General features: G+C 73.6%; 108 protein-coding genes, 1 tRNA gene and 21 pseudogenes (2 of these 130 running past the window's edge). 63 read left to right on the forward strand and 67 right to left on the reverse strand.

Going from position 1 to position 110357, the window contains the following annotated elements:
• On the forward strand, positions 1–827 hold the 3' portion of the coding sequence (locus tag ACZ411_RS11180) for a MinD/ParA family ATP-binding protein (protein WP_464170635.1). Its footprint begins 1102 nt before the window's first position; the window shows 827 of its 1929 coding nt (coding positions 1103–1929); its start codon lies beyond the left edge, outside the window; its stop codon occupies positions 825–827.
• A 140-nt stretch (positions 828–967) separates the two neighbouring features.
• Positions 968–2302 (forward strand): MATE family efflux transporter, encoded by a 1335-nt coding sequence (locus ACZ411_RS11185; RefSeq protein ID WP_464171120.1) that lies wholly within the window; start codon positions 968–970, stop codon positions 2300–2302.
• Between the two features lie 6 nt (positions 2303–2308).
• Here ACZ411_RS11185 and ACZ411_RS11190 read toward each other — a convergent pair whose 3' ends face one another.
• From ACZ411_RS11190 to ACZ411_RS11200, 3 genes are all read right to left on the reverse strand, one after another.
• Entirely contained in the window at positions 2309–3160 is an 852-nt protein-coding gene (locus ACZ411_RS11190; protein WP_464170637.1) for an aldo/keto reductase, read from the reverse strand.
• A gap of 64 nt (positions 3161–3224) precedes the next feature.
• Positions 3225–4157 carry a methyltransferase family protein gene (locus tag ACZ411_RS11195; RefSeq protein ID WP_181032821.1) on the reverse strand — a complete coding sequence of 311 codons (933 nt, stop codon included), beginning with the start codon at positions 4155–4157 and terminating at the stop codon, positions 3225–3227.
• A gap of 50 nt (positions 4158–4207) precedes the next feature.
• On the reverse strand, positions 4208–4723 hold the full coding sequence (locus ACZ411_RS11200; protein ID WP_464170640.1) for an ASCH domain-containing protein: 516 nt from the start codon (positions 4721–4723) through the stop codon (positions 4208–4210).
• Between the two features lie 76 nt (positions 4724–4799).
• On the opposite strand from ACZ411_RS11200, the gene ACZ411_RS11205 reads away from it, so the two are divergent.
• Positions 4800–5363: a hypothetical protein gene (locus tag ACZ411_RS11205; RefSeq protein ID WP_258071708.1), complete on the forward strand. Its 564-nt coding sequence runs from the start codon at positions 4800–4802 to the stop codon at positions 5361–5363.
• Between the two features lie 62 nt (positions 5364–5425).
• Positions 5426–5968, forward strand: a complete 543-nt coding sequence (locus tag ACZ411_RS11210; RefSeq protein WP_464170643.1) for a GNAT family N-acetyltransferase — start codon at positions 5426–5428, stop codon at positions 5966–5968.
• Here ACZ411_RS11210 and ACZ411_RS11215 read toward each other — a convergent pair.
• On the reverse strand, positions 5958–6548 hold the full coding sequence (locus ACZ411_RS11215; RefSeq protein WP_464170645.1) for a GNAT family N-acetyltransferase: 591 nt from the start codon (positions 6546–6548) through the stop codon (positions 5958–5960). The two genes, ACZ411_RS11210 and ACZ411_RS11215, sit on opposite strands and share 11 nt — an antisense overlap.
• A gap of 118 nt (positions 6549–6666) precedes the next feature.
• Between ACZ411_RS11215 and ACZ411_RS11220 the strand changes: the two genes are divergently transcribed.
• The 9 genes and pseudogenes from ACZ411_RS11220 to ACZ411_RS11260 all read left to right on the forward strand — a co-directional run bounded on the left by ACZ411_RS11220 (position 6667) and on the right by ACZ411_RS11260 (position 13936).
• Positions 6667–7356, forward strand: coding sequence for a TMEM175 family protein (locus ACZ411_RS11220; RefSeq protein ID WP_464170647.1), 690 nt, complete (start codon positions 6667–6669; stop codon positions 7354–7356).
• A 4-nt stretch (positions 7357–7360) separates the two neighbouring features.
• Positions 7361–8392 carry a DMT family transporter gene (locus ACZ411_RS11225; protein ID WP_464170649.1) on the forward strand — a complete coding sequence of 344 codons (1032 nt, stop codon included), beginning with the start codon at positions 7361–7363 and terminating at the stop codon, positions 8390–8392.
• Positions 8393–8542: 150 nt separating this feature from the next.
• The gene (locus ACZ411_RS11230) at positions 8543–8656 is read left to right on the forward strand and encodes a ribbon-helix-helix protein, CopG family (protein WP_464170651.1); all 114 of its coding nucleotides are present in this window, start codon (positions 8543–8545) and stop codon (positions 8654–8656) included.
• A 139-nt stretch (positions 8657–8795) separates the two neighbouring features.
• The gene (nucS, locus tag ACZ411_RS11235; protein ID WP_464170653.1) at positions 8796–9491 is read left to right on the forward strand and encodes an endonuclease NucS; all 696 of its coding nucleotides are present in this window, start codon (positions 8796–8798) and stop codon (positions 9489–9491) included.
• A 73-nt stretch (positions 9492–9564) separates the two neighbouring features.
• Positions 9565–10281, forward strand: a pseudogene (locus ACZ411_RS11240) (HAD family hydrolase).
• Between the two features lie 111 nt (positions 10282–10392).
• Complete coding sequence (locus ACZ411_RS11245) at positions 10393–10854, forward strand: MarR family winged helix-turn-helix transcriptional regulator (RefSeq protein WP_094116756.1); 462 nt, start codon at positions 10393–10395, stop codon at positions 10852–10854.
• A gap of 94 nt (positions 10855–10948) precedes the next feature.
• Positions 10949–11854, forward strand: a complete 906-nt coding sequence (locus ACZ411_RS11250; protein ID WP_464170655.1) for a M56 family metallopeptidase — start codon at positions 10949–10951, stop codon at positions 11852–11854.
• Between the two features lie 267 nt (positions 11855–12121).
• A complete protein-coding gene (locus ACZ411_RS11255; protein ID WP_464170657.1) occupies positions 12122–13228 on the forward strand; it encodes a VIT1/CCC1 transporter family protein in 1107 nt (368 codons plus the stop codon).
• A gap of 51 nt (positions 13229–13279) precedes the next feature.
• Positions 13280–13936, forward strand: a complete 657-nt coding sequence (locus ACZ411_RS11260) for a HEAT repeat domain-containing protein (protein ID WP_464170659.1) — start codon at positions 13280–13282, stop codon at positions 13934–13936.
• On the opposite strand, the gene ACZ411_RS11265 is transcribed toward ACZ411_RS11260, so the two are convergent.
• Positions 13933–14277 (reverse strand): alpha/beta fold hydrolase, encoded by a 345-nt coding sequence (locus tag ACZ411_RS11265; RefSeq protein WP_464170661.1) that lies wholly within the window; start codon positions 14275–14277, stop codon positions 13933–13935. The genes ACZ411_RS11260 and ACZ411_RS11265 overlap by 4 nt on opposite strands.
• Before the next feature lie 72 nt (positions 14278–14349).
• On the reverse strand, positions 14350–14886 hold the full coding sequence (locus tag ACZ411_RS11270; protein ID WP_464170663.1) for an alpha/beta fold hydrolase: 537 nt from the start codon (positions 14884–14886) through the stop codon (positions 14350–14352).
• A gap of 187 nt (positions 14887–15073) precedes the next feature.
• Between ACZ411_RS11270 and ACZ411_RS11275 the strand changes: the two genes are divergently transcribed.
• The 3 genes and pseudogenes from ACZ411_RS11275 to ACZ411_RS11285 form a co-directional block, all read left to right on the forward strand.
• A complete protein-coding gene (locus ACZ411_RS11275) occupies positions 15074–16246 on the forward strand; it encodes a diaminobutyrate--2-oxoglutarate transaminase (RefSeq protein ID WP_464170665.1) in 1173 nt (390 codons plus the stop codon).
• Entirely contained in the window at positions 16243–16392 is a 150-nt protein-coding gene (locus ACZ411_RS11280; protein ID WP_464170666.1) for a hypothetical protein, read from the forward strand. The genes ACZ411_RS11275 and ACZ411_RS11280 overlap by 4 nt, the downstream gene beginning before the upstream one ends.
• Before the next feature lie 676 nt (positions 16393–17068).
• Positions 17069–17197: pseudogene (locus ACZ411_RS11285) on the forward strand (Fic family protein); the annotation flags it as partial.
• A 296-nt stretch (positions 17198–17493) separates the two neighbouring features.
• On the opposite strand, the gene ACZ411_RS11290 reads toward ACZ411_RS11285, so the two are convergent.
• From ACZ411_RS11290 to ACZ411_RS11300, 3 genes are all read right to left on the reverse strand, one after another.
• Complete coding sequence (locus ACZ411_RS11290) at positions 17494–17925, reverse strand: helix-turn-helix domain-containing protein (protein WP_464170668.1); 432 nt, start codon at positions 17923–17925, stop codon at positions 17494–17496.
• Positions 17926–18100: 175 nt separating this feature from the next.
• Positions 18101–19102, reverse strand: a complete 1002-nt coding sequence (locus ACZ411_RS11295) for a hypothetical protein (protein ID WP_464170670.1) — start codon at positions 19100–19102, stop codon at positions 18101–18103.
• Between the two features lie 405 nt (positions 19103–19507).
• Complete coding sequence (locus tag ACZ411_RS11300; RefSeq protein ID WP_464170672.1) at positions 19508–20323, reverse strand: hypothetical protein; 816 nt, start codon at positions 20321–20323, stop codon at positions 19508–19510.
• Between the two features lie 236 nt (positions 20324–20559).
• On the opposite strand from ACZ411_RS11300, the gene ACZ411_RS11305 reads away from it, so the two are divergent.
• A complete protein-coding gene (locus tag ACZ411_RS11305) occupies positions 20560–21975 on the forward strand; it encodes a CitMHS family transporter (RefSeq protein ID WP_258070253.1) in 1416 nt (471 codons plus the stop codon).
• A 188-nt stretch (positions 21976–22163) separates the two neighbouring features.
• On the opposite strand, the gene ACZ411_RS11310 is transcribed toward ACZ411_RS11305, so the two are convergent.
• Positions 22164–23651, reverse strand: coding sequence for a DUF2079 domain-containing protein (locus ACZ411_RS11310; RefSeq protein ID WP_464170674.1), 1488 nt, complete (start codon positions 23649–23651; stop codon positions 22164–22166).
• Between the two features lie 59 nt (positions 23652–23710).
• Positions 23711–24137 (reverse strand): annotated as a pseudogene (locus ACZ411_RS11315) (DUF5997 family protein).
• A gap of 173 nt (positions 24138–24310) precedes the next feature.
• On the opposite strand from ACZ411_RS11315, the pseudogene ACZ411_RS11320 reads away from it, so the two are divergent.
• A pseudogene (locus ACZ411_RS11320) lies at positions 24311–24403 on the forward strand (helix-turn-helix domain-containing protein); the annotation flags it as partial.
• A gap of 109 nt (positions 24404–24512) precedes the next feature.
• A complete protein-coding gene (locus ACZ411_RS11325) occupies positions 24513–25304 on the forward strand; it encodes a LysR substrate-binding domain-containing protein (RefSeq protein WP_464170676.1) in 792 nt (263 codons plus the stop codon).
• On the opposite strand, the gene ACZ411_RS11330 is transcribed toward ACZ411_RS11325, so the two are convergent.
• On the reverse strand, positions 25301–25765 hold the full coding sequence (locus tag ACZ411_RS11330) for an SGNH/GDSL hydrolase family protein (protein WP_464170678.1): 465 nt from the start codon (positions 25763–25765) through the stop codon (positions 25301–25303). The genes ACZ411_RS11325 and ACZ411_RS11330 overlap by 4 nt on opposite strands.
• A 437-nt stretch (positions 25766–26202) precedes the next feature.
• Between ACZ411_RS11330 and ACZ411_RS11335 the strand changes: the two genes are divergently transcribed.
• Positions 26203–26523, forward strand: coding sequence for a hypothetical protein (locus ACZ411_RS11335; RefSeq protein WP_464170680.1), 321 nt, complete (start codon positions 26203–26205; stop codon positions 26521–26523).
• Positions 26524–26534: 11 nt separating this feature from the next.
• Here the strand turns inward: ACZ411_RS11335 and ACZ411_RS11340 are convergent, their stop codons facing one another.
• From ACZ411_RS11340 to ACZ411_RS11360, 5 genes are read right to left on the reverse strand one after another with little or no spacing between them, the layout of a single operon-like run.
• Positions 26535–27431 (reverse strand): prenyltransferase, encoded by an 897-nt coding sequence (locus ACZ411_RS11340; protein ID WP_094116770.1) that lies wholly within the window; start codon positions 27429–27431, stop codon positions 26535–26537.
• Positions 27424–27792, reverse strand: a complete 369-nt coding sequence (locus tag ACZ411_RS11345) for a lycopene cyclase domain-containing protein (RefSeq protein WP_094116771.1) — start codon at positions 27790–27792, stop codon at positions 27424–27426. The genes ACZ411_RS11340 and ACZ411_RS11345 overlap by 8 nt, the downstream gene beginning before the upstream one ends.
• Positions 27789–28133, reverse strand: a complete 345-nt coding sequence (locus tag ACZ411_RS11350; protein ID WP_104289431.1) for a lycopene cyclase domain-containing protein — start codon at positions 28131–28133, stop codon at positions 27789–27791. Before ACZ411_RS11350 ends, ACZ411_RS11345 begins: the two co-directional genes overlap by 4 nt.
• Positions 28133–30739 carry a phytoene desaturase family protein gene (crtI, locus tag ACZ411_RS11355; protein ID WP_464170683.1) on the reverse strand — a complete coding sequence of 869 codons (2607 nt, stop codon included), beginning with the start codon at positions 30737–30739 and terminating at the stop codon, positions 28133–28135. Before crtI ends, ACZ411_RS11350 begins: the two co-directional genes overlap by 1 nt.
• Positions 30736–31806, reverse strand: coding sequence for a polyprenyl synthetase family protein (locus tag ACZ411_RS11360; RefSeq protein ID WP_258070248.1), 1071 nt, complete (start codon positions 31804–31806; stop codon positions 30736–30738). The genes crtI and ACZ411_RS11360 overlap by 4 nt, the downstream gene beginning before the upstream one ends.
• 44 nt (positions 31807–31850) lie before the next feature.
• On the opposite strand from ACZ411_RS11360, the gene idi reads away from it, so the two are divergent.
• Entirely contained in the window at positions 31851–32420 is a 570-nt protein-coding gene (gene idi / locus ACZ411_RS11365) for an isopentenyl-diphosphate Delta-isomerase (protein ID WP_464170686.1), read from the forward strand.
• 27 nt (positions 32421–32447) lie between these two features.
• Here the strand turns inward: idi and ACZ411_RS11370 are convergent, their stop codons facing one another.
• Both ACZ411_RS11370 and ACZ411_RS11375 read right to left on the reverse strand, forming a co-directional pair.
• On the reverse strand, positions 32448–33326 hold the full coding sequence (locus tag ACZ411_RS11370) for a patatin-like phospholipase family protein (protein WP_464170688.1): 879 nt from the start codon (positions 33324–33326) through the stop codon (positions 32448–32450).
• 134 nt (positions 33327–33460) lie between these two features.
• Complete coding sequence (locus tag ACZ411_RS11375) at positions 33461–33982, reverse strand: MarR family transcriptional regulator (RefSeq protein ID WP_464170690.1); 522 nt, start codon at positions 33980–33982, stop codon at positions 33461–33463.
• Positions 33983–34061: 79 nt separating this feature from the next.
• Here ACZ411_RS11375 and ACZ411_RS11380 point away from each other — a divergent pair, with 79 nt between their 5' ends.
• A complete protein-coding gene (locus ACZ411_RS11380) occupies positions 34062–36164 on the forward strand; it encodes an MMPL family transporter (protein ID WP_464170692.1) in 2103 nt (700 codons plus the stop codon).
• A gap of 91 nt (positions 36165–36255) precedes the next feature.
• Positions 36256–37008, forward strand: coding sequence for an SDR family NAD(P)-dependent oxidoreductase (locus ACZ411_RS11385; protein ID WP_104289435.1), 753 nt, complete (start codon positions 36256–36258; stop codon positions 37006–37008).
• Positions 37009–37099: 91 nt separating this feature from the next.
• Here the strand turns inward: ACZ411_RS11385 and ACZ411_RS11390 are convergent, their stop codons facing one another.
• Complete coding sequence (locus tag ACZ411_RS11390) at positions 37100–38674, reverse strand: TetR family transcriptional regulator (protein ID WP_464170695.1); 1575 nt, start codon at positions 38672–38674, stop codon at positions 37100–37102.
• A 65-nt stretch (positions 38675–38739) separates the two neighbouring features.
• Here ACZ411_RS11390 and ACZ411_RS11395 point away from each other — a divergent pair, with 65 nt between their 5' ends.
• The 6 genes from ACZ411_RS11395 to ACZ411_RS11420 all read left to right on the forward strand — a co-directional run bounded on the left by ACZ411_RS11395 (position 38740) and on the right by ACZ411_RS11420 (position 42135).
• Positions 38740–39213: a winged helix-turn-helix transcriptional regulator gene (locus ACZ411_RS11395; protein ID WP_094116779.1), complete on the forward strand. Its 474-nt coding sequence runs from the start codon at positions 38740–38742 to the stop codon at positions 39211–39213.
• Positions 39214–39248: 35 nt separating this feature from the next.
• Positions 39249–39734 (forward strand): GNAT family N-acetyltransferase, encoded by a 486-nt coding sequence (locus ACZ411_RS11400; RefSeq protein WP_094117084.1) that lies wholly within the window; start codon positions 39249–39251, stop codon positions 39732–39734.
• A 163-nt stretch (positions 39735–39897) separates the two neighbouring features.
• Complete coding sequence (locus ACZ411_RS11405; protein WP_146081600.1) at positions 39898–40308, forward strand: hypothetical protein; 411 nt, start codon at positions 39898–39900, stop codon at positions 40306–40308.
• Positions 40309–40618: 310 nt separating this feature from the next.
• Complete coding sequence (locus ACZ411_RS11410) at positions 40619–40747, forward strand: hypothetical protein (RefSeq protein WP_464170698.1); 129 nt, start codon at positions 40619–40621, stop codon at positions 40745–40747.
• Entirely contained in the window at positions 40744–41238 is a 495-nt protein-coding gene (locus ACZ411_RS11415; protein ID WP_464170700.1) for a DIP1984 family protein, read from the forward strand. Before ACZ411_RS11410 ends, ACZ411_RS11415 begins: the two co-directional genes overlap by 4 nt.
• A gap of 261 nt (positions 41239–41499) precedes the next feature.
• Complete coding sequence (locus ACZ411_RS11420; RefSeq protein ID WP_464170702.1) at positions 41500–42135, forward strand: isochorismatase family protein; 636 nt, start codon at positions 41500–41502, stop codon at positions 42133–42135.
• A 46-nt stretch (positions 42136–42181) separates the two neighbouring features.
• On the opposite strand, the gene ACZ411_RS11425 is transcribed toward ACZ411_RS11420, so the two are convergent.
• The 3 genes and pseudogenes from ACZ411_RS11425 to ald all read right to left on the reverse strand — a co-directional run bounded on the left by ACZ411_RS11425 (position 42182) and on the right by ald (position 44957).
• A complete protein-coding gene (locus ACZ411_RS11425) occupies positions 42182–42862 on the reverse strand; it encodes a hypothetical protein (protein ID WP_464170704.1) in 681 nt (226 codons plus the stop codon).
• A 182-nt stretch (positions 42863–43044) separates the two neighbouring features.
• Positions 43045–43740, reverse strand: coding sequence for a DUF4190 domain-containing protein (locus ACZ411_RS11430; RefSeq protein WP_464170706.1), 696 nt, complete (start codon positions 43738–43740; stop codon positions 43045–43047).
• A 100-nt stretch (positions 43741–43840) separates the two neighbouring features.
• Positions 43841–44957 (reverse strand): annotated as a pseudogene (ald, locus tag ACZ411_RS11435) (alanine dehydrogenase).
• Between the two features lie 165 nt (positions 44958–45122).
• Here ald and ACZ411_RS11440 point away from each other — a divergent pair.
• Positions 45123–45614 carry an Lrp/AsnC family transcriptional regulator gene (locus tag ACZ411_RS11440; RefSeq protein ID WP_464170708.1) on the forward strand — a complete coding sequence of 164 codons (492 nt, stop codon included), beginning with the start codon at positions 45123–45125 and terminating at the stop codon, positions 45612–45614.
• Positions 45615–45665: 51 nt separating this feature from the next.
• Here the strand turns inward: ACZ411_RS11440 and ACZ411_RS11445 are convergent, their stop codons facing one another.
• Both ACZ411_RS11445 and ACZ411_RS11450 read right to left on the reverse strand, forming a co-directional pair.
• Positions 45666–45836, reverse strand: coding sequence for a nuclear transport factor 2 family protein (locus ACZ411_RS11445; protein WP_464170710.1), 171 nt, complete (start codon positions 45834–45836; stop codon positions 45666–45668).
• 228 nt (positions 45837–46064) lie between these two features.
• Positions 46065–46892 (reverse strand): MBL fold metallo-hydrolase, encoded by an 828-nt coding sequence (locus ACZ411_RS11450; RefSeq protein ID WP_464170712.1) that lies wholly within the window; start codon positions 46890–46892, stop codon positions 46065–46067.
• Positions 46893–46979: 87 nt separating this feature from the next.
• Here ACZ411_RS11450 and ACZ411_RS11455 point away from each other — a divergent pair, with 87 nt between their 5' ends.
• Complete coding sequence (locus ACZ411_RS11455) at positions 46980–47858, forward strand: AraC family transcriptional regulator (protein WP_464170714.1); 879 nt, start codon at positions 46980–46982, stop codon at positions 47856–47858.
• Positions 47859–48130: 272 nt separating this feature from the next.
• Here the strand turns inward: ACZ411_RS11455 and dcd are convergent.
• Positions 48131–48730: pseudogene (gene dcd, locus ACZ411_RS11460) on the reverse strand (dCTP deaminase); the annotation flags it as partial.
• An 81-nt stretch (positions 48731–48811) separates the two neighbouring features.
• Between dcd and ACZ411_RS11465 the strand changes: the two are divergent.
• The 3 genes from ACZ411_RS11465 to ACZ411_RS11475 all read left to right on the forward strand — a co-directional run bounded on the left by ACZ411_RS11465 (position 48812) and on the right by ACZ411_RS11475 (position 51452).
• Positions 48812–48885, forward strand: a tRNA-Gly gene (locus tag ACZ411_RS11465).
• A gap of 87 nt (positions 48886–48972) precedes the next feature.
• Positions 48973–50115, forward strand: a complete 1143-nt coding sequence (locus ACZ411_RS11470) for an SIR2 family protein (RefSeq protein WP_464170716.1) — start codon at positions 48973–48975, stop codon at positions 50113–50115.
• Between the two features lie 251 nt (positions 50116–50366).
• Positions 50367–51452: a hypothetical protein gene (locus ACZ411_RS11475; RefSeq protein WP_464170718.1), complete on the forward strand. Its 1086-nt coding sequence runs from the start codon at positions 50367–50369 to the stop codon at positions 51450–51452.
• A 448-nt stretch (positions 51453–51900) separates the two neighbouring features.
• Here the strand turns inward: ACZ411_RS11475 and ACZ411_RS11480 are convergent, their stop codons facing one another.
• Positions 51901–52614: a FadR/GntR family transcriptional regulator gene (locus ACZ411_RS11480; RefSeq protein ID WP_464170720.1), complete on the reverse strand. Its 714-nt coding sequence runs from the start codon at positions 52612–52614 to the stop codon at positions 51901–51903.
• A 163-nt stretch (positions 52615–52777) separates the two neighbouring features.
• Between ACZ411_RS11480 and ACZ411_RS11485 the strand changes: the two genes are divergently transcribed.
• Positions 52778–53302 (forward strand): gluconokinase, encoded by a 525-nt coding sequence (locus ACZ411_RS11485; RefSeq protein ID WP_464170722.1) that lies wholly within the window; start codon positions 52778–52780, stop codon positions 53300–53302.
• A 126-nt stretch (positions 53303–53428) separates the two neighbouring features.
• Entirely contained in the window at positions 53429–54829 is a 1401-nt protein-coding gene (locus ACZ411_RS11490) for a GntP family permease (protein ID WP_464170724.1), read from the forward strand.
• A gap of 58 nt (positions 54830–54887) precedes the next feature.
• Here the strand turns inward: ACZ411_RS11490 and ACZ411_RS11495 are convergent, their stop codons facing one another.
• The 5 genes from ACZ411_RS11495 to ACZ411_RS11515 all read right to left on the reverse strand — a co-directional run bounded on the left by ACZ411_RS11495 (position 54888) and on the right by ACZ411_RS11515 (position 58729).
• The gene (locus ACZ411_RS11495; RefSeq protein ID WP_464170726.1) at positions 54888–55301 is read right to left on the reverse strand and encodes a hypothetical protein; all 414 of its coding nucleotides are present in this window, start codon (positions 55299–55301) and stop codon (positions 54888–54890) included.
• Positions 55298–55636: a hypothetical protein gene (locus tag ACZ411_RS11500; RefSeq protein WP_464170728.1), complete on the reverse strand. Its 339-nt coding sequence runs from the start codon at positions 55634–55636 to the stop codon at positions 55298–55300. Before ACZ411_RS11500 ends, ACZ411_RS11495 begins: the two co-directional genes overlap by 4 nt.
• Before the next feature lie 111 nt (positions 55637–55747).
• Entirely contained in the window at positions 55748–56548 is an 801-nt protein-coding gene (locus ACZ411_RS11505; RefSeq protein WP_464170730.1) for a DNA-formamidopyrimidine glycosylase family protein, read from the reverse strand.
• 33 nt (positions 56549–56581) lie between these two features.
• Positions 56582–57598, reverse strand: a complete 1017-nt coding sequence (locus ACZ411_RS11510) for a hypothetical protein (RefSeq protein WP_464170732.1) — start codon at positions 57596–57598, stop codon at positions 56582–56584.
• A 78-nt stretch (positions 57599–57676) separates the two neighbouring features.
• Positions 57677–58729, reverse strand: coding sequence for a hypothetical protein (locus ACZ411_RS11515; protein ID WP_464170734.1), 1053 nt, complete (start codon positions 58727–58729; stop codon positions 57677–57679).
• A gap of 199 nt (positions 58730–58928) precedes the next feature.
• Between ACZ411_RS11515 and ACZ411_RS11520 the strand changes: the two genes are divergently transcribed.
• Entirely contained in the window at positions 58929–59675 is a 747-nt protein-coding gene (locus ACZ411_RS11520) for an SDR family oxidoreductase (RefSeq protein WP_464170736.1), read from the forward strand.
• Positions 59676–59706: 31 nt separating this feature from the next.
• On the opposite strand, the gene ACZ411_RS11525 is transcribed toward ACZ411_RS11520, so the two are convergent.
• Positions 59707–60684, reverse strand: coding sequence for a LacI family DNA-binding transcriptional regulator (locus ACZ411_RS11525; RefSeq protein ID WP_464171124.1), 978 nt, complete (start codon positions 60682–60684; stop codon positions 59707–59709).
• 324 nt (positions 60685–61008) lie between these two features.
• Between ACZ411_RS11525 and ACZ411_RS11530 the strand changes: the two are divergent.
• Positions 61009–61239 (forward strand): annotated as a pseudogene (locus ACZ411_RS11530) (Gfo/Idh/MocA family protein); the annotation flags it as partial.
• 74 nt (positions 61240–61313) lie between these two features.
• Positions 61314–61910 (forward strand): Gfo/Idh/MocA family protein, encoded by a 597-nt coding sequence (locus ACZ411_RS11535; RefSeq protein WP_464171126.1) that lies wholly within the window; start codon positions 61314–61316, stop codon positions 61908–61910.
• 105 nt (positions 61911–62015) lie between these two features.
• On the opposite strand, the gene ACZ411_RS11540 is transcribed toward ACZ411_RS11535, so the two are convergent.
• The 3 genes and pseudogenes from ACZ411_RS11540 to ACZ411_RS11550 form a co-directional block, all read right to left on the reverse strand.
• Positions 62016–63191, reverse strand: coding sequence for a zinc-dependent alcohol dehydrogenase (locus ACZ411_RS11540; protein ID WP_464170738.1), 1176 nt, complete (start codon positions 63189–63191; stop codon positions 62016–62018).
• A gap of 390 nt (positions 63192–63581) precedes the next feature.
• Complete coding sequence (locus ACZ411_RS11545; RefSeq protein ID WP_464170740.1) at positions 63582–63917, reverse strand: hypothetical protein; 336 nt, start codon at positions 63915–63917, stop codon at positions 63582–63584.
• A 250-nt stretch (positions 63918–64167) separates the two neighbouring features.
• Positions 64168–64395 (reverse strand): annotated as a pseudogene (locus ACZ411_RS11550) (DUF7882 family protein); the annotation flags it as partial.
• A gap of 326 nt (positions 64396–64721) precedes the next feature.
• Between ACZ411_RS11550 and ACZ411_RS11555 the strand changes: the two are divergent.
• From ACZ411_RS11555 to ACZ411_RS11585, 7 genes and pseudogenes are all read left to right on the forward strand, one after another.
• Entirely contained in the window at positions 64722–65606 is an 885-nt protein-coding gene (locus ACZ411_RS11555) for a manganese catalase (protein ID WP_464170742.1), read from the forward strand.
• A 103-nt stretch (positions 65607–65709) separates the two neighbouring features.
• Positions 65710–66489: an MBL fold metallo-hydrolase gene (locus ACZ411_RS11560; protein WP_464170744.1), complete on the forward strand. Its 780-nt coding sequence runs from the start codon at positions 65710–65712 to the stop codon at positions 66487–66489.
• A gap of 23 nt (positions 66490–66512) precedes the next feature.
• A pseudogene (locus tag ACZ411_RS11565) lies at positions 66513–67046 on the forward strand (histidine phosphatase family protein); the annotation flags it as partial.
• Positions 67047–67822: 776 nt separating this feature from the next.
• Complete coding sequence (locus ACZ411_RS11570) at positions 67823–68095, forward strand: NAD(P)H-hydrate dehydratase (protein ID WP_464171128.1); 273 nt, start codon at positions 67823–67825, stop codon at positions 68093–68095.
• 93 nt (positions 68096–68188) lie between these two features.
• Positions 68189–68440 carry a hypothetical protein gene (locus ACZ411_RS11575; protein WP_464170746.1) on the forward strand — a complete coding sequence of 84 codons (252 nt, stop codon included), beginning with the start codon at positions 68189–68191 and terminating at the stop codon, positions 68438–68440.
• Positions 68441–68473: 33 nt separating this feature from the next.
• Positions 68474–69200 (forward strand): annotated as a pseudogene (gene deoC / locus ACZ411_RS11580) (deoxyribose-phosphate aldolase).
• A pseudogene (locus ACZ411_RS11585) lies at positions 69200–70494 on the forward strand (M18 family aminopeptidase). The pseudogenes deoC and ACZ411_RS11585 overlap by 1 nt, the downstream one beginning before the upstream one ends.
• Positions 70495–70621: 127 nt before the next feature.
• Here ACZ411_RS11585 and ACZ411_RS11590 read toward each other — a convergent pair.
• Positions 70622–70699 (reverse strand): annotated as a pseudogene (locus ACZ411_RS11590) (DUF305 domain-containing protein); the annotation flags it as partial.
• On the reverse strand, positions 70662–71249 hold the full coding sequence (locus ACZ411_RS11595; RefSeq protein ID WP_464170748.1) for a DUF305 domain-containing protein: 588 nt from the start codon (positions 71247–71249) through the stop codon (positions 70662–70664). The pseudogene ACZ411_RS11590 and the gene ACZ411_RS11595, both read right to left, overlap by 38 nt.
• Before the next feature lie 56 nt (positions 71250–71305).
• On the opposite strand from ACZ411_RS11595, the gene ACZ411_RS11600 reads away from it, so the two are divergent.
• The 3 genes from ACZ411_RS11600 (at position 71306) to ACZ411_RS11610 (ending at position 73312) form a co-directional block, all read left to right on the forward strand.
• A complete protein-coding gene (locus ACZ411_RS11600) occupies positions 71306–71956 on the forward strand; it encodes a dienelactone hydrolase family protein (protein WP_104343616.1) in 651 nt (216 codons plus the stop codon).
• 100 nt (positions 71957–72056) lie between these two features.
• The gene (locus ACZ411_RS11605; protein ID WP_094116808.1) at positions 72057–72476 is read left to right on the forward strand and encodes a DUF4383 domain-containing protein; all 420 of its coding nucleotides are present in this window, start codon (positions 72057–72059) and stop codon (positions 72474–72476) included.
• Between the two features lie 125 nt (positions 72477–72601).
• Positions 72602–73312 carry a hypothetical protein gene (locus tag ACZ411_RS11610; protein ID WP_464170751.1) on the forward strand — a complete coding sequence of 237 codons (711 nt, stop codon included), beginning with the start codon at positions 72602–72604 and terminating at the stop codon, positions 73310–73312.
• A gap of 64 nt (positions 73313–73376) precedes the next feature.
• On the opposite strand, the gene ACZ411_RS11615 is transcribed toward ACZ411_RS11610, so the two are convergent.
• The gene (locus ACZ411_RS11615) at positions 73377–74678 is read right to left on the reverse strand and encodes an ATP-dependent DNA helicase (RefSeq protein WP_094116810.1); all 1302 of its coding nucleotides are present in this window, start codon (positions 74676–74678) and stop codon (positions 73377–73379) included.
• A 133-nt stretch (positions 74679–74811) separates the two neighbouring features.
• Between ACZ411_RS11615 and ACZ411_RS11620 the strand changes: the two genes are divergently transcribed.
• The 4 genes from ACZ411_RS11620 (at position 74812) to ACZ411_RS11635 (ending at position 76398) form a co-directional block, all read left to right on the forward strand.
• On the forward strand, positions 74812–75627 hold the full coding sequence (locus tag ACZ411_RS11620) for a hypothetical protein (protein ID WP_464170754.1): 816 nt from the start codon (positions 74812–74814) through the stop codon (positions 75625–75627).
• A 5-nt stretch (positions 75628–75632) separates the two neighbouring features.
• Entirely contained in the window at positions 75633–75845 is a 213-nt protein-coding gene (locus tag ACZ411_RS11625; protein WP_464170756.1) for a hypothetical protein, read from the forward strand.
• 98 nt (positions 75846–75943) lie between these two features.
• Entirely contained in the window at positions 75944–76090 is a 147-nt protein-coding gene (locus tag ACZ411_RS11630; protein ID WP_464170758.1) for a hypothetical protein, read from the forward strand.
• The gene (locus ACZ411_RS11635) at positions 76087–76398 is read left to right on the forward strand and encodes a VOC family protein (protein WP_464170760.1); all 312 of its coding nucleotides are present in this window, start codon (positions 76087–76089) and stop codon (positions 76396–76398) included. The genes ACZ411_RS11630 and ACZ411_RS11635 overlap by 4 nt, the downstream gene beginning before the upstream one ends.
• 28 nt (positions 76399–76426) lie before the next feature.
• Here ACZ411_RS11635 and ACZ411_RS11640 read toward each other — a convergent pair.
• From ACZ411_RS11640 to ACZ411_RS11650, 3 pseudogenes are all read right to left on the reverse strand, one after another.
• Positions 76427–77241 (reverse strand): annotated as a pseudogene (locus ACZ411_RS11640) (ABC transporter ATP-binding protein).
• 65 nt (positions 77242–77306) lie between these two features.
• Positions 77307–78441 (reverse strand): annotated as a pseudogene (locus ACZ411_RS11645) (FecCD family ABC transporter permease).
• Positions 78442–78519: 78 nt separating this feature from the next.
• Positions 78520–79212: pseudogene (locus ACZ411_RS11650) on the reverse strand (FecCD family ABC transporter permease); the annotation flags it as partial.
• Here ACZ411_RS11650 and ACZ411_RS11655 point away from each other — a divergent pair.
• Positions 79121–79468: a hypothetical protein gene (locus ACZ411_RS11655; protein ID WP_464170762.1), complete on the forward strand. Its 348-nt coding sequence runs from the start codon at positions 79121–79123 to the stop codon at positions 79466–79468. The pseudogene ACZ411_RS11650 and the gene ACZ411_RS11655 overlap by 92 nt on opposite strands.
• A gap of 168 nt (positions 79469–79636) precedes the next feature.
• Complete coding sequence (locus ACZ411_RS11660; protein ID WP_464170764.1) at positions 79637–80647, forward strand: iron-siderophore ABC transporter substrate-binding protein; 1011 nt, start codon at positions 79637–79639, stop codon at positions 80645–80647.
• 90 nt (positions 80648–80737) lie between these two features.
• Here the strand turns inward: ACZ411_RS11660 and ACZ411_RS11665 are convergent, their stop codons facing one another.
• Both ACZ411_RS11665 and ACZ411_RS11670 read right to left on the reverse strand, forming a co-directional pair.
• Positions 80738–81028 carry a transcriptional regulator gene (locus ACZ411_RS11665; protein ID WP_086518456.1) on the reverse strand — a complete coding sequence of 97 codons (291 nt, stop codon included), beginning with the start codon at positions 81026–81028 and terminating at the stop codon, positions 80738–80740.
• The gene (locus ACZ411_RS11670) at positions 81021–81704 is read right to left on the reverse strand and encodes a hypothetical protein (protein WP_464170769.1); all 684 of its coding nucleotides are present in this window, start codon (positions 81702–81704) and stop codon (positions 81021–81023) included. Before ACZ411_RS11670 ends, ACZ411_RS11665 begins: the two co-directional genes overlap by 8 nt.
• A gap of 248 nt (positions 81705–81952) precedes the next feature.
• On the opposite strand from ACZ411_RS11670, the gene ACZ411_RS11675 reads away from it, so the two are divergent.
• Complete coding sequence (locus tag ACZ411_RS11675; RefSeq protein WP_464170771.1) at positions 81953–82618, forward strand: DUF998 domain-containing protein; 666 nt, start codon at positions 81953–81955, stop codon at positions 82616–82618.
• Positions 82619–82645: 27 nt separating this feature from the next.
• Here ACZ411_RS11675 and ACZ411_RS11680 read toward each other — a convergent pair.
• The 13 genes and pseudogenes from ACZ411_RS11680 to ACZ411_RS11740 all read right to left on the reverse strand — a co-directional run bounded on the left by ACZ411_RS11680 (position 82646) and on the right by ACZ411_RS11740 (position 94125).
• A pseudogene (locus ACZ411_RS11680) lies at positions 82646–84626 on the reverse strand (bifunctional copper resistance protein CopD/cytochrome c oxidase assembly protein).
• 130 nt (positions 84627–84756) lie between these two features.
• Positions 84757–85044, reverse strand: a complete 288-nt coding sequence (locus ACZ411_RS11685) for an HU family DNA-binding protein (RefSeq protein ID WP_012039622.1) — start codon at positions 85042–85044, stop codon at positions 84757–84759.
• A gap of 131 nt (positions 85045–85175) precedes the next feature.
• Complete coding sequence (gene rpsN / locus ACZ411_RS11690; RefSeq protein WP_015491493.1) at positions 85176–85481, reverse strand: 30S ribosomal protein S14; 306 nt, start codon at positions 85479–85481, stop codon at positions 85176–85178.
• Between the two features lie 2 nt (positions 85482–85483).
• A complete protein-coding gene (rpmG, locus tag ACZ411_RS11695; protein ID WP_011187086.1) occupies positions 85484–85651 on the reverse strand; it encodes a 50S ribosomal protein L33 in 168 nt (55 codons plus the stop codon).
• Positions 85651–85889: pseudogene (rpmB, locus tag ACZ411_RS11700) on the reverse strand (50S ribosomal protein L28). Before rpmB ends, rpmG begins: the two are co-directional and overlap by 1 nt.
• A 195-nt stretch (positions 85890–86084) precedes the next feature.
• On the reverse strand, positions 86085–86528 hold the full coding sequence (locus ACZ411_RS11705) for a Fur family transcriptional regulator (protein WP_094117091.1): 444 nt from the start codon (positions 86526–86528) through the stop codon (positions 86085–86087).
• Positions 86525–87452, reverse strand: a pseudogene (locus ACZ411_RS11710) (metal ABC transporter permease). Before ACZ411_RS11710 ends, ACZ411_RS11705 begins: the two are co-directional and overlap by 4 nt.
• Entirely contained in the window at positions 87449–88327 is an 879-nt protein-coding gene (locus ACZ411_RS11715; protein WP_464170816.1) for a metal ABC transporter ATP-binding protein, read from the reverse strand. The pseudogene ACZ411_RS11710 and the gene ACZ411_RS11715 overlap by 4 nt, the downstream one beginning before the upstream one ends.
• The gene (locus ACZ411_RS11720) at positions 88324–89274 is read right to left on the reverse strand and encodes a metal ABC transporter solute-binding protein, Zn/Mn family (protein WP_464170818.1); all 951 of its coding nucleotides are present in this window, start codon (positions 89272–89274) and stop codon (positions 88324–88326) included. Before ACZ411_RS11720 ends, ACZ411_RS11715 begins: the two co-directional genes overlap by 4 nt.
• A 73-nt stretch (positions 89275–89347) precedes the next feature.
• Positions 89348–90754, reverse strand: a complete 1407-nt coding sequence (locus tag ACZ411_RS11725; RefSeq protein WP_104289474.1) for a dihydrolipoamide acetyltransferase family protein — start codon at positions 90752–90754, stop codon at positions 89348–89350.
• A 57-nt stretch (positions 90755–90811) separates the two neighbouring features.
• Positions 90812–91777, reverse strand: coding sequence for an alpha-ketoacid dehydrogenase subunit beta (locus tag ACZ411_RS11730; protein ID WP_094117092.1), 966 nt, complete (start codon positions 91775–91777; stop codon positions 90812–90814).
• Between the two features lie 89 nt (positions 91778–91866).
• Positions 91867–92979, reverse strand: coding sequence for a thiamine pyrophosphate-dependent dehydrogenase E1 component subunit alpha (locus ACZ411_RS11735; protein ID WP_094116819.1), 1113 nt, complete (start codon positions 92977–92979; stop codon positions 91867–91869).
• 9 nt (positions 92980–92988) lie between these two features.
• Entirely contained in the window at positions 92989–94125 is a 1137-nt protein-coding gene (locus ACZ411_RS11740; protein WP_464171131.1) for a histidinol-phosphate transaminase, read from the reverse strand.
• A 154-nt stretch (positions 94126–94279) separates the two neighbouring features.
• Here ACZ411_RS11740 and ACZ411_RS11745 point away from each other — a divergent pair, with 154 nt between their 5' ends.
• Entirely contained in the window at positions 94280–94675 is a 396-nt protein-coding gene (locus ACZ411_RS11745) for a phage holin family protein (RefSeq protein WP_464170821.1), read from the forward strand.
• 1378 nt (positions 94676–96053) lie between these two features.
• Here ACZ411_RS11745 and ACZ411_RS11750 read toward each other — a convergent pair.
• The gene (locus ACZ411_RS11750) at positions 96054–96236 is read right to left on the reverse strand and encodes a hypothetical protein (RefSeq protein WP_464170823.1); all 183 of its coding nucleotides are present in this window, start codon (positions 96234–96236) and stop codon (positions 96054–96056) included.
• 278 nt (positions 96237–96514) lie between these two features.
• Here ACZ411_RS11750 and ACZ411_RS11755 point away from each other — a divergent pair, with 278 nt between their 5' ends.
• Both ACZ411_RS11755 and purB read left to right on the forward strand, forming a co-directional pair.
• Positions 96515–97042 carry a low molecular weight protein-tyrosine-phosphatase gene (locus ACZ411_RS11755; protein WP_094116823.1) on the forward strand — a complete coding sequence of 176 codons (528 nt, stop codon included), beginning with the start codon at positions 96515–96517 and terminating at the stop codon, positions 97040–97042.
• 13 nt (positions 97043–97055) lie between these two features.
• Complete coding sequence (gene purB / locus ACZ411_RS11760; RefSeq protein ID WP_464170826.1) at positions 97056–98438, forward strand: adenylosuccinate lyase; 1383 nt, start codon at positions 97056–97058, stop codon at positions 98436–98438.
• Positions 98439–98575: 137 nt separating this feature from the next.
• On the opposite strand, the gene ACZ411_RS11765 is transcribed toward purB, so the two are convergent.
• Positions 98576–98845: a hypothetical protein gene (locus tag ACZ411_RS11765; RefSeq protein WP_094117094.1), complete on the reverse strand. Its 270-nt coding sequence runs from the start codon at positions 98843–98845 to the stop codon at positions 98576–98578.
• A gap of 2 nt (positions 98846–98847) precedes the next feature.
• Complete coding sequence (locus ACZ411_RS11770; RefSeq protein ID WP_464170829.1) at positions 98848–99522, reverse strand: DUF308 domain-containing protein; 675 nt, start codon at positions 99520–99522, stop codon at positions 98848–98850.
• 642 nt (positions 99523–100164) lie between these two features.
• On the opposite strand from ACZ411_RS11770, the pseudogene ACZ411_RS11775 reads away from it, so the two are divergent.
• Positions 100165–100530: pseudogene (locus tag ACZ411_RS11775) on the forward strand (ROK family protein); the annotation flags it as partial.
• Between the two features lie 525 nt (positions 100531–101055).
• Here ACZ411_RS11775 and ACZ411_RS11780 read toward each other — a convergent pair.
• Positions 101056–102315: a glycosyltransferase gene (locus tag ACZ411_RS11780; RefSeq protein ID WP_464170831.1), complete on the reverse strand. Its 1260-nt coding sequence runs from the start codon at positions 102313–102315 to the stop codon at positions 101056–101058.
• Positions 102316–102370: 55 nt separating this feature from the next.
• Positions 102371–103780 carry a SulP family inorganic anion transporter gene (locus tag ACZ411_RS11785; RefSeq protein ID WP_464171133.1) on the reverse strand — a complete coding sequence of 470 codons (1410 nt, stop codon included), beginning with the start codon at positions 103778–103780 and terminating at the stop codon, positions 102371–102373.
• Between the two features lie 389 nt (positions 103781–104169).
• Between ACZ411_RS11785 and ACZ411_RS11790 the strand changes: the two genes are divergently transcribed.
• The 3 genes and pseudogenes from ACZ411_RS11790 (at position 104170) to ACZ411_RS11800 (ending at position 106614) form a co-directional block, all read left to right on the forward strand.
• Positions 104170–104559: a MerR family transcriptional regulator gene (locus ACZ411_RS11790; RefSeq protein ID WP_094116828.1), complete on the forward strand. Its 390-nt coding sequence runs from the start codon at positions 104170–104172 to the stop codon at positions 104557–104559.
• A gap of 60 nt (positions 104560–104619) precedes the next feature.
• Positions 104620–106246: pseudogene (locus ACZ411_RS11795) on the forward strand (peptide chain release factor 3).
• A 131-nt stretch (positions 106247–106377) separates the two neighbouring features.
• Positions 106378–106614 carry a CHY zinc finger protein gene (locus tag ACZ411_RS11800; protein WP_464171135.1) on the forward strand — a complete coding sequence of 79 codons (237 nt, stop codon included), beginning with the start codon at positions 106378–106380 and terminating at the stop codon, positions 106612–106614.
• Between the two features lie 204 nt (positions 106615–106818).
• Here ACZ411_RS11800 and dnaB read toward each other — a convergent pair whose 3' ends face one another.
• From dnaB to rpsF, 5 genes and pseudogenes are all read right to left on the reverse strand, one after another.
• The gene (dnaB, locus tag ACZ411_RS11805) at positions 106819–108198 is read right to left on the reverse strand and encodes a replicative DNA helicase (RefSeq protein ID WP_464170834.1); all 1380 of its coding nucleotides are present in this window, start codon (positions 108196–108198) and stop codon (positions 106819–106821) included.
• Positions 108199–108651: 453 nt separating this feature from the next.
• Complete coding sequence (gene rplI / locus ACZ411_RS11810) at positions 108652–109104, reverse strand: 50S ribosomal protein L9 (RefSeq protein WP_094116830.1); 453 nt, start codon at positions 109102–109104, stop codon at positions 108652–108654.
• A gap of 11 nt (positions 109105–109115) precedes the next feature.
• Positions 109116–109379: a 30S ribosomal protein S18 gene (rpsR, locus tag ACZ411_RS11815; protein WP_012039648.1), complete on the reverse strand. Its 264-nt coding sequence runs from the start codon at positions 109377–109379 to the stop codon at positions 109116–109118.
• Positions 109380–109415: 36 nt separating this feature from the next.
• The gene (locus ACZ411_RS11820) at positions 109416–109970 is read right to left on the reverse strand and encodes a single-stranded DNA-binding protein (RefSeq protein WP_043583663.1); all 555 of its coding nucleotides are present in this window, start codon (positions 109968–109970) and stop codon (positions 109416–109418) included.
• A gap of 102 nt (positions 109971–110072) precedes the next feature.
• Positions 110073–110357 (reverse strand): annotated as a pseudogene (gene rpsF, locus ACZ411_RS11825) (30S ribosomal protein S6) (its annotated part continues 60 nt past the right edge of the window); the annotation flags it as partial.

Genomic DNA, 110357 nt, shown 5'->3' on the forward strand with positions numbered 1-110357 from the left:
AGGAGGCCGCCGCGAACGCGGAGGCCACCCGGCGCGAGGGCGACGAGCGGATCATCCGCCAGGCCACCTGGTCCCGCGCGGTCAGCGTGCTGGTCGCCAACCGCAAGGGCGGCGTGGGCAAGACCCCGACGAGCCTCATCCTGGGCGGCGTGCTCGGCTCCATCCGCGGCGGATCCGTCGCCGTGGTCGAGGTCACCGACGACCCCGGCGCGCTCGGCTACCGCGCGGAGGGCCAGCCGCAGCGCGGCCTCGGCGAGCTGGTGCGCGACCGCGACGAGATCCACAGCGCCGGGCAGCTCGCCGGCTACACGGCGCCGCAGACGAGCTTCGCCTCCGTCGTCGCGTCCGTGGGGCCGCGCCGCGAGCTCACGGGCGAGGACGTCGTGGGCGTCTCCCGCCTCATCGACGAGTACTACGCGGTGCGCGTGATGGACTCCGGCAACCAGCCGTCCTCCTCCGCCTTCCGCGGCGCGATCGAGGTCACCGACGTGCTCGTCGTGCCGGTGCTCAACGCGGGCGACGCGGTGCTCGAGGCCGTCGCGCTGCTCGACTTCCTGCGCGAGCTCGGCGGCCACGCCGCGATGCTCGCCGACAACGCCGTGATCATCCGCCTGCACGACGGGCGCCCGGAGGACCCCGCGGTCGTCGCGCGCATCGACCGCATCCTCGACGACGCCCGCCCGGCCCAGATCTTCACGGTGCCGTACGACGCGCACATCGCGGAGCGCGGGCCGATCTCGCTCGGCGCGCTCGGCCCCGAGGTCCTCCGCGCCTTCACGGCCGCGACCGCCGGGGTCGTGCAGCGCCTGGCGCACGCGGTCCGCTGACGGGCGCGTCCACGGGCGGCGCCGGGTCCGCCGAGGGCGCGCCCGGAGCCGACCCGCGCGACCCCGGCCCGCACGACCCCGGCCCGCGCCGTCGGCGCGTCCAGCGCGTCCGGCGCCCGCTCGACCGCGAGATCCTCGCGCTGGCGGTGCCGGCGCTCGGCGCGCTCGTGGCCGAGCCGCTGTTCCTCCTCACCGACACGGCGCTCGTCGGGCACCTCGGCAGCGCGCCGCTCGCGGGCCTCGGCATCGCGAGCGTGATCCTGCAGACGATCGTCGGGCTCCTCGTGTTCCTCGCCTACGCGACCACGCCCACGGTCGCGCGGCGGCTCGGCGCGGGCGACCGGCCGGGCGCGATCCGCGCGGGCATCGACGGCCTGTGGCTCGCCCTGGTGCTCGGGGCGGTGGTGCTGGTCGTCGGCTCCCTGGTCGCGGATCCGCTCGTGCGCGCCCTCGCCGGCACCGGCGGCGCCGACGCGGATGCCGCGGCGACCGCGGCCGTGGTCGACGCGGCGAGCACCTACCTCGGCATCTCGCTCCTCGGGATCCCCGCCATGCTCCTCGTCATCGCGGCGACGGGCCTCCTCCGCGGCCTGCAGGACACCCGCACCCCGCTGGTCGTCGCGGTGACGGGCTTCGCGGCCAACGCGGCGCTCAACGCGGTGCTCATCTACGGGCTCGACCTCGGCATCGCCGGCTCCGCGTGGGGCACCGTGGTCGCGCAGTGGGGCATGGCCGCGGTCTTCGTCGTGATCGCCGTGCGCGCCGCCCGGGACACGGGCACCACCCTGCGACCCGGCCTCCGCGGGGTCGCGCGCTCGGCGGCGTCCGGCGGCTGGCTGCTCGTGCGCACGGCGTCCCTGCGCGCCGCGATGCTCGCGACGGTGGCGGTCGGCGCGGGGCTCGGCGTCACGGGGCTCGCGACCCTGCAGATCGCCCTCACCCTGTTCTCGACGGTCGCGTTCGTGCTCGACGCGCTGGCGATCGCCGGGCAGGCGCTGGTCGGCCACGGGCTCGGCGCCGACGACGTTCCGCGCGTCCGGGCCGTCGCCCGGCGGCTCGTGCAGTGGGGCGTCGGACTCGGAGCGATGCTCGGCGTCCTCCTCGCGGCCGCGTCGCCGCTGCTCGGCCCGGTCTTCACGGGCGACCCGGCGATCCACCGCATGCTGACGGCCGTGACCCTGGTGCTGGCCGTGGGCCTGCCCGTCGCGGGCTACGTGTTCGTGCTCGACGGCGTGCTCATCGGCGCGGGCGACGCGCGCTACCTGGCCCTCGCCGGAGTCGTGAACCTGGCGGTCTACGCGCCCGCGCTGATCCTCGTGGCCTGGATCACGGAGACCGGCCGCGTCGCCGGCACACCCGCCCTGCTCGCGCTCTGGGCCGCGTTCGGACTCGTGTACATCGGCGCCCGCGCGCTCACGCTGGGCCTGCGCGCCCGCGGCGACCGGTGGATCGTGACGGGCGCCGCGCGCACCTGAGGCGCGTCAGTACATCGCGAGCGGTGCGCCGCCCCGCGGCCCCGGGAACGCCCGGTCGAGCGCGGCGAGCGTCTCCTCCGGGATCACGAGGTCGAGCGCGGCGCGGTTCTCGGCGACGTGCGCGCGCGTCGCCGCCTTCGCGGTGGCGAACACGTGCGGCGCCTGGCGGACGACCCACGCGAGCGCGAGCTGCCCCGCGCTCACGCCGAGGGGCGCGGCGAGGTCGGCGAGCACCGGATCCGTCGCGAGCCGCCCCTGGTCGAGCGGCGAGTACGCCATGACCGGCATTCGGCGCGCGCGGGCCCACGGGATCACGTCGTGCTCGGGCCCGCGCTGGGCGAGGTTGTAGAGCACCTGGTCCGTCTGCGCGGCGTCCCCGCCGGGGATCGCGGCCAGCTCGTCGAGGTCGTAGGCGTCCAGGTTGCTGACGCCCCAGGCCCGCACGAGGCCCTCCTCCACGAGCTCCTGCATCGCGGCGACGGTATCCGCGAGCGGGTGCGATCCGCGCCAGTGCAGCAGGTACAGGTCGAGCCGGTCGGTGCCGAGGCGCGCGAGGCTGCGGCGCGCGGCCTCGCCGGTGCCGCGCCGGGACGCGTTCGACGGGAGCACCTTGCTGATGAGGAACACGTCGTCGCGGCAGCCCGCGATGGCCTCGCCGACGAGCTCCTCGGAGCGCCCGCTGCCGTACATCTCGGCCGTGTCGATGGCCGTGAGGCCGTGGTCGATCCCGGTGCGCAGCGCGTCGAGCTCGGTCGCGCGGGCCCCGGCGTCGTCGCCCATGTTCCAGGTGCCCTGGGCGAGCGCGACCGCGCTGCGGCCGTCGGGGAAGGTGGTCGTGGGGATCCCGGTGTCCGTCATCCCCCCATCCTGCGCCGGTCGGGTGGACGCGGCCCGGGAGGGAGGAGGACGCGACGCGGCGCCCTCAGGTCCGCGGCGTCGCCGGCACGCCCGGGAAGGTCGGCACCCAGCAGCGCACGGCGTCGCGGTAGCGGCGGAACGGATCCCCGAAGCGGGCCTCCAGGTCGGCCTCCTCGCCCGGCCGCACGACGTGGTTCCAGAGCGACGAGCCGATGACGGCGTAGGCGACCACCATCCACGAGCCGAGCACGAGCCCGACGGCCGCGGCCTGCGTCACGCCCGCGAGCGCCATCGGGTTCCGCACGAACCGGTAGGGCCCGGCGATCACGAGGCGCGTCGCGGTCGCGGCCGGGAGCGGGGTGCCGCCGCCGCGGGTCGACATGGCCGCCGCGGACCAGATCCCCAGGGCGCTCGCGAGCACCAGCACGACGATCCCCGCCGTCGGCACCGCCACGGCCGCCGCCCCGTCCGGCAGCGGCACGGCGACCCGCCACCGCAGCTCCAGCCAGCGGATCGCGAGGGGCGCCACCACGAGGAAGGCGCCCCAGAAGACGACGATCTGCGCGGCCGTCGCGGCCACGTGGCGGGAGGTGGCGGCGCTCGCGTCCGCGGGCCGGGCCGCGAACGGGCCGATGAGCGCCCACCGGCTCGGCAGCCGGCCGAGGAGCAGCAGGGCGCAGGCGACGAGCGATCCGAGCGCGGCGACCGCCATGACCACGACGCCCACGCCCGCCTCCCGGGTGACGGTCGCGAACCCGGCGAGCGCGACGGCGACCACGAGCGTCCAGGAGGCGGCGACGAGGGCCGCCCATCGGATCCCGGCGGCGGCGAGCGCCGACCCGACCACGAACAGGGGGACGTCGAGGAGGGCGACGGGCAGCGGATCCAGCGACCCGAGCGTCGCCGCGCGCACCGCGGGCACGGTCGGCACGGCGACCCACCACGCGGCCCCGCCGAGCGCCTGCGCGGCGAACCAGATGCGGGCCCACGTGCGCACCGCGCCGCGGACGGCTGGTCCGCCGCGCGCCGGGCCGGATGCCGCGGCCGTCACTGGGCGTCCGCGTGCTCCGGCGGCCACACCACCGCGAACCGCTCGAAGACGATCTCCTCGTCCTCCGACCACACGGCGCCGCGGGCCGCGCTCACCCGCTGCCAGTAGATCCGGTGCTGGATGCGCCAGCTGTCGAGGGAGAGGTCGTCCTCCCCCTCGTCGTGCGCGAAGGCGGCGTCGGCGCTCGCGAAGGGGCCGACGCGGAGCTCGGTGCTGCGGATCACGATGCGCGGCGTCCCGGCGCCGTCGCACGCGATCCAGTGCGATCCGATGCGCGGCACCTGCTCGCCGCGGGCGAGGAAGTCGGCGACGAGCTCGGCCGTGGCGCGCTTCCGGCCGTCGAGCACGATCCCGAGCAGCTCGTCCGCGAGGCGCGCGGTGTCCCCGAAGCGCTCGACCGTGTGCTCGGGTCCCGCGGCGACCGCCTGCGGGTGCGCCTCCGCGTACGCCGCCCACATCCGCGCCGCGGCGACGAGGTCGGGCGGGGAGGCGGGCGCGGTCGCATCGCTCATGGTCCCGATGCTCCCACGGGGGCCGGCCGCGGCCCGCTACGTCGCCGTGCCGCCGTGGCGCCCGTAGCCTGATCCGGTGGAAGACCCGACGCCGCCGCCCGCCCGCCGTTCCCGTCCCGAGCGTGACGCCGGCCGCCGCTCCGGCCGCCCCGCCCCCGACCCCGAGGCGCGCTCGGAGGCGCTGAAGGAGCGGATCTACGTCACCTTCACGGCGCTCGCGGTGACCATCGCGACCGAGCGCGAGGCCGACCACGCCACCGTCGGCACGGCCGCGCTGACCCTCCTGCTCACGGTGGTGGGCACGCTGCTCGCGGTGTCGGTGGCCGAGTACATCGCGCAGATGGTGCGCGACGGCGAGGTGCCGGACCGCCGCGACGTGGCCCACATCCTCTACGTGTGCGGCAGCTCGCTCGGTGTCCTGCCCGCGCCGCTCGCGATCCTCGGGCTCTCCGCGCTCGGCGCGCTCGACCTGGCGACGGCCCTGCGGATCATCTCGATCGTGCTGGTGGCGACGCTCGTGCTCGTGACCCTCATCGCGGTCCGCCGGCTCCGCGTCGCGCTCGGCGTGAAGCTCCTGGTGCTCGCGGGCGTCGCGGCGCTCGGCGTCCTGGTGCTCGCGGTGGAGCTTGCGGTCCACTGAGCGTCGGCGGCCGGCGGGGGCGCGGATCCCCACGGGAGCGGGCGCGCCCGTAGCGTGACCGCATGACCGCCGCCCCGCTGCCCGCGCGCATCGAGACCGCGCGCCTCCTGCTGCGGCCGCTCGGCCCGGGGGACGCGGACGTCGTCCACCGCCTCTGGACCGAAGCGCGACCCCCGCGTCCCGCCGGAGCGCCGCGTCGACGGCGACGGACACCCGACGCGCGACGAGGTCCGCGCCCGCCTGGCCGTGCAGGCCGAGGAGTCGCTGCGCACCGGGCTGGGGCTCCGGGCGGTGGAGCTGCGGGCGGCCCCGGCGTCGTGGGCTACTGCGGCCTCGTCGTCGGCAGCGCGTCCGTGGAGGAGCCGGAGCTCGCCTTCGAGCTGCTGCGGGCGGTGCACGGGGACGGCCTCGCGACGGAGGCGGCGTGTGCCGTGGTCGCCGCGGCGCGCGGGTCCGGCCGCACGCGGCTCTGGGCGACCGTGCGGCGGTGGAACGTCCCGTCCCTCCGTGTGCTCGCCAAGGCCGGCTTCACGGAGAGCGGCCGGGTGACGGCGGATCCCGACCACGGCGACGTGGTCTGGATGACGCACGACCTCACGGCGTGACCCCGGGCCCCGCCTCCCCGCCGCCGGGCCCTGCCTCCTCGCCGTCCGGCCGCGCCTCCGGACCGCCCGCCCGCGCCTCCCAGCGCGCCTCGCCGTCCACCATCACGTCCGTCGGCGTCAGCCCGAGCCGTCGGGCGACGGCCTGCGACGCCGCGTGGTCGGGGTGGATGCGCGCCTGCACCGTCCCCACGCCGTCCTCCCGCAGCCACCCGAGCATCGCGGCCGCGCACTCCGCCGCGGCGCCGGCACCCTGGGCCCCGGTCCCGATCAGCCACGCGGCCTCCGCCGTGCGCGCCTCCCGCTCGCCGGTCACGGTCGCCTGCACGAAGCCGGCGGCCCGCCCCGAGGCGCGCTCCCGGATCACCCACACGAGCCACCGCTCCGACCCGTCCGGCGAGCGCCCCGCCGCCTGGCGCGCGAACCGGGTGCGCAGCGCGTCGAGCGTCGGCGGCACGCCGCCCGTGAAGCGGTACAGCGCCGGATCCCCGAGCACCCCCACCATCTCGCCCGCGTGCGCGACCACCAGCGGCTCGAGCGCGTACCGCTCCGTGACGAGCACGGGAGCGGGCGACGTCGTCATCGCCCGATGCTCCCATGCGCCGAGCGGCACGCCCGTCGTGCGGGCCGACGGGCGACCCCGATCGCGGACACGGCGCTCCGGACCCGCGCGACGGGACCGCGTGTGATCTGATCGCCCCATGAGCTCGGAACGCGGCCTCGAGCGGCTCGTCGCCTTCAGCGACGCGGTCGTCGCCATCGCCATCACGCTCGTCGTCCTGCCGCTCGTCGACACGGCCCGCGACGTCGACGGCGGCAGCGTCGCCGACTTCGTCCGGGAGAACGCGGCGCCCCTGGGCGCCGCGGCCCTCAGCTTCGTCGTGATCGCCGCGCTCTGGCAGGCCCACCATTCCGTCCTCGGTCGGATCCGCGCCCTCACGCGGGGCATGATGCGCGCGAACTGGCTGTGGCTGGCCGCCATCGTCTTCCTCCCGCTGCCCACCGTCCTCATCGTCGGGGCCGCGCAGGAGGACCGGCTCGGCGTCGTCATCTACATCGCGACCATGCTGGTCGCGTCCGCCTCCCTGGCGGTGCTGGCCGAGCTCGGCATCCGCGCCGGCGCCGCGCTCGACGACGACCCCGCCGCCGCCGACACCAGCGGCGCCGACCGCACCGGCCGCGACCTCGACCCGGACCAGGTCCCGCCGAGCCACGCGGCCCTCCGTCGGAGCCGCTGGATCCCGACGGGCCTCATGGCGCTGGCCCTGGTCCTCGCTGCGGCGGTCCCCGGCGTCGGCACCTGGGCGCTCCTCGTGCTGCTCATCACGATCCCCCTCGAGCGCCTCGGCCGCCCCCGCCGTCGCCCGCGGCGCACCCCGCCGATACGCTGACGACGTGACACCCCGCGGCGCCCCGACGCCCTCCGCATCCGCCGTGCCCAGCACCCCCGCCGCCGCGCTCGCCGCTCCCGGCGGTCGCCGGATCGCCGTGCAGTTCGTGGCGATGGGCACCGTGTGGGGCGCCAGCTTCCTGTTCATGAAGGTCGCGCTGGAGGGCGTCTCGTTCGGCCAGGTGTCCTGGACCCGGCTCGTGCTCGGCGCGATCGCGCTCGGCCTCATCGTCGCCGCCCGACGCCTGCCGCTGCCGCGCGAGCGCGTCGTCTGGCTGCACTTCGCGGTCGTCGGCGTCGTCGGGTCGGCCATCCCGTTCTCGCTGTTCGCCTGGGCCGAGCAGCACGTCACCTCGGGCGTCGCGAGCATCTACAACGCGACCACCCCGATCATGACGGCGCTCCTCGCGACCCTCGCCTTCCGCGTCGAGCGGCTCGGCCGGCGACAGCTCGCCGGCATCGCGCTCGGCATCGCGGGCGTCGTCGTGATCATCGGCCCGTGGCGGCTCACCCCGTCCGCGGAGGCGGCCGCGTCCGGCCAGCCGCTGCTCGAGCTCGCAGGCCAGCTCGCGTGCCTGGGCGCCGCCCTCTGCTACGGCATCACGTTCGGCTACCTCCGCCGCTTCCTCACGCACCGCGGCATCCCCGGCGTGGTCACGGCCTTCATGCAGATCGGCATGGGCGCCGCCGCCATGGTCGTCGCCACCCCGTTCCTCGCCACCGGGCCCGTGTCGCTCGACGTGCCGGTCGTCCTCAGCCTGCTGGTGCTCGGCGTCATCGGCACGGGCCTCGCGTACCTGTGGAACATGAACGTGCTGCTCGCCTGGGGGCCCACCGCCACCTCCACCGTCACGTACATCACGCCCGTGGTGGGCGTCGCGCTCGGGATCCTCGTGCTCGGCGAGACCCTGCACTGGAACGAGCCCGCCGGCGCCGGCCTCGTGCTCCTCGGCGTGCTCCTCTCCAGGGCCGCCGCCGTGCGGCCCACGATCCGGCGAGCCGCCCGTGGAGCGAGGACGCCTTCCGTAATGCGATGAGCGCATGGAGCGCATCATGGACGGCCGGGAGGTCGGGGAGCCGCAGGTCGACCAGTGGGTCGACGAGGCGGAGGCGGGATACGACGTCGACGCGCTGCGGTCGCGCGTGGGTCGCGTCCCGCGCGGGGAACGGCCGCGAAGGTCATCCCCGTGCGCCTCACGGACGCGGAGCTCGCCGCCGTGATGGCGCGCGCCGAGCGCGAGGGGCTGAACCGCTCCGACGCGATCCGGGCGGCGCTCGACGCCTGGTCGCACGCCGCGTGATCCTCCGCTAGTCCGCTCGGAAGCACGGCGTGTCGGACGACGACATCATCGCGGCCGCCTCGGCACCGGTCGTCGCGGGAGCGCTCGACGACGAGGAGCCGCGACGCGCACCCCTCCGACGCCCGGCTAGGCTCGCCGGGTGCGTCTCGTCATCGCCCGCTGCTCCGTCGACTACGCCGGCCGCCTCAGCGCGCATCTCCCCCTCGCCGTCCGCCTCCTCATGGTCAAGGCCGACGGGAGCCTCCTCGTCCACTCGGACGGCGGCTCCTACAAGCCCCTCAACTGGATGAGCCCGCCCTGCACGATCGTCGAGGTCGAGCCGGACGACGACCAGGCGCTCGCGGGGGTCCGCGAGATCTGGCGCGTGGTGCAGCCGAAGACGGCCGACATGCTCGTCGTCTCCATCCACGAGGTGCTGCACGACTCCGCCCACGACCTCGGCGTTGACCCGGGCCTCGTGAAGGACGGTGTGGAGGCGCACCTGCAGAAGCTCCTCGCCGAGCAGATCCACCTCCTGGGCGACGGCCACGAGCTGGTGCGCCGCGAGTACATGACCGCGATCGGGCCGGTCGACATCCTCGCTCGGGACGCTGCCGGCCGGTCGGTCGCGGTGGAGCTCAAGCGGCGCGGCGACATCGACGGCGTGGAGCAGCTCACGCGCTACCTGGAGCTCATGAACCGGGATCCGCACCTCGCGCCGGTCACGGGCGTGTACGCCGCGCAGGAGATCAAGCCGCAGGCCCGCACGCTCGCCGAGGACCGCGGGATCCGCTGCCTCCTCCTCGACTACGACGCGATGCGCGGGCTCGACGACGGGCACTCGCGCCTCTTCTGACGCGGGCCGCGCCCGGGGCGTGCTCCGGGTGCGCTCCCGGCGGGCACCCGCACGACCCTCGTAGGGTGGCTGCGTGACCGCACCCGACACGACCACGCCGCCCTCCGTCGCCGGCTCCGCGCCCTGGAGCTGCATCCTCTTCGACCTCGACGGCACCATCACCGACTCGGCCCCCGGCATCACGGCGCAGCTCGCGAAGACGCTCGTCTTCATGGGCCTGCCGGTCCCGGGCCCCGCCCAGCTGCTCGAGTACGTGGGCCCGCCCATCCTCGACTCCTTCCGCGACCTCGCGGGCATGGACGACGCGGCCCAGCAGCGCGCGCTCGCCCACTACCGCGCGGGGCTACGCGGCCGGCGGCGTGTTCGACAGCGCGGTCTACGACGGCGTCCCCGAGGTGCTGCGCGCGATCCGCGCGGCCGGCATCCCCCTGTCCCTCGCCACCAGCAAGCCCGAGTCGCAGGCGCGCCGCGTGCTGACCACTACGGCCTCACCGGCCTCTTCACGGAGATCTGCGGCGCCAGCGAGGACGAGGTGCGCTCCGCCAAGGCCGACGTCATCGAGGAGGCGCTGCGCCGGCTCCGCGCGGCGGGCGTCGACGTCGCGAACGCGGTGATGGTGGGCGACCGCGAGCACGACGTGCTCGGTGCCGCCGCGCACGGCATCCCGACCGTCATGGTCGGCTGGGGCTACGGCAGCCCGGCCGAGGCGGCGGGCACGATCGCGGTCGTCGAGACGGCCGCCGAGCTCGCCTCGCGCCTGGTCCCGGAGGTGCGGGCACCCGCCGCCTGAGCGGCCCGCTCCGATCCTCGACAAGCAGGAGCGTTTCCACAGATCCGGCTGCCGACCCCCGTCCACCCGGGGTTAGCAACACGGAGTGACAGAATGACCCGCGGAGGAACCATGTCATCACCGCAGGACCTGCAGGACCCGCTCGCCCTCGACAGGCAGGTCAGCTACTCGCTCGTCGTCGCCGCGCGCAGCGTGACCGCCCTCTACCGCCCCATCCTCGATCCCCTCGGGCTCACCCACCCGCAGTACCTCGTCCTCCTCGCCCTCTGGGCGCGCGGGCCCCGCTCCGTGAAGGACCTCAGCCACGAGCTCCAGCTCGACAGCGCCACGCTCTCCCCCCTCCTCAAGCGCCTGGAGGCCATGGGCCACGTGTGGCGCGTGCGCCGCGCCACCGACGAGCGCGTGCTCGAGATCGGCCTCACCGACCAGGGTCGGGAGCTGCGCGAGCGGGCCGTCACCATCCCGCAGCAGATCCGCGACCGCCTGTCCATGTCGGAGGAGCAGCTCCAGGGGCTGAAGTCGGTGCTCAGCCAGGTCATCGACAACGCGAAGGCGCTCCCCGAGACCATCTAGCCGGGGGCGCCGCGCCGCGCCGTCCGCCGCACCCGCACCCGCACCCGCACCCGCACCATCCGCACCCCCGCACGACCCGAACGGAGCGCGACCAGTGAGCGACACGGTCCGCGCGGTGCTCCTCCTGGAGTGCTACGTCACCGTCACCCTCCTGGCGCCGCTCCTCCTCGGACGGCTGCCGCTCGTGGCCCAGCGTCCCGTCGCGATGCTCGCCGCATGGCACGGGTTCCTCGCCACGGCGGTGCTCAGCCTCGGCGCGGGGCTCGGCCTCCTGATCCACCAGGGCATGTCGCTGCAGTCGGGGACGCGCCCGGCGGCGGTCGCGGACGTGCCCGCCGAGGCCACGCTCGCGGCCGTCCCGCCCGCGACGGCGCCCCTCGCCGCCGTCCCCCTCGCATACGTCGCGGCGGGGGTGCTCGGGGTGCTGCTCTTCCGCATCGTGGAGGAGGGCGGCCGGGTCGTGCGCGAGGCGCGGCGGCGGGCGGGCGAGGTCGCGACCCTGCTGCTCGCCTCGCGGCCCTACCGGGTCGCCGGCCGCGACGCGCGCCTCGTCGAGTCCGACGTGCCGCTCGCCGCGCTCTCCCCCGCCACCGGCGTGATCCTCCTCACCACCGAGGCCGCGCCCGCCTCGACGACGACGAGCTCGCCGCCGTCATCGAGCACGAGACCGCGCACCAGGAGCAGCGGCACGCGCTGGCGGTGCGCCTCGCCCAGGTCTCCCGTGCGATCCTGCCGGCGCTGCCCGCCAGCCAGCGCCTCGCCCTCTCCACGACCATCGCCATCGAGTTCATCGCCGACGACCACGCCGCCCGGGTCGCCGGCCCGGCGACGGTGGCGTCCGCGCTCCGGAAGCTGGATCCCGGGCGGCCTCTCCGTGCTCCGGGCCGACCGCATGGACCAGCCCCGCGGCGGGCACCCGGTCGCCCTGCGCCTGCTGTGCGCCGTCGCGTGCGCGCTCCCCGCGCTGCCGCTCGTCATCGTGCTGCTGCCGCCGGCGTGACCGCCGCGGGCGGCCCCGTCCCGCCCGCGCCTCCGGCCCGCCACGACCCGTGCGGTAGGGTCGCTCGAGAAGGGGAGTAGTCCCCCCGGCCCTCGGGCCGGACGGCGATGCGTCGACATGCTGGCCCCCGGGCCCGGTGCATCACCCGCCCCGCGGCACGCGGACGGCGGGCGGACGAGACCTTCGGCCAGACGAACGACAGGCGCACGCGCGCCGTCGCGTCGGCCGGAGACCCCGCGTCCCGGTCGTCGCCCGACCGGAGGACCCATGACCGCCATCCCCCCTGCCCGCACGCCCGATCCCACGCCCGCGCAGGTGCGCCGCTGGCGGCAGTACCTCGCCGACGAGCGCGCCGAGGCGGCCGTCTACCGCGACCTCGCCGGCCGGCGCACGGGCGAGGAACGCGAGATCCTGCTCGCCCTGGCCGAGGCGGAGGGCCGCCACGCCGATCACTGGATCGAGCTGCTCGGCGACCGCGTCGGCCGGCCCGTGCGCGGGGACGTCCGCACCCGCATCCTCGGCGTGCTCGCCCGCCGCTTCGGATCCGTGTTCGTGCTGGCCCTCGCCCAGCGCGCCGAGAGCCGGTCGCCGTACGCCGACGACGCGGACGCCACCGACGCCATGGCCGCCGACGAGCGCGTGCACGAGGAGGTCGTCCGCGGCCTCGCCACCCGCGGGCGCATGCGCCTGTCCGGCACCTTCCGCGCGGCCGTGTTCGGCGCCAACGACGGGCTCGTCAGCAACCTCGCGCTCGTGATCGGCATCACGGCCACGGGCGTCCCCAACGCGGTGATCCTCGCCACGGGCCTCGCCGGCCTCCTCGCCGGCGCGCTCTCGATGGGCGCGGGCGAGTTCGTGTCCGTGCGGTCCCAGCGCGAGCTGCTCGAGGCCTCGGCCCCGGGCGCGGGCACCCGCGAGGCCCTCCCCCACCTGGACGTGGACGCGAACGAGCTCGCGCTCGTCTACCGCGCCCGCGGCATGACCGAGGAGGAGGCGCTCGCGCACGCCGACGAGGTGCTGCGCGACCTCGCGGCCGAGACACGGCCCATCCCTGTGACCATCGGGGGCGTCGGGCCCGACGACGAGCACGAGAGCGTCGGCACGGCGTGGGGCGCGGCCCTGTCGAGCTTCTGCTTCTTCGCCTCGGGCGCCGTGATCCCGGTGCTGCCCTACCTGCTCGGCATGCAGGGCGTCGCCGCGCTCATCATCGCGTCGGTCCTCGTCGCGATCGCGCTGTCCATCACGGGCGCGGTCACGGGCCTCCTGTCCGGCGGGCCGCCGCTGAAGCGCGCGGCACGCCAGCTGCTCATCGGGTTCGGGGCCGCCGGGGCCACCTACCTGCTGGGGCTCCTCTTCGGCACGCAGGTCGGCTGATCCGCCCGGGGCCGCGGCGGGCCGGTACCGCCGCAGCCGATACGGTGGCGCATGGCTGACGGAGATGACCCCCGCCGTCGCGAGGACTCCCTCGCGACGCGCATGAGCGACGCGGTGGCGCGCACGAGCGAGCGGGAGGTCGCCCTGCGGGCGATGGGCCTGCTCGACGGCCTGTACGAGGGCGACGACTTCCTGCTGCTGGTCGGCGGGCGCCACGCCCGCGGGATCCTCAACGGCGCGCCTCCCCTGTACTGGCCCGAGGCCTGGGGCGCCCGCGCGCTCCTCTACGCGTGGACGCCGGAGGCCGCGAAGGTCGTCGAGAAGAACCTGACGAACCGCGCCTGGCGCGTGCGCGAGGCGTGCGCGAAGGTCGTCGCGACCCGGCAGCTCCCGCTGGTCCGCGCCCTGACGGTGCTCGTCACCGACGAGAACGCGCGCGTCCGCGGCGCCGCCCTGCGCGCCCTCGGCGCCGTCGGCTCCCCCGCCGACGAGGAGGTCATCCGCCGTGCCCTCACCGACCCGGACACGTCCGTCCGCGTCGCGGCGCACGACGGGCTCGAGGCCCTCGCGGCCCGCCACCCGTCGGTGCTCTCCGCCTCCGGTCGTCACGCGGCCGCCGCCGCCGAGGCGTCGGGATCCGCCGCCGCCGACGACTCCGCCCCCACCGACTCCGACGGCACCGACGCGGACGGAGCCGACCGCGCCTAGCGCTCCTCGCTCCCCCGGCTGCCGTCAGCGCTCCCCGCCGTGCGCGACGCATCCTCAGTGCGCCGCGGGCTCCGGGGCAGGGACGCGACGAAGCGGCGGACGAGGCCGGCGAAGACGTCGGGGCGTTCGATCTGGGGCATGTGGCCGCACCGGGAGATCAGCTCCAGGCGCGCGTCGGGCAGTTCGCGCGCGACGCCGCGGAGGTGCGTGGCGGGGAGGATCCGGTCGCGGTCGCCCTGCACACCGCGAGCACGGGGCAGGCCCGACGCGCGCACCGCCTCCACGAGCGGGCGGCGCCATCCGGAGCTGACGCCGCGGACCGTCCCGAGGTCGCGGGCCACCTCGAGCATCGTGGCCGCATGGGTGGGGACGGGCCGAGAGCGCGTGGGCGTGGCGCACGCGCTCGGCGGTGGTCAGGGCGGGGTCGTGGAAGACGCTGCGCGTGGAGCGCCGCGAGTTGCCGGGCGTGGGGGGCGGAGCACGAGGGTCGCGAGCGGATCGAAGGCCAGGAGCCGGAGCCCCACCGCGACCTCCCGGCCGAAGCCCGCGCTGTCGGCGAGGACGAGCGCCCGCACGCGCTCCGGGTGGCGGGTCGCGAGCGTCATCGCCACGGCGCCGCCGAGCGAGTTGCCGACCACGGTCACCCGGCCGCGCACGCCCGCGGCGTCGAGGTACGCGGGCAGGTAGCTGTCCGCCAGGGCGACGAGCGTGGAGGGCCCGTCGACGGGATCCGACCAGCCGAAGCCGGGCAGGTCCAGGCTGTGCAGCTCGTGCGCGTCGGAGAGGCGCGCGTGCTGCTGGTCCCAGTCCTCGAGGCTGCGGCCGATGCCGTGCAGGAGGAGGAGCGGATCCCCCGCGCCCGTCACGCGGTGCCGCACCAGCCGGTCGCCCACCCGCAGCATCGCGGTCCCCGGGGCTCCGAGCGGATCGAGGTCGTCGAGATCGGCCATGCCGCGACCCTATCCATCTCCTCACGTAGGGGATCCCTCGTGGGGGATCCCCGCGATGACGGAGGGAGGTGCGACGATGGAGGGGCTGCGCATCGCAGCGCCTTCCCCGTCGCCCGGAGCCACTGAGCCCCGCCCGACGTGCGGCGATCCACGCAGGTCGCCGATGAGAACCAAGGAGCGACACGGCATGACGATCTTCGAGCAGATGGAGTCCGAGGTCCGGAGCTACAGCCGCGGCTGGCCGGTCGTGCTCGACCGCGCCGTGGGCAGCGAGATGTTCACGGCCGACGGCGACCGCTACCTCGACTTCTTCGCGGGCGCCGGCGCGCTCAACTACGGGCACAACGAGCCGGCGCTCAAGCAGAAGCTGGTCGAGTACATCCTCCGCGACGGCGTCACGCACTCCCTCGACATGTTCACGGAGGCCCGCCGCGACTTCCTGCAGACCTTCCAGGACGTCATCCTCCAGCCGCGCGGTCTCGACTATCGCATCATGTTCCCCGGCCCGGGCGGCGCGAACGCGGTCGAGGCCGCGCTGAAGCGCGCCCGCGAGGTCACCGGCCGCACCACGATCGTGCACTTCACGAACTCGTTCCACGGCATGACCGAGGGCGCCCTCGCGGTCACCGGCAACGCGCTCAAGCGCGGCGGCGCCGGCCACCCGCTGCACCACGCCGTCGCCGTCCCGTTCGACGGCTACCTCGGCGGCGAGACCGACAGCCTCGCGTACTTCGCGAAGCTCCTCGACGACTCGGGCTCCGGCTTCGACAAGCCGGCGGGCGTCATCGTCGAGACCGTGCAGGGCGAGGGCGGCATCAACGTCGCGAGCGCCGAGTGGCTGCGCGCGCTCCGCGACCTCTGCACGCGCCACGGCATCGTGCTCATCGTCGACGACGTGCAGATGGGCTGCGGCCGCACGGGCGGGTTCTTCTTCAGCTTCGAGGAGTCCGGCATCGTCCCCGACATCGTCACGCTCTCCAAGTCCATCGGCGGCTACTGGCCTGCCCATGGCCCTCACGCTGCTGAAGCCGGTAGCTCGACCAGTGGAAGCCGGGCGAGCACAACGGCACCTTCCGCGGCATCGCGCCCGCGTTCCTCACGGGCGCCGAGGCGCTGCGGCGGTACTGGGCCGACGGCGAGCTCGAGGCGTCCACGCTCCGCAAGGGCGCGCGGATCCACGAAGGTCTTCACCGAGATCGCCGCGGAAGGCGGCCCCCGGCATGACGCTGAAGGTGCGCGGCCGCGGCCTCGCGCGCGGCATCGAGTTCCCCTCGGGCGACCTCGCCGGGGCCGTCTGCCGGGCGGCGTTCGAGCGCGGCATGCTCATGGAGACCAGCGGCGCCGGGCGGCACCGTCATGAAGGTGCTGCCCGCCCTCACCATCAGCGACGAGCAGATCGAGGAGGGCCTCGCCATCATCCTGGCGTCCGTCCGCGAGGTCCTCGGCGCCACGAGCGAGGAGCTCGCCGCCGACGAGGCGCCGTTGCCGGTGGCCGTCGGGAGCTGATCCGCTCCTCCTGCCCTCCTCGACGGCCCGATTCCGCACGTACGGTCACCGCCGTCGCTGCTATCGTCACTTACGTGCCTCAACTGTCGACAACGGCCTCCCTGGTGACAGGACGGCGACGATGATCGGCTGGCCTCAGCACGGGACACCGGGAGATGGCCTGGCAGAGCACGGGGCGGCGCGGTCCGCGAGAGGATCGCGTCTTCTCCAAGGTCACGGTCGCGCTCCCGCCCCGCTGCTGATGTCTCCGTGCCCTCTACCGCCTCCGCGCGACCTCCTGCGCGCACGGTACGAGACCGAGGAGCTCGAACGGGTCGCGGGCTGTCGAACCGCTCGCGGGCTTCCTCATCCGGACCGAGTCGGTCGCGTCGTCGCGCATCGAGCAGGTCGAGGCCAGCACGACGGCCTTCGCCCGTGCGCTCGGAGGCGTCCGGGAGAATCCGTCGGCGATGTCCATGGTCTCCGCGGGCCGCGCGATCACGGCCCTGATCGACGCATATGCGCGACCTCCATCCGCCTCGATGCGATCCTCGCGGCCCACGCGCTCCACGCACGACGAGCCTGGTGAGCGCGAGCACGCCGGGCGGCTGCGGGAGGTCCAGAACTGGATCGGTGGATCGCAGTACACGCCCCGCGGCGCGGTCTACGTGCCGCCGCCGCCGGAGCTCGTGCCGACCTGCTCCGACGACCTCCTGGCGTTCGCGAACCGGATGATGTCGATCCGATCGCCCAGGCCGCGATCGTGCATGCGCAGTTCGAGAGCATCCACCCGTTCACCGACGGGAACGGCCGCATCGGCCGGGCCCTCATCGGCGCAGTGCTCCGTCGACGGGGCATGACGCCGACCACGGTGCTCCCGGTCGCGTCGGGGTTGGCAGCCGACACCGACCACTACTTCGGATCGCTCACCGCGTACAGGTCCGGCGACGTCGCGGCGATCATCACCGACGTCGCCCTGTGCGTCGAGGTCGCCGCACGCGAGGCCCGAAGGGACGGCCCGGGCCTTCTTCACGTTCCCCGGAGCGTGGCGACGCGAGGTCGGCACGCGCGCCGGCAGCGCGACGGATCACGTGCTCGATGCGCTGGTCGGCTTGCCGGTGTTCACGGCCGAGCACCTGGCTGGACGCACCGGCACTCGGGGATCGCGCGGCGTACCGGGCGATCGAGCAGCTCGAGGGGTCGCGGATCATCACGGAGGTCACCGAGCGCAAGCGCGACCGCGTCTACGCCGTCACGGATGTCCTCGACGAGCTCGAGGACCTGGACGATCCGCATACGCTCGCGCATCACCCGGCTCCGCGACGCGGGCTGAACCGCACGCCGCGGCACCGACGCCGGGCGGTCAGCGGGTCGGAGGATGCCGTACCGGTGCTCGGGGCGGCCGGTGGATCCGTAGTTGAGCTGCACGTCCACGACGCGGTCGCGGGCGAGCGCGCCGAGGTAGCGCTGCGCGGTGGCGCGGGAGACGCCCACCCGCTCCGCGATCTCGGGAGCGCTGAGCTCCTCGTCGGACGCGGACAGGGCGTCGAGCACGGGCCTTGCTCGGTCGCCGGGCGCGCCTGCGCGGACGCCCGGCCGGGGCGCAGCGCCTGGATGGCACGGTCGATGCCCGCCTGGTCGAGCGGCCGGTCGGTGCGCGAGCCCGGCACGGAAGGCCGCATAGGCCGCGAGGCGCGCGGTCGAGCAGCTTTCCGCAGCACGAAGGGCTTCACGAGGTACGAGACGGCCCCGCCGCGGAGGGCGCGGCGGACGGTGGGCCGCGTCGTCGGCGGCGGTCGCGAGGATCACGTCGGGCTCGATGCGCCGCACCAGGTCGACGCCGCTTCCGTCCGGCAGGTACGCGTCGAGGAGCGCCAGGTCGGGGGCGCTCGGAGTCGAGCACGGCGAGCGCCGCGCGCACGCTGCTGGCGGTGCCGACGGGGCGGAACCCGGGAGCCTGGGCGATCGATCCCCTCGCGCAGGCGGGCGATGCGGAAGTCGTCGTCGACGACGGAGGACGGCGAGGTCGTCGGTCACGCGGGGGCTCCGTTGGGGTGCGGCACGGTCGGCGGTGGCGGTGGCGGTGTCGGTGTCGGTGTCGATGACGGCTCCCGGCGGATCCGCGTCGGGCCCGGCCCGCGACCACCCCCTGCAGCCGGGCGCAGAGCACCGCTCCGGCGTCGGCACCAGGTGGCGGGCCGCCGGGATCGGCGACCCACACGTCGCCGCCGTCGCGCCGGGCTGATGTCGCGCACGAGCGGCAGGCCGAAGCCGAGGCCGTGCGCGGGATCCGCACCCCCGCGGCCGTCCGCCCCGCCGCCTCCCGGCGCGCCGCCCGCCGCCGCGGCCTCGGCGGCCGCGCCCACGTCGTCGGCCCGTCGCTGCTGGAAGACGCGGCCCACGTCGGTATCCCGCGAGCCCGTCGCCGGAGTCGGAGACCGCGAGGTGCAGGTCGGCCCCGTCGTCGAGCGCCTCGACCTCCACCCACCGGTCCGTCCCGGGACCCGCGCACGGCCGCGTGCACGGCGTTGTCGACGAGGTTCCCGAGGACCGTGGTGACCTCCTCCGGCCGCACTAGGAAGCCGCGGACGAGCGTCCCCGGCCCGACGCGCAGGCTCACGCCCCGCTCCTCCGCCTCCATGGCCTTCGCCCCGAGGAACGCCTGCAGGTACGGTTCGTCGACGAGCCGCGCGTCCACCGTGGGGAACGCCACGGGGCCCTGCTCGAGCACGCCCTGCGCGAGGTAGCTGTCGGCCTCGTCGACGCGGCCCGTGGCGACGAGGCCGCGGACGACGTGGAGGCGGTTCGGCGAACTCGTGCCGCTGCACGCGGAGCGCGGTGGACATCGCCGTGACGGCCGTGAGGCGACGGCTCATCGCCTCGATGTCGGTCTCGTCTCGCAGCGCGACGACGGTGCCGAGGTCGCGGCCGTCGCGGTCCACGCGGGCGACGTCGACGAAGGGCCCGGCGGTCGCCGACGACGGCGCGGAGGGACGAGGATGCGGGCGGGCACCGGAACGGCGCCGGCCGCGGCTGCGGCTGCGTTCGCCGTCCGCGGGCCGGCTCCCGGCACCCGGCGTCGCCGTGCCGGCCCGGGCCCGCGCGACCGCCTCCCGCAGCACCGGCGCGACGCCGCTCAGGGCGTCCAGGAGCGTGCTGGCCGACCGGGTCCACGAGGGCCGAGGAGCGCGGCCGCCCGGGGGTTGCAGACGGTGACGCGGCCGTCGGGCCCGAGGCCGAGCGACGCACCTCGCCGACGCCGGAGAGCACGGCCGCCTGGTCCTGCACGAGGCCCGCCAGCTCGGGACGGCTGGAGGCCGAGGGTGAGGCGCGCGAGGCGCCGCGAGAGGATCCCGCTGGGGCGACCGCCCCCACGCCGAGCGCCAGGAGCGCGACCACCGCGATGGCGGCGACGTCGACGCCGATGGAGTCGCGGACGGTCGCCGCCGCGAAGCCCACGCTGACCTCGCCGACCACGCGGCCGCCGGCATCGCCCAGCGGCACCCGCATCGCCCGCGGCACCGGCCGCACCCGCCTCGTCGAGCGCCCGCACCGGCACCTTCGCCCGCGCGGACTCCCCAAGCGTCCCCGTGGCCCACGTCACCTCCTCGCGCCCGGCGAGCGCGACCGTCGGATCCGTGCTCACGAGCTTCCCGAGCTCGGCAGGGTCGGGGTGGGCGAGCCGCAGCCCCCGGTCGTCGGTCACCACCACGAAGAGGGCGCCGGTCGGGGCGCGCACCGCCTCGGCCGTCCGCTGCACGGGCCCGTCGGCGAGGTCGGCGGCGGTCGCCGTCGCGGGATCCACGGTCTCGGCGGTCACGGCGGCCCGCAGCGCGGGGTCCTCGGCGGCGGTCCGGGCGATGGCGAGCGCCGTCGCCTGCGCCTCCTGCCGGTTCTCGGAGGAGCTGAGCAGGCCGTACGCGACGGTCGCGATGCCCACGACGACCAGCACGACGAGCAGTTGGAGGACGAGAGCGTGCGGCGGGCGAAGTCGAGCCCTGCCCGTCGTCGCCCCGTCGCCCGATCCACCTGGTGAGCATAATGCGCAGAACCACGTTTTCGTGCACTATCGCGATGAAGCGGCACAAGCGCGACGAGACGCGGACACCGACCTAGCGTGTGGTGTTCAGCCGGGCGTCCCGCCCACCGACGAAGGAGTCACGCGTGCTGGTATTCCTGGGCTTCGCCATGGTCCTCACCTTCATGGCCCTCATCATGACCAAGCGGCTGACGCCCATGGTCGCCCTCATCCTCGTGCCGACGATCTTCGGCCTCTTCGCGGGAGCCGGCCTCGGCATCGGCGACATGGTCGTCGAGGCCCTCGGCGACCTGGCCCCCACGGCCGCCCTGCTGATGTTCGCCATCATCTACTTCGGCATCATGATCGACGTCGGTCTCTTCGACCCGCTGGTGCGCCTCATCCTCCGCGTCGCGGGCGGCGACCCCGCGAAGATCGTGCTCGGCACGGCCATCCTCGCGGCGGCGGTCTCGCTCGACGGCGACGGGTCGACCACCTTCATCGTCACCACCGCGGCCATGCTGCCCATCTACCGCAAGCTCGGCATGAGCCCCGTGGTGCTCACCTGCACGGCGGGCCTCGCGAACGGCACGCTCAACATCGTCCCGTGGGGCGGCCCGACCGTCCGCGCGGCGGCGGCGCTGAAGGTCTCCCCGACGGACATCTTCGTGCCGATGATCCCGTCGCTCCTGGTGGGCCTCGCGCTCGTCATGATCTTCGCCTGGACCATGGGCCTCCGCGAGCGCAGCCGCCTGGCGGCGCTCGGCGAGGCGCGGGCCGAGGGCGGGCTCGACGCGGCCGGCGGCTCGGGCGGCTCCACGGGCGGATCCGGCTGGTGGCGTGCCGGTCGCGGCGCCCCCGCGACCCCGCGCGGCGGCCTCATCACGCTGGCCCCGTCGCTCGTCCGCGCCGAGACGGCCGCGGTCTCCACCGTCGGCACCACCATGCTCGACCCGGACCGCGAGACGCTCCGCCCGCGCCTCATCTGGTTCAACCTGGGCCTCACGGTCGCGGTGCTCGTGCTGCTGATCATGGACCAGCTGCCCCTCGCCTACGTCTTCATGGTCGGCGCGGCCATCGCCCTCATCGTCAACTTCCGCGACCTGAAGGACCAGGGCCTGCGCATCGCGGCGCACGCGCCCAGCGTGGTCGGCGTGGTCTCGATGGTGCTCGCGGCGGGCGTCCTGATCGGCGTGCTCAACGGCACCGGCATGGTCACGGCGATGTCGGCCTGGCTCGTCACGATCATCCCCGACGCGCTCGGCCCGGGCCTCGCGGTCATCACGGGCGTGCTCAGCATCCCGATGACCTTCTTCATGAGCAACGACGCCTTCTACTACGGCATGCTCCCCGTGCTCGCCGAGAGCGCCGCCAACTACGGCATCGACCCGGTGGAGATGGCCCGCGCCTCCATCACCGGCCAGCCGGTGCACCTGCAGAGCCCGCTCGTGCCGGCGATCCTGCTGCTCGTGTCGCTCGCCGACGTGAACCTCGGCGACCACCACCGCAAGGTGCTGTGGCGCGCGGTGCTCGTCTCGCTGGTGATGCTCGCGGTGGGCGTGCTCACGGCGGCGATCCCCATCTGATCGACGGCGCTCCTCGCGGGAGCGCACGCACGGACGGACGCACGGACGCACGCACGCACGCACGGACGCACGCACGGACGCACGCACGGACGCACGCACGGAGGCCGGGCCGCTCGAGGGAGCGCCCGGCCTCCGTGCGTACGGGCAGCGGGCCAGACCGGGCGGCAGGGCTCGGATCCGGGCGGCGCCTAGGAGACGCGGCGCGCCACCTGGTAGCCGGCGTCGGCGTAGACGATCTCGTAGACCGTGCCCGCCTGCGTCGCCTCGCCGTACTGGTCGGCGTTCATGGCGCCCTGGCCGAGGCCGCCGCCCACCGTGTCGATCACGACGTACTGCGGGGCCGGGTTGCCCGGGTTGCCGAGCCAGAAGACCTCGTGGTCGTCGACGAGGTACGACATGAGCCCGATGTCGCTCAGCACGGTGGCGCCGGCGGGCACCTGGTCGAGCGCGGCCTGCGCCTGGGCGGCCCGCGGTGCCGGCTCCCAGATGCCGGGCCGCGCGAGCTCGGCCACGGGTGAGCGGACCAGGAGCGCGACCGCCGCCACCGCCATCACGGGCACGGCCGCGCGCGACGCGGCCCGCAGCCAGCTCTGGCGCCCCGCCCGCGCGCGGGCGACACCGTCGATCGCGGCGGCGAAGACGATCGGCATCAGCACGGCGTCGTAGTGGTACCCCGGCGCCCAGTACGACTCCGTCGGCGACAGGAAGCGCCAGGCGAGCGTCGGCACGACGAGGAGCAGCAGGGGCGAGCGCAGCGCGATGAGCGCGCCGGCGATGAGCAGGAGGGCGACGGTCTCGGCCTTCGGCGCGACGAAGAGCCCCGCGACCGTGCCGAGCGGATCCGCCAGGACGCTGCCCGCGTCGAGCTTGGCCGCGTAGTCCCAGCGCGCCTCGCGGTTGAAGGCCGGCAGGATCACGGTCGTCGCGAGCCCGAACCAGAGGACGCCCCAGCCGGCCAGCGCGATGCCGACGCGCCGGTCGAGCGTGAGCGCGAGGATCGCCCCGAGGACCGCGACCGTGAGGCCGAGGTCCTCCTTCACGAACACGAGCGGCGCCGCCCACAGCGCGGCGGCGAGGGCGCGCCGGGCCACGACGGCGTCGAGCGCGAAGGCCAGCAGCGGCAGGGCGAAGGCGATCTCGTGGTACTGGAACGCGACCGCCCCCTGGATCCCCCAGCTCAGCCCGTACGCGGCGGCGACCGTGATCGCGCCCCACCGCCCGACGACGCGTCCGGCCAGCCGGCCGACGCCCACGACCGAGATGCCGATGAGGACCGCCTGCACCACGAGCAGGGCGAACGCGTGCGGCCAGATGGCGTGGACGGGGCCGAGCAGCACGAGGATCGGGTGGAAGTGGTCGCCCATGAGGTTGAAGCCGTCGCCCTTGATGGAGACGATCGGCGCCTGGAGACGCGCGTAGTCCTGGGCGAGCTGGGTGAAGATGCCGAGGTCCCCACCGACTTCACCGGCGAAGCGGCGCCAGCTCGAGCGCGGAGTACAGCACGTAGACGGCGGTGACCAGCGCGGCGACGACCACGGAGCCGACCGTGCCGGGCGCGCGGGATCCCGCGAGGGGCGCCGACGCGGCGGCCTCGGCCCCCTGGCTCGACGGCATCGACGGCGGCAGCAGCGGCAGCGGCGTGGCGGCGGCGGGCCGGGGCAGTTCGGACGGGTCACGGAGGCAAGGGTCTCACGCGGGCCCCGGATCGAGCGGGTGCGCGCCCTGGCCCATCCGGTCAGCGACGCAGGGGACGGCTCAGCGGCGTGCGCCCCCGGTGCCCTCCTGACGCTCGCGCTCGGCGGCCATCGCGGCGCGGCCGGCGTCGCGGTTCTTCCACGCGGATCTGCTCCTCGCGGACCTCGGCCTGCGTTCGCCCGCTCCTGCACGAGCCACTGCGGCGGCGCCTCGAGGAGCGACTTGATCTGCGCGGTGGTGAGCGCCTCCGTCACGCCGCCGCGGGCGAGGCCGGCGATGGACACGCCGAGCTTGCCGGCGATGACCTGGCGCGGGTGCGGGCCGTCGCGCAGCAGCGCGGCCAGCCACTGGGGCGGGTTCTCGTTCATCTCGGCGAGGTCGGCGCGCGACGGGGTCGACTCCTGGAACTCGACCGGGGTGGCCGGGAGGTGCACGCCCAGCTTCTTCGCCGCGGTCGCGGCCTTCATCGTCTGGCTGGATCCGTTCCGCGTCGTCGTACGGACCCAGGCTACCGTCGGGGCCCGCGCGGCCTGCACTAGCCTGGATCGATCCCGCCGCCGCTTGCGCGCCACCCACCGAGCGGGCCATCGAGGGGACTCCCGTGGACGCCGACCCGACCGCCCTCCGCCACTTCGCCGCCGTGGCCGACGAGCTGCACTTCGCCCGCGCCGCGAAGGCCCTGAACGTGTCGCGGATCGCGGTGAGCCGGTCGGTCCTCGAGCTCGAGGCGCTGTGGGGCGTCGAGCTGTTCGTGCGCGACGACGGGCCCACGCGCCTCAGTCCCTGCGGGCGAGGAGCGGCTGATCGCCGCCCGCGCCGCGATCGCCGCCGACGACCGGCGCGTGACCGAGGAGGCCGCCGCGCCGCCGCGCGGGCTCGTGGTCGCCATCGTGCCGGGCGTCACCGTCGCGAAGTGGACCCGCGCCTGGGACGAGCGCGTCGCGGACGTGCCGCTGCGGGTCGTGCCGCTCGCGGGAGCCGGAAACGCGGCACCGGCGCTCGTGGACGGATCCGTCGACGTCGCCTTCCTCCGCCTCCCGGTCGACGGGCGCGGCCTCACGATAGTCCCGCTCTACGGCGAGGTGCAGGTGGCGCTCCTGCCGAAGGACCACGCGCACGCGCGGGCTGACGCCGTCGCGCTCACGGACCTCGCCGAGGACCTGCTGCTGCAGCCCGCCGAGACCGTGCCCGGGTGGCCGGGGCGCACGGCGGGCGGCGCGGATCCCGTCCCGCTGCCCGCGGACACCGCCGCGGCCGTCGAGCTGGTCGCCGCGGGCGTCGGCTTCGCGGTGGTGCCCCATGCGCTCGGCCGGCTGCACGCGCGCAAGGACGTCGTCGCGGTCCCGGTCCACGACCTGCCGGAGACGCGGATCGCCGTCGCCTGGCGGGAGGGCGACGCCTCCCCGGACATCGAGGAGCTCGTGGGCATCGTCCGCGGGCGCACGGCCGCGAGCTCCCGGTCCTCCCGCGACGACGACGAGCGCGACCGCCGGAAGCCCACCGCGGCGCAGAAGACCGCGCGCAAGGCCGCGGGGAAGCGGCCGGGCGCCGCGGGCGGGGCGAAGCCCGGCGCGAAGGGCGGCGCGGGCGCCAGGCGCACTCCCCCGCCGCGCGGCGGGCGTCGCGGGCGCTAGGCGCACGGCGGGCCGGGATCCCGTCCCGGGGCGGGCTCAGGACGTGCCGCCCTCCGCCTGCAGGTCCGCGACCACGCGGGCGACGTACGCGCCCCAGCGGGCGGGTACATGGAGGAGTAGCGGGACTCGCCGCCCTCGAAGTCCACAGGCCCCGCGTCCGGGAGCTTCACCGACACCGCCTGCGGGAACCGGCCGCAGACCTCGGCCTTGCGCTCGGAGAGGTGCATCGCGTGGTCGCGGAAGAGGCCGCGCACGAACGCGCCGGCCTCCACGTACTGCGACACCTGGGGCACGTCCGACACGAGCACGAGCGAGTTGTCGGCGGTCTGCTCCACGAGGTGGTCGAGGAGGTCCTCCAGCCGGTGGACCCACGGCGTGGTGCGCGCGAGCTCCAGTGCGTCCGCGACCCCGGGCATGACGACCACGACGTCGTAGCGGTGCAGCTCGGTGACCTGCCGCACGGCGTCCTGCGTGGCCGCCAGGTGCTGGTCGGCGAGCGGGACCGTGCGCCACTCGACGCCGCGCCCCGTGAGCTCGGCGAGGGACGTCGCCGTCCGGGCCGCTGACGCCGTCGGCGTGCGTGCGCAGCCCGACGCCGGATCCGCCGATGCCGCCGAGCGCCAGGATGCGGTCGGGATCGGGGCCCGGGACCACGCCGACGGGCGCGTCCGTCGGGACGGTGGCGGTCAGCGGGGTGGGGATGCCCCCGCGCAGGCTGGCGGCGACGAACGGGCGCACGGCCTGGTGGAGGATGCGGATCGGCGGGGTCATGGGCTCCTGGGGATCGAGGGGCGTGGATCCATCATGCGCCCCGGCACCCCCGTTGTCGGACGCCGAGCCTATCGTCGTCCCCGAGCGCGGCCGGGCGCTCGCCCCCGTCCCGACACCAGGAGCACCGATGTCCCGCGAGCCCGAGCCCCTCATCCACCACCCGCACGCCCGCTTCCACCAGGGCGCCTGGCGCGTGCAGGTCGCGTCCCAGCCCGTGCTCGGCTACGTCGTGCCCACCGTGCGCGCCGCCGGCGCCGAGCCCGTCTTCGAGGTGTACGCCGACGCGGTCGACGACTCCGGCCGCCGGGTCTGGGTGTCCACCGCCGTCACGCTGGAGGAGGCCGTCGCGTGGATGCGCGAGCACGACATGGAGCTGCTCTCCTTCGCGGGCGAGCACGCGCGTCGCCGCCGCCAGCTCATCGCGGGCATGATGCCGACGCACTACTGACGGCCCGCGGGTCAGGGGTTCGTGAGCCAGTACGCGATGAGCAGCATCGTCACCACGAAGCCGGAGAGGAAGTTGAGGCCGAGGAAGCGGCGCCAGCCCCGGTTGGCGGCCTCCGCGTCCTCGTCGCGGATCGACCAGAAGGGCGCCGTGCTGAGGATGTACGGGATCACGAGGACGGCCGCGATGACCCCCGGCAGCCCCGTGAAGAGCATCGCCACACCGGCCGCCGCGTAGGCGAGCACGGCGATCCGCACGGTGGCGGCCCCGCCGAGCACGGTCGCGATGGACGAGATGCCGCCCTCGCGGTCGGCCACGATGTCCTGCACCGCGCCGAACGCGTGCGACGCGACGCCCCACAGGAAGAACGCCGCGAGGATCGCCCACAGCGCGGGCGTGAACGCGCCACCCGCCAGCACGATGCCGTAGACGGCGGGCGAGGTGAAGTGCGTGCTCGAGGTGAGCGAGTCGAGGATCGGACGCTCCTTGAAGCGCAGGCCCTTGAGCGAGTACGCGACGACCGCGAAGACGCTCACCGCGAGCACCGCGATGCTCGCGGCGGAGCCCACGGCGACCAGGTACACGAGGAACGGCACGTTGGTGACGAGCACCGCGATGAGCACCGGCCGGTGCATCGCCCGCGCCAGGACCGCGCCCTCGACGCCGCCCTTCCGCGGGTTCCGCATGTCGGACTCGTAGTCGAAAACGTCGTTGATGCCGTACATCGCGAGGTTGTACGGGATGAGGAAGTACAGCGTGCCGAGGACCGCCGTGAGGTCGAGCTCGCGCGTGACCGTGAGGTACGCGGCCGCGAACGGGAACGCCGTGTTCACCCACGAGAGCGGGCGCGACGACAGCGCGATGGTGCGGAGCACCTCGGCGGCGCCCGGGCGCGCGCGCACGTCACCCATGGGCTTCGATCCCGGACACGCGGCGACGACGACGGAGGAGGTACCAGACGGCCGGCAGCAGCACGAGGGCGGCGATCGCGTAGGCGAAGTCCTCGATGGGGGCGTTGAGGAGGATGAGGCCGACGAGCGCGTCGGGGTCGTAGCCGACGAGGCCGACCTCGATCATGATGTTGTCGAAGACCAGCGTCATCGCGAGCAGGATCACGACCGGCATCCGGCGGTACCAGTAGTACTCGGGGTAGTCGAAGCGGCTCGACCCGTACGGCACGGCGGCGGCCTCGCGGAGGAGCAGGCGGCGGAACAGGAACCCGACGACCGCGACGGGCAGCAGGAACAGCAGGTCGAGCACGAGGTAGCTCATCGGTTCGCCCGCTCCCGGGCCCGGGCCACGTGGTGGTCCGCGAGGCGGCTGAACCCGTTGACGAGGTTCATCGTGAGGTAGCAGAGCAGCGTGAGGAAGAAGACCTCCTCGAGCGGCAGCTCCGGGCCGACGAGGATCCCGGTCATGAACGAGGTCTCCCCGCGGAAGAAGATGCCCTGCGAGATGCCGGCGATGTCCCACAGCAGGAAGAACGCGACGCCGATGGCCGTCGTGAGCGCCGCGGCCATCGGGTCCCGCCAGAAGAACAGGCGCCAGCGGCGGTCGATGAGCATCATGCAGCCGATGGTGAGGAGCAGCGCGGTGAGGTAGAGGAGGCCCATCACGCCACCGGGCGGCCGACCGTGGGCACGAGCGGCACCGCGCCCGGCCCGGTCGACGTGTCGCCGCGGAGGCGCTTCACGAGGATCTCCGCGCTGATGAGGCACATGGGCAGGCCGATGCCGGGGATCGTGGATCCGCCGGCGTAGTGCAGCCCGTCGACGCGCTTGCTGGTGTTGCCGGCGCGGAACATGGCCGACTGCGTGAGCGTGTGCGCGGGCCCGAGGATGGTGCCCTTCCACGAGTGCAGGTCGGCGGCGAAGTCGCCGGGGCCCGAGGTGCGGCGGAGCACGATGCGCTCGGCGAGGTCGGGGATGCCGGCCCAGTCGGAGATCTGCTGGATGGCGCGGTCGGCGATCTCCTCGACGCGCGCGTCGCCGGCGCCGTCGATGCCGCCGCGGCCGATGGACGGGTCGGCGGGGATGGGCACGAGGATGAAGACGTTCTCGTGGCCCTCCGGCGCGACCGAGCCGTCGGTGGCGCTGGGCTTGCAGACGTAGATGCTCGCGGGATCCGGCACCGAGGTCGTGCCGCCCTTGGGCGGGAAGATGCGGGAGAAGTTCTCGTCCCAGTCCTCCGTGAACAGCAGCGTGTGGTGGTGCAGCTCGGGCAGCGCGCCGCGGACGCCCAGGTACACGAGCACCGCGCCGGGCCCGGCGGTGCCCTTGTCCCAGTACGACTGCGGGTAGGTGCGGAACGCCTCGGGGACGAGCTGGGTCTCGGTGTGGTGCAGGTCGGCGGTGGAGACGACCACGTCGGCCTCGAGCGTCTCGGTGCCCGCGTCGGTGGTGATCTGCACGCCGCGCGCCCGCGCCCGCCCGGCCGTCGTCGGCTCGGTGACGATGCGCGAGACGGGCGACGAGGTGCGGATCTCCACGCCCTCCGCGCGGGCCAGCCGCTCGATGGCCTCGATGACCGTGATGAGGCCGCCCTGCGGGTACAGCACGCCGTCCTCGAGGTCGAGGTGGCTCATCAGGTGGTACATGCTCGGCGCGAGCTTCGGCGAGGAGCCGAGGAAGACGGCCGGGTAGCCGAGGATCTGGCGGAGGCGGCGGTCCTGCACGTAGCGGGCCACGTGCGTCTCGAGCGGGGTGAGCAGCAGCTTCGCGAGCGTGCCCGTGCGGGTGACGACGTCGCGCCTCAGCAGCGGCCGGTAGTCGGCGAAGGTCGTGTAGAGGAAGCGCTTCTTGGCGACCTCGTAGACGTCCTTCGCGGAGTCGAGGTAGCGGGTCATGGCGGGGCGGGACCCGGGCTCGACCGACTCGAACAGGTCGAGGTTCGCCTCGCGGGAGTCGCGGATGTCGATGGGGTCCGGGTCGCCCTCGAAGAGCACCCGGTACCCGGGGAGACGCACCAGGTCGAGCTGCTCGGCGGCGCTCGACCCCATGAGCTGGAAGAAGTGGTCGAACACCTCGGGCATGAGGTACCAGCTGGGGCCGAGGTCGAAGCGGAAGCCGTCCCTCTCCCACGACCCGGCGCGGCCGCCGACGTCGTCGCGGCCCTCGACGAGGGTGACGCGGTACCCGTCGCGGGCGAGGAGCGCGGCGGAGGCGAGGCCGGCGATCCCGCCGCCGATCACGATGGCGGTGGGTGCGGTCATGGCGCTCTCCTGCTGCTCGGGGTCGGACGGGGCGGGGACGGGGCGCGCGGCGCGGGGGCCGCGGGGCCCGCGGGCACGGCGGACGAGGCGGCCGTCGAGGCCGGAGGGCTCCGCGCCCGTGGCGGCGGCGAGCGCGATGCGGGCCTTCACGGGATCCGGCACCCGCACGCGCGTGCGCGCCAGCTCGGCCGCGGGGGTCGCCCGGAGGCGCACGGCGAGCTCCGCGAAGAGGCCCTGCGCGAGCGCGACGGCGCGTCGGCTGGAGGCGGGCAGGTCGGGGATGACGGCGCCGGACATGCGGAGGTCCTGGTCGATGTCGTCGAGGATCCGCTCCTTGTCGGCCTCGGAGAAGGTCGCGACGTCGACGCCGGGGAAGTAGCTGCGGCCGAGCGCGCCGTGGTCGGCGGCGAGGTCCCGGAGGAAGTTGACCTTCTGGAACGCGGCGCCGAGCCGCTTGGCGCCCTCCTCGAACCGGATGCGCTCGGGACGCGTGGTGGCGTGGCCGACGAGGAACGCCCGCAGGCACATGAGGCCGACGACCTCGGCGGATCCGTAGACGTACTCGACGAAGGAGGCGGGCGTGTGCTCCATGCGGCGCAGGTCCATGCGCATGGACGCGAAGAACGGTGCCGTCAGCTCGGCGCCGAAGCCGGACCGGCGGGCGGTGATCGCGAAGGCGTGCACGACGAGGTTCGCGCTGTAGCCGCGCAGCATCGCGTCCTCGGTCTCCTGCTCGAGGGCGTCGAGCAGGGCCTCGACGTGCGCGGGATCCACGCCCGCGCCGGCCGCCGCGCCGTCGACGATCTCGTCGGCCACGCGCACGAGCGCGTACACGTTCTCGATGTGCTGCCGCACGTCCGCGCCGAGGAGGCGCGACGCGAGCCCGAAGGAGGTGGAGTAGCGGCGGATGACGACGGAGGCCGTCTCCTGCGCGACGCGGTCGTACTTCTCGAGGCCGGTGGGCGCCTCGGGGGCAGGGCCGCGACGGCCCGGGCGGCGAGCCGTCATCGGATGCGCCCGAGCACGGACTCCGCGACGGGCGCGAGCTCCCGGCGGAGGGCCTCCGGCACGACCGGGTCCTCGAGGCGCGCGCAGGCGGCGACGGCGAGGTCGCGCGCGACGCCCTCGGCGTAGGCGCGGGCGCCGGAGCTCTCCAGCACCGAGCGGACGAGCGCCGCCTCCCCGCGGGAGAGGTCGTCCTTGCCGACGAGCGAGCTGATCTCCTTCCACTCCGAGGAGCGGACGGCGTGGGCGATGAGGACGGTGCGCTTGCCCTCGCGGAGGTCGCCGAGGTTCGTCTTGCCGGTCTCCTCCTCGTCGCCGAAGACGCCGAGGACGTCGTCGACCACCTGGTAGGCGATGCCGATGTCACGGCCGAAGTCGCCGAGCGCGGTCACCACCTCGGGGCGCGCGCCCGCGAGCACGGCGCCGGCCTGGAGCGGCGCCTCGAAGGAGTAGACGGCGGTCTTCAGGCGCTCCATGCGGAGGATCTCCTCGACGCTCGGCACCTCCGCGGTGAGCGAGAACTCGACGTCGATGAGCTCGCCCGCGGCCGACGCGAACACGGCGTCGTCGAGGATCTCGAGCAGGTGCGAGCGCGTGAGGTCCCGCACGCCGCTCGCGTCGATGAGGCGGTAGGCGTTGACGAGCGCGAGGTCGCCGGCGATGACGGCGGCCGACATGCCGCGGTGCTCGGCCAGCGGCTGGGGCAGGCCCTGCGTGGTCGCGATGTCGCGGTAGGAGCCGGAGACGTTGGGGCCGCCGCGGCGGGTGAAGTCGCGGTCGATGACGTCGTCGTGCACGATGAGCGCGGTGTGCAGCATCTCGAACGCGGCGCCGACGTGGGCCGCGGCCTGCACGTCCTGGCCGCCGAGGCCGTCGTACGCGGCCATCACCATGCGCGGGCGGAAGCGCTTGCCGCCGGCCGTGTTGGACTCGAGCGTGCGCCACAGCTTCACGTACTCGTCGCCCATGACCTCGGCGCGGACGAGCGACCGTGCGAAGAACGCGTCGAGGACGCCGTTCACGTGGGCCTGCCTCGATGTGGAGACGGCAGCGAGGTTGGTGGCGTCCACGGATGAAACCTAACATCGAGGGGGTAACGGAAAGCAGGGAGCGCATGTCACAGCACACCGAGCTCGTCGTCCTCCTGGACGACGACGGCGAGAAGATCGGCACGGCGCCCAAGGCGACGGTCCACACCCGCGACACCGCGCTGCACCTCGCGTTCTCGTGCCACGTGTTCGACGCGGAGGGCCGGATCCTCGTCACGCGCCGCGCGATCGGCAAGCTCACCTGGCCCGGCGTCTGGACCAACTCGTTCTGCGGCCACCCCGCGCCCGACGAGGACATGCTCGAGGCCGTGCACCGCCGCGCCGAGCAGGAGCTCGGGCTGGCCCTCGCCTCGGTCGAGCTGGTGCTGCCCGACTTCCGCTACCGCGCGACCGACGCCGCGGGCGTCGTCGAGAACGAGATCTGCCCCGTGTTCCGCGCGGTCGCGGCCACCCCGGTCGACCCGCGGCCCGAGGAGGTGGGCGAGTACCGGTGGGTGGATCCCGAGCAGCTGACCACCGCCGTGGCCCTCACGCCGTGGGCGTTCAGCCCGTGGCTCACGCTCCAGCTGCCGTTGCTCTACCCCGAGCACGCGGCGCACGCCGGGCTCTCGGAGGCGGCGGTGCCGGCCGCCTGAGCCGGCGCCTCACCGACGAGGGTGGGATCAGCCCCAGAAGGCGCGGACCTCGTCGGCGACGCGCTCGGCCTGGGCACGGCCCGCCTCGGCGGAGGCCTTCCGGGTCGAGAGCAGGAGCGAGTTCTCGCCGAAGGCGCGCGTGCTCTCCGCGTCGGCCTGGATCACGAGCACGTCGGCGCGGCCGCGGAGCTGCTGCACCACGCCGGGGAGGGTCGGTCCCATGCCGGAGGTCGGGGCCTCGGGGCCGCACGCGATGACGAGTATCCGCTCGTGGTCGGCGACGACGTCGGCGTTCGTGCCGGAGCGCATGCCGCCGTCCATGTAGGGGCGGCCGTCGATGGTGACGGGCGGGAAGACGCCGGGCACGGCGCAGCTGGCGGCGGACGCGCGCACGAGGTCGGCGCCGGACGCGCGGTCGAACACGGTGAAGCGGCCGGTGCCCGCGTCGACTGCGGTGATGCGGAGGTCCGCCTCCGGCCAGTCGCGGACGGGCAGCAGCTGGCCGATGCGCTCGACGCTCGCGGCGTCGTCGACCTCGGGGTCGTACTCCTCGAGGGCCAGCTCGCCGATCCTCTGGCGCGTGGGGATCTCGCCCGCGGTGCTCGCGACGCCCTCGCCGATGACCTCGACGGTGCGCGCGAGGTCACGGCTGCCCATCGGCTCGGCCATGCCCGCCACGTCGACGAAGTGCTCGTCGTAGGCCGCGTCGATGGCGCCGGCCCGCAGGTTGATGGCGACGACGGATCCGGCCGAGGTGCCGACGACCGTGTCGGCGCCCGCGAGGTCGACGCCCGCCGCGATGAGCCCGGAGACGAGGCCCGTCTCCCAGGCGATCCCGGCGACGCCGCCGCCGCCCAGGACCAGTCCGCGCGTCGCCGTGGGGGTCTCTCGTCCGCTGCCGGTCATGGCTCTCCTCTTCGTGTGCACGTCGGTGGTGGTGGTCGTCGTGGTGGTCGACGCGCGTCCATCATCCCCGAGCCCGGTGGACGCCGGCCGCCCGCCGGCCGAGCGCCGGGTGCACGCGCGGTGGATCCGGCGGGTCAGGCCACGGGTCCGTCGGACGCCTCCCGGTAGACCTCGCGCACCTCGCCGAGGAAGCGCAGCACGGTCGCGCGCTCGCGCGGCGAGAGCGCGTCGGCGGCGCGGGCGACGCCGCCGATCATGGGCATCAGCTCGTCCATGGCGCGCCCGACGGACGCGGGCCGCGGGACGACGACGACCCGGCGGCGGTCGTGCGGGTGCGGCCGGCGGTCGACGTGGCCGACCTCCACCAGCCGGTCGACCACGAGCGTCGCCGCCGCGGTCGTGATCCCGAGGCGGCCCGCGAGCTCGGTGGGCGACAGCGATCCCGCCTGGATGAGGTGCTCCATCGCCTTCATGTCGGTGGGGTTCACCGCGAGCACGGTGCCGAGGCGGCGCTCGAACCCGGCCGCGAGGCCCAGCACGTCGCGGAGCGCGCGGCCGATCTCGCCCGCGTCGCCCGCGGCGACCGGCACCCCGGCGCCGGGCCCCGGCAGGGCGTCGGACGCCTCCGGTCCGGGGCGGCTCTCGGTGCTGGACATTCCCCCATCGTACGTCCGCGTTCGCTAAGGAAGCTCGACAGTCAGTAGGCTGACGATCACCGCACCCCTGGAGGAACCCGTGAGATCGATCGCCCGCTTCGTCAGCGCCCGGCGCACCGCCTGGATCGCGCTGGTGGTGGCCGCCGCCGCCGTGGCCGCCCTGTTCGCCTTCCTGCCGAAGGGCGAGGCCGACGCGTTCCCGCCGTCCGGGCTCCCCGAGTCCAGCCAGGCCCGGCAGGTGAGCGAGCTCCTCGAGCGCTTCCCGAGCGCCGACACGACCGTCGGGATCCTCGTCTTCAGCCGCGACGGCGCCGCCCTCACCGACGCCGACACGGCCGCGATCGCCGAGCGCGCCCAGGCGCTGGCCGCGGACTCCCTCGCGCCGCAGGCGGTCGTGCCGCAGCTCAGCGACGACGGGCGGGCGGCGCTCGTCGCGGTCCCGCTCGACGCCTCCGACGCCGCGGACGACATCGCCGCCACCGCCGACACCCTCCGCACGACGGCGGGCGAGGGCCTCCCCGACGGGCTCACCGCCCAGCTCACCGGCCCGATCGGCTTCCAGGCGGACATCTCGAACGCCTTCGCGGGCGCCGACTTCCGGCTCCTGCTCGTCACGGTGCTCGTGGTCGCCGTGCTGCTCATCGTCACCTACCGCAGCCCCGTGCTCTGGATCGTGCCGCTCGCCGTGGTCGGCGCGGCCGACGGCCTGGCCCGCGTCGTCGTCACGGCCGTCTCCGAGCCGTTCGGCATCACCATCGACGCCTCCATCGGCGGGATCCTGTCGGTGCTCGTCTTCGGCGCCGGCACGAACTACGCGCTGCTGCTCGTCGCCCGCTACCGGGAGGAGCTGACCCGCCAGGAGGACCGCCACCGGGCGATGCTCACGGCCGTCACGAGCGCGGGCCCGGCCATCGCGGCGAGCGGCGGCACCGTCGCGCTCAGCCTCATCACGCTGCTGGCCGCCGAGCTGTCCGGCAACCGCGCCCTCGGGTTCGCGTGCGCGATCGGCGTCGTCATCGCCATCGCCGCCGCGCTGCTCGTGCTGCCCGCTGCCCTCGTAGTCTGCGGCCGGGGCCTGTTCTGGCCGTTCATCCCGCGCGTCGGGTCCGACGTCGACCACGGCGGGAAGCCGGGCGTCTGGCGGCGCCTCGGGCTCGGCGTGCAGCGGCGGCCCGTGGTCGTGGCGGTCGTCGCCCTCGCCGGGGTCGGCGTCCTCGCGCTCGGCCTCGTCGGCGCGCGCGTCGGCCTCTCGCAGACCGACCAGCTGCTGGGCGACCCGGAGTCGGTCGCCGCCCAGGAGGTCGTCGACGCGTCGTTCTCGGCGGGCCTGACGGCCCAGACCGTGGTGCTCGCCCCGGATGCGGCCGCGGCGGACGCGGTCGCCACCGCCGAGTCGGTGCCCGGCGTCGAGGGCGCCCGGGCGGGCGAGTCGGCGGAGGGCCGCACGCGCATCGACGTGCAGCTCGACGCGGAGCCCGAGAGCGCTGCGGCGTTCACCGCCGTGCGTGACCTCCGCGCCGCTTACGCCGACGCCCCGGGCGAGGAGTCCGCGTCGCTCGTCGGCGGCAGCGACGCCACGGCCGCCGACACGGCCGCGTCCTCCGAGCGCGACCAGGGGCTCATCATCCCGATCATCCTGGCCATCGTCTTCGTGATCCTCGGCCTGCTGCTGCGCTCGCTGGTGGCGCCGGTGCTCCTCATCGCGAGCGTGCTGGCGACCTTCTTCGCGAGCCTCGGCGCGGCCAACCTGCTGTTCCAGCAGGTCCTCGGTTTCCCGGCCTTCGACGCGAACGTGGTGCTGTTCGCGTTCCTGTTCCTGGTGGCGCTGGGGGTCGACTACAACATCTTCCTCGTCACCCGGGCGCGGGAGGAGCGGAGGCTCCACGGCACGCGCGAGGGCATGGTGCGGGCGCTGGCCTCGACGGGCGGCGTGATCACGAGCGCGGGCATCCTGCTGGCCGCGGTCTTCGCAGTGCTCGGGGTGCTGCCCGTGGTGGCCCTCACGCAGATCGGCGTCATCGTGTGCATCGGCGTGCTGCTCGACACGCTCGTGGTGCGGACGCTCCTCGTGCCGGCGCTCGTGTTCATCCTGGGCGACCGCTTCTGGTGGCCGTCGCACCGGCCGGGGCGGCACGAGGGCGCCCGGGTCGACGAGCCGGTCGCGGCGACGACCGCCGGGTAGCGCGCGCGGATCCTCCTCGTCCCGGGTCATTTATGGCACCCTGTGCCATAATCGCGGCACCGGCACCCGCCGGACCCATCGAGGAGGATCCATGACCCACGAGCCGCGCTTCGCCGGACGCACCGCCATCGTCACGGGAGCGGGGAGCGGCATCGGCCGCGCCACCGCCCTGCGACTCGCCCAGGACGGAGCGCGCGTCATCGCCGCCGACGTCGTCGCCGAGCGGCTCGACGCGTTCGTCGCCGAGCACCCCGAGCTCGACATCGTCCCGGTCGTCGGCGACATCACCGCCGAGGACGGCGTGCAGGCGATCGTCGACGCCGCCGACGGCCGGGTCGACGTGCTCGCCAATGTCGCCGGGATCATGGACGGCTTCCTCCCCGCGGGCGAGGTCGACGACCGCACCTGGGACCTCGTGTTCGCCGTGAACGTGACCGCCGTGCTGCGGCTCACGCGCGCGGTGCTGCCCCTCATGCAGGCGGCCGGCTCCGGCGCGATCGTCAACGTCGCCTCGGAGGCGGCGCTCCGGGGATCCGCTGCGGGCGTCGCCTACACGGCGTCGAAGCACGCGGTCGCGGGCATCACGAAGAACACCGCCGTCATCTACGGGAAGCAGGGCATCCGCGTGAACGCGGTCGCGCCCGGCCCCACGAAGACGGCGATCGAGGCGCCCATGCGCTCCGCCCTCGCGGGACAGGTGCTCGGCCCGCTGATGCAGACGATGATCCCCACCCCCGTCGAGGCCGAGGAGCTGGCCAACGCCATCACCTGGCTCGCGAGCGATGAGAGCCGCAACGTCAACGGCGTGATCCTGGCGTCCGACGGTGGCTGGTCCGCGATCTAGCCGGCCGCACGCGCCGGCGGCCGGCGGCTGGTCCGCGATCTGACCGGCCGCGGGCGCGCCGACGCCGGGCGCGGGCGGATGGGGCCCGGGACTAGCGGTCGGCGCGCGTGCCGTCGGATCCGCCCGCCAGCGCGAGGGCGTCCACGGCGCGGCGGATGGCGGCGTCCGGGCGCGGGTCGTCCGAGCTCGTCGCCCACCACCGGAGCGCCGCGTAGGTGGACGCGCCGAGGGCGTCGGCGAGCACCGCAGCCTCGACCGTCCCGCGCAGCTCGGGGCGCCCGGATGCGACGAAGCCCGCGAGCACGTGCGACCCGGCGCCCAGGCGCGGCGACGCGAGGCCGCGGAGCTCGGGGTGCGCGTCGATGATCCGGAGGCGCACGCGGGTCATGCCGAGGTCGATGCCCGAGGCCTCGAGGGCGCGGACGAACGCGTCGGCGTAGGCGGCGCCGAGGGGTCGGCCGCCCGTGCCCGCGGCGAGCAGCCGGTCGAGCACCTCGACGACCGCCTCGGCGCCGCCCCACACGAGGTCGGCCTTCGACGGGAAGTAGCGGAAGAGGCTGCGCCGTCCGACCCCCGCGGCCTCCGCGACGTCGGCCATGCTGACCGCGTCGTAGCCCCGCTCCGCGAACAGGGCGATGGCGACGCGCGCGAGCTCGGCGGCGTCGATCGCGACGGGACGGCCGGCGGCGCGCTCGGGGGACGCGGACGTGGCCATGCCGGGAAGCGTAGCGGCCGGCTGGCCGACCGTCGGGACCCGGACCCGGCTCGGGTCGGGGTCCCGGTCCGGACGGTCGGGACGGCCGCTGTCCGGCGTCAGACCCCGATGTCGCGCGAGCCACTCCCCCGGGGTCCGCGGCGTGAGTCCCAGCCGCGCCTGCGCGCTGGTCGGCGCGTCGATGGCCTCCGACGCCTGCGTCGCGCGCCAGCGGTACGACTCGATGACCGGCCGCGCGCCCTCCTCGCCGAACAGCGGGATGATGTCCGCGCCGAACTCGTCGGGCGTCCGCGCCGCGAAGCGCACGTCGCGCCCGAGGTGCTCGGCGAAGGCCGCGGCCAGGTCCCGACCGGTGAGCGCGGGCAGCGCGCCGACGCCGACCGTGCCGGTGACGGACGGATCCCGCAGGAGCCGCGCCACCACGTCGGCGACGTCCAGGTGCGAGCTCCAGGAGACCGCGTAGTCGTCGCGGATCGGGTAGCGCAGCACTCCCTCCGTCCGCACGGGCCCGACGACGACCGGCAGGAGCAGGTTCTCGAGGTAGAGCCGCGGCTCCACCACGGCGAGCGGGACGCCGGCGTCGCGGATGCCCCGCACGAGGACGTCGAGCGGGGATCCCGCGGCCTCCGGGACGTCGATGCGTCCGCCGCTGGTCGACACGACCACGCGCGCGGGCCGGGCGCGGTGGACGGCCGCGACGATCGCCGCGGCGTGCTCGGCCTGCTGCGCCGGGGATCCGATGGGCAGGTGCACGAAGACGCCATCGACGCCCGCGTAGGCGGCGGCCAGCGAGTCGACGGAGGACAGGTCGACGGACACGGGGACGCCGCCGCCGCGGTAGGCGGCGGCGGCGTCCCGCACGGCGGCGCGGACGTCGGGGATGACAGGGAGGAGGGCGGCCAGCACGGGAGCGCCCTGGGCGCCGGTGGCGCCGTGAATGAGGAAGGTCATGCGCCCATTGATGCATGCGATGCACCGGTTACGTCAAATGCACCGAGAGGCCTATCCTCGGATCCATGGCGTTCTCCCCGGATGTGTGGCCCGAGTGCGGCGTGGCGCGGTTCCTCGGCCTGATCGACGGACCGTGGGCGACGCTGATCGTCCGCGAGCTGCTCGGCGGCCCCCTGCGATTCACCGAGCTGCGCGGCGCGCTGCCCGGCATCAGCGCCCACACGCTGTCCGATCGGCTGCGGCGCTTCGAGGAGCACGGCCTGGTCACGCGGACGGCGTATGCCGAGATCCCGCCGCGCGTGGTCTACGAGCTCACCGACGTGGGCCTCAGCCTCCGACCCGTCCTGGATGCGATGAACGCCTGGGCGAGCACGGTGCCGCGTCAGGTGGAGGAGCGGACGGGCGACGACGACCTGCCGGTCCCCGTGCTCGTCCCCGGCCGCGGCGGATCCCGACCCACGTGCGAGGTGCCGGCCGCCGCCGCGCCCTCCCGGCCCTCCGCATCCCCGCGATCCGCCGCCCGCACGGCCGCCCGGTGAGCGCCGCACCGCAGCCGGCGCCCGCCGTCCGCGCCATGCGCCCGGACGACTGGGAGCGCGTCTCGCGCATCCACCTGCACGGCATCGAAGCCGGCGACGCCACGTTCGAGTCGGCGCCGCCGACGTGGGAGCGCTTCGACGCGCACCGCCTGCCGGACCACCGACTGGTCGCGGTCGATGCGGACGACGCCGTGCTCGGCTGGGCCGCCGTCTCCGCGGTGTCGTCCCGCGCCGTCTACGCCGGGGTCGTCGAGCACTCGATCTACGTCGATGCGGCAGCCCGCGGGCGCGGGGTCGGGAAGGCGCTCCTCCAGGAGCTCATCGCCTCGACCGAGCGCGCGGGCATCTGGACCCTGCAGGGCGTCGTCTTCCCGGAGAACGGCGCCAGCATCGCCCTGCACGAGCGCTTCGGGTTCCGGGTGGTGGGGCGGCGCGAGCGCATCGCGGCCGCGGAGGCCGGGCCGCGCGCCGGGATCTGGCGCGACACCCTGCTCATGGAGCGGCGGTCGCCGGCGGTCTGAGCACGCCACCCGCCCTCTGACCCCCGCCACGCCGACCGGAGTGGCGGCCCGCGAGTGTGGAGGCTCCGCACCGGGGATCCGGCGGCGGCCGTAGGTTCACGTGTCGTCGCACGAGCGACAAGTGCACGCCCCCCCCCCGAAACCCATGTACCGAGAGGCCGTCATGATCCGACCCGCACGCCCCGCAGCCCGAGGCCGGCGCCGCCGCGCCGCCATCGCCCTGGGAGCCGCTGCCCTCACCCTGGCGTCCCTCGCCATCGCCGCGCCCGCGAACGCCGAGCCTGAGAGCACGTTCCACGAGGGCTACTGGCACGGCATCGACGTCTTCGTCCTCAAGAACTCCCGCGCGCAGGGCTTCGTGGTCAGCAGCAAGGAGGGCTACTACGTGAAATGCACGAAGGTGACGCCGGGGTGGAACCGGATCGAGCTTCCAGAGTTCACCCGCAACGTGCGTCTCTCCGCGAAGGAGTCGTGCGATTACTTCTCCGAGATCTACGACTACCCGGGGCTGCTCGGGAAGCCGGGACAGACGTGGGCGATCTCGAACAACCGCGCATACGTCCTGCGCAAGTAGGAGCCTCGCGACGCTGACGGCCCTCGCCCTGCGATCCTCCGGGATCGTCGAGCGGGGGCCTTCCGCATGCCGCGACAGAGGCCCCGCACCACCGCCCGCGCCCCGGCGACATCACCCGCGTGCGTCGAAGCGGCGTCGACCGCGCCCGGTCGCTCGACGCACTGCGCCTGCCCCCCCCCCCCGCACGGTGCGGCGCCACGACCAGGCCGCGCGCGACGCGGTCGGCGGCCTCCGCGCCGGGCCGCGTCCGCACCACGTGCAGGCAGGCGTCGAGGCCCGAGGCCGTGCCCGCGGAGGCGAGCACGTCGTCGTGTTCGAGGTGGACCGCGGATCCGTCGACCGCGATCACGGCGTGCCGGGCGGACAGGCTCTGCACGGCGCCGCGGTCGCGCGCCGCTCGCTTCCCGCCTTCGGGACCTGTGGCACGGTGGTGGCATGAGACTCGCCGAGGCGCTGATGGAACGGTCCGACCTGCAGAGGCGCATCGAGTCGCTGCGGAGCCGCGTGCAGGCGAGCGCCCGGTACCAGGAGGGCGAGGATCCCGCGGAGGACGCGGCGGCGCTGCTCGAGGAGGCGGTCGCGACGGTCGAGCGGCTCGCGGGGCTCGTGACGCGGATCAACCTCACCAACACGGCCGCGAGACTCCACGACGGCACGCCGCTCACCGCCGCGCTCGCCCAGCGGGACGCGCTGCGGACGCGGCACGGGATCCTCGTGGACGCGGCCGACGCCGCCTCCGGCCGCGGTGGCGCGGGCGGCGGCTCGTACGCGCCCCGACAGATGCGGAGCGAGCTGCGGCAGATCGCGGCGCTGCCGATCCGCGAGGTGCGCGACCGGGCCGATGAGACGGCGCGGGAGCTCCGGGAGCTCGACGCACGGATCCAGCGCGCCAACTGGGAGGTGGAGCTGGTCGGCGGGACGGAGGCGTAGGGGCGAGTCGGTAGTCGTCCGGAGCGGGCACACCCCGGAGGATCAGCGGGCAATCTGATCCCCTGTGGCGCGGAGGGCAGCGCACCCGGCGAGAGCCGAGCACACGTCAGCCCCGCACCTCGCACCGGGAACGGTGCACGGGTACAGCTCACCACCACGTGCCGGTCGGACGACGAGGGAGGGTTCGGGGACCTCGCCCCCACGCGCGATGATCGAGGGACGCATGGAACGACGCGCGCCCGTCCAGCCCAGGAGATCCCCATGACCGCACCCCGCCGCGCCCTCGTCCTCGTCGACGTCCAGCAGGAGTACTTCGCCGGGCCGCTCGAGGTCCGCCACCCCGACCGCGACGACTCGGTGCGCACCATCGGCCGCGCCATCGACGCGGCGACGGAGGCGGGCATCCCCGTCGTCGTGGTCCAGCACACCGCCGGCGAGGGTGCGCCCGTGTTCGACCCGACGAGCGACGCCTACCGCCTGCACCCGGAGATCGAGTCGCGCCGGACGGATGCCTGGAAGGGCCTCGTGAAGTCGAAGGGCTCGGTCTTCGCCGGCACCGACCTCGCCGAGTGGCTGCGGGCCGAGGGGCTCGACACGATCACGCTGGTCGGCTACATGACCAACAACTGCATCCTCGCGTCGTCGGTGGAGGCGGAGGGGCTCGATGTCGCGGCCGAGGTGCTCTCCGACGGGACGGGCGCCATCGCGCTCGCCAACGCCGCCGGATCCGCCGACGCGGCGACCGTGCACGGCACGCTCATGACGCTGCTGCACTCCAACTTCGCGGCCGTCGCGACGACCGACGCGTGGATCGCCGCGGTCACCGCGGGCGAGCCCCTCCCGAAGGACGACCTGGGCAGCTCGGCCGTCGCGGGTGCGGCGCGCTCCGCGGGCTGATCCCGGGGCCGGCTGCACCACCGGCGCGATCACTCCGCGGGCGGCATCACTCCGCGAGCGCGATCACTCCGCGCCCCCGCCGGTAGTCGCGCATGTCGAACGCCGTCACCTGGCACGACGCCGCCTCGTCGCGTCCCGATGCCGTGTCCTCGGCCAGGATCCGGTCCCCCGCGCGCACCCGGCAGGTGACGGTGCCGTCCGCCCCACCGAGGATGGCGGTGACGCTGAAGTAGTCGCCGGCGGAGAAGGCCGCGTCGGTGAGGTGGACGTCGTGCTCCTGGGTGAGGGGCAGCGCCTCCGCCGCGACGTCGCGGTACCCGTCGTTGAGGCCGCCCAGCCAGATCGCACGCACCTGCGGCACGGTGCCGGTCAGCTCGACGGTGAGGGTGACGGCGTACACGATCTCGGGGGTCGCGGGCGCATTCGGATCCGGGCTCGCGGCGCCCTCCGGCGGCGTCGTCGGCGGGTACGTGTCGAGCACCAGCCCGACCAGGGTCGTGATGGCGATCACCCACGCCGTCAGCGCGACGACGTTGAGCGCCAGGCCCGTGATCGCGAGGCGGCGGGAGTTGCGTAGCCGCTTCCGGGTGAGCGCGAGGATCCCGAACGCCGCACCCACCACGGCCAGGAGCCCGGTGACGAGGTCGAGCACCGGCACGAGCGCGCCGAGGAGCGCGAGGACCGCGAGCACGACGGCAGTGCCCGCGGCCTCGTTCCGTCCGCGCACGCGGGCAGGCGTCGAGGAGGGCGGGGCCTCCGGATCGGGCGGCGGGGCGGCCGGCCCGGACGGGGTGGGCTCCGGTGGCGTGCCGGCTGGCCCGTACGGCGTCGGTCGCGCGTCGGGGGCGGCCGGCCCGTGCGATGTGGGCTCCTGCGGTCGTGCGGCGGGCCCGTCCGGACCCGGCTCCGTCACTCGGCGGCGTCCCGCAGGTCCTCGGCCGGGGCGCTGCAGCTGACCGTGGCGCCGTCGCCCTCCGCCCGCTGCTCGGTGACGATGTAGTCGCCGACGAGGATCCGGCAGGTGATGTCGCCCTCCGCGGAGACCGCCGGGTCGATGCTCGCGACCGCGCTGACCGAGAACATCGCCATGTCGAAGGCGGTCGTGTCGGGCACGACGACCTCGCGGGTGAACGGGAGCCGCTGGTCGGACGCCTGCTCGGTGCCCGCGGATCCGCCGACGGACGTGCTCCAGAGGACGCCCGCCGTGACGGTGCCGCCCGTGCCGGTCACCTCGTAGGTGACGCGCACGTCGTCCGCGGCCTCCGCGGACGACCGCGCCTCGGACTCCTGCACCGCGCCCGTGATCGCCGTGACGATGCCGGCCGTGTAGACGATGGCGAGGACGATCGAGAGGATCAGCGCGACGATGCTCACGACGAGCCCGCCGAGTGCCATGCCCTTGGGCCGGTCGCGGAGCACCAGCCCGATGATCCCGAGCACGATGCCGACGGCCGCGAGGAACCCCGACACGTAGTTGAGGATCGGGATGACCGCGCCGATGAGCGACAGCACGCCCACGATGAGGGCGGCGAGTCCTACGCCGTTGAACGACTTCCGCTCGCGGGGAGCGGAGGCGTCGGGTTCGGGCGCGTCGCTGAAGGTCATGCCTCGACCCTGCCAGGGTTCGGGCCGGATCCGGCCACCACGGGGTCACGATCCCGCGACACCGTGGCCCCGCGCCACCGCGCCCTGACCCGCGAGCGCCTCAGCCCGCGAGCACCTCCGCGACCGGCGTCAGCGGCAGGCCGAGCGCCGCGGCGACGTGCGGCTCGGTCACGTGGCCGTCGTGCACGTTGAGGCCGAGCGCGAGTGCCGGATCCTCCGCGAGGGCCCGCTTCCAGCCCTTCTCGGCCAGCGCGATGACGTACGGCAGCGTCGCGTTGGTGAGCGCACGCGTCGAGGTCTCCGGCACCGCGCCCGGCATGTTCGCGACGCAGTAGTAGACGCTGTCGTGCACGGCGAACGTGGGGTCGTCGTGGGTGGTGGGGCGGTCCCTCGAAGCAGCCGCCCTGGTCGATCGCGATGTCGACGAGCACGGACCCCTTCTTCATGGTGGCGACCATCGCGTCGGTGACGAGCTTCGGGGCCTGGGCGCCGGGGATCAGCACCGACCCGATGACGAGGTCGGCGTCGGCCAGCTGCGCCGCGATCTCGTACGCGGAGGACACGCGCGTCTGCACCTGCCCGCCGAACCGCACCTCGAGCTCGCGGAGGCGCGGGATGGAGAGGTCGATGACGGTCACGTCGGCGCCCATGCCGAGCGCGTTCGCCGCCGCGTGCTCGCCCGCGACGCCGCCGCCGATCACGACGACGCGCGCCTTCGGGGTGCCGGGCACGCCGCCGAGGAGGATCCCGCGCCCGCCGGCCCCGCGCATCAGGTGGTACGCGCCGACCTGGGTCGAGAGCCGGCCGGCGACCTCGCTCATCGGCTGGAGTAGCGGGAGCTGGCGGTTGGGGAGCTGCACCGTCTCGTACGCGATGGCCGTGGTGCCGGACGCGACGAGCGCGTCCGTGCAGGGGCGCGACGCCGCGAGGTGCAGGTAGGTGAAGAGGGTCTGGCCGGCGCGCATGCGCGGGTACTCCTCGGCGATGGGCTCCTTGACCTTGAGCAGGAGGTCGGCGGCGCCCCACACCTCGTCGGCCGTGGCGACGATGGTCGCGCCGGCCTCGACGTAGTCGGCGTCGGTGATGCTGGATCCGAGCCCCGCGCCCGCCTGCACGAGCACCTCGTGGCCGCGGCGCACCAGCTCGTGCACGCCGGCGGGCGTGGCAGCGACCCGGTTCTCGTTGTTCTTGACCTCGGTGGGGATCCCGACCTTCATGCGCGCTCCGTCTCGTCTCCCCGCGAGGGTGCGACCGGCGGCGGCGATGCGGGAGGGCGAGTCCCAATATGGCCATCGTGCGCCCCGGGTGGGCGCAATCCGTAGGATCTGCGACGAAGGCCGCTCGTCCTGCGCGATCCTTCACCCCGAGAGGACGGACGACCCATGCCGACGAAGGAACTGCGGGCCCCCGAGCCGCTGGACGAGATCGACCGCAGGCTCGTCGCCCTCCTCCGAGCGGATGCCCGCACCCCGAACAGCCGCCTCGCCGAGCAGGCGGGCATCGCGCCGTCGACGTGCGTGACCCGCGTGCGCGGCCTCGTGGAGCGCGGCGTGATCACCGGCTTCACCGCCACGATCGACGCCGACGCGGTGGGCGTGGGCCTGCAGGCGCTCATCAGCATCGCGATCCGCGCAGGCGCCCGCCACGAGATGGCCGCGTTCGCGTCCGAGATGCGCGAGCTCGCCGACGTGGTGCAGCTCTTCTTCCTCGGCGGATCGGAGGACTTCATCGTCCACATCGCCGTCCGCGACAGCGACCACCTCCGCGACTTCGTGCTCGACCATCTCTCGGCGCACCCGGCCGTGGCGTCGACCCGCACGAGCGTGGTGTTCGACCACCACTACTCGGGGCCGGCGGTCGGGGAGGGGCCGTAGCCTCCCGCCTGCCGCCGGATCAGCGCGACCCGTCGGCGGGGCGGACCTCCGTCAGGATGCGGCGTCGCGCACGAGCGCCGTGTCGACGAACTGCTCGAAGCGCACGATGAGGCCGCCGCGCACGACGAAGTGGTGCGCGACCCGGGCGTCGAGCGCCTTGCCCGTGGTGCCGTGCGTGGCCGTGTAGCGCGCGAGCACCACCACGTCCTCGCCCTCGACCACGTAGGTGTCGTCGCGGGCGACCCGGCCCGACCCACTCGGCGCCGAGCTCCTCCATCACCGCGGAGGTGACGCCCGTGGGGGTGCGGTAGGTGCCGGCCAGGGGGAAGCCGGCCATCTCGGTCCACTCCACGTCGGGCGCGAGGGTGGCGCGCAGGGCCTCGAGGTCGCCCGCGGCGGAGGCGAGGTACTGCCGGCGGACGACGGCGCGCGGCGAGTCGTCGGTCGGGGTCAGCCCCATGACATCTCCCCCTTCGCGACCCGGGTGCCGAGGTGAGCGGCCACGCCGAGGCCGGCGTCCGGGTACCGGGCCTGGAGGCTCTGCTCGGCCTCCTCCGCGGTGCCGCTGGCGGCGATCGCCGCGTCGAAGGCCGTCAGGTACTCGCGGGTGTGGCGGATCGCGCGCACGTCGGCGGGGAACGCCGGATCGCGGTGGCCGGCCACGACGAGCGTGGGGTCAAGGGCCTCGAGCCCGTCGAGGGCCGCCGACCAGGCCGCGCGCTGCTCGGGAGCCGCGGTGTCGGCCGTCCAGACGTGCAGGCCGCCGAAGACGAGGATCCCGCCGAGGATGGTGCGGCTGGCCGGGTCGAAGAGGTACCAGCCGCGGTCGGCCGGGTCGACCTCCGCGTGGCGCACCTCGAGCACGGCGTCGTCGATGGCGATGCGGTCGTCGTCGAAGGGCGTGAGCTCGACCTTGCGGGTGGGGAGGTTCGCGCCCAGGTGCGCCCAGGCCTGCAGCTTGCCCTCGTAGCTGTGGTCGATGTGCTCGATCACGGCGGCGGGGGCGACGAAGCGGGCCTCCGGGAACGCGTCCTGGATCACCTCGGCGCCGAAGTAGAAGTCGGGGTCGCCGGCACCGATGAAGACGGTCGTGAGCTCCTTGCCGGAGTCGAGCACGGCCGCCACGGCGCGGTGGCCGGCGGAGCGGGTGAAGCCGGCGTCGACGAGCACGGCCTCCGTGCTGCCGGTGACGAGGGTGAGGGTCTTCTCGAGGGCGGAGGAGCCCGAGTCGAGGATGGTGTAGTCGAGACTGGCGGGAGTCGCCTGCGTGGTGGTCATGCACCGATGTTGCCGCCCACGGGAGTCGCCGTCACGGTCGTCATGGCTGCCATCATGGTGGATATGGGACAGACGGCGATCAAGCGCGTGCGGTTCTCACTGCCCGGGCCCGGGCCGGCGATCGAGCTGACGGGCCTCCGCGAGATCATCCGCCGGGGCGGGCGCCGGGAGTTCGCCAGCACGCAGCGACTCGGCTTCGACATGGTCTACCTGCTCGAGCGCGGGAGCACCGTGCACGTGGTCGACTTCGTGCCGCATGAGCTCGGCATCGGCCACGCGCTCTGGGTGCGGGCCGGGCAGGTGCACCGCTGGGGCGACATCTCGACCCTCGAGGGCCGGGTAGCGATGTTCCCCGCGCACGTCATCCCGCCCGAGGTGCAGCGGGCGGTCACCGCTGCGGGGTACTCCGGCTCGGCGGGCAGCGTCCCCGCCTGGACCGCGGATCAGCTGCGGGAGTCGGGGGCCGCGGACGCGTGGCGGGCGCTGCACGCGGACGACGCGGGGATCCGGGATCCGACCGCTCGGTCATTGGCGCGCGAGGCGGCGCTGTCCGCCGTGCTCCTCCGCCTGGCTGCGGCAGCGCCCGATGCTGCGGATCGCGCGCAGCACGCGAGCGCCGGCGGCCCGAGCACGGATCGCCACCGCGTCTTCGCGTCGTTCCAGGCCGAGGTGGATGCGCGCTTCCGCTCCGAGCGCCTGGTCGCCGACTACGCCCGCCGCCTGGGCTGGTCGACCAAGACGCTGGTGCGCGCGGCCGCCGAGCACGGCACCACGCCGAAGGCGGTCATCGACGACCGGATCGTGCTGGAGGCGCGGCGCCTCCTCGTGCACACGCAGCAGCCGGTGGCGGACATCGCCGCCGAGCTGGGCTTCGACGACGCGTCGAACTTCAGTACGTTCTTCCGCCTGCGCGCAGGCGAGACGCCGGGCGGGTTCCGGGTGACGGCGGCGTTCGGCGGGAGGTGAGCGAGTGGTGGGTCGGGCGTGGGCGCACCGCTCGCCCTTCTCGACCTCGCCGGCCGACGCACGTCCTATGAGGACGCCGGGCTCCAGGCATTCCACCCCGCGATGCTCCTGTCGATCTACACGCCCATGCGGCACGGCTTCCTCGCGGACACGAGTGGCCATAGACCGATGCTGATCGGTCGCGCACCGGCGGACGCCGTGCAGGTGGTGGCCGCCGCTGCCCACGAGGTCCGTTCACGCTGAACGCGGACGGACGCAGCCGAAGGGCTACTCCCCGGCTGCCCCGCGTCGGTCACCGTCACGTCGGTGTGTACGAAGTTGAGGTACGAGCGGGAGGCCGTGGGGCCGCGCTGGCCCTGGTAGCGGGAGGCGTACTCGCCGGATCCGTAGGGCTTCTCGGCGGGCGACGACAGGCGGAAGAAGCAGAGCTGGCCGATCTTCATCCCGGGCCAGAGCTTGATGGGCAGCGTCGCGACGTTCGACAGCTCCAGGGTGACGTGGCCGGAGAACCCGGGGTCGATGAAGCCAGCGGTGGAGTGCGTGAGCAGGCCGAGGCGGCCGAGCGAGCTCTTGCCCTCGAGGCGCGCGGCGACGTCGTCGGGCAGGGTGACCAGCTCGAACGTGGATCCGAGGACGAACTCGCCCGGGTGCAGGATGAACGGCTCCCCCGGCTTCGCCTCGATGAGGCGGGTCAGCTCGGGCTGGTCCTCGGCGGGGTCGATGTAGGGGTACTTGTGGTTGTCGAACAGCCGGAAGAACCGGTCGATGCGCACGTCGATGCTCGCGGGCTGCAACATCCCGGGGTCGTAGGGGTCGAGGGCCACTCGTCCGGCGTCGAGCTCGGCGGTGATGTCACGGTCGGAGAGGAGCACGGCAGGAGCCTACCGGCGCTGGGTGGCGCCCGGCCGGAGTCTTGCTAGGCTGTGGTCTCGACCCGGCTCCAGGCCGGTCGCGCGAGTGTAGTTCAATGGTAGAACTTCAGCTTCCCAAGCTGATAGCGCGGGTTCGATTCCCGTCACTCGCTCCATCCGAAGCCTTCAATATGCCGCCGTGCATAGAGGGACAGTCTCCTGCCACAGCTGATGACAAGCACTTCGATGTGGGAGGATGAGTCATGGTTGACCTTAAGGCAGAACTTGGCGATGACCGATTTAGCCAACTGATGCGCGGCATCGCCCTCGGCCATTACAACTTGCTCTTAGGCGCTGGCGCTAGCGCCGGTTCGCATGACCAGCACGGCGTTGAGATGCCCGTGGGTTCGGCTTTACGCAACGAGATTGCGCGTAAATTTGATATTCCCGACTCGGCAGATAAGTCCTTAAAACGCGTTTACGCGCTAGCCGCCGACAAAGTCAGCAGCGATGGAATGTCGATGCCGCAGTACATGAAAAACCGCTTCACGCAAACAACGCCCGCTCCATGGCTACTAGACATGCTCAGGGTACGGTGGAGTACTATTTGGACTCTTAATATTGATGACACTGTAGAAGCTGCGGCTAATCAGCTAGGCGCTGGCCGGCGACAACTCCTGCACTCCATTTCTTGGACCGATGCCCACTACCAAGCCGACAGGCGCAAAGACGAATTACTTCTAGTGCATCTGCACGGGAAAGCGCACAGGGCACAAAAAGCCGGGGAACTAATCTTCGACATATCGGGCTACACGAACTCGCTCAACACACACCATCGCTGGCTCAAGATTTTTGGGGACGATTACCCAGCAAAACCGTTTGTTGTGATTGGCGCGTCGATTGACGAAGAAATTGATTTACAGGACATCTTCGATGAGGGTAAGCTATCAAATGCAGAGTTTCCGTCATTAATTGTTTTGAAAAATATCGATGCGTTTCAAGCACAGGAATACGAGCGTTATGGCCTAATATCCATAAAAGCGACGGGCTCCGAGTTTATGAGCGCAGTGCGAGCAGCCTTGCCCGAACATCTGGCCAAGCTCACAGATGACGAGTTGGGTATCACCGAAGCCACGCCAAACGAGAGCTTACGCTTTTTGGATCAGTGGAAAAGACTCAAGCTCACCCCAGAAACGCGTCGCCCCAAAGGTCACCACCTTTTCCTGGGACACGAACCGAATTGGTTTGATGCGACTCACGACTACTTAAGCCAACGCCCCGTCGTGAAAAAGGGGGTCGATGCAATCAAAGCGTCCCATGTTGCACAGGAAGCCAGAGCGTTTGTCGTTCTTGGCGACGCCTTAGCGGGAAATCTAGTGCCCTTCTACGAATTGCCCTTGAACTAATTGAGGCATCGTACAGGCCTTGGCTATTTGTCGGAGATCAAGCTCTCGACGTCGAGGCCGCCCTCTACTGGCTTGTTCAGGAGCCAAAAGCCGTTCTTCTTATCGACAACGCTGCAGATTTCGCCCGAGATGTTCAATCTCTACTACAAAAGGCGCGAGAACGCCAAATCGTGACGCAAGTAGTTCTTGTCGAAAGGTCCCGTCGTACCAAGCATATAAGGGATGCACTTGTTACAGAACCAGTGACCGAGATGAACGTTCCCACAGTCCTCAGCGACCAGGAAATAAAGAACCTAGTCGAGACGCTGGAAGCGAAAAGGCGTATGGGTGTACTTACAAATATGCGCACGTCGGATCGCTATGCCTATTTCCAGCGACACGAACGCAAATTGTTCTCCGCGATGGCCGCCCTAGAGGACGGACGCGGATACCACCAGCGGGTGGCAGACGAGTTAGCGGGTACGTCGTCACGCACACAGCGAGCCTTGATGGCGTCAGTTTCGCTGACGAGCCGTTTGGGGTATCCGCTCCCATATGAGTTGACCAAGACCAGCGCCGATTTAACGTCCGTCGAAGCGCAGGCGCTAGTTAACGGCGATCTTGCCGACCTACTGGAGGCGCGCAGTTCAGGCATCACCACGCGACACCGCATTTTCGGCGAAATTCTTATCCAGCAGCTTTCTATAGACGCCCGCAAGAGCGCCGTGGTGCAATTAGCACTCGCGGTGGCGCCATATGTTTCACCTCAAGCCATCCGGGCTGCGACTCTCCATTACCGGATTGCGCGTGGACTTATGGGAACGAGATTCGGGGAACTCTTTGGTGCGGATCACAATGTCATCCTCGGAGTCTATGAGGAGCTTCAGGAGGCCTACGACTGGAACGCTCGGTACTGGGATCAGAGAGCACTGGCCGCCGCAGACGCCCAAGAGTACGAGCAGGCCTTTAGTTGGGCAGAACAAGCTGTACTGCGGAAACGTGACGCCTTGTCACTCACCACGACGGGAAAAGTCCTCATGCTCAGAGCCGTAAACGACGCCACGAAGTTCGGAACGTGGCCCACCACGGTTTTTGAAAAGGCTGAGGAGAATCTAGCGGCAGCGAGGCGAATGGAAGGGTCGCGCGCGGAGTACCCCATCGAAACGTTTTTCACTTACCTCCTCCGACTAGTTCGTGCAATTTCCGACCGAGATCCGGCGCTTAATGAACAGTTGCGCCTCCTGTGGAGTACTTGGTTTACAGCAATATTAGAACTGGAGCCCGCTTCGCAACTGCGTCTCGATCGCATACGAATTGAAGCGCTAAAGGAGTATGAGCTGATTTGGCCGCTCGGGTAGTATCACTCGACAATTTTTGTGTCTTGGTGTTCGATTACGGGTCGTGCGGACCGGTGTTCGGGCTTATATTTTGATTTGTAATTGACTCATATCAGCGCCCGGTCTGCAACTAGCGCAAGTGCCTTTAATTCGACTTGACTAGCTTTTATGGGCGATCCGCGGCCGGTTGCAGCAAATTCACCATGGGCCCTTGTGAGGGCGGGCTCATTCTATATCAACGGCTGCGACCCAATGAGTGACTGGTGGAACAACCAAGCTCACAAAAGCGGGCGTAGGCATTGCCCGTTAGGCCTACTATCGATCGTGCTTAAAATAGTGCTGTCGCCGCACGCTGGATGTGCATCTTCTCGAAGGCATAGACGAACCGCTCTGCCCGGCCTAGCGGATCGCGCTGCTTACCTCCGCCAGCAGTGACGCCATACGCGCCTCCGCCGTTGCCGCGTCACCGTCACGGATCGCGAAGGCCGCCTGCTGCGTGCGTGTCGAGCGCATGCGGACGCGGCGTCCGCGGCATCAGCCCCTGATGCGTCCGCCCGCTGAGGACCTCCGTGATCACCTCGCGGAGCGCGCAGAACATGTCGTTGCCGCTGGCCTCGAGGATCAGGTGGTGGAACTCGATGTCGGCTGCGAGGAACTCGACCAGCTCGCCCGCCTCACCGAGGCGGCGGAGATCCACCGCGAGCTCGGCGATGCGTGTGCGCTGGGCGGGGGTCGCATGAGAGGCGGCGAGCGCCGCGGCGACCGGCTCCACCGCGCGGCGCAGCTGCGTCAAGGAGCGGAACTGGTCCGCACGGCCGGGGCCGGTGAGGCGCCAGCGGATGATGCGGGGGTCGTAGACGTTCCAGCGGTCCGGGCCCTGCACCACGAGGCCCACGCGGCGCTTCGGCACGATGAGGGCCATCGCCTCGAGCACGCGCACGCAGTCGCGGACCACCGTGCGGGAGACGCCGAAGCGCTGTTGCAGGTCCTCGATCGTGAGGCGGCTGCCCTCGGCGAGCGCGCCGTCGACGATGTCGCGGCCGATCGCGTCGATGATCCGCGTGGGGATGACCGCCGCCGCCGGAGCCGCCGAGGTCGTTGGAGCCGCGGACGTCGCCGCCGGACCGGACACGGGAGCCGGGTCGGGCGGCGATGCCGGGGTGGGAGCTGACCGCGTCGTCATGGTCCTCTCCGGGTGAGCGCCGGCCGTCCGTCCGACCGTCTCGACGAGCATAGGTCGGCCGGCGCCGCCCGCCGCGCGCGCCTTCCGCCCGGCCCTGCAAAGGTGTTACCTTTCTCGGCGCGGCGGCTGTTCGCCACGCGCACCGACCGACAAGGGAGTCAGCATGGCCGCACGTCCGCGCCACATCGTGGTGATGGGGATCTCCGGATCCGGCAAGACCACGATCGCCACCCACCTCACCGAGGCGCTCGGCTGGACCTTCGCCGAGGCGGACGAGTTCCACCCCGCCGCCAACATCGCGAAGATGACGGCCGGCACGCCGCTGACCGACGACGACCGCTGGCCGTGGCTCGGCGCCATGCGCGATTGGATGACCGGCGAGGCCGCCGCGGGCCGCAGCACCGTCGTCACCTGCTCCGCCCTCAAGCGCTCCTACCGGGACCTCCTCCGCAAGGCCGACGGCGACGTCTCCTTCGTGCACCTCTCCGGCGACCCCGACCTCATCCGCGAGCGCATGAAGAGCCGCAGCGGCCACTTCATGCCCGCCTCGCTGCTGCCCACGCAGATCAGCACGCTCGAGCCCCTCCAGGACGACGAGCCCGGCCTCGCCCTCGAGAACGTCGGCACGCCCGACGAGGTCACGGCCCGCATCACGCGCGAGCTCGGCCTCGACGGCGACGCCCGCTAGACCGGCCCGCCCCTCGCGCCGCCGCGGCGCCGTCCCCGGCCCGGTCCCCGGCGCTCCCCCGCACCACCACCCCGCGTGCCGCACGGCACCACCACCGCACACCGCACGTTCGTCAACGGAGAGAACATGACCATCGAAGACTGGACGCAGACCCTCACCGCGGGTCCGCTCCTCCTGATCGCGGCCGGCGCCATCGCCGTGCTGCTGATCCTCATCATCACGCTGCGCGTCCACGCGTTCGTGGCCCTGATCCTCGTGAGCCTCCTCACGGCGTTCGCCGCCGGCATCCCCACCTCGCAGATCGTGACCGTGCTCGTCGGCAGCTTCGGCTCCACGCTCGGCACCGTCGCGCTGCTCGTGGGGCTCGGCGCGATGCTCGGCCGCCTGGTGGAGACCAGCGGCGGGGCGAAGGCGCTGGCCGACACCCTCATCCGCGCGTTCGGCGAGAAGCGGGCGCCCTTCGCGCTCGGCGTCGCGTCGCTCATCTTCGGATTCCCGATCTTCTTCGACGCCGGCCTCGTCGTGATGCTGCCCATCGTGTTCTCGGTGGCCCGTCGCCTCGGTGGCGGCGTGCTCCGCTACGGCCTCCCCGCCGCGGGCGCCTTCTCGGTCATGCACATCTTCGTGCCGCCGCACCCCGGCCCCGTCGCCGCCAGCGAGTTCTTCGGCGCGAACGTCGGCATCGTGATCATCGTCGGCCTCATCGCCGCGATCCCCACCTGGTACGTCACCGCGTACCTCTACGGGCTGTGGGCGGGCAAGAGGTTCGTGCTGCCGGTCCCCTCCATCCTCGGCGAGGCCGACGCGAACGCCGAGTCGAACCCGCCCCGCTTCGGCACCGTCGTCGCCGTGCTGCTGCTGCCGCTGCTCCTCATCTTCATGAACACGGGCCTCAACGCCGCCTCCACCGGCGGGATCCTCCCCGAGGGCACCAGCGACCAGGCCTGGTACCAGGTGCTCCGCACCATCGGCGAGACGCCCGTCGCGCTCCTCATCTCCCTGCTGGTCGCCGCGTTCGTGCTCGGCCGCCGCCGCGGGATCGACAAGACCGCCCTCGAGAAGACCCTCGAGTCGGCGCTCGGCCCGGTCTGCTCCGTCATCCTCATCACCGGCGCGGGCGGCATGTTCGGCGGGGTCCTCCGCACCAGCGGCATCGGCGGCGCCCTCGCCGACGTGCTCGGCGACCTCGGCATCCCGATCATCCTCGCGGGCTTCCTCATCGCCGCGATCCTCCGCATCGCGCAGGGATCCGCCACCGTCGCGCTCACCACGGCCGCGGGCCTCATCTCCCCGGCGATCCTCGCGGGCGACTACAACGCCTTCCAGGTCGCGGCGCTCGTCGTGGCCGTCGCCGGCGGATCCGTGGTCGCCAGCCACGTGAACGACTCCGGCTTCTGGCTCGTCGGCCGCTTCTTCGACATGGACGTCAAGACGACGCTGAAGACCTGGACCGTGATGGAGACCACCATCGGCGTCATGGGCTTCGGCATCGCCGCGGCCGTGTTCGGGGTGGCGTCGCTGGTGTAGCGACGCTCCACCGACGACCCGAGGCCCGTCCCGCGCTGCGCGGGGCGGGCCTCTGCGTTCAGCCGCCGACCCTGCTGATCCGTACTGCATCGCCCTCGAGCGCGAAGAGGAGCGTGGTGCCCGTGGGGAAGGCCTCGCGGAGCAGCGAGGGCAGGTCGGGCGTCACGTTCATGGGGACGGTGGCCGGCACGGAGCCGGCGCCGCAGCCGTAGACGCCCACGACGGCGGAGGGATCCACGTCGATCGGCAGCACGGAGATGCAGTCGTCGCTGAGCTCCTGCGCGGTGGGATCCCGGGGCATCCGCGAGACGGTCAGGCCGAGGAACTCGACCCTCTGGATCGCGCCGTCGGACGCGTTGTCAAACGTGCCGTCCGACCCCTCGGCCTCGTCGGCGAAGGAGATGAGCGCGACGGTGTCCACCCTCTCTCGCGTGAGCAACAGGGTCGCGCCCGCCGTGATGACGATCGTCACGGCCAGCGACGCGGCCGCGACGGCGCGGAACGCGCGCGGGGAGAGGCGTCGCCTCCGGGGGGCGCGGGACCCGGCCGGGGGCGCGGCGTCCTCCGGGTCGCGCGCCGGGTCGACGGGCGCTTCGCGGGCGGGATCGGGGGCCGGATGGGGCTCGGATGAGCGGGCGGCGTCGGCTCGATCTCGGGCACCGCCCCGCGGTCGACCGCCGGTGCGGAGCCGAGCACGGCCAGGCGCGCGTGCGCCTCGGGGTCGTGCGCCAGGTCAGGATGCGGGCCGTAGACCCGGCGGCGCAGCTCGCGGAGCTCGTCGCGGGCGGCGTCGGCCTCGTGATCCATCCCCGCATCGTGTCACGCCGCCTCCGCCACGGGGCAGGTGCGGCGCGCCCCCGCATCGCGGGTCGCCGCGCTGGCCGGACCCGGGGTCACGCCGCCGGCCGACACCTGGGGTCACGGCTCCGGCTGGCACCTCGGGCACCACCACGCGCGGCGGGCCCGCTCGCTCGTGCTGCCGGGATCGTCGAGGCCGATCACCGTCGTGCCGCAGCGGAGGCACGGCCGGCCCGCGCGGCCGACCACCCAGTGCCTGCGGCCGCGGCGGGGGTCGCCGGTCGTGATCTGGTACGCGCCCGGGACCGTCGCGGAGTGCCGCAGCGAGCGGGCGGCGAGGTCGACGAGCGCCGGGAGGTCGACGTCGGCGACGCGCGTGGCGGGATGCACGCCGCGGAGGAAGCCGACCTCGTTGACCCACAGGTTGCCGAGGCCCGCCATCGGGCGCTGGTCGAGGAGGGCGGCGCGGATCGTGTCGGCGGGCTGGGCCGCGAGGCGCGACACGGCGAGCGCCGGATCCCAGTCGTCGCGCAGCGGATCCGGCCCCAGGTGCCCGATGACCGTCCGCTCGTCGCGGGTGGGGATCAGCTCGACCACGGGCAGGTCGATGCCCCACAGGGTGCGGCCGTCGTCGAGGCGGAGGCGCACGCGCACCTGGTGCTGGATGCGCGCGGGCACCCGCTTGCCGATGCCCGTGACCGTCCACGAGCCCTGCATGCGGAGGTGCGTGTGGAGGGTGGTCGCGTCGTCGAGGCGCATGAGCAGGTGCTTGCCGTGGGTGTCGAACGCGGTGATGCGCCGCCCGCCGAGCCGGGCGCCCGCCCGCGCACCGGACCGCAGCTCCCCGTCGGCGATGCGGGCGCCGCCCACCTGCGCGCGGAGGCGTGCCGCGAGGAGGAAGACGGAGTCACCCTCGGGCATGATCCGACGCTAGCCGCAGCCGCCGACAGGCCCTCAGGCCGGGGCGGGCGCGTGGGAGCGGGCGAGGTGGCCCGCCTCCGCCGCGTACCGGCCCATGCGGCGGTGCTGCACGATCCCCCACTTCACGGCCACCGCGAGGCAGGCGATGGCGATGATCCAGACGGGGACGAGCCACCCGGACACGTCGCCGCGCAGGAGCGTGGGGACGAAGACCGCGACGACCAGCATCACCGACTGGCCGAGCTGGAAGGGCTGCAGGGTGCGGCTGTAGACGGCGAGGCGGGCGGCCCGCCATTCGAGCTCCGGATCCAGCTCCTCGCGCTTGCCGGCGGCACGGCGCACGACGGCCGCGCGGTCCTCCTTCGACAGGCCCTGGGTGATGGTGGACCCCGACAGCTGCGCCCCGATCGACACGAAGATGCAGGTGAGCGCCGGCGCGAGCAGCGAGAACTGGAGCACGAAGGCGACGATCTCGCGCGGCTCCTGCGGCTCGAACCGGTCGAGCACGAGGCTGCCGGCGACCGTGACGACGAGGGCGATCGCGAACACCAGCCCAACGAGGCGCCACTTGCGGCGGGGCGTGCCCTCCGCCCAGTCGAGGTCGATGGAGAGGGCGGGCCCGTCGTCCCGGGGCGTGCCCCGACGTGCCACCGCGGCGGCCTGGGCGCGGAGCACGAGGATCCAGCTGGTCGCCGCCGTGCCGACGGCGGCCGCCACGAACCCGGTCGCCACGAGGACGGGGACCCCGGCGACGAGCGAGGCGACGGCATGCACGACCACGGCGAGCGCCGTGACCCCCAGCCACACGAACAGGCGCACCGGACGCCGTCGCGTGCCGTCGGGACCGATGGCGTCGCGCGCGCCGCGCAGCTCCAGCAGGCCGAGGGACGGGGTGAACCCGAGCACGAGCATCCCGGCGATGACCTGCGGCAGGACCGCCACGGCGGTCGCGCTCCCGTCGGCGTCGGGCCCGGTGACGGTCGCCGCCCGGTACAGGCCGTACCCGTAGAGGGTCCCCATCCCGACGAACAGCGCGACGAGCAGCACCACGAGCGCGATCGCGCGCGCCGACGCCGCCGCCCGCCCCCTGTCTCGACGGGGATGCTGACTGCCCGGAGTCCTTCGCGCTCATGCGTCGACGGTATCGGGCGTCGACCGCGCGAGCTCCCGGGTGGACGCGACGTAGCGCCTGCGTCGACGCGCGTCGATCACGACGTACGGGAGGAAGGCGACGAACGCGACCACGACCGCGATCACCACGACGAGGAGGGGCCCATCGAGCCCGAGCCGCACGAACGTCATCGCGCTGGAGGCCATGATCAGCGACGCCGTGGCGAGCTGAAACCCCTGCCCGACCAGGGAGACCGCGGCCAGGCGCGCCGCCCGTCGCTCGAGCCGTGGCGCGAGCGGCTCGCCCGTGCCCTTGGTGCGCCGGCCGACCGCCTTCCGCTCGGCCGCGCTGAGGTCGCGCGTGATGGGCGCCATGGCCGTCAGCGCCGGGCGCGAGACGACGGCGCTGGTGACCGCGGCGGCGAGGAACGCCAGCTGGAGCACGACCGCCAGGGCCGCCGCGATGCCGACGCCGTCGTCGAACGCGTCCCCGAGGAGCAGGACCGCGACCAGGCCCGCGGCCGCCCCGACGAGGCCGACCAGCACGATCGTGCGCACCTTGCGGCGCAGCACCGCGGGCGTCCAGTCGAGGTCGGGCGCGGGGCCCGCACCGGCGGCGCGCGCCTCCTCCTCGCGGGCCTGGGATCCGAGGCGCGCGCGCTGCCCGAGGAGCCAGCTGCACGCGGCCATGCCGACGAGTCCCAGGAGGACGCCGACGGTGAGGACCGCGGGGATCCCCGCGATGACGGCCGCGACCGCCGAGGCCACGGCGAGCAGCGCGGTGATCCCGCCCCACACGATCAGCGCGACGGGTGGGCGCTCCGCCTCCTCGGGCGGGCCCACCGCCCGGTGCGCCTCGAGCTGTCCGAGGGAGAGCGCGAGGCTCAGCGCCATGACGCCCGCCACCAGCTGGACGAGGACGGCCGCGAAGACGCCGTCGGCGTCGATCGCCGCGATCGCGGACCACAGCCCGGCGCCGAGCAGCACCGCCGTGCCCGCGGTGAGGAGCACGAGGAGGAGGACCAGGCCGCGGGATCGCCGTGGATGCGTCGTCGTCGCGCGGGGTGCCATGGGATCCGTGCCGCCTGTGCTCACCCGTTGACGCTAGCGGTCGACGGGCGGCGATGATGCCCCGCGCGGGACGGGCAGGTGAACGCCCGCCGGATCCTCGCCGCTCACCCGCGCGCCCCCACCACCGGCCACCGCGAGGGTCCACACTCGACCCACCACCCGAACCGCACGCCGCGCCCCCGCGCAGCGAAGGAGCCCCATGAGAATCACCGGCCGCACCGTCCTCATCACCGGAAGCACCTCGGGCATCGGCCGTGGCCTCGCCGAGCGGTTCCACGCGGCGGGCAACCGCGTCGTCATCGCGGGGCGCCGCGCCGACCTGCTCGAGGAGATCACCGCGCAGCACGACGGCATGGCCGGGGTGGTGCTCGACGTCGCCGATCCCGCCTCGATCCTCGCCGCCCGCGACGAGCTGGCCGTGACCCACCCCGACCTCGACGCCGTGATCACCATGGCCGGCATCATGCAGGCCGAGGACCTCCGCGACCCCGCGCACCAGGTGACGGCGGAGGCGATCATCGCGACGAACCTCCTCGGCACCATCCGCACGGTCGACGCGTTCCTGCCGGTCCTCCTCGCCGGCGACGAGGCCACCCTCATGACCGTCTCGTCGGGCCTCGCGTTCGTGCCGCTGCCCGTCACCCCCACGTACAACGCGACGAAGGCGGCCGTGCACTCGTACACGCAGAGCCTCCGCGCGCAGCTCGCCGGCTCGTCGGTCGAGGTGATCGAGCTGGTGCCGCCCAAGGTGCAGACCGCGCTCATGCCCGGCCAGGCGGAGGCGGGCGATGCGCTGCCGCTCGAGGACTTCCTCGACGAGGTGATGGGGATCCTGCAGGCACGCCCCGAGGACGAGGAGATCCTCGTGCAGGACGTGCACGGCCTCCGCTTCGCCGAGCGCGACAACCGCCACGACGAGATGCTGGCGCTGCTCAGCGGGCGCTAGCGGGCAGCCCGCGCCGAGCGGCGGTCCGCAGCTAGCTGCTCTGCCGCACCACCAGCGTGGTCGGCATCAGCGTGAGCGGATCCACCTCCTCGCCGGCCACCAGCCGCACGAGCACCTCGGCCATCTTCTGCCCGAACTCCTGGTTGGGCTGGCGGACGGTGGTGAGCGCGGGCACGGCCGACTCGGCGAAGTAGTCGTCGTCGAAGCCGACCACCGCCACGTCCTCGGGGACGCGCAGGCCGTGCTCGCGCAGCTCCGCGTAGACGCCGGCGGCCATCTGGTCGCTCGCGGCGAACACGCCGTCGACGGGCTCGCCGCGCGCGAGCAGCGTGCGCATGGCGTCGGCACCGGAGGCGGGCGAGAAGTCGCCGAACGCGACGAGGGCGGGATCCAGGCCCGCCGCCGCCATCGCCTCGCGGAACCCGCGCAGCCGGTCGATGCCCGCAGGCATGTCCTGCCGGCCGGCGACCGCGGCGATGCGGGTGCGCCCGCGCTGGATGAGGTGCTCGGTCGCGGCGCGCGCGGCCCCCACGTTGTCGACGTCGACCGTGGGCGCCTCCCGGTCGTCCTGCCGGAGCGGCCGGCCCGCGAACACGACCGGCAGCCGGTCGCGGAGCCCGCTGAAGGTCGCGTCGCCCGAGTGGTGCGACACGACGAGCACCCCGTCGACGTTGCCGCCGAGGAGGAACCGCCGCGTCTTCTCGGCCTGCGCGGGCGAGGAGATGAGGAGCGTGAGCGTGTACTCGGTGGCGGCGAGGTGCGTCATCGCGCCCTGGATGAGCGCCGCGAAGAACGGGTCCGCGAACACGCGCGCGGTCTGCTCCGGCATCACGAGCGCCAACGCGTTGGTGCGGCGCCCCGCGAGCGAGCGAGCGGCGCGGTTGGGCACGTAGTTGAGCTGCGCGATGGCGGCGTTGACGGCGGTGACCACCGCGGGCGCGACCCGGTCGGAGCCGTTGACCACCCGCGAGACGGTGGCCCGGCTGACGCCGGCGAGCGCACCGACCATCTCCAGGGTGGGAGGGCCCTTCTCGGCGTTGACGGCCACGGTCCCCCTCGGGTCGGCGCTCGACGGATCAGGCGTCGCACGGCTCATCCGAGTGTACGGCCGGGCGCGCCCCGGGATCGAGCGGACCTCCGGCACCGCCGACCCGATCCGGCGGCCGCCCGCATCGGCCGGGGCCGGCCCGCCGCGGCCGGAGGCGCCTAGGGTCGATGCATGTCGACGACGATGCCGCCCGCACCCTCCTCCGCCGCCGCACCCGATGCCGACCGGCCCGTCCGCTGGGGCGTCGTCGGCGCCGCCGGCATCGCGACCTCGGTCGTCCCCGACATGCTGCTCGTGCCGGGCGTCGAGGTCGTCGCCGTGCACTCCCGCACCCGGGCGAGCTCCGAGGCGCTGGCCGCCGCCCACGGGATCGCGCGCATCCACGACACCCTCGAGGAGCTCCTCGCCGACGACGGGGTCGACGCCGTCTACGTCGCCACCCCGCACACGCTGCACCGCGCGCAGGCCGAGGCCGCTCTCCGGGCCGGCAAGCACGTGCTCTGCGAGAAGCCCGCCACCACCACGGCCGCCGACACCCGCGCCCTCGTGGACCTCGCCCGCGCCGAGGGCCTGCTCTTCCTCGAGGCCGTCTGGATGGCGTTCTCGCCCGGGTTCCTCGCCGTGCGCGCCGCGATCGCGGACGGCCGCATCGGGATCCACGCGCCGTCTCCGCGTCGTTCGGGTTCGTCACCGAGACCGGCGCGGGCCGCCTCTGGGACCCCGCGGTCGGCGGCGGCACGCTGCTCGACATGGGCGTCTACCCGCTCGCCTTCGCGCACGGCCTGTTCGGCGCGCCCTCCTCGGTCGCGGCGGTCGGCACGGTGATCGACGGCGGCGTCGACACCGAGGTCGCGATCCTCCTCGGCTGGCCCGACGGCCGCCAGGCGACGCTCGCCTGCTCGCTCGTCGCCGCGCTCCCCACGGGTGCCACCGTGAGCGGCACGGCCGGCCGGATCGAGGTGGACCCGCTGTTCCTCGCCTCGACCGGGCTCGCGATCGTCCCCGCCGACGGGGAGCCCGAGCGGCAGGAGCACGAGATCGAGGGCCGCGGCGACGTGCCCATGATCCGGGCGGCGCGCGACGCGATCCGGGCGGGGCGGGTCGAGTGCGCGGAGATGCCGCACGCCGCGTCCGTCGACCTCGCCGAGCTGATGGACCGGATCCTCGCGGAGATCGGCGCGCGCTGACGCGCCGCCGCGACCCTCACCGGGCTGGGGCGCGGGTGCGATGCCGCGGCCGGCACGACGACGGCCGCGCCCCGAGGGACGCGGCCGGCCGGCGGAGCGGGGAGGCTACGGCTTCAGCACCACCTTGATGCAGCCGTCCTCCTTCTCCTGGAAGATCCCGTACATGCGCGCCGCGTCCGCGAGCGGCGCCGTGTGGGTGACGAGGTCCATGACGCCGAGCGGATCGGCCGGGTCCTCGACGAGGGGCAGCAGGTCGTCGATCCAGTGCTGCACGTTGCACTGGCCCATGCGGATCGCCACCTGCTTGTCGAACAGCGACTTCATGGGCATCGGGTCGGCCTCGCCGCCGTAGACCCCGCTGATGGAGACGGTGCCGCCGCGGCGGACCGCGTCGAACGCCGTGTGCAGGGCCGCGAGGCGGTCGACGCTCGCCGTGTCCATGACCTTCTTCGCGATGCCGTCGGGGAGGATGCCGGCCGCCTTCTGCGCGAACGACGCGACAGGGCTGCCGTGCGCCTCCATGCCGACCGCGTCCACGACCGAGTCCGGCCCGCGCCCGTCGGCGAGCTCCCGCAGGCGGTCGACCACGTCGTCGGTGAGGTCGAGCGTCTCGACGCCGTGGCGCTCGGCCATCGCGCGGCGCTCGGGGACGGGATCCACGGCGATCACGCGGTAGCCGAGGTGCTTCCCGATGCGCGCCGCGAACTGCCCGACGGGGCCGAGGCCCATCACGCCGAGCGTGCCGCCCTCGGGGACGGCCGCGTACTGCACGCCCTGCCAGGCGGTGGGGAGGATGTCGCTGAGGAACAGGTAGCGCTCGTCCGGCAGCTCGGTGCCGACGACGATCGCGTTGGCGTCCGCGAGCGGCATGCGCAGGCGCTCCGCCTGGCCGCCGGGGACGGATCCGTACAGCTCGCTGAACCCGTACAGGGACGCGCCGCTGCCTTGGGCCCGCACCTGCGTGGTCTCGCACTGCGTGAACAGGCCCCGGTCGCACATGAAGCAGTCGCGGCAGGCGATGACGAACGGGACGACGACGCGGTCCCCCACCTTCACGCGGGTGACGCCCGCGCCGACCTCCTCGACGACGCCCATGTTCTCGTGGCCCAGCACGTCGCCCTTGTCGAGGAACGGGCCGAAGACCTCGTAGAGGTGCAGGTCGGACCCGCAGATGGCGGTGGAGGTGATGCGGATGACCGCGTCGGTGTCGTGCTCGATGCGGGGGTCCGCGACGTCCTGGACCTCGACGTCGTGGATGCCCTGCCAGGTGAGTGCCTTCATGGTGCTCCTTCTCGAGCGCCGGATCCTCGTGGGACAGGCGCTTGTCCCACACAACGCCCGCGGCGGCGGCACGCCAAGCGACCGGCAGGCGGCGTCCAGGCAGCGGCGTCGGCCGGGCGCGGCGGGAGGAGGCGCGGCGGACGGCGGGGCGCGGCCACGTGGGACGCGCGTGCGGGGACGAACGATCCGCCCCGGGTCTCGGTCGTCCACGACACGACCGATCCGGGGCGGATCTGGAGGGCCTCGTTCGGCGGTCCGGACTGCATAGGAGGACTCTCGACAACCCTCAAGCGCCCGAGCCCGCTGCGGCCTCGTGGTCAGAGTGTGCTCCGCAGGTGGAGAAACGCACAGGGGCTTGACGACGCTCCCGGCGGATGCACGGCGACGGGGTCAGACGTCCCAGCCGTGCGCGCGCTGCACGGCGCGCAGCGCGTGCGCGGCCTCGTCCTCGCGGAAGGGCAGCCGGTCCCAGCGGATGCCGCACGGGGAGATCCAGCCGAGCTCGGCGAGCGCCGCCGCGAGGTCCTCGATGAAGAGCGCCACGGCGCCGCCGTCGACGCCCGTGCCGCGGATCGCGTCGCCCGTGATGGACCAGCCGAAGTAGCCGGCGACGAACCGGGCCTGCTCCGTGGGGCTGCGGACGGGACCGAGGGGGCGTGCGGGGAGCACCTCGCTCGCGGACGACTGGACGAGGTCGCCCGTGTCGTCCGCCCCCGTGCCCTGCATGTCGTCCCTCATCCCCGGGAGCCGGATCGGCTGTCCCCGACATCACGATGACAGCAGAGACGGCTGCTCCCCAATGCTCCCCGGGGGGTTGACACCAGGAGGGCGTGGGGTCTATCCCCCGATGGTGGACCTGTTCGAGAGCGTGGGCGAGTGCGTCAGCGCGCGTCGTCCCGGGGCTCGTCCTCCGGGGCTCGCGCAGGATCAGCAGGCCGCCCGGGCTGTTGGCCGTCGTCATGAGGGCGTCCACCCACTTGCGGTTGATGGGCGGCACCCGGCTGCCGTGGTACTTGAACACCAGGGGCAGCGAGTTGTGCATCCAGATGGTGGTGCGCCCGTCGCCGACCTCCACGTCGTCGCGCCAGGAGAAGTAGAACGCCTCCCCGCGGCGCAGCTTCGCGCCGATGACGAGCTGCAGGTGCGCGAGCAGGCGGTCGTCGAACTCCGCCGTCAGCGTCGAGTCGTACTTGAACGTGCCCATGATCGATCCCGTGTCCCCCTCGCGAGCTCTCGGGCCCCGCGCCGACGGAGAGGGGGCCAGAGAGCGGCGCTGAGCTTCGGCCGTGCCCACCCACTATGCCAGCCATGCCGTCGGGATCCGGCTCGTGCGTCGGACCGACCGGCATGTGGTAGTGGAGCGGGGGCACCGTGGGCGCTCGTCGGGGGCGCGTCCGGCCGGGGGACACGCCCGGGACGCCGCCGCGGGACCTGTCAAGGGGGTAGGCACCGCCTCGGGGAGCGGCGAACGGTGGATGGAGAGCGCGGTCGCTCCGGACCGCGACGCCGACGACGAGGAGAGACCCCTCCATGTTCTTCCACAAGCAGGAGCTGCAGCACAGCGCGTCCCCCGACAAGCCCGACCCCATCTACGCCCGTCACCTCCAGGAGGTGCTCGGCGGCCAGTACGGCGAGATCTCCGTGGCGATGCAGTACGGCTTCCAGTCCTGGAACTCGAAGCTCCCCGGCAAGTACCGCGACATGCTCTACGGGATCGGCGCCGAGGAGTTCGGCCACGTCGAGATGCTCGCGATCATGATCGCGAAGCTGCTCGAGACCGCGCCGGTCGAGGAGACCGAGGACGCGATGAAGGACCCGACGCTCGCCGCGGTCATCGGCGGCATGGACATCCAGCACGCCATCGTCGCGGGCGCCGGCGCGCGCCCGGTCGACAGCAACGGGAACCCCTGGCAGGGCTCCTACGTCACCTGCAGCGGCAACCTGCTGGCCGACTTCACGGCCAACGCGAACGCCGAGATGCAGGGGCGGATCCAGGTCGCCCGGCTCTACCACATGACCGACGACCGTGGCGTGAAGGACCTCCTGTCCTTCCTCCTCGCCCGCGACACCATGCACCAGAACCAGTGGACCGCCGCCATCGCGGAGCTCCGCGCCGAGGGCACCGAGGACCTGCCCGTGCCGAGCGACTTCCCCCTCGACCTCGAGGACCGCGAGGTGTCGTACCAGTACCTCAACTTCTCGAACGGCCCCGCCGCCGCCGAGGGCTCCTGGGCGTCCGGCCCCGCCCCGGACGGCAAGGGCACGTTCACGTACCACGACGGCCCGACCACCACGGTCCCGATGCCCGCGCCGCCCGTCGGGAACCCCCTCCTCCACGGCACCATCCCGCCGAAGGACCCGGGGCTGCTGAAGAAGGCCGCCGGCGCCGTGAAGGACGCCGTGACGCCCGAGTGACCTGCGGCCGACCGCCGCACGACCCGCGACGCACGACCGGCGGCCGACCCCCACGGGGCCGGCCGCCCGGCCGCGTCCGCGGACCAACCTCCGAGAGGACCGCATGATCCGCACCGGCACCCCACCCCGCCCGTCGTCCCCCGTGCTCACCCGGGACGTCGCTCCGGGGATCCACCTGCTCGCGCATGCCTACGTGAACGCGTACCTGGTCGAGGACGACGACGGCGTCACCCTCGTCGACACGGCGTTCCCCGACACGTGGCCGCATCTGCTGCGCTCCCTCGCCGCGATCGGCCGGACGCCCGACGACGTGCGCGCCGTCGTGCTCACCCACGGGCACTTCGACCACGTCGGATCCGCCGCCCGCGCCGCCCGCGAGCTCGGCGTGCCCGTGCACGTGCACCCGGACGACGCCGGCATCGCCCGCCACCCGTACTCCTACCGCCGCGAGCGCACGCCGTTCGCGTCCCCGCTCCGCCACGGCCGCGCGATCCCCGTGGTCGCGGCCATGGCGGCCGCGGGCGCCCTGCGCGTCGAGGGCGTGGACGGCACGGTCGGCATCGCCGCCGGACCGCTCGAGGTCCCCGGACGCCCGATCGCGATCCCCACCCCCGGCCACACCGACGGCCACGTCGCGCTCCACCTCCCCGACCGCGACGCGCTCCTCACGGGCGACGCCCTCGTGACCCTCGACCCGTACACCGGACGCACCGGCTGCCGCATCGTCGCCGGCGCCGCCACCGCGGACAGCGGCCGGGCGCTCCGCTCGCTCGCCGCCCTGGAGGACACCGACGCGCGCCTCGTGCTGCCCGGGCACGGCGCCCCCTGGCGGAACGGGATCCGCTCCGCCGTCTCCGCCGCGCGCTCGGCCGGCCCCGCGTGACCGGCCTCACCGAGCTGTGGCTCGTGCGGCACGGCGAGAGCACCGCCAACGTCGCCGCGAGCCGCGCCGACCGCGACGGCGCCGAGGCGATCCAGGTCGACCACCGCGATCCGGACGTGCCGCTCTCCGACACCGGAGAGGCGCAGGCGCGCGCCCTCGGGCAGTGGTTCGCGAGCCGGGCGGACGTGCCGACCGCCGTCTGGTCCTCCACCTACCTGCGGGCGCGCAGCACGGCGGGCATCGCGCTGGCCGAGGCGGGCACCGCCGCGGAGGTACGGTCCGACGAGCGGCTCCGGGACCGCGAGCTGGGGATCCTCGACCTCCTCACCGCCCGGGGCGTCGCCGCCCGCCACCCGGAGGAGGACACGCGCCGCCGCTGGCTGGGCAAGGTCTCCGACCGGCCGCCCGGCGGGGAGTCGTGGGCCGACGTGGCGCTGCGCGTGCGGTCGTTCCTGCAGGATCCCGAGGTCGCCGCCGCCGACGGCCGCGCCCTCCTCACCACGCACGACGCCGTGGTCATGCTCTTCCTCGACGTGTGCCTGGGGCTCACCGAGGCCGAGCTCCTGGCCTTCCAGGCGAAGCACACCGTGGCGAACGCGTCCGTCACGATCCTCGAGCGGCCCGTCCCGCACGGGCCCTGCGACCCTCCCGGGTCTTCTCGGCCACGGAGCACCTCGACGGGCAGGGCGCCCCCGTCACCGAGCACGGAGGGGAACCCGATGAGCCAGGACGGTGAGGGCCGCGCGGAGGCGCCGGCGGAGGTCGTGACGCCGGCCGGGCTGCGCGCCTGGGCCCTGCCGGAGCCCGGCGGGGTCGAAGTACGGCCGCGGCCAGGTGGTGGTCGTCGGCGGGGCGCTGCGGTCGCCCGGCGCCGCCATGATCGCGGGCCTCGCCGCCCTGCGCGTCGGCGCCTGGCCGCCTTGACCCTCGCGGTCGGGGTCGTCGGCACCGTCCACCGAAGCCCGGCGTCGCCGTCCCCGAGAGCGGCGTCGTGCCGCTCGAGGAGACCGCAGCCGGGCACGTGCGCGGCGGACGCCGACCTCGCCTCCGCCGACGCGGTCCTCGTGGGACCGGGCCTCGACGACGCCGACGAGGCCGAGCGGATGGTCCGCCGCCTCGCCACGCTCGTGCCGGAGGACGCCGTCGTGGTGCTCGACGCCTACGCGCTGGGCGTCCTCCCCGCCTGTCGCGAGTCCGCGGCGCACCTCGCCGGCCGGCTCGTGCTGACGCCGAACTCCCTCCGAGGCCGAGCGCCTGCTCGGGGCGCGAGGCGGGCGAGGACGCGCTGGCGGACGCGCGGGAGATCGCCCGCGACTACGCCGCCGTGGTCACGATGGGCGGCGTGGTCGCCGCCCCCGACGGGCGCGCGTGGAGCGTCGGCGCGGGCGGGCGCGGCCTCGGCACGTCGGGATCCGGCGACGTGCTCGGCGGCGCGGTGGCGGGCCTCTGCGCGCGCGGCGCCGATCCCGCCCAGGCCGCCGTGTGGGCCACGCATGCGTACGCGGCCGCCGGCGATCGCCTCGCGGTGCAGGTCGGGCCGCTCGGCTACCTCGCGAGCGAGCTGCTCGTGGAGCTGCCGCGCGTGCTCGTGGAGCTGGAGGCCTGAGGCGGGGCGCCTGGGCGGTGGCCGCGGTCGGGCATCCGCTGGGGATCCCGCCCGGGCCCGGTCACCGCGTCGCGACGGTCGTAGGGTCGGGTCATGACTGATTCGACGTACACCGCACAGCTGGTCGGCCCCGACGGCACCGAGGAGGCCGAGGTCGAGCTCATCAACGGCGAGCCCGTGAAGAGCTTCACGCGCGCCACCTCGCTCACCGAGGAGGAGATCGTCTGGGAGCTCGACGCGGACGCCGACGGCTACGTCTCACCGTCCCGCGGGCATCCCGGGCGCCGACTACTCCTGATCCGCGTCGGATCCTCCGGGCGGGGTCCCGCGCGACCCCGCCCGTAGGATCGAGGTCCCGCACGACGTGAGGAATCCCGCATGAGCACCAGCCCGTCCACGCCCGCGACCGACACCGCCGCGATCGCCCGCATCATCGACCACACGCTCCTGAAGCCCGAGGGGCCACGCGCGACGAGGTCGCCGCGCTGGTCGCCGAGGCCGTCGAGCTCGGCACGTACTCGGTGTGCGTCTCGCCGTCGATGCTGCCCCTCGAGCTGCCCGCGGGGATCCGACCTCCGGGTCGCCGTCGTGTGCGGCTTCCCCAGCGGCAAGCACCACAGCGAGGTCAAGGCCGCCGAGGCCGCGCTCTCCGTCCGCCAGGGCGCCGACGAGGTCGACATGGTCATCGACGTGGGCGCCGCCCGCGAGGGCCGCTTCGCCGACGTCGAGGCCGACATCCGCGCCGTCCGCGAGGCGGTGCCCGCACCCGCGGTGCTGAAGGTCATCATCGAGTCCGCCGCGCTCGACGACGACCAGATCGTCGCCGTCTGCCAGGCGGCCGTCGCCGCGGGGGCCGACTTCGTCAAGACGTCCACCGGGTTCCACCCGACCGGCGGCGCCACCGTGCACGCGGTCGAGCTGATGAGCCGCACGGTCGCGGGCCGCGCGGGCGTCAAGGCATCCGGCGGCATCCGCACGGTACGAGACGGCCGTGCAGATGATCGAGGCAGGCGCGACGCGTCTCGGCGTCTCCGGCAGCGCGGTCGTGCTCGCGGGCCCCGTGCAGACGCCCGAGAACGGCGCGCTGGGATCGAGCGGGTACTGATGCCCGCGGACCGCCCCGCGCACCTCGCCGACCTCGGCCGCTACATCCAGGCCTCGCCCTCGTCGTTCCACGCCGTCGCCGAGGCCGCGCGTCGGCTCGACGCGGCGGGCTCTCACCGGCCTCGACGAGCGCGACGCATGGCCCACCGGCCCGGGCCGGCGCTACGTCGTGCGCGACGGCGCGCTCCTCGCGTGGATCCAGCCCGCGGGCGCCCACGCCACCACCCCCTTCCGCGTGCTGGGCGCCCACACCGACTCCCCCGGCTTCAAGCTGAAGCCGAAGCCCACCATCGGGTCCGACGGCTGGGTGCAGGCGGGCGTCGAGGTCTACGGCGGCCCCCTGCTCAACTCCTGGCTCGACCGCGATCTCGAGCTCGCCGGCCGCCTCGTCACCCGCGACGGTCGACGCCACCTCGTGCGCACCGGTCCGCTCCTGCGCTTCCCGCAGCTGGCCGTCCACCTCGACCGGGGCGTGAACACGGAAGGGCTCCGCCTGGACCCGCAGCGGCACATGTCGCCCGTCCTCGCCGTCGGCTCCCCCGCCGCCCACGACGTGCTGGGCCACCTGGCCGGTCTCGCGGGCGTCGCGGCGGACGACGTGCTCGGCTACGACGTGGGCGTCGCCGACACGCAGGCGCCCGGCGCCCTCGGGCTCGACGGCGCGCTGTTCGCCGCCGGGCGCATGGACAACCTCAGCTCCGTGCACGCGGGCCTCGCCGCCCTCCTCGAGCTGGCCGCGGCCGAGGAGGACGCGGACGCGCCCATCGCCGTGCTCGCCGCCTTCGACCACGAGGAGGTCGGATCCGCGACCGCGTCGGGCGCCGCCGGCCCCGTCCTCGAGGACGTGCTCGGCCGCGTCTCCGCCGGCCTCGGCGCGGCATCGGAGGAGCGCCGCCGCGCCTTCGCCGCCTCCTGGTGCCTGTCGGCCGACGCCGGGCACGCGGTGCACCCGAGCGCACCCGGACCGCCACGACCCGGCCAACCGGCCCGTGCCGAACGGCGGCCCGCTGCTGAAGATCAACGCGAACCAGCGCTACGCGACCGACGGCGTCGGCGCCCGCGAGTGGGCGCTCGCCTGCGAGCGCGCCGGGGTCCCGTACCAGGAGTTCGTGTCCAGCAACGCGGTGCCGTGCGGCTCGACCATCGGCCCCATCACGGCGACGCGCCTCGGGATCCGCACGGTCGACGTCGGCATCCCGCTGCTGTCGATGCACTCGGCCCGCGAGCTGTGCGGCGCCGACGACCCCGGCCACCTCGCCGCGGCGGCCGCCGCGTTCCTCCGCCCGGCGGCCTGAGCGCCCGGCCCGACGCCGTCCGCGCCGGGCCCGGCCTCACCGGCAGGACGACGCCGCCGATCGACCCGAGCAGCGCCTGCATCCTGGCGAGCTGCTCGCCCTGCGTCGACGACATCGTCGCGGCCAGCTCCAGGGCCTCGGAGGACGTGCCCAGCTGCGACTCCCCGTCAGCCAGCTCGATCGCGGCCTGGTGCCGGGCGATCAGCGCCCTGCAGGAACAGCCGAGCCGCGTCCGCGCCGCTCGCGGCCCGCAGCGCCTCCAGCTCGGAGTCGAAGGCGGTGTCGCTCATCTCCTCGGTCTCGGCCGCGGATCCGGAGCCCCCGGCCGCGCCTGCTCCTCCGTCCCGCCCTCGGCCGGAGGCGCCGCCGGCCTCCTCGCGGTCCTCGGCGCCGTTCGCGCCCGATCCGCCCTCCTCGTCGCCCCACTCCTCCGCGAGCTGCGCGAGGGTCCGCGCCTGCGGCCCCTGCTCGTCGCGGATCTGCACGGCCAGCTCCTCCGCCTCGGGCGGCAGGTCGGTGACCTCGAGCGCCGCCTCGGCCAGCTCGACGGATCCGGCGGCGTGGTCGCCCATCTCCTCGGCGAACGAGAGGTCGGCGCGGTTCCAGCCCTGGGACTCCGTCTCCGTGGGGGCGGCCGCGTCGGCGCTCGCGCTGGCGGCGTCCTCGGGGGTGCGCGGCGGGGTCGAGCAGCCGGCGAGCCCGGCGGCGAGGACGATGGCGGTCGTGACGGCGGTGAGCCGGTAGCGGTATCCCATGCCTCGATCCTCCTCCAGGGCGCGCTCGGGTGACGGCCCGCCGGTAGGTTCTCCCCATGCCCGAGATCGTCGACCTGCCGCATCCCGGCGTCACCCTCGAGTTCGGCGAGCCGGGCCGTCCGGTGGTGGTCCTCGTCCACGACGACCACGGCCGCCTCCCCTGGCTCGACCAGTACGCGCTGGCGCTCGCCCGCGCGGGCTTCCACGTGCTCGTCCCCGACCTGTACGACGGCCGCGGGACGCTCGACGACGGCCTCGCCGCGGGGCTCGCCGCGCAGCTGGACGTCGGGTTCGCGCTCGGCACCATCCGCGACGGCATCGACTCGGCGCGGGCGCGCGGATCCGAGCGCGTCGGCCTCGTGGGCTTCGCGCCCGGCGGCTGGCTCGCGCTCCTCGAGGCGCAGGACGGCGGCGCGGACGCCGTGGTCGCCTACTGCGCGAGCCTCGGCCCGGAGGAGCACGGCGTGATCCCCTGCGCGGTGCTGCTGCACCTCGCCGAGCACGACGAGTGGGCGGACGACCAGCGGCCCGAGGCCTTCATCGGCCGGCTCCGCGAGCACGGCACGCCCATCACCTCGCACACCTACCCGGGCACGCTGCCCGTGTTCCCGAACGCGAGCCTCCGCGACCGGCTGGATCCCGACGCCGCGGCCCTCGCCTACCGCCGCACGGAGGCGTTCCTCGCGGAGCACCTGGGAAACGCGTGACGATCCGGTAGCGCGACCGCACCAAACCCCGCGAGTAAGCGGTACGAATGTAAGGAGCCTGGGAAAGCCCCGGCTCTTCCCTACCAATGGAGGCACCATCATGAGCTCGTCCCCGAACCGCCTGCTCGGCACCGTCTTCGGCGCCGTCTACGTCCTCGTCGGCCTTCTCGGCTTCCTGTTCCCGCCGCAGAGCGGAGGGTTCTTCTCCTCCGACGGCGGGCTGCTGCTCGGGATCTTCATGGTGAACCCGTTCCACAACGTGGCCCACCTCCTCATCGGCGCGGCCCTCCTCATCGGCGGCCTCTCCAGCGTCGCGTCGGCCAAGGCCGTGAACTCCACCGTGGGCTTCGCGTACCTCGCGCTCGGCATCGTCGGCTTCTTCCTCGTGAACACCGACTTCAACATCCTCGCGCTCAACACGGCGGACCACTTCCTGCACCTCGGCAGCGCCGTCGTGCTGCTGATCGTGGGCCTCGGCGCCGAGAAGGGCGTCCGCAACCGCGCCACCCGCGCAGCGTAGGACCGCCGTCGCTCCGCCGCACCCGGCGCGTCACGCATCACCGCATCACCGCATCACCGCACGACAGATCCACAGCACGCAGCACCGCACCACCGCGGCGCCCGGGACGACGAAGGGACCAGCACGTGTCACTGCTCATCCGCCACTGGCTGGCCCTCGCCGCCCTGGGCGCCGCGCTCATCCACCTGGCCGTCGGCGCGGGATCCCCGCCCGCGGCCATGGTGGCCCTCCTCGTCATCGGCGTCGCCGAGCTCGCCTGGGCCATCGCCGTCCTCCGCTCGGACCGCCTCCCCGCGGCCGGCTGGGCCGTGGTCGGCGCGCTCGTGCCCGTGGCCGGCTGGGCGCTCCTCGTGACCGCCGCGGTCGTCATGCAGGCGCCCGGCATCACGGACGACCTCCCCGCGATCCCCATGCTCGCCGCGACCCTGCTCGACCTCCTGGTCGCCGCCGTCGTCGGCCGCCACCTCCGGTCCCGCGCCGAGACCGACGCCCAGGCGGCGTGCACCGCCGTCGAGGCGGAGTTCCCCGCCGACGCGGCGCTCATCGGATCCGGCGCCCTGGGCGCCGCCGGCCCCCGTGTCCCCGCGGAGTCCGCCGCCGCGCCTACCGACGCCGCCGCTGCCGCTGCCGTTGACGCTGCGACGAGCGGCACCCCCGCCGATCCGGAGCGCACCGGCGGCCGCTACCTCGTGGGCGTGCTCGTCGGCGCGTTCGTCGTCGCCGGTCTCGTCACGCCGGCCCTCTCGCTCACCCGCGCCGGCGAGTTCGCCGTGCCCCACGGCCAGCACAGCACCGTCGACCTCGACGGCATCGAGGACGAGCACTCCGGCCACTGACGCGACGCCTCCTCGGGGCGCGCCGGGCGCCGCCGGGCGCCGGGGGCTGGCGAGCGCGTCCGCGTCAGCTCGCGGGCGCGACCTGCGGCGTCACGCGGATCCGCGTCGCCTCGCTCATGAACCGCCGCACGTTCTCGTCCACGATGATGTCGCCCGGCCGCAGCGGCCGCGTGAGGAACAGGCCGTCGATGTCGGTGATCCGGCTGAGCGCCACGTAGGTCTGCCCCGGGCTGAACACGCGCGACCCCAGGTCGACGATGGCCCGCTCGTACGTCTTGCCCTGCGACTTGTGGATGGTGACCGCCCACGCCAGCCGGAGCGGGAACTGCGTGAAGTCCGCCACGACGTCGCGCCGCAGCTGCTTCGTGGTGGGCGAGTACGAGTACTTGTGCTTCTCCCACGTGACCGGCTCGACCTCGTGCACGACCCCGTCGAGCTCGACGTACACGTTGGTGTCGATGCGCGTGACGACCCCGACGGATCCGTTCACCCACCGCTGGTCGGCGTCGTTGCGGAGGAACATCACCTGCGCGCCGATCTTCAGGTCGAGCTTCTCGTCGGCGGGGTAGGTGCGGCCGCCGAAGTCGCCCGTCACGTCCGCGGTCGCGGTGAGCGAGCGGCCGGGCAGGCGCTTCAGGGCCTCGGCGTTGATGCGGTTCACGGTGTCGTTGCGCGTCGCCAGCGTGATGGCGCCGTCGGTGGGCGCCGGGCGCGCACCGGCCGCGTTGAGCACGCCGGCGATCTCGGCGGTCACCCGCCCGTGGCGCACGGCGTTCAGCATCTCCTTGAACGCCTCCTCGTGCTGCCGGTGGATCTCGGTGAGCTCGTAGATCCGCAGCTGCGCCTCCTCCCACACCTTCGCGTCGAAGAACCACATGGAGCGGTAGCGGTCGGCGAAGTACGCGCGCTCGTCGCCGTCGCCCGGCACCGGGGCCAGCTGGTACGGGTCGCCGAACAGCACCACCTGCACGCCGCCGAACGGCACGTCCTTCTTGTGCCGGGCCTGGCGGAGGCTCCGGTCGATGGCGTCCACGAGGTCGGCGTTGACCATGGAGACCTCGTCGATGACGAGCGTGTCGATGGTGTTCAGGAGCTTGCGCAGCTCGCCCGTCTGCTCGATCTCCTCGTCGGCGATGACGCCGATGGGCAGCTTGAACAGGGAGTGGATGGTCTGCCCGCCCACGTTGAGCGCCGCGACGCCCGTGGGCGCGCAGATCACGATCTGCTTCTCGGTGTTCCATGACAGGTGCGTGAGGAGCGTCGACTTGCCGGTGCCGGCGCGGCCCGTGACGAAGATGTGGTCGCGCGTGCCCTCGATGGCCTGGAAGACGGCGGCCTGCTCCGGGGAGAGGGGGACCGTGCTCACGCGGGGCTCCTGGCGGGTCGGGGACGGGAGGTGCGCGGATCCACGGCTGCGGGCAGCGCGCGGATGCGCACTGGGAATCTACCCCGGCGTCCGCCCGGGGAGGCGTCGATCCCCCGCCCGTAGGATGATCCGCATGCCGAGCCCCGCCGTCGACGCGCGCGGGGAGCTGCGCCGGGCCGTCGTCGTGTGGTCCCTGCTCGCGGCGCTCCTCGTCGGGACGTTCCTCGGCACGGTGGCGTCGCTCAACCAGAGCACCTTCAGCGCGCACGGCTTCGTGCGCTACCTACCTCGACGCGCTCGCCCGAGGCGACAGCCGCGAGACGCGCTCGCGACGCCCGGCGTCGTCCTCCCGGAGACGGGCAGCCGCGCGCTGCTCGACGCCCGCGCGCTGCCCGCCCTCGACGACGTCGAGCTCGTCGCGGACGAGCCCGCGGACGGCGGCGGGCGCACGGTCACGTACGCCTACACGCTGCCGTCCGGGCCGGGATCCACGTCGTTCCGCGTGCGGGAGCTGCCCGCGGCCCTCGGCCTGTTCGCGCGGTGGGAGTTCCAGACGAGCCCCGTGGCCGCGATCGACCTCGAGCTCCGGCACGCCTGGTCGACGTTCCGCGGCCAACGGCCTGTCCGTCGAGGCGGAGGCCGGCGGGGAGTTCCGCCGCGGGTGCGGGATGCCGCGTACCTCGTGCTCGCCCCCGGCGCGCTCGCCCTCGACCACGCGTCCCGGTACCTGGAGGCCGAGGACGTCGACGTCGCCGTCACCGAGCCCGGCAGCGTCGTGCCCGCGCGCGTCGACGCGGAGCCCACGGACGAGCTGGTGGAGTCCGTGCGCACCGAGGTGGAGGCCGTACCTGACGGAGTGCACGACGCAGATCCGTCCTGTTCCCGTCGGGCTGCCCGTTCGGGAAGTCCATCCGCGACCGGATCACCGCGCCGCCCGTGTGGAGCATGACCTCGATGCCCGAGATCGCCCTGCAGCCCGCGAGCGACGACCCGGCCGACCTCGACTGGGTCGTGCCGTCCACCGTCGGCACCGCGCACATCGACGTGCCCGTCCGCTCCCTCTACGACGGGAGCGTCGAGAAGGACCTCGACGAGGACGTCCCGTTCAGCGTCAGCTGGCGGGTGAGCGTCGACGACGACGCGGGCGTCCGGATCCAGGGCCTCTAGGCCCGGCCGTCGCCACCCTCACGTCGCGTCACGGTGCGGTGCGGGTCCGGTCGGGCCAGGATCGGGTCCCATCAGGGTCCGCGCGACCGCGGGGATCCGTGCGCCCAGAGGAGCGTCGCCATGCCCGCCGATCATCGAACCCCTACCTGTCCTTCCGCGACCGGGCGGCCGAGGCCCTCGGCTTCTACCAGGGGATGTTCGGCGGCGTGCTGTGGAGACGACGTCGTTCGGCGACGGCGGCATGAGCACGGATCCCGCCGAGGTCGACGAGGGTCATCGCACGGGCGAGCTGACGGCTCGGGCGGCGGGCTTCGATGCTGATGGCGTTCGGACGCCCCGGCGACGATGGGCGCTCCGAGACGGATCCGCGATCGCGCTCTCGCTCTCCGGCGACGACGAGCCGGTGCTGCGCGGCTGGTGGGACGCCCTGACGGCCGACGGCACGGTCGTCCTCCCGCTCGAGGTGGCGCCGTGGGGCGACCAGTTCGGCATGTGCACCGACCGCTACGGCATCGACTGGATGGTGTCGATCGCGCAGCGGACCGCCGCCTGACGCGGTCCCGCCCGGCCGGGCGCGCTCGTCAGGCCCAGCGGCCGCCGCGCGGGACGATGAGCGGCGTGTGGGAGACCGGGTCGTCGATCACGAGGCAGGGCAGCCCGAAGACCTCCTCGACCAGCTCGGCGGTCACGATGTCGCGGGGCGCCCCGGCGGCGACGACGCGGCCGTCCCCCATCACGATGAGGTGGTCGGCGTAGCGGGCGGCGTGGTTGAGGTCGTGCAGCACGGCGACGATGGTGCTGCCGTCGCGGTGCAGGTCGGCGAGGAGGTCGAGCAGCTCGATCTGGTGCGCGATGTCGAGAGGAACGTCGTCGGCTCGTCGAGCAGCAGTACGGGGGTCTGCTGGGCGAGCGCCATCGCGACCCAGACCCGCTGGCGCTGGCCGCCGGAGAGCTCGTCGACGTGGCGGGCCGCGAGGTCGTCGACGCCGGGCGGCGGCCATCGCCTGCTGCACGGCGTCCTCGTCGGTCGCCGTCCACTGGCGGATGAGGTTCTGGTGCGGGAAGCGGCCGCGCGCCACGAGGTCGGCCACCGTGATCCCGTCCGGTGCGATGGCGCTCTGCGGGAGGAGGCCGACGACTGCGCGCCGCCTCCCTGGCCCGGTACGAGGACAGCGGCCGGTCGTCGAGGAGGACGGTGCCCGCGGTCGGCGCGAGGAGCCGGGACAGGGCCCGCAGCAGGGTCGACTTGCCGCACGCGTTCGGGCCCGCGACGCACGGTGAACGAGCGGTCGGGCACCGACACGTCGAGGTGCTCCGAGATCACCCGCCGGTCGTAGGAGAGGGTGACGCCGTCGGCGCGGAGGCGCCGGGGCGGACGCGGTGTCGGTGTCGGCATCGGGTTCGGCGGTGTCCACGGCGGGACCTCCCATCGGGTCGTGCGGGGCGGGGATCGGCAGGGTCTCAGGCACGGCGCGACGCCTCGCGGATCAGCAGCGCGATCAGGTAGACCCCGCCGACGACGACCGTGACGATGCCCACGGGCACCGTGCCGGGCAGCGCGTGCTGGGCGACGGAGTCGGCGGCGAGCAGCAGCAGTCCCGCCGTGAGCGCGGCCGGCACGAGCGGCAGGCCGGCGCTGCGGGTCAGGCGGCGGGCGATCTGCGGGGCCGCGAGCGCCACGAACGCGATGGGCCCCGCGGCCGCCGTGACGACCGCCGTGAGGGCGACGCCGAGCACCAGCAGGGCGAGGCGCGTCGGCTCGGCCCGTACCCCGTGGGCGCGCGCCGCGTCGTCGCCGAGCTCGAGCTGCCGCAGCGGCGCGGACAGCGCGGCAGGATCGGCGGGCGCGAGCGCCAGGAGGGCGGCGAACGCGGGCAGCGCGCGGTCCCAGCCGACGAGCGCGAGGGGATCCGGCGCCCCAGATGGACGCCGCCATCGCCACCTCGGTGCCCGCCTTCAGGAGCAGGAACGCGTCCACGCCGCGGAGGGCCGCCGTGACCGCGATGCCCGTGATGATCAGCCGGAAGCCCTGGACGCCCCCGCGGTACGCGAGGAGGTACACGACCAGCGCGGTGCCGAGGCCGCCCGCGAGCGCCCCGACCGCCGTGGGCACGAACGCGGCGCCGGCGAGCGTGGTGACGATGAGGGCGCCCGTGTAGGAGCCCCGTCGAGAAGCCGATGACGTCGGGCGATCCGAGGGGGTTCCGCGTGAGCGACTCGGAAGACGGCGCCCGCGACCCCGAGCGCCGCGCCGAAGGCCACGGCCGCGAGCACGCGCGGGCGGGCGCCACTCCGTCACGATCGTGGTGGCGAAGGAGCCGTCGGGGAGCACGAGGGCGCGGACGACCTCGGGCACGGTCAGGGGGAAGTCGCCGGTGCCGAGGGCCACCAGCGCGACCGCGAGGATCACGACGGCGAGCGCGGCACCCACGAGGGCCTCGCGCCGCCGGAGGTGCGTGCCGACCACGGGGAGGCGGAAGGTGCCGGGGATCCTCGCGGCAGGGCGGCGGCCGGCGCGCGAGCGGCGGGGCGGGTGTCCGGCCGGCGGCGGGTCCGGCCCGCAGGGACGGCGGCCGACGGGTGCGGGCGCGCTCAGCAGCCCCGACGCCCTCTGCCGGCGGACGAGCAGGATCAGCACGGGCGCCCCGAGCACCGCGGTCACGATCCCCGCGGGCAGCTCGGCCGGGCGGAGCACGATGCGGCCCACGATGTCGGCCGCCAGCAGCAGGACGGGCGCCAGCACGATCGTGTACGCGAGGATCCAGCGCTGGTCGGGCCCGACGATCCAGCGGGCGATGTGCGGGATCATCAGGCCGACGAACGCGATCGGCCCGGCCATCGCGGTCGCGCCGCCCGCGAGCAGCGTCACCGCGACCACCGCGACCGTCCGCACCACGACGACGTTCGCCCCGAGGGAGCGCGCGAGGTCGTCGCCGAGCGCGACCGCGTCGAGGCTCCGGGCGATGAGGGCGGCGAGCAGAACGCCCGCGGCGAGGAACGGCGCGACCGGCACCAGGGCGTCCCAGCCCCGGTCCTGGAGGGACCCGGACTCCCACGCGCGCATGGCGCTGAAGCCCTGCGGGTCGGCCAGCAGCATCCCGGAGGTGATGCCCGCGAGCACTGCGCCGAGGGCGACGCCGGTGAGCGTGAGGCGCACCGGGTCGCCGCCGCCCCGCCCCGCGGATCCGACGACGTAGACGACGACGGCCGCCACGAGCGCCCCGCCGAAGGCGAACCAGAGGTAACCGTTCACGGCGGTCACGCCCAGCACTCCCGTGGCGATGGCGACCGCGAAGGCCGAACCGGCGGTGACGCCGAGGATCCCGGGATCCGCCAGCGGGTTGCGCGTGACCGCCTGGATGAGCGCGCCCGCGACGCCGAGCGCGAGCCCCGCGGCGAGGCCGACGAGGGTGCGCGGGACGCGGGAGGTCGAGGATCACGACGAGCTCGGCGGGGTCGCGCGGGCGGCCGGCGAGCGCGTCGACCACGGCGCCGAGCGGGATGTCGCGCGACCCGACGGCGACGCTCGCGAGGCACGCGAGCACGAGCACGCCGAGGGCGAGGAGGAGGCCCGCCGCGCGCGGCAGGCCGCTCCGTGCCCGGCCCTCGGGGGCTTCCGGTGACGGAGGCGCGCGCAGGGACCCGGAGCGACATGGCCCGGACAGCGTACCGCGCCGTTAGGTTAGGCTGCCCTTGCCTGACGGGATCCACACCGGACCGTCACCCGCGCCGCGCATCCCGCACACCTGCACACCCGCATCCCCGCACCCGCACCTGAGAGGCCCCGCACCATGAGGTTCCCCACCACCGGCTCCGCCCCCGTCGCCGCGATCGCCGTCGCGACGCTCGCCCTGACCGGCTGCAGCGCCTCCTCCGACCCGGCGGCGTCCGCGCCCCCTGCGTCCGGCACCGCGACCGGCGCCTTCCCCGCCACGGTCGACACGAAGTTCGGCGAGGTCACCGTGCCGAGCGAGCCGAAGCGCGTCGTCGCCCTCGGCTGGGGCGACGCCGAGACCGCGCTCGCCCTCGGCGTCCAGCCGGTCGGCGCGTCCGACTGGCTCGGCTTCGCCGGCGCCGAGGCGGACGGCGTCGGCCCGTGGGCGCAGGACCTCTACACGCAGTCGCCCGAGCTCATCGAGACCCTCGAGCCGTCGTACGAGGCCATCGCGGCGCTCGAGCCCGACCTCATCCTCGACACGAAGGGATCCGGCGACCAGGCCCGCTACGACCGCCTGTCGCAGATCGCCCCCACCATCGGCATCCCCGAGGGCGCCGACAGCTACCTCACCGACATGGACGACCAGGTCGACATGGTCGCCGAGGCGCTCGGACGCGAGGACCAGGGCGACGCCCTCCTCGACGCAGTCGACGCGCGCTTCGACGAGGTCGAGTCCGCCCACCCCGAGTGGAAGGGCAGGACGGTCACCGCGGCCACGAAGACCAGCGAGGGCTGGGGCGCGTACATCGAGGGCAGCGAGCGGGTCTCGTTCCTCGAGGAGCTCGGCTTCGCGCAGAGCCCGACCATCGCCGGCCTGCCGAAGAGCGCGAGCGGCTTCACGGCCGACATCTCCTCGGAGCAGCTCGACCTGCTCGACTCCGACGTGATCGTCGCGTTCCCGATCTTCATCGACAAGTCCGTCATCACCGACGACCCGCTGTGGCAGGCGATCCCCGCGGTCGCCGCGGGCCACGCGGTCGTCATCGACGGCGACCTGTCGTCGGCGTACTCGATCGGCACCACGCTCTCCACCGGCTACGCGCTCGACCAGCTCGTGCCGCTGCTGGAGACCGCCACGTCCTGATCCCGCCCTGCTCCACCGAGGCCCGCCGCGCGCATCGCACGGCGGGCCTCGTCGCGTCCGGCAGTCACGGCCGGCGGTGACGGCCGTCCGCTACGCGTCGAGCATCTCCGTGAGCGCCCGGCGGTAGTCCTCGAACGCCCGCCGTCCGACCGTCGTGAGCGCCAGGTAGGTCACGGGCTGCCGCCCCTCGTGCGTCTTCCGCACCTCCACGTAGCCGGGGTCCTCGAGCTTCCGCAGGTGCGTCGACAGGTTGCCGGCCGTCATGTCGAGGATCTCCTGCAGCCGCGGGAACGACAGCGCCTCCCCCGCGTCGAGGGTGGCGAGCGACGCGACGATCCGCAGCCGGGCCTGCGCGTGGATCACGGGGTCGAGGTCAGCCAAGGCGGGCTCGCAGCGAGCGGCGGGTGCGGGCGCTCATGACGGCCAGCACGCTCCCCGTGACGAGGTAGGAGCCCCCGCCGAGCACCGCCATGGCGAGGTAGTTGCCCGGGTAGCCGAAGAAGGGCGCGGCGAGGGCGGCGACCACGAGGATCGACCCCAGCAGGAGCGATGAGCGCGAGTGGAAGAGCGCCGCGGTCGAGAGCAGCATGAGCCCGGCGACGAACGAGAACGCGGACGGGTAGAAGATCGACAGCGTCTCACTCGCGACGCCGTTGGACGACAGGCCCATGCCGAGCACGTAGACGCTGACCATCGCGACCGACCAGCTGATGCCGTAGACGCGGCCCTGCCACCGCGCCTCGCCGCTCGTGGCGAGGCCGGACGACCCGCGCACGCCCAGCACGATGCTCACGACACTGGCGGCGAGGATGAGCCCCGCGAAGATCCCGACGGCGACCGGCAGCGGCAGGCTCACCGCGTCGGACCCGTCGATGAGCCAGAGCGCCGTGTAGCCGAGGATCCACGCGACGCCCCAGCAGACCTCCATGACCCAGACGAACGACGTCTGCGCGTCGACGGCGACCCGCCGCTGGTCCTCCATGAGCGCGTGCATGGCGCGCGGGTCGGGCGCGGGCCCGTCGTCGTCGACCTGGTCCGTGCGCATCGTCGTGTCCATCTCCGCCTCTCCGCGGACGACCTTCGTCCGCCGGGCTCCCGCCCTCGCTACTTCGTAACGCAAAGTGCTTTGCTATGTCAATGGCATCCCGCGGGATGATGCGCCTCCCTTCGGCCTCGGCGATGATCGAGTCATGCCCATGCACCGCCGGGGGAGCCGGACGCCCACGTCATGCTGACCGTCCAGAGCGCGATGCTCCCCGAGGAGGGCACCTGCCTGTACCCGGTGCTCGCGGAGGGGGACATCACGTGGCACGACCGTTGATCCCCGCGGCCGCCGGCATCGCCTGGGTCGCCGCTGCCACCGTCTACGTCGGCACGGAGGCCGTCGCCGCTTCCGCCTTCCCCGGTTACAGCTACTCCGCCAACTACATCAGCGACCTCGGAGTCCCCGAGGTCGCCGAGTTCCAGGGCCGCACCATCGACTCGCCGCTCCACGCGGTGATGAACGCGGGCTTCATCCTGCAGGGCGTCCTCTACCTCCTGGCCGCCGTGATCGCGACCCGCGCCCTCGGTGCCGGCCCCCGACGCGCGTTCCTCGCCCTCGCGGCCGTGCACGCCGTCGGGATCACGGTGGTCGGCCTCGTCCACGGCAGCGCATCGAGCGCGGCGAGCGGCATCGGCTGGATGCACGTGGTCGGCGCGGGGATGGCCATCATCGCGGGCAACGCAGCCTCGATCACGGCGGGCCTCAGCTCCCGCCGCGTCGGCGCCGCGCGGGCCTTCCGCGTCGCGAGCGTCGCGCTGGGCGTCGTCGGCCTCGTCGCGCTCGCGCTGCTCCTAGCGCTCGGCGGCTCGACGATCGACGGGATCTGGGAGCGCGGCTCCGTCTACACGGTCACGGCGTGGGAGCTCCTGGCGGGAGTCGCAGTGCTCGTGGCCGCCCGCCGCCGCCGCGGCATGGCGCATCCCTGACCGACGCCGACCGGAGGACGGCGCCCGCTAGCGCCGCTCGGCCGCCTGCAGCGCCTCGAGGTTCCGGTTGTACGCCTCGAGCTCCGCGTCGCCGTCGCGGTCGGCCTTCCTGTCGTAGCGGATCGAATCGCGCTTGTCGCTCCGGCTCCACATGATGGCCGTCACGACCGCCAGGATCACCGTCGGGATCTCCCCGATGCTCCAGGCGATGCCGCCGCCGGCCTGCTGGTCCGCGAGCGCCGAGTCGCCCCACGGCCGGCCCATCGCGCCGAACCAGTCCGCGAGCAGCAGCCCGGTGCCGGTCATGAGCGACAGGCCGAAGAACGCGTGGAACGCCATCGTCGCGAGCAGCAGCAGCAGGCGCATCGGGTAGGCGAGGCGCACGGGCATCGGGTCCACCCCGATGAGGTTCTGCGTGAACAGGTACCCGACGATGAGGAAGTGCACGATCATCCACTGGTGCCCGATGTGGTCGGTCGTCGCCCAGCTGAACAGCGGCGAGTAGTAGAAGACGAGGAGCGAGCCCGCGAACAGCACGGCCGCCACGATCGGGTGGCCGACGAACCCGGCGAACCTCGAGTGCACGGCCAGCAGGATCCACTCGCGCCCGCCGCGGCTGCCGTCCTGGCGCTTCCGGATGGCGCGCATCGCGAGCGTGACCGGGGCGCCCGGCACGAGCAGCAGCGGGATGACCATGGCGAGCACCATGTGCGCCAGCATGTGCGAGCTGAAGAGGTACTTCTGGTAGACGTTCACGCCGCCGTTGGTGATGTAGAACAGGCCCACCATGCCCGCGACCCACAGGATCGAGCGGTGCACGGGCCAGGCGTCGCCGCGCTTGCGGAGGCGGTGCACGCCGGCCAGGTAGAAGAAGATCCCGAAGGCGCACAGCAGCACCCAGAGCAGGTCGAAGCGCCACTCGGTGAGGTACCGCATGGGCGTCAGCTCGGGCGGCAGCGGCTCGCCCGTGAGGATCTGCGCGGGCGTCGGGTCCGGCAGCTGCGTGGCCACGACCTGGCTCACCGGCGGGGCCGTGCGGGCGAGCGCCGCCGCGACGCCCGACGCGACGCCCATGAAGGCGAGCTCCGCGGTCACGAGCCGCCGAGAACGGCCCCCGGGCGGAGGATCCGCGCGTCTCGAGCCGCCCGATGAGCACCCGCCGGTACGCGGCCCCGATGAGGCCGAGCGCGAGGAGGGCCGCCACCTTCACGAGCACCAGCAGGCCGTAGGGCGTCAGCAGGCGGTCGAGGGAGCCGACGCGGATCTCGGCGCTCACGTAGCCGGACGCCGCCACCACCACGAAGCACACGAGCGCGACCGCGGAGTAGCGCCGGAGGACGGGGACCAGCCGGTCGCCGTCGAGCTTCGAGCGCAGCAGCACCAGGGTGAGGAGACCGCCGAGCCACACGGCGGCGAAGACGAGGTGCAGCCCGAGCGCGTTGACCGCGGCGTCGTGGCCCTCCGTGCCGCCCGCGTGCCCCTGCTGGGCCATGGGGACGAGGCCGCCGACGGCCAGCACCAGGACGAACGCGATGGCCGTGTGGTTGCGTACCGCGAAGCACAGCACCGTGACGGTCGCGGCGATCAGCGTGGTCGCGAGCCACGCCTGGCCCACGGAGATCTGCGTGAGCACGAGACCGAGGCTGGTGCCGAACTCGGAGCTGAAGGAGAACGGCGTGCCCGAGACGCTGAGGAAGGTGAAGAACGCGGTGATGGCGGACGCGACCGTCCAGACGGCGGCGCCCGCGGCCGCGATGTCGAGCGCGCGGCCGTACTCGTCACGCGTGCGCGACAGGGCGAACGCCGCCAGCAGCAGCGCGCCGATGGCCGTGGCCGCCGAGATGTTGACCATCATCTTCGCGGCGGGGAGGCCGTAGCGGACCACGGGCCCGGCGTCCTCGAGCAGCTGCGGGGCGGCGCCCCCGCCGATGGCGAGCGCGGCCAGCAGGGAGAGGAACGCGACGATGACGAGGGCGGCGGGCCCCGCGACGCGGAGGAGTCTGGGCATCAGGGATCCAGCGTATCCCGCGTCCGCTGACGGCCGGCTGGCCGTCGACGCCCGGCCGCAGCGGGGGGGAACGCGACAGCGGGGGCGCCGACCGGAGTCGGCGCCCCCGCTGGGCGTGTGGTGAGGAGGACTACTTGACGGCGGCCTTCAGCTTGCTGCCCGCGGAGACCTTGACGCCCTTGGACGCCTTGATCTCGAGCGGCTCGCCCGTCTGCGGGTTGCGGCCGGTGCGCGCGGCGCGAGCCGTCTGCTCGAACGCGACCCAGCCCGGGATCGTGACCTTCACGCCGTCGGCGACGTTGGTCGCGACGGTGGAGAAGAGCGCGTCCAGCACGCCGTTGACGGCGGCCTGGCTCTGGCCGGACTCCGCGGCGACGGCGGCAACGAGCTCGGTGCGGTTGAGTGACTTGTCAGCCATGGGTGTCCTCCTCGGACCTGGTGCCGTTCGTGTCGAGCGGCCGTGTGGTGGATGGTGTCTGTCTACGTCAGCGGACCGTGCAGCCCGACGGGGCCATCAGCGGTCCGTTCGGCCGTACGGCCGCTTGGAACCTACCAGCTGGACTTCGTGATGCCCGGAAGCTCGCCGCGGTGGGCCATGTCCCGGAAGCGCACGCGGGAGATGCCGAACTTCGACAGGTTGCCGCGGGGGCGCCCGTCGATGCCGTCGCGCTGGCGCACGCGGACGGGCGAGGCGTCGCGCGGGAGGCGCTGGATGCCGGCGCGGGCCGCCTCGCGGCTCTCGTCGGTGCCGTTCGGGTCCACGAGGGCCTTCTTCAGCTCGAGGCGCTTCGCGGCGTACCGCTCGACGATGACCTTGCGCTGCTCGTTGCGGGCGATCTTGCTCTTCTTGGCCATGGTTAGCGCTCCTCGCGGAAGTCGACGTGCTTGCGGACGACCGGGTCGTACTTCTTCAGCACGAGGCGGTCGGGGTTGTTGCGGCGGTTCTTGCGGGTCACGTACGTGTACCCGGTGCCAGCCGTCGAGCGGAGCTTGATGATCGGACGGACGTCCTGCTGCTTGGCCATTAGATCTTCACCCCACGACCGAGGAGGTCCTTGACGACGGACTCGATGCCGCGGGCGTCGATGACCTTGATGCCCTTCGCGGAGAGCGTGAGCTTGACGTTGCGACGCAGCGAGGGGACGTAGTACGTCTTCTTCTGCACGTTCGGGTCGAAGCGGCGCTTGGTGCGCCGGTGCGAGTGTGCGAGATGTTGTGTCCGAAGCCGGGGACGGCGCCGGTCACCTGGCAGGTTGCTGCCATGGTTTCCTCCGTAGGTACCGTAGGGCGAGACCGCCCTACCCAAGATTTCTTGTCGGCACGCCCGTCCCCGGATCTCGAGAGAAGGGGATCCGCCCCTCGAGAGGGGCAGCGGGCGCACATGCGAGCGGATGAGCCGCTCGGCCAAGGATCGAGGCTACGCGACGACAGGCCCGGATGCAAGCCGGAAGCCCGGGATCATGCGGATGCGGGGCTGCCCGACGCCTCGGCGGCGGCCTCGGATGCCGCCTCCGCCGCACGGCGCGTGCACTCGGCGCAGAGGCCGAAGACGTCGACCACGTGGCTCGGCGCCGTGAAGCCGTTGCGCGCCGCCACGTCGTGGGCCCAGGACTCGACCTCGTCGGCCGCGATCTCCACAGTGCGCCCGCAGACCCGGCAGATGAGGTGGTGGTGGTGCCCGCCGGTGGCGCACGTGCGGTACAGCGCCTCGCCGTCGGGCGACTGCAGCGAGTCGGCGTCGCCCTCCGCGGCGAGGTCGCCGAGCGCGCGGTAGACGGTGGCCAGGCCGATGGGGGATCCGGCGTCGTGCAGCCGGGCGTGGAGGCGCTGCGCGCTCACGAACTCGGTGGAGGCGTCCAGCGCCTGCCGGACGGCCTCGCGCTGCCACGTGTTCCGCTTCATGCCCGCGCCCTCCCGGCGGGGGTCCCTCCCCGCTCCGCCAGGGTACGCGCCCCGCCCGACGCTCCGGTGCGCGTCCGGACGGCGTCGACGAGCCGGCACACCAGGTAGATCGAGAACGAGATGGTGGTGACGTAGGGGCTGATGGGGATGCTGCTCGCCGAGGGCCAGGAGGATCCCGCCGACGATGCTCGTCAGCGCGAACAGGACGCTCAGCGACACGACCAGGCGCGGAGTCGACGTCACGCGCATCGCGGCGGCCGCCGGCGTGACCAGCAGCGAGAGCACGAGCAGCGCGCCGACGATCTGGATGGAGACCGCCGTGGCGAGTCCGAGCAGCACCATGAACACGATCGACAGCAGCCGAACGGGGATCCCGCGGGCCGCGGCCACGTCGGGGTCGACGCTCGCGAACATGAGCGGGCGCCACACGACGGCGAGGCCCACGATGACCACGGCGCCGATCGAGACGAGGTAGCCGAGCTGCGGGTTGTCGACCGAGACGATCTGCCCGGTGAGCAGGCCGAACTTGTTGCTCGCGCGGCCGTCGTAGAGCGCCAGGAACAGGATCCCGAGGCCGAGGCCGAACGGCATGAGGACGGCGATGATCGAGTTGCGGTCCTTCGCGCGGGTGCCGAGGACGCCGATGGCGACGGCCGCGATGAGCGAGCCGACCAGGGATCCGCCGACGACGTTCACGCCGAGCAGCAGCGCCGCGGCCGCCCCGGCGAACGAGAGCTCGCTCACGCCGTGGACGGCGAACGCGAGGTCGCGGGTCATGACGAGCACGCCGATGAGGCCGCCCACGACGCCGAGCACGGCGCCCGCGATGATGCTGTTCCGCAGGAGCGCGACGAGCGCGCCGTAGTCGGAGAAGTCGAACAGGCGCGACCAGACGTCGCCCGCGTCGAGGAGCAGGTGGATCACGCGGCCCTCCCGTCGGACGCGACGGAGCCGTCGTGCACCCCGTGGGGCCCGTGGTCGTCGTGCTCGTCGTGCTCGCCCTCGTCGTGGGCGTGGTGCCCGTGCGGGTCGTCCGTGGCGCCGACCACCACGATGCGGCCGCGCACGCGCACCACGTCGACGGGCGTCCCGTACAGCGAGCTCAGCACCTCGGAGTCGAGGACCTCGTCGGGGGTGCCGATGCGGAACCGGCCGCCCACGAGGTAGAGGACCCGGTCGACCATCTCCAGCACCGGGTTGATGTCGTGCGTCACGAACACGACCGCCGCGTCGGTCTCGCGACGGTGGCGGTCGATCAGCTCGCTGACCACGCGCTGGTGCCCGAGGTCGAGGCTGAGGAGCGGCTCGTCGCAGAGGAGGAGGCGCGGATCCGACGCGAGGGCCTGCGCGACGCGCAGCCGCTGCTGCTCGCCGCCCGAGAGCGCGGCGACCGGGGCGTCCGCGTAGCCTGCGGCCCCCACGGCGTCGAGCAGCTCGTCGACCCGCGCCCGCTCGGCGCGGCGGCCGATGGGGAGCCCCCGCCGGTGCCCGGTGACGCCGAAGCCCACCAGGTCGCGGGCGCGCACGGGGGTGGACGCGGTGATGAGCTTCTGCTGCGGGATGTACCCGATGCGCCGCGCGCCGCGCCGCACCGGCTCGTCGAGGAAGCGCATCTCCCCCGACGTGAGGCGCTGGGCGCCGAGGACGGACTTCAGGAAGCTGGTCTTGCCGGATCCGTTCGGGCCGAGCACCGCGACGAACTCGCCGGGCGCCACGTCGAGGTCGAGTCCGCTCCAGAGGGTGCGCGCGCCGAACGACAGCGTCGCGTCCCGGAGGCTCAGGACGGGTGCGCCGGTCACGATCCCCGGATCGCGGATGCCACGGCGTCGACGTTCTCGGTCATCCACTCAATGTATCCGCTGCCCGCGGGCAGGTCGGCGGGCAGCGTCTCCGTGACGGGGACCACCGGGATCCCGGCGGCCTTCGCCGCGGCGACGACCTGGTCGGTCGTGGCGCCCCGTGGTCTGCGCGTTGTAGACGAGCGCGGCGACCCGCTTCTCCGAGAAGAGCGCGAGCGTCTCCCGCAGCGCGCTGCGGCGGGGACGTCGGTGCCCTCCTCGATGGCCTCGCTGAACTCGTCGGGAGTGCGGTTCTCGAGGCCCATCGCGTCGGTGAGGTACAGGGGCACGGGCTCGGTGATGGCGACCCCCTGGCCGCTGGCGGCCGCCTTCGCGTCGGCCTCGGCGGCGGCGATGCCGTCGAGCCTCTCGGCGAAGGCCCGCTCGTTGGCCGCGAAGGCGTCGGAGCCGGCGGAGTCGGCCTTCGAGAGCGCATCCGCGATCTCGGCCGCCAGCTTCTTCATCGTGGGCACGTCGTACCACATGTGCTCGTTGAACTCGCCCTCGGCGGGATCCTGGTCGTAGCCCGAGATGTCGGACGCGTCGAGGACGACGTGGCTCCCGGCGTCCGGCAGCGCCGCCACCATCGTGTCGATGAAGTCGTCGTAGCCGCCGCCGTTCCGGATCACGACGTCGGCGGTGGAGAGCGCCAGCTGGTCGCGCGCGGTGGCCTGGTACTCGTGCGGGTCCTTGTCCGGGCTGTCGATGATCGACGTCACCGTCACGTCGTCGCCGCCGATCCGCTGCGCGATGTCGCCGTAGACGTCGGTGGAGGCGACGACCTCCAGAGTGCCGTCGGCGGCAGCGGAGGCGCCATCCGACGGGGAGGCGGATCCGGACGCGCAGCCCGCGAGCGGGACGGCGAGGAGCGAGACGGCGAGGAGGGCGGTGAGGGGTCGACGGTTCATGGCTCCGACGATACGGTATTGATAACGGTTGTCATGACCACCGGGCATCCCATGTGGACGCGCGACGGCTCCCTCACTCGAGGAGCAGCGCCGGCTCCTCGATGATGCTCGCCACGTCCGCCAGGAAGCGGCTCGCCACGTCGCCGTCGACCACGCGGTGGTCGAAGCTCGCGCCGATGGTCGTCACGAACCGCGGGCGGACCTCGCCGTCGACGACCCACGGCTTCTGCTTGATCGTGCCGAGCGCCACGATGGCGACCTCGCCCGGATTGAGGATCGGGGTGCCCGTGTCCATGCCGAAGACGCCGATGTTGGTCAGCGTGATCGTGCCCTGGCTCATGTCGGCCGGGCTCGTCCGGCCGTCGCGGGCCGTGAGCGTCAGCTGCTCGAGCGCGCGCGCGAGCTCGAGGAGCGACATGGCCTGCGCCTCCTTCACGTTCGGCACCACGAGGCCCCGCGGGGTGGCGGCGGCCACGCCGAGGTTCACGTAGTGCCGGACGATGATCTCCTGGTCCGTCCACGACGAGTTCACCGTGGGGTTGCGGCGCACGGCCCAGATCATCGCCTTCGCCATGATCAGCAGGGGCGACACCTTCACGCCCGCGAAGTCGGTGGACGCCTTCAGCCGCTTGACGAACTCCATCGTGCGGGTGGCGTCGACGTCCACGAAGAGGCTGACGTGCGGCGCCTGGAACGCGCTCTGCACCATGGCCGCGGCGATGACCTTGCGGACGCCCTTGACCGGGATGCGGTCCTCGCGCGCGTCCGGCCACTCGGGCGTCTCGATGTTCTTGAAGACGCTCGCCTGCTGCGCGGTGCGGATGACGTCCTCGCGCGTGATCTCGCCGACGAGTCCCGTGGCCTCGACCTCCGCGAGATCGACCTCGAGGTCCTTCGCGAGCTTGCGGATGGGGGGCTTCGCGATGATGGGCGACGCCGACGCGGCCGGGACCGATGCGGGGCGCGGGGCACGGGCCGCCGGGGCGCCCGTCGAGGCACTGTTGCGCGCGGGCGTGCGGGCGGCCGGGGCCGCGGCGCCGGGCTCCGGGCGTCGCCGCCGGCTCGCGACCTTGCCGGCGGTGCCGTAGCCGACCAGGACGGCGCCCGAGGCCTCCTCGGCGGCGGGGGCGGGCCGCTCCACGGGCTCGCGGCTCTCGATGGCGGTGTCGTCCTCCACCACCGTCTCGCCGGGCAGCGCCATCTGCGCGGGCGTCTCGGCCGGCCCGGACAGCCCCGGGGAGCCCTGCGCGATCGCGATGATGGGGGTGCCGACCTCGACCGTCTGGCCCTCCTGGACCAGCAGCCCCGAGACCGTGCCCTCGAACGGGCTGGGGAGCTCGACGAGCGACTTGGCCGTCTCGATCTCCACGATCACCTGGTTGAGCGCGACCCGGTCCCCCGGCTGGACGCGCCACGAGACGATCTCGGCGTCGATGAGGCCCTCGCCGACGTCGGGCAGGGTGAACTCGGAATCAGCCATCGTGCGGTCCTCTTGTTCGTGCCGCGCGGGCGGCGGGAGTCGTGACGCGGTCGGCGTCTAGTAGGCGAGCGAGCGGTCGACGGCCTCGAGGATGCGGTCGGCATCCGGGAGGTAGAGCGTCTCGAGCTTCGCGGGCGGGAACGGGGCGTCGAACCCGGAGACGCGGATCACGGGCGCCTCGAGCGAGTAGAACGCGCGCTCCATGACCGTCGCGGCGATCTCGGAGCCGACGGACACGTGCCCCGGCGCCTCCTGCGCGACGACCAGGCGGCCCGTGCGCTGGACCGACTCGAGGATCGGGCCGTAGTCGACGGGCGACAGCGAGCGCAGGTCGACGACCTCGATGCTCGTGCCCTCCTGCGCGGCGAGCTCCGCGGCCTGGAGCAGCATCGACACCATGGCGCCGTGACCGACGAGGGTCACGTCGGTGCCGGAGCGGACCACGCGGCTCTCGTGCAGGCCGACGCCGGGCGCGGAGAAGTCGACCTCGCCCTTGGGCCGGTAGCGCGACTTCGGCTCGAAGAACATCACCGGGTCGTCGGACCGGATGGCCTCCTGGATCATCCAGTAGGCGTCGTGCGGGGTGCTCGGGCTGACCACGCGGAGGCCGGGGGTGTGCGCGAAGTACGCCTCGGGGCTCTCCTGGTGGTGCTCGATGGCGCCGATGTGGCCGCCGTAGGGCACGCGGATCACGACGGGCATGCGGACGGCGCCCTCGTGCCGGTTGGTGATCTTCGCGAGCTGGCTGGTGATCTGGTCGAACGCCGGGTAGATGAAGCCGTCGAACTGGATCTCGCACACCGGCCGGTAGCCGCGCATGGCGAGGCCGATGGCCGTGCCCACGATGCCGGACTCGGCGAGCGGGGTGTCGATGACCCGACGGGCGCCGAAGTCGCGCTGCAGGTGCTCGGTGATGCGGAAGACGCCGCCGAGCGGTCCGATGTCCTCGCCCATGAGGAGGACCTTCTCGTCCTCCTCCAGCGCGCGGCGGAGGCCCGCGTTCAGGGCCTTCGCCATGGGCATGCTCTCGACGCCGACGGGCGCGCCGTCGGGGGTCGTCGCGGCGTCGTCGGATCCTGCCGCGGCGGCGGACGCGCGGTCGATGGTGTCGGTCATCGGTTCCCTCCCAGGGAGGCCTCGTAGCGCTCCAGCCACTCGCGCTGCTCCGTCGTGACGGGGTGCGGATCCGAGTAGACGTGGTCGAAGATGCCCGGCAGCGCGGGGCTCGTGAGCTCGATGGTGCGCCGGCGGACGTCGGCGGCGAGGTCCCGCGCCTCCTCGTCGATGCCGTCGAAGAGCGACTGCGGCGCGCCCTGGTTCCGCAGGTACGCCTCGAGGCGCGCGATGGGGTCCTTCGCGACCCAGCCCTGCAGCTCCTCGTCGGTGCGGTACTTCGTGGGGTCGTCGCTCGAGGTGTGCGCGCCGACGCGGTAGGTGAGCGCCTCGATGAAGGAGGGGCCGCCGCCGTTGCGCGCGTCGTCGAGGTGCTTGGCCGTCACCGCGTAGCTGGCGAAGACGTCGTTGCCGTCGACCTGGGTGCTCGGCACCCCGAATCCGCGGGAGCGGAGGTACAGGGGCGTCCGCGACTGCGTGGTGACGGGGACCGAGATCGCCCAGTGGTTGTTCTGCAGGAAGAAGACCTGCGGGGTCTGGAAGCTCGCGGCGAAGACGAAGGCCTCGCTGACGTCGCCCTGGCTGGTGGCCCCGTCGCCGTAGTAGGCGATGACGGCGGTGTCGCGGTCGGGGTCCCCCGTGGCGACGTCGCCGTCGAACGCGACGCCCATGGCGTAGCCGGTGGCGTGCAGCGCCTGCGAGCCGATGACCAGCGTGTAGAGGTGGAAGTTGCCGACCGCCGGGTCCCAGCCGCCGTGCGTCACGCCGCGCATGAGGCGCACGATGTCGACCGGGTCGATCCCCCGGATGAGCGCCACTCCGTGCTCGCGGTACGCGGGGAAGACGTGGTCCTGCGGGCGCGTGGCCCGACCCGAGCCGACCTGCGCCGCCTCCTGGCCCGTGCTCGGCGCCCACAGACCCAGGTGGCCCTGCCGCTGGAGGTTCGTGGCCTCGAGGTCGAACGCCCGCGTGAGGCGCATGTCGCGGAGGAAGCCGCGATGGTCGTCCTCCGTGAGTCGCTCGAAGTACGGGAGGAACTCCTCGGCGGAGTCGCTCGGCGCGAGCTCGCCCGAGGGGGTCAGGAGCTGGACCGTCACATCGCTTTCCGGCATCGTCCCAACCTACCGGCGCGCCGGGTGGCCCTCCGGCAGGCCCTGGACAATTCCCGCCGACGCGTTCAGTAGCTTCCGGACAGAGGCCGGCTCGCCGATGGTGACGCGGATCCCCTCGGACCCGAAGGCGCGCACCACGAGCCCCGCCGCGGCCAGCTGCGTCTCGACGTGCGCCGTCTCGGCGCCCGTGGCCAGCCACACGAAGTTGCCGTGCGGCCGCGGGACGTCCCAGCCCTGCTCGGTGAGCGCGCGCCACGCTTCGTCGCGGTCCCGGGCGAGGAGGCGCACGCGCTCCAGCAGCTCGTCCTCGTGCTCGAGCGACGCGAGCGCGGCGTGCTGTGCGTGGCCCGTGACGGAAAGCGGGATGGCCGCGGACCGCGCGGCGTCGAGGATCCGCGGGTGGCCGACGGCGTAGCCGATGCGGAGGCCCGCGAGCCCGTACGCCTTCGAGAACGTGCGCAGCACCACCAGGTTCGGATGGTCGCCGACCAGGCGCATGCCGTCGAGGGCATGCTCCGGGCCCACGAACTCGCCGTACGCCTCGTCGAGGAGCACGAGAACGTCGCGCGGCACCGCCGCGAGGAGGCGCTCGAGGTCCTGCTCGGTCACGAGCGTGCCCGTCGGGTTGTTCGGCGTGCAGACGATGACGACGCGGGTGCGGTCCGTGAGCGCGGCGATCATGCCGTCGATGTCGTGCGAGTGGTCCGGGAGGTTGGGGACGGGGACGCCCGTGGCCCCCGCGACCGTGATGAGCGTCGGGTACGCCTCGAAGGACCGCCAGGCGTGCACGACCTCGTCGCCGGCTCCCGCGGCGGCGGTGATGAGCTGGGACAGGATCGCGACCGATCCGGCGCCCGCGTGCACGTGGTCGACCGTGACGCCGAAGCGCTCGGCGAGCGCCGTGCGCAGGAGGGTCGCCCCCGCGTCCGGGTACCGGTTGACGTCCCGGACCTGGTCGATGCGCGCGAGCACCGACGGCAGCGGGTCGAAGGGGTTCTCGTTGCTCGACAGCTTGAAGTCGTCCTCGCCGGCGGGCTTGCCCTGCCGGTACGCGACCATCGCCGCGATGGCGGGTCGCAGGCGCACGGGAGCGGCGGCGTCGAGGGGGGCGGCCGCGTCGAGGGGGGCCGTCGCGTCGAGGGGCATGCCGCCCGAGGGAGATGCCTCCGCCGGCGTCGCGGACGCCTCGCGGGAGGTGGACGGGGCCGTCTGCGCGGGTTCGGGGATCACCGGGCGATTCTAGGGGCGCAGCGCGGCGACGCCCATGGCCCGCCCGGCCCGGGTCTGGGAGGATCGGGGCATGTCCCGATTCCTCGTCCGCGTGGTCGTCAACGCCGTCGCGCTCTGGCTCACCACGCTCATCGTCTCCGGCACCGTCGTGACCGCCTACGAACCGGGTGACACGACGGCGACCGTCCTCACGTACCTGCTGCTCGGCGCCGTCTTCGGCGTCGTGAACGGGGTGATCGGCACGGCGATCCGCATCGTGGCGTTCCCCCTCTACGTCCTGACGCTGGGCCTCATGGCGCTCGTGGTCAACGGGCTGCTCTTCCTCCTCGTCGGGGCGATCTCGGGTGCGCTCGGCTTCGGCCTCACCGTCGAGGGGTTCTGGTGGGGAGTGCTCGGCGCCCTGCTGATGGCGCTCTTCAGCTGGCTCGTGGGCCTCGTCATCCGGCCGGTGACCTCCCGGGTCTGACACGCGGCTCACCGGGCCGCGTCCGAGCCCGGGAGCATGCGCCCTCGACCCGCGTTCGGCGCGGTACAGGTGGGACGCGACCGGCGTCGCACCGTCGAGGAAGGCGCGCAGCGCATCGCGCGCCTCCATGAGCCGCGGCGAGCGCGAGGCGTCCATCTCCGCGGCCGTCGCCCGATAGGTCCCGAGCTGATGCGCGTCCAGTGCGCCGGCGTCCGTCGCGGGCTCGAGGGCACGGGACCGGACCACGACGTCGTCGCCCGCCGGGCCGTCGGAGGTGCGCGAGCCCCCGAGCGGCGGGACGGGGTCGTCCGTGTGCTCGACCGACACCCCGTCGATCCCGGCCCGCAGCGGCAGCTGCCCGACGGGGGAGCCGAAGGTGAGCTCGTGCGCCACGTGGAAGCGCGGGTCGTCGCCGACCGCGCGGGCGACGATGCCGCCCATGGAGTACCCCACGACGTAGACCTCGTCCGCGGCGGTGGCGCCCGCCTCGCGTAGCGCCTCCTCAGCGGCGCGCACGGCGGATCCGCCCTCCGTCGCGAGCGCCGCAGCCGCCGACGCGGGCCCGAAGTCCTCGCCGCGGATGCGGGGATCGAGGGTCTGCATCCCGCCGAGGTAGGCGACGAACCGGCGGCCGCCCGAGGGGGCGCGGTACTCCTCGACCCGCATCTGCGCGGCACCGGCGACCGGATCCGGGATGCGGTCGGCGAGGTCGGCGAAGGTGGCCGGCGCCGACCGGAGGGCGTCGGGCCGGGCGCGGACGGCGGCCGGGGCGTCGCGCAGGACGCCGACGACGCCCAGCGCAGCCAGCAGCCCCGCGGTCGTCTGCCGGACCCCGTCGTCGCCGGGCGGACGCGCCGGCAGGAAGCGCGTCGCGGCGGCGGCCGCGTCCGAGACGGCGTCGCGGAGGGCCGCCGGGAGCAGCGTCCGCGCGGGCCCGCGCGGATGCGCCGCGATCAGGATGCCGACGCCCAGGAGCCGCAGCCCGTGGAGCCAGGATCCGCCGACGTCGCGCATCAGGTCGCCCGGACCGGAGGCGGGACCCGCGACCTGGTGCCCGGCCCCGGGTCCCGCTACGGCGCGCACGCACCGGTCGACGTCCCGCTCCCCGTCCGCGTACTCGGCAGCCGCCCGCCGCAGGTCGACGGCGAGCGCGCGCGTGTCGTGCGCCGCGGAGGCGAGGAGGCCGCGCGGCAGGTCGAGCCCCGAGTCGTGCTGGCCCGTGACGGCGTCCACGAGCGGTGGCAGGGCGAGCGCCCGGGCGTGGTCCTCGAGGCGCTCCCCGCGTGGTCGAGCCGCGCGGCGATCCGGAACAGGTCGTCGGTGACGACGGCGGTTCCGCCGCCCAGGGTGACGGTGAGCCCGGGGACATCGCCGCCCGTCACGCGTGCGCTCCGCTGCAGGCCGGTGACGACCCCGTCGCCGGGACCTCGTGCAGGAGGCTCGCCGCGAGCGCGACCCGGCCGGCGAGCTCGTCGAGGGAGCGCGTGAAGGCGTCGTGCGCGCGGCCGGACCACGACGGGTCGTCGCGGCAGCACGCGATGGCGCGACGCGTCTCCGCCACCTCTTCGGCCAGGACTGCGAGGGCGTGCGCCCGCGACCGCGCCAGCGCGACCATCTGCCCCGGCGTGGCGCCCGCATCCCGTGGGCCCGAGGGACCGCTCGCGTGGCCGGCCATCGCACCCCGTCCGTCAGTCCGCTCCCGCACCGCATCGCCTCCTCGTCTCCGTCCACCCGCATGGTGCGCACCCCTCGGGCGCCGGCGGGCAGGTGCGGGTCGAGCGGGGGACGGCATCGCGTCCAGGGGGTGTGGGGAGGGATCGCAGCCGACAGAATGAGCGCATGGGAGCCCCCGACCCTCCGGCCCCGACGGCACCACCCGTCTTCCGGATCGCCTTCGTCTGCACCGGCAACATCTGCCGCTCCCCCATGGCGGAGGTCGTCTTCCGCGACATGGTGCAGCGCGCGGGACTCGCGGACCGGGTGTCCGTGACGAGCGCGGGGACGGGCGACTGGCACGTGGGCGAGCAGGCGGACGCGCGCACGCTCGCGGCGCTGGAGCGGCGCGGCCTCTCGGGCGCCGCGCATCGTGCGAAGCAGTTCGATCCGGACACCCTGCCGGACCTCGATCTGGTCGTCGTGTTCGACCGCGGCCAGGAGCGGACGCTGCGCCAGTGGGCCCGGACGGAGGCCGACCGCGCGAAGATCCACCTGCTGCTGTCGTTCGATCCTCCCCAGGCGCACCTGCGGGACGTGCCCGACCCGTACTACACGGACGCGGCGATGTTCGACCGGGTTCTTGGGATGATAGAGCGTGCCGCCCGGGCCCTCCTCACGCAGGTGGAGCCCGGGATCCGTCCCCCCAGCTAGGAGATCACCCCGCATGAGCCCGTTGCCCCCGCAGGTGCTGAGCCCCCTCGACGGCCGCTACGCCCCCGTCGTCACCGAGCTCGGCGAGCACCTCTCGGAGGCGGGCCTCAACCGGGCGCGCATCCACGTCGAGATCGAGTGGCTCATCCACCTGACCGACCGCTCGCTCCTCTCCACCACGCCCTTCACGGACGCGCAGAAGGCCGCCCTCCGCGAGGTCGTCACGGGCTTCGGACAGGAGCAGATCGACGCGCTCGCCCGCGTCGAGGCCGTCACCCGGCACGACGTGAAGGCCGTGGAGTACTTCGTGCGCGACCGCCTCGAGGAGCTGGGGCTCGGGCACGTGGCCGAGCTCACGCACTTCGCCTGCACGAGCGAGGACATCAACAACCTCTCCTACGCGCTCGTCATCGACCGCGCGGTGCGGGAGGTCTGGCTGCCGAAGCTCGTCGCGGTCATCGGCGCCCTCCGCGAGCGCGCGCTGCTGTTCCGCGACGACGCCATGCTGTCGCGAACGCACGGGCAGCCCGCCACCCCGACCACCCTCGGCAAGGAGCTCGCGGTCTTCGTGCACCGGCTCGAGCGCCTCCGCGCCGACGTGGAGGACGTGGAGGTGCTGGGCAAGTTCAGCGGCGCGACGGGCACCTTCGCGGCCCACCTCGCCGCCGACGGCGCCGTCGACTGGCCCGCCGAGTCGCGCGCGTTCGTCACCGGCCTGGGGCTCGTGTGGAATCCCCTCACGACGCAGATCGAGTCGCACGACTGGCAGGCGGAGCTCTACACGCGCATCGCGCACGTGAACCGCGTCCTGCACAACCTGTGCACCGACGTGTGGACCTACATCTCCCTGGGCTACTTCCGACAGATCCCGCAGGCGGGGGCCACCGGGTCCTCGACCATGCCGCACAAGATCAACCCCATCCGCTTCGAGAACGCCGAGGCGAACCTCGAGCTCTCCGACGCGCTCCTCGACTCGCTGGCGGCGACGCTCGTCACCTCACGGCTGCAGCGCGACCTCACCGACTCCACGACGCAGCGCAACGTCGGCGTCGCGCTCGGGCACTCGCTCCTCGCGCTGGACAACATCGGACGGGGTCTCCAGGAGATCGACGTCGATCGCGCGCTGCTCGCCGCCGACCTCGACGCCAACTGGGAGATCCTGGGCGAGGCGATCCAGACCGTCATCCGCGCGGAGATCGTGGCGGGGCGCAGCTCCATCAGCGATCCCTACGCCGTGCTCAAGGAGCTGACGCGCGGCAAGCGCGTCGGGCGGGACGACATGCGCGCCTTCGTCTCCGGCCTCGACATCGGCGACGCGGCGAAGGCCCGTCTGCTCGACCTGACCCCGGCCGGGTACGCGGGCCTGGCGTCGCAGCTGGTCGATCACATCCTCTGACCGATCGTGGTCCCGGCGCGGGCGAGGCCGCTCCTGCGCCTCGCCTCGGCCGGATCGCCGCGGCGAGGCGCGGCCGCCTGCTGCGGCCACAGACCGGTCCCATCCGCGGGGCGGACCCGGCGGACCGGCCCGCGCGGCTAGTGCCGGGTCGGCCGGTCGGGGTGGTCCTGCTCGTCCATGTCCTGGAGCTCACTGCGGTTCGGCTTGAACGACAGGGCGAGCATGGCCAGCATCACGAGGGCGCCGATGAACGCGACGCCCGTGAACACGACCACGACCGTCCAGCCCTGACCGTCGGCGGGTCGTGTGCTGAGCGCCACGATGACGCCCACGAACACGGCGAGCGCAGCGGCGATGCCGAGGAGCTCGGCGGGGCGCATGCGGTCCTTGCGGATGTTGGAAGTCACGGTCAGCTCGCGCTCTCGGTGGTCCGGGGGGCGTCCGCCGCGGAGGTCGCGGTGGGCGTGGAGGTGCCCCATTTCATGCTCAGGGCGGCGATGACCAGGAAGACCCCGACGATCGCCGCGTAGGCGCCCAGGAGGCCCACGGCCACCACGGGCGCCGTGAGCTGGCCTTCGCGCTGCTCGACGCCGCCGTACTGCACGACGAGGTCCGGCGGCACCAGGAGGAAGGCGACGGCGAGCACGACCGTGAGCGCGCCGGTGGTGATCGCGTCGCTCGCACCGGGCACGCGGCCGCGGGAGCGCAGACCGGCGACGAGCTCGAGGAAGCCGGTGATCGCGGCCCATACGCTCACGACGTAGAGGAGCACCAGCACGCCCCCGTCCCGCGCGAGGAGCGCGGCTATCCCGGCGACCACGGTGAGCGCGCCCTGCACGATGGCGCCGGTGCGGATGCGGGCGGCGGGCCCGCGGCGGGTGCGCGCGCCGAGGCCCGCGGTGATGGCGCCCGAGAGGATCGCGAAGACGCCGAACGCCGCCAGCCCGAGGGCCGGCGAGTGGTCGCTGGAGAACGTGATGAACGCGGCGAGGGCGAGGGCCGGCAGTGCGCGCAGGAGGAGCACGGGCCAGTACGCCGCCCGGAACGTCAGCTCGTCCTCGGACACGGCAGCCTCTCTCTCCATCCGGGCCAGCCTACTCGGTGGGTTCCTGGGCGGATGCTCGGGCGGGCGCCGGCGATGACGCCCGCGCGCGGCTGGCCTAGGCTCGGGACGTGACGAGTCCCCTCCCCCGTCTGGCCGCCGCGGCGGCCGGTGCGGTCGCCGGGCTCGTCATCGTCTGCGCCGTGGGCGTGGCGTGCGGGATCGTCTACGCGAACCGGGCGTTCTGACGGCACGGCGCAGTCGCCGTCGCCGGAGGGATCCGCGATCCGGGTCGGCGCATCGCGCGGGGACCGGCAGGAGTGCGGCCGCTCGCCGGATCGGACCGGCGCGTCAGCCACCGGCACCCGTGCCGCACCCGCACCCGCACCACACGTGGCCGCCGGCTCCGCCCCGGATCCGCCAGCACAGCCCGCCCCGTAGAACCGCCGTCCGCCGCAACCGAGAGGCCCCGCCGTGCCCCAGCCCGAGACCGCGCCGCGACCCGGATCCGCCGGCGACCCCGCGAGCAGCAGCCGCACTGCCGGCGGCCGTGCACCCGGCGGCTTCATCCCCGTCGACCGCGCCGTCGTCGCCGCGCCCGAGGGAGCCGCGGCCGCCCTCGCCCGGCGCGACCGGCTCGCCCTCGGCATCGACATCGGCGGGACCACGCTCAAGGCCGGGATCGTGGACGTCACCACGGGCATCCGGCTCACGGAGCGGATGACCGTCGGGAAGCCGGTCGGCGGCGAGCCGGAGGACATCGCGGACGTGATCGCCGAGATCGTCCTCGAGCTCACCCCCGACGAGGACCTGCCCGTCGGCGTGGGCGTCCCGGGGATCGTGCGCGACGGGATCGTGCGCTCGTCCGCCCACATCTCCGACCGCTGGCTCGGCATGGACGCGCGCTCGGCCATCCGCGAGCGGAGCGGGATCGACGTGCTCACGGTCAACGACGCGGACGCGGCCGGCGTGGCCGAGCTCGAGTACGGCGTGCTGCAGGGTCGCGGCGGGCTCGTGATCCTCACCACGCTGGGCACCGGCATCGGCACGGCCCTGCTGCACGACGGCACCCTCATCCCGAACAGCGAGCTCGGGCACATCCACCTCGACGGCGGCGACTACGAGATGCAGGCGGCCTTCTCCGCGGTCCGGCGCGAGGGCATCACGTTCGAGGAGTGGGCGGCGCGGCTCCAGCGCTACTACCGGCACCTCGAGTCGATCATGTCGCCCGACCTGATCGTCGTGGGCGGAGCCGCGGCCCATGAGTTCGGCGGTTCTCGGCGTTCCTCGACGTCGACACCGAGATCATCGCGGCCAGTCGCGGGAACGACGCCGGACTCGTCGGCGCGGCGCTGCTGGCGCACCGGGCGGGCGTCGCCCCCGACTGAGCGGACGGGCGTCGCCCTTGGATCGAGCGGGCGGGCGTCCCGCGGCTCGGGTCGGCGACCCGACCCGACCCGACCCGGCCGGACCCGGTCCTGCCCGGTTCGGCCCGGTTCGACCCGGCCCGGCCACTCCGGCGCACGACCGGCTCCCGCGGATCGACCCGTGGGGTGGTCCGCTCCGGTCCACGGATCAGGCTGCCGGCTCCCCCGCGGCGCTCCCCTCCGCGGCAGGACGCCCCCCGGGACCCCGCAGACCGTCCCCTCGCGTCTCCCGGCCCCTCCGCTCGCGCAGCAGCCTGTACTCCTCGGCGACGTCGGCCGCCGCCACGTCCCACGTGTGCCGCGCCGCGTGCTCGCGGGCCGAGGCGGACAGGCGCGCGAGGGCGGCCGGATCGGCGAGCAGCCCGCGGATCGCGCGGGCCCAGTCGGCGGGCTCGCGCGTCGGCACGAAGACGCCGCTGACCCCCTCCCGCACCGAGTCGACGAGCCCCTCGGTGCGCGACGCGACCACGGGCGTGCCGCACGCGGCGGCCTCGAGCGCCACCAGGCCGTAGGTCTCCGCCGCGGAGGGCATGAGCGCGAGGTGCGCGGCCGCGAGGGCGCGCGCGGTCGCCGCCCGGTCGAGCGCGCCGGTGAACACCACGTCGTCCTGGAGCCCGAGGGAGCGGACGAGCGCGTGGAGGCCGTCCGCGTAGGCGTTCCGGCCGGGCGAGACCCCGCCCGCGATCACGAGCAGGGGCCGGGTCGCGGGGTCCAGCAGCGCGAGCGCCCGCACCGCGACGTCCTGCCCCTTGAGCGGCTGGATCCGCCCGAGCAGCACGATGCGCACCCGCCCGCCGTCGCGGCCCGACGGCTCCTGCAGGAACGCCGCCTCCACCCCCGGCGCGACCACGTGCACGGCGGCCGGGTCGGCGTCGTACGCCTCCACGAGCAGCCGCTTCTCGGACTCGGCCGATGCGACGACGAGGTCCGACGCGCCCACGAGCCGCCCCTCGTCGGCGAGCCGGGACGCGGGCTCGGGGGTGTCGCCGGCCACGAGCCGGCGGTTCTTGCCCGCCGACACCGAGTGCAGGGTCAGGACGTGCGGGACGCCCCAGGCGCGCGCGACCGGGAGCGACGCGACCGCCGACAGCCAGTAGTGGGCGTGCACCACGTCGGCCGGCGGGAGCGCCGCGAGCGCGGCCGCGAACGCATCCGTGATCGCGGGCAGCTCCTCCTTGGCGAGCGGCCCCGCCGGGCCAGCGCGCAGGGAGATCAGCTCCACGCCCGGGGCGACGGGAACGACCGCCGGGTCGGCCGGATCGGTGGCCCGGGTGATCAGCCGCACCTCGTGCCCCTGCCGGCCGAGGCTCCGCGCGAGCTCCAGCAGGTAGACGTTGAGCCCGCCGGCGTCGCCGGTGCTGGGCTTCTGGATCGGCGACGTGTGCAGCGAGACGAACGCGATCCTCATGCGCCCGATCCTACGAGCGGCCGGCCGGCCCTCCGCGGCCCGGCCCCGACCGGGCTCAGCCCTCGCCGCCCAGCCGTCCCGCGAGCCGGCCGTGCATGCGGAGGCTCGCGTCGTTCATCCCCGCGATGTCGACGGTGGTGCCGCGCCGCTCGTACTTCGTGGTGATCGCGTCGAGTGCGGCGACCGTCGAGGCGTCCCAGACGTGGGATCCGCTCATGTCGATGCGGACGCGCGCGGGGTCCTCCGCGTACCGGAACCGGGTGGTGAGGTCGTTGCTCGACGCGAAGAAGAGCTCCCCGACGACGCGGTACTCGGCCGTCGGCTCGCCGTCCGCGCCCTCGACCACCGTGCGCTCCACCGTCGCGAAGCGCGCCACGCGCCGGGCGAAGACGACCATGGCCGCGATCACGCCGACGACCACGCCGATCGCGAGGTTGTGCGTCGCGACGACGACGGCGACCGTCAGCACCATCACGAGCGTCTCGCCGACCGGCATGCGCTTGAGCGTCGACGGCCGGATGCTGTGCCAGTCGAACGTGCCCACCGACACCATCACCATCACCGCGACGAGCGCGGCCATCGGGATGACGGCCACGAGGTCGCCGAGCACCACCACGAGCAGCAGCAGGAAGACCCCGGCGAGGAACGTGGAGATGCGCGTGCGCGCCCCCGAGGCCTTCACGTTGATCATCGTCTGGCCGATCATCGCGCAGCCGCCCATGCCCCCGAAGAGGCCTGACAGCATGTTCGCGGCGCCCTGTCCCCACGTCTCGCGCGTCTTGTGGGAGGGCGTGTCGGTGATGTCGTCGACGAGCTTCGCCGTCATCAGCGACTCGAGGATCCCGACGAGCGCCATCGCGAGCGCGTACGGCCCGATGATGCCCAGGGTCTCGAGGGTGAGCGGGACCTGCGGCAGGAACAGCTCCGGGAGGCTGCGCGGCAGCTCGCCCTGGTCGCCGACGGTCGGCACGGCGAGCGCGCCGAGCACCGTCGCACCGGTGAGGAGGGCGATGGCGACGAGCGGCGCCGGGACCGCGCGGGTGAACCGGGGCAGCAGGACGAGGATCGCGATGCCCACCGCGACGAGCGGGTAGACGAGCCACGGGACGTCGACGAGGTTCGGGATCTGCGCCGTGAAGATCAGGATCGCGAGCGCGTTGACGAAGCCGACCATGACGGAGCGCGGGATGAACCGCATGAGCCGCGCGACGCCGAGCACCGCGAGGACCACCTGCAGGAGGCCCGCCAGGATCACCGTGGCGAGGAAGTAGTCCATGCCGTGCTCGCGCGCGACGGGCGCGATGACGAGGGCGACGGCGCCGGTCGCCGCGGAGATCATGGCCGGGCGGCCGCCGAGGAAGGCGATGGTGACGGCCATCACGAACGACGAGAACAGGCCCACGCGCGGATCCACGCCCGCGATGATCGAGAACGAGATGGCCTCGGGGATGAGCGCCAGCGCCACCACCAGGCCGGCCAGGACCTCCCGGGTGAGGATGCGGGGCGTCCGCAGGGCCTCGAGGACGGACGGCGACGGCGCGGGCGCGGCGGCGGGGCGCGGGCCGCGACCCGGGGCGGGACGGGTCGACGGCGGACGGGGGCGTGACGGACACGGTGCTCCGATCGGGAGGAGGAGGAGCGACGAGGACGGGGGTGGGATCCGTGCCCCGGCCGGTGACGGCGGGGCGCGCATGCCCGGCGCCGGCCGGGTGCCCGCACACGGCGGACGCCCCCGGACGGGGCGGTGATGCGTCTCCCGGATTCGGGGAGAATGGTCGGAGGCGGCCGTCCGGTCGCGACCCACCCCACCCTACCCTGCCCTCACGTGAGGGAAGGGTCTGTCTGGAGGCCCGCATGACGCGTCCTGCCGGCTCCGCGACCATGCAGATCGGCGAGCTCGCCGAGCGCACCGGCCTGTCGCACCGCACGCTCCGCCACTACGACGAGACCGGCCTGCTCCGCCCGTCCGGCCGATCCGACGGCGGCTTCCGCCTGTACACGGACGAGGACCTGGAGCGCCTCCTCCTGATCCGCCGGATGAAGCCGCTCGGCTTCTCCCTCGAGGAGATGATGCGCCTGCTCGAGGTCACCGACGCGCTCGACGCCGCCGGCCCCGACGACGACACCGCGTCGCTCCGCGCCGACCTCGCCGCCTTCATCACCGACGCGGAGGAGCGCCGACGGCGACTGGCGGAGCACCTCGGCATGGCCGACGAGTTCCTCGACCGCCTCCGCGCCCGCTGACGCACCGGGTCGCCCCGGCCCTCGGACATCCCTCCCGGAACCGCCTCGTACCATGGAGGGGTGTCGACCATCACCCCTCCCCGCGCCGCCGCCTCGGCCTCCGCCGGTCTTGTGCTGCGCGAGGCGTCCCGACGTCGCACGTTCGCCGTCATCTCCCACCCCGACGCGGGCAAGTCCACGCTCACCGAGGCACTGCTGCTGCACGCGCACGCCATCGGCTCCGCGGGGGCCGTCCACGGCAAGCAGGGCCGGAAGTCCACCGTCTCCGACTGGATGGACATGGAGAAGGAGCGCGGGATCTCGGTGAGCTCCGCCGCGATCCAGTTCACCCACCGCGACACCGTCATGAACGTCGTCGACACCCCCGGGCACGCCGACTTCTCCGAGGACACGTACCGCGTGCTCTCCGCGGTCGACGCCGCGATCATGCTCGTCGACGCCTCCCGCGGGCTCGAGACCCAGACCATGAAGCTGTTCGAGGTGTGCCGCCAGCGCCGCATCCCGATCATCACCGTCATCAACAAGTGGGACCGGCCGGGACGCGAGCCGCTCGACCTCATGGACGAGATCAAGGAGCGCACGGGCCTGCTCCCCACCCCGCTCACGTGGCCGGTCGGCGAGTCCGGCGCGTTCTTCGGCGTGGTCGACCGCTCCACCGGGGAGTGCGTCCACTTCACGCGCACCGCGGGCGGCGCGAGCATCGCCCCCGAGACGCGCATGTCGCCCGAGGAGGCCCTCGCCGCCGCCGGATCCGCGTGGACGGACGCCGTCGAGGAGAGCGAGCTCCTGCACGAGGAGGGCCAGGACCACGACGAGGAGTCGTTCCTCGCCCGACGCACCACGCCCGTCCTCTTCGCGGCGGCCGTGCTCAACTTCGGCGTCACCCACATCCTCGACGCCCTCGACTCCATCGCCCCGGCCGCGCAGCCGCGCCCCGACGAGCAGGACCGCACGCGTCCCGTCGAGGACGACTTCTCGGGCTTCGTGTTCAAGGTCCAGTCGGGCATGAACACCGCGCACCGCGACCGGCTCGCGTTCATGCGGATCTGCTCGGGCGTCTTCCACCGGGGCATGACGGTGACCCACGCCCAGACCGGCCGGCCCTTCGTCACCAAGTACGCCCAGCAGCTGTTCGGCCGTGAGCGCTCCACGGTGGAGGACGCCTACCCCGGCGACGTCGTGGGGCTCGTGAACGCGTCCAACATCCGCGTGGGCGACACGCTCTTCGACGGCGCGCCCGTCACCTTCCCGCGCCTCCCCCAGTTCGCGCCGGAGCTCTTCCGCGTCGTCCGCTCGAAGGACACGAGCACCCACAAGCAGTTCCGGGAAGGGCATCGAGCAGCTCGACCACGAGGGCGTCATCCAGGTGATGCGCTCCGACCTCCGCGGCGACCAGGCCCCCGTCCTCGGCGCCGTCGGCCCCATGCAGTTCGAGGTCGTCGTCGAGCGCATGACGAACGAGTTCCGCGCGCCGCTGCGCATGGAGCCCCTCGAGTACCAGGTGGCCCGGATCACCGACGCCGCCTCCGCGCCCGCCCTCGCGAAGACCATCGGCGTCGAGGTGCTCGTGCGTTCCGACGGCACGCACATCGCCCTCATCACCACCCCCTGGCGCCTCAAGGCGATCGAACGCGACAGCCCCGAGCTCACGCTCGTCGACGCGGCGACGGCCCTCCCGGACGTGTGACCGCCAGGATGCGGCCGTGACCCCCTCAGCCGGTCACGACCCGGCGGGCCCCGTCCCCGCCGTCCTCGGGGCTCACGATCGACGCCGAGACGCGCTGCGAGCACTACGGCTCCCGGCTCGACGTCGTCGCCCTGCGCGCGCCATGCTGCGGTGCCTGGTACCCGTGCCACCTGTGCCACGCGGCCGTGGCCGACCATCCCCTCGAGGTGATCCCCCGGGCGGAGCACGACCTTCCCGCCGCCCTGTGCGGCGTCTGCCGCGCGACGATGACGGTGCCGCAGTACCTCGCGGCCGAGGCGTGCCCGCGGTGCGCTGCGCCGTTCAACCCCGGATGCGCGGCGCACGCCCACCTGTACTTCGCCCCCTGACGGCGGCGCGGCCGGACCCCGTCGGGCCGCACCCTGAGCACGGGACGCCGATGCGCGGAACGCCGATGCGCGGAACGCCGGTGCACCGGCCCCGACGCCCGGGCCCGCCCGCAGCGGCAGGAGCGCCCGCAGCACCACAGGCCCGTCCGCGGCGCCCCAGGCCCACCCGCGACGTCTCAGGACCGCCCGCGGCGGCTGCCTCGACTAGCCGCCCGCGGGCATGTCCGCGAAGCGCGAGAAGTGCCCGTGGAAGCCCACCGTGATGGTGCCGGTCGGTCCGTTGCGGTGCTTGGCGACGATGAAGTCGGCCTCGCCCGCGCGCGGGTTGTCCTTCTCGTACGCGCTCTCGCGGTGCAGCAGGATGACCATGTCGGCGTCCTGCTCGAGCGAGCCGGACTCGCGGAGGTCGGAGATGGCCGGCATCTTGTCGGCGCGCTGCTCCGGGCCGCGGTTCAGCTGCGACAGCGCGATGACCGGCACCTGCAGCTCCTTCGCCATGAGCTTGAGCGCACGCGAGAACTCGGAGACCTCCTGCTGGCGCGACTCCACCTTCTTGCCGCTCGTCATGAGCTGCAGGTAGTCGATGACGACGAGCTTGAGGCCCACCTTCTGCTTGAGCCGACGGCACTTCGCGCGGATCTCGACCAGCGTCATGTTCGGGCTGTCGTCGATGTAGAGCGGCGCGTCGTTGATGCGGCCGCGGGTCTGCGCGATGGTGGTCCAGTCGCGCGCGTCCACGGTGCCCTTGCGCATGCTCTGCAGCGGCACGGACGCCTCGGCGGACAGCAGGCGCATCGCGATCTCGCTGCGCCCCATCTCGAGGCTGAAGAAGATGGACGGCATGTCGAACTTGATGCTCGCCGCACGGGCGAAGTCGAGCGCCAGGGTCGACTTGCCGAGCGCGGGGCGGGCGGCGACGATGATGAGCTGGCCCGGGTGGAGGCCGTTCGTGAGCGCGTCGAGGTCGGCGAAGCCCGTGGGCACGCCGGTCATCTGGCCGTCCTTGCCCTTGGCCGCCTCGATCTCGTCGATGGCGACCGTGACCGCGTCGGTGAGGGGCACGTAGTCCTCGGCCTCCACGCCGCCCGTGACGCCGTAGATCTCCGCCTGCGCGTTGTTGACCAGGTCGACGACCTCGCCCTCGCTCGCGTACCCCATCTGCACGATGCAGGTGCCCGCCTCGACCAGTCGGCGCAGCACCGCCTTCTCGGCGACGATGGACGCGTAGAAGCCGGCGTTGGCCGCCGTGGGCACGACGCTCGTGAGCGTGTGGAGGTAGTCGGCGCCGCCGGCACGGCTGAGCTCGCCGAGCTTGGTGAGCTCGTCGGTGACCGCGATGACGTCCGTCGGCTCCCCGTGCGAGTACAGCGACAGGATGGCGTCGAAGATGATCTCGTGCTTCGGGATGTAGAAGTCGATCGCCCGCACCTGCTCGACCGCGTCGGCAACGGCGTCCTTGCTGAGGAGCATGCCGCCGATGGCGCTCTGCTCGGCGAGGAGGTCGTGCGGCGGGGTGCGCTCGTGACCGGCGCGCTTGTCGCGCTCGTCCCGTTCGCCGGCGAGACCCAGATGGGCGATGGACACGTGCGGCTCCCCTCGGTCGGCTGGGCGGATGCGCCCGCACGACCGTTCTAGCTCGGACCTCCGACACCGCTCGGACGGCGTCGACCGGACCCCTGTCGGGTCATCCGGCGACCCGTTCGACGGGTGCTGCCCACGATATGGATCGACCCCGCACACGACCAAATGCACCTGTGGACGGGGCTGTGGACAATGTGGGCGAAACGCCGGGGATCGTGTGGACTACCTGGGGATGGACCTGTGGACTACTCGCGGATATGACCGCAGAATCGCTGTTTGACCAGCACCGCGGAGTTCCACACCCGATGTGGGGAAACTAGTCTGGACCAGCCCTTGAGAGTTCTTCTGCTAGGGCCTCGCCTGTGGATGGAGCTGGGGATCGAGGCGCTCTGACCGGCTCCTTGAACCGCCGATGGCGGTGGGCATCATGCCCACCGCCACCGTGCTCGTGCTGCGTTACTTCGCGGCGACGACCTGCAGGCTGATCGTGGCGACGATGTCGTCACGCAGCCGGATCGTGGCCTCGTGGTTGCCCGTGGCCTTGATGGCCGTGGGGATCTCGATCTTGCGCTTGTCGACCTGGCCGATGCCGGACTCCTCGACCGCCTTGGCGATGTCGGACGTCTTGACGGAGCCGAAGAGGCGCCCGCCCTGGCCGGCCTTGACGGTCAGCTTGACGATCTTGGCCTCGAGGCGGCTCTTGAGGTCCTGCGCCTCCTCGATGGTCGCGTGCTCGCGAGCGGCACGCGCGGCCTTGATCTGCTCGATCTGCTTCTCGCCGCCGCGGCTCCAGATGACCGCGAAGCCCTGGGGCACGAGGTAGTTGCGGGAGAACCCGTTCTTGACCTCGACGACGTCTCCGGGGGAACCGAGGCCGGAGACCTCGGTCGTCAGGATTACTTTCGACATTCCATTACCCCTTAACGGCCGGAGCCGGCGTAGGGGAGAAGTGCCATCTCGCGCGCGTTCTTGACTGCGCGCGCGATGAGGCGCTGCTCCTGCACCGAGACACCGGTGATGCGACGAGCGCGGATCTTTCCCCGCTCGGAGATGAACTTGCGGAGGGTGGCGACATCCTTGTAGTCGATGACGCCGACGCGGATGGACTTCGCCGGGGCGGCGTTCTTGCCGCCCTTGGCTCCGCGGAGAGGCTTGCGGCGGTCGCCGCTGCTCTTTCCAGCCATGATTGTTCCTGTCTTTCGTACGTAGTGCGACGAGCCCTAGAAGGGCGTCTCGTCGTTGAAGTTGCCGGGGTTGGACCAGCCGCCGTCGCCGCCGCCGGAGTTGCCGCCGGAGCTCGCGGGGGTGCCCCACGGCTCCTCGGCCACCTGCTGCTGCTGGGGCTGTCCGCCGCCGAACTGGCCACGGCCACCGCCGCCGGAGTTGCCTCCGCCGCCGTTGCCGCCGCCGCCGGCCGCGCGCGTGACCTGAGCGGTCGCGTAGCGGAGCGAGGGGCCGATCTCGTCGACCTCGAGCTCGATGGAGGTGCGCTTCTCGCCCTCCTTCGTCTCGTACGACCGCTGCTTGAGGCGGCCGGTCGCGACGACACGCGATCCCTTGGTGAGCGAGGACGCCACGTGCTCGGCGAACTCGCGCCACACGCTCGCACGGAGGAAGAGGGCGTCGCCGTCCTTCCAGTCGTTGCTCGCGCGGTCGAAGGACCTCGGCGTGGAGGCGATGGTGAAGTTGGCTACCGCCAGCCCGTTCTGCGTGTACCGCAGCTCCGGATCACTGGTGAGGTTGCCCACGACCGTGATGATGGTTTCGCCGGCCATCGACTACTCCCCGGTCTTCTCGCTGGAAGCAGCCTGGGCTGCCGGCTTGCCGGGCGTCGCCGGAGCGGCATCCGTGGCGGGCGCCTGGGGCGCGGCGTCTGCGGCCTTGGACGTGGCGGCTGCCTTGCGGGCGGCCTTCTCGTCGGCGAGCTTCGCAGCGGAGGCGACCATGGCCATGGCCTCCTCGGCACGCAGCACCTTGGTGCGCATGACGGCCTCGGACAGGCCCAGCTGGCGGTCGAGCTCCTGCGTGGCCTCGCTCGTGGCGGTGAGCTGGACGACGGCGTAGATGCCCTCGTTCTTCTTGTTGATCTCGTACGCCAGTCGACGACGGCCCCAGACGTCGACGTTGTCGACGGTGCCACCGCTGGTGCGGATGACGTTGAG

Source organism: Clavibacter sp. AC415 (assembly GCF_979252985.1).

Coding starts and splice junctions, on each gene's coding strand:
- crtI (WP_464170683.1), bottom strand. CDS start 30,739: ATGACGGCTCGCCGCCCGGGCCGTCGCGGCCCTGCCCCCGAGGCGCCC.
- ACZ411_RS11335 (WP_464170680.1), top strand. CDS start 26,203: ATGTCCCGCGAGCCCGAGCCCCTCATCCACCACCCGCACGCCCGCTTC.
- rpsN (WP_015491493.1), bottom strand. CDS start 85,481: ATGGCCAAGAAGAGCAAGATCGCCCGCAACGAGCAGCGCAAGGTCATC.
- ACZ411_RS11525 (WP_464171124.1), bottom strand. CDS start 60,684: ATGGTCGGTGCGCTCGCCGGCGTCAGCCGGGCCACCGTCTCGCGGGTG.
- ACZ411_RS11430 (WP_464170706.1), bottom strand. CDS start 43,740: ATGACCTTCAGCGACGCGCCCGAACCCGACGCCTCCGCTCCCCGCGAG.
- purB (WP_464170826.1), top strand. CDS start 97,056: ATGAGCCCGTTGCCCCCGCAGGTGCTGAGCCCCCTCGACGGCCGCTAC.
- ACZ411_RS11745 (WP_464170821.1), top strand. CDS start 94,280: ATGTCCCGATTCCTCGTCCGCGTGGTCGTCAACGCCGTCGCGCTCTGG.
- ACZ411_RS11625 (WP_464170756.1), top strand. CDS start 75,633: ATGCCCGAGATCGCCCTGCAGCCCGCGAGCGACGACCCGGCCGACCTC.
- ACZ411_RS11190 (WP_464170637.1), bottom strand. CDS start 3,160: ATGACGGACACCGGGATCCCCACGACCACCTTCCCCGACGGCCGCAGC.
- ACZ411_RS11350 (WP_104289431.1), bottom strand. CDS start 28,133: ATGGGCCTCCTCTACCTCACCGCGCTGCTCCTCACCATCGGCTGCATG.
- ACZ411_RS11725 (WP_104289474.1), bottom strand. CDS start 90,754: ATGGCTGATTCCGAGTTCACCCTGCCCGACGTCGGCGAGGGCCTCATC.
- ACZ411_RS11490 (WP_464170724.1), top strand. CDS start 53,429: ATGACCATCGAAGACTGGACGCAGACCCTCACCGCGGGTCCGCTCCTC.
- ACZ411_RS11470 (WP_464170716.1), top strand. CDS start 48,973: ATGGTTGACCTTAAGGCAGAACTTGGCGATGACCGATTTAGCCAACTG.
- ACZ411_RS11220 (WP_464170647.1), top strand. CDS start 6,667: ATGAGCTCGGAACGCGGCCTCGAGCGGCTCGTCGCCTTCAGCGACGCG.
- ACZ411_RS11670 (WP_464170769.1), bottom strand. CDS start 81,704: ATGGACACGACGATGCGCACGGACCAGGTCGACGACGACGGGCCCGCG.
- ACZ411_RS11385 (WP_104289435.1), top strand. CDS start 36,256: ATGACCCACGAGCCGCGCTTCGCCGGACGCACCGCCATCGTCACGGGA.
- ACZ411_RS11275 (WP_464170665.1), top strand. CDS start 15,074: ATGACGATCTTCGAGCAGATGGAGTCCGAGGTCCGGAGCTACAGCCGC.
- ACZ411_RS11245 (WP_094116756.1), top strand. CDS start 10,393: ATGTCATCACCGCAGGACCTGCAGGACCCGCTCGCCCTCGACAGGCAG.
- ACZ411_RS11720 (WP_464170818.1), bottom strand. CDS start 89,274: ATGAACCGTCGACCCCTCACCGCCCTCCTCGCCGTCTCGCTCCTCGCC.
- ACZ411_RS11770 (WP_464170829.1), bottom strand. CDS start 99,522: ATGGAGAGAGAGGCTGCCGTGTCCGAGGACGAGCTGACGTTCCGGGCG.
- ACZ411_RS11540 (WP_464170738.1), bottom strand. CDS start 63,191: ATGAAGGCACTCACCTGGCAGGGCATCCACGACGTCGAGGTCCAGGAC.
- ACZ411_RS11575 (WP_464170746.1), top strand. CDS start 68,189: ATGACTGATTCGACGTACACCGCACAGCTGGTCGGCCCCGACGGCACC.
- ACZ411_RS11440 (WP_464170708.1), top strand. CDS start 45,123: ATGCCGACGAAGGAACTGCGGGCCCCCGAGCCGCTGGACGAGATCGAC.
- ACZ411_RS11345 (WP_094116771.1), bottom strand. CDS start 27,792: ATGAGCTACCTCGTGCTCGACCTGCTGTTCCTGCTGCCCGTCGCGGTC.
- ACZ411_RS11475 (WP_464170718.1), top strand. CDS start 50,367: ATGAACGTTCCCACAGTCCTCAGCGACCAGGAAATAAAGAACCTAGTC.
- ACZ411_RS11570 (WP_464171128.1), top strand. CDS start 67,823: ATGGGCGGCGTGGTCGCCGCCCCCGACGGGCGCGCGTGGAGCGTCGGC.
- ACZ411_RS11340 (WP_094116770.1), bottom strand. CDS start 27,431: ATGGGTGACGTGCGCGCGCGCCCGGGCGCCGCCGAGGTGCTCCGCACC.
- ACZ411_RS11405 (WP_146081600.1), top strand. CDS start 39,898: ATGATCCGACCCGCACGCCCCGCAGCCCGAGGCCGGCGCCGCCGCGCC.
- ACZ411_RS11520 (WP_464170736.1), top strand. CDS start 58,929: ATGAGAATCACCGGCCGCACCGTCCTCATCACCGGAAGCACCTCGGGC.
- ACZ411_RS11605 (WP_094116808.1), top strand. CDS start 72,057: ATGAGCTCGTCCCCGAACCGCCTGCTCGGCACCGTCTTCGGCGCCGTC.
- ACZ411_RS11210 (WP_464170643.1), top strand. CDS start 5,426: ATGACCGCCGCCCCGCTGCCCGCGCGCATCGAGACCGCGCGCCTCCTG.
- ACZ411_RS11255 (WP_464170657.1), top strand. CDS start 12,122: ATGACCGCCATCCCCCCTGCCCGCACGCCCGATCCCACGCCCGCGCAG.
- ACZ411_RS11820 (WP_043583663.1), bottom strand. CDS start 109,970: ATGGCCGGCGAAACCATCATCACGGTCGTGGGCAACCTCACCAGTGAT.
- ACZ411_RS11260 (WP_464170659.1), top strand. CDS start 13,280: ATGGCTGACGGAGATGACCCCCGCCGTCGCGAGGACTCCCTCGCGACG.
- ACZ411_RS11790 (WP_094116828.1), top strand. CDS start 104,170: ATGACGCGTCCTGCCGGCTCCGCGACCATGCAGATCGGCGAGCTCGCC.
- ACZ411_RS11515 (WP_464170734.1), bottom strand. CDS start 58,729: ATGGCACCCCGCGCGACGACGACGCATCCACGGCGATCCCGCGGCCTG.
- ACZ411_RS11600 (WP_104343616.1), top strand. CDS start 71,306: ATGCCCGAGATCGTCGACCTGCCGCATCCCGGCGTCACCCTCGAGTTC.
- ACZ411_RS11375 (WP_464170690.1), bottom strand. CDS start 33,982: ATGTCCAGCACCGAGAGCCGCCCCGGACCGGAGGCGTCCGACGCCCTG.
- rplI (WP_094116830.1), bottom strand. CDS start 109,104: ATGTCGAAAGTAATCCTGACGACCGAGGTCTCCGGCCTCGGTTCCCCC.
- ACZ411_RS11280 (WP_464170666.1), top strand. CDS start 16,243: ATGAAGGTGCTGCCCGCCCTCACCATCAGCGACGAGCAGATCGAGGAG.
- ACZ411_RS11420 (WP_464170702.1), top strand. CDS start 41,500: ATGACCGCACCCCGCCGCGCCCTCGTCCTCGTCGACGTCCAGCAGGAG.
- ACZ411_RS11500 (WP_464170728.1), bottom strand. CDS start 55,636: ATGGATCACGAGGCCGACGCCGCCCGCGACGAGCTCCGCGAGCTGCGC.
- ACZ411_RS11735 (WP_094116819.1), bottom strand. CDS start 92,979: ATGCCGGAAAGCGATGTGACGGTCCAGCTCCTGACCCCCTCGGGCGAG.
- ACZ411_RS11400 (WP_094117084.1), top strand. CDS start 39,249: ATGCGCCCGGACGACTGGGAGCGCGTCTCGCGCATCCACCTGCACGGC.
- ACZ411_RS11270 (WP_464170663.1), bottom strand. CDS start 14,886: ATGGCCGATCTCGACGACCTCGATCCGCTCGGAGCCCCGGGGACCGCG.
- ACZ411_RS11660 (WP_464170764.1), top strand. CDS start 79,637: ATGAGGTTCCCCACCACCGGCTCCGCCCCCGTCGCCGCGATCGCCGTC.
- idi (WP_464170686.1), top strand. CDS start 31,851: ATGTCACAGCACACCGAGCTCGTCGTCCTCCTGGACGACGACGGCGAG.
- ACZ411_RS11415 (WP_464170700.1), top strand. CDS start 40,744: ATGAGACTCGCCGAGGCGCTGATGGAACGGTCCGACCTGCAGAGGCGC.
- ACZ411_RS11555 (WP_464170742.1), top strand. CDS start 64,722: ATGTTCTTCCACAAGCAGGAGCTGCAGCACAGCGCGTCCCCCGACAAG.
- rpmG (WP_011187086.1), bottom strand. CDS start 85,651: ATGGCCAAGCAGCAGGACGTCCGTCCGATCATCAAGCTCCGCTCGACG.
- ACZ411_RS11505 (WP_464170730.1), bottom strand. CDS start 56,548: ATGCCCGAGGGTGACTCCGTCTTCCTCCTCGCGGCACGCCTCCGCGCG.
- ACZ411_RS11480 (WP_464170720.1), bottom strand. CDS start 52,614: ATGACGACGCGGTCAGCTCCCACCCCGGCATCGCCGCCCGACCCGGCT.
- ACZ411_RS11545 (WP_464170740.1), bottom strand. CDS start 63,917: ATGCAGGGCACGGGGGCGGACGACACGGGCGACCTCGTCCAGTCGTCC.
- ACZ411_RS11635 (WP_464170760.1), top strand. CDS start 76,087: ATGAGCACGGATCCCGCCGAGGTCGACGAGGGTCATCGCACGGGCGAG.
- ACZ411_RS11560 (WP_464170744.1), top strand. CDS start 65,710: ATGATCCGCACCGGCACCCCACCCCGCCCGTCGTCCCCCGTGCTCACC.
- ACZ411_RS11705 (WP_094117091.1), bottom strand. CDS start 86,528: ATGAAGCGGAACACGTGGCAGCGCGAGGCCGTCCGGCAGGCGCTGGAC.
- ACZ411_RS11305 (WP_258070253.1), top strand. CDS start 20,560: ATGGTCCTCACCTTCATGGCCCTCATCATGACCAAGCGGCTGACGCCC.
- ACZ411_RS11390 (WP_464170695.1), bottom strand. CDS start 38,674: ATGACCTTCCTCATTCACGGCGCCACCGGCGCCCAGGGCGCTCCCGTG.
- ACZ411_RS11755 (WP_094116823.1), top strand. CDS start 96,515: ATGGGAGCCCCCGACCCTCCGGCCCCGACGGCACCACCCGTCTTCCGG.
- ACZ411_RS11200 (WP_464170640.1), bottom strand. CDS start 4,723: ATGAGCGATGCGACCGCGCCCGCCTCCCCGCCCGACCTCGTCGCCGCG.
- ACZ411_RS11780 (WP_464170831.1), bottom strand. CDS start 102,315: ATGAGGATCGCGTTCGTCTCGCTGCACACGTCGCCGATCCAGAAGCCC.
- ACZ411_RS11215 (WP_464170645.1), bottom strand. CDS start 6,548: ATGACGACGTCGCCCGCTCCCGTGCTCGTCACGGAGCGGTACGCGCTC.
- ACZ411_RS11730 (WP_094117092.1), bottom strand. CDS start 91,777: ATGCCCATGGCGAAGGCCCTGAACGCGGGCCTCCGCCGCGCGCTGGAG.
- ACZ411_RS11740 (WP_464171131.1), bottom strand. CDS start 94,125: ATGCCCCTCGACGCGACGGCCCCCCTCGACGCGGCCGCCCCCCTCGAC.
- ACZ411_RS11685 (WP_012039622.1), bottom strand. CDS start 85,044: ATGGCTGACAAGTCACTCAACCGCACCGAGCTCGTTGCCGCCGTCGCC.
- ACZ411_RS11595 (WP_464170748.1), bottom strand. CDS start 71,249: ATGGGATACCGCTACCGGCTCACCGCCGTCACGACCGCCATCGTCCTC.
- ACZ411_RS11485 (WP_464170722.1), top strand. CDS start 52,778: ATGGCCGCACGTCCGCGCCACATCGTGGTGATGGGGATCTCCGGATCC.
- ACZ411_RS11370 (WP_464170688.1), bottom strand. CDS start 33,326: ATGACCGGCAGCGGACGAGAGACCCCCACGGCGACGCGCGGACTGGTC.
- ACZ411_RS11450 (WP_464170712.1), bottom strand. CDS start 46,892: ATGACCACCACGCAGGCGACTCCCGCCAGTCTCGACTACACCATCCTC.
- ACZ411_RS11395 (WP_094116779.1), top strand. CDS start 38,740: ATGGCGTTCTCCCCGGATGTGTGGCCCGAGTGCGGCGTGGCGCGGTTC.
- rpsR (WP_012039648.1), bottom strand. CDS start 109,379: ATGGCTGGAAAGAGCAGCGGCGACCGCCGCAAGCCTCTCCGCGGAGCC.
- ACZ411_RS11620 (WP_464170754.1), top strand. CDS start 74,812: ATGCCGAGCCCCGCCGTCGACGCGCGCGGGGAGCTGCGCCGGGCCGTC.